We start from the raw sequence: 115,343 nt of genomic DNA on the forward strand, positions 1-115,343 counted from the left end.
ATATGTAATGATTAGCTACATTCTTTTTATAAAATAGTATTTTCTATGACCAAGGTAGAAATATAATTGTTTGTCGATCTATAAATGGAAGATTATTTGGTATACTACTCCAATGTTACCTTTAGGTAATGAAAATGTTTAGCAAATGTTAACAATAATTAGTTCATTACCATCATTAAGGTTTATAATGCAAACGATAATATTGAGCAAATTATGGCTATAAAAGTATTAACTATTTTTGGTACCCGACCAGAAGCCATAAAAATGGCCCCCCTTGTTGATGCATTGAGTAAAGATACAGAATTTGAAAGTAAAGTCTGTGTTACCGCTCAACATAGAGAGATGCTTGATCAAGTTCTCGAGTTGTTTAGCATCACACCAGATTATGACCTTAACATTATGAAAGCGGGTCAATCTCTATCGGATATCACAAGCAAGATTTTACTTGGTCTCGCCCCTATTATGAGCGAGTTTAAACCCCAAATGGTCTTAGTCCATGGGGATACCTCCACCACATTATCAGCTGCATTAGCTGCGTTTTATCAGCAAATCCCTGTCGGTCATGTTGAAGCGGGTTTACGTACTTACAATTTAAACTCCCCTTGGCCAGAAGAGGGAAACCGTAAACTAACCGGTGCTATTACCGAACTTCATTTTGCACCAACAGTAAGCTCCCAAGCTAATCTACTCAATGAAGGAATCGCGACTGAGAAGATTGCCGTGACGGGTAATACCGTAATCGATGCATTAATGATGGTCACTGACAAACTCAACAATAATGCCCAATTAACAGACTCTCTCGCGACTCAGTTTCCACAATTAGAGGCCGATAAAAAACTGATTTTGGTAACGGGACATAGAAGAGAAAGTTTTGGTAATGGGTTTGAACGAATCTGCGAAGCATTAGCCGAAGTTGCCAGTAAACATGCAGAGATACAAATTGTATATCCCGTGCACCTTAATCCGAATGTCAGAGAGCCTGTGAACAGAATTTTGCACGGGCACAGTAATATACATTTAATTGAACCGCTAGATTACCTTCCTTTCGTCTACTTAATGAATAAATCTTATTTAATTTTGACCGACTCAGGTGGTATTCAAGAAGAGGCCCCAAGCTTAGGAAAACCGGTATTAGTCATGCGTGATGTAACAGAGCGTCCAGAAGCGGTCATGGCCGGTACGGTTCAATTGGTGGGTACCGATAAACAAAAAATCGTCTCTAACATTGACCATTTATTACAAGATCAACTCCTTTACAGTAAAATGAGTAAAGCCCATAACCCCTATGGAGATGGGCACGCTTGTAAACATATACTCGAAAAAATAAAGCAACATTTCAGCAATTAATAGATTATCTAAGGACAGTTAATCGTATGGATAGTGTAATAAGTAACGTTAAAGTACCGACTTCAACATTCAAAAAAGTTTCCGTTATTGGCCTCGGTTATATAGGCCTACCAACGGCGGCGATTATCGCTTCTAGGGGCGTGGAAGTGGTAGGCGTAGAAGTCAATCAGACCGCGGTAGAGACCATTAATGCGGGAAAAATACATATTGTTGAGCCTGACTTAGATATTGTTGTTCGTAGTGTGGTTTCGACGAATAGCTTAAGAGCAGTTACCATTGCCGAGCCAGCAGATGCATTTATCGTTGCCGTCCCGACCCCCTTCATTCATAGTAATGACGATAGCCATCAACCCGACCTTAGTTACATAAAGTCCGCAGCAAATACTATCGCTCCCGTATTAGAAAAGGGAAATTTGGTTATTCTAGAATCGACATCTCCAGTGGGTACAACGGAAAAACTCGCCGCTTGGCTTGCAGAGGCGCGTCCCGATTTATCGTTTCCACAGGATAAGGAAGATGATGCCGACATTAAAATCGCTTATTGTCCTGAACGAGTCTTACCTGGACATGTATTGCAAGAGCTTGTCTCTAATGATCGCGTTATTGGTGGCATGAGTAAAACCTGCAGCGATTTAGCCGTAGAGTTGTACCGCATTTTTGTTCGCGGAGAGTGCATTATCACTAATGCTCGCACCGCTGAAATGGCAAAATTAACTGAAAACTCTTTTCGAGATGTCAATATCGCTTTTGCGAATGAACTGTCAGTAATAAGTGATAAGTTAAAGATCAACGTTTGGGAGTTAATCGCACTGGCGAACCGCCACCCTCGCGTGAACATTTTAAATCCAGGCCCAGGCGTAGGTGGACATTGTATCGCCGTTGATCCTTGGTTTATTGTTGATAGCTGTCCAGAAGAGGCCCAGCTGATTAGACAAGCGCGCTTAACCAATGATCACAAACCACACTATGTCGTAAAACAAGTTATACAGGCAGCAGATGAATTCAAGCGCCCAGTTATTGCCTGCCTTGGCTTATCATTCAAAGCCGATATTGACGATTTACGAGAAAGCCCTGCATTACAAATCGTTGAACAATTAATGGAAAAAAATATCGGGCAACTACTCGCTGTAGAGCCAAATATCAAATCATTACCTCAATACTTACAAACTGCAGGCGTCAAATTTGCCACATTAAAAAGCGCATTAGAGGAAGCCAATGTGATTGTAATACTTGTTGATCACCACGAATTTAAGACTGCAGATAAAACGCAATTTGCAACTAAAGTAGTTATTGATACACGAGGAATACTATAAACCATTTAAAAAGTCCGTTACTTAAATAACTAATTGTATTAAATAATACTGCTAACTTTAATCAAGGTAAAAATAGAGAGTTTGCGATTATATCCGTCAGTAACACTGATGTTACTGACGCTAGCTCATATATTTACGACGGGATGGTAAACTCGCTTATGATGGATTATTACTCAAAGCTAACACTATACAGCTACTTAATCGCCTGTGTCGAAATTGCATTGGCGTTGACGGCTCTCATAAAGATAGAAAATATAAAAATAAAACTGAGTTTTTCTCTCCTAGCCATTTTCACCGCTATTTGGCATGTTAGCTTAACTAATAATCCCTTTTACACCATTCCCACTAGTTATCAATTCCAACTACTTGAAATACTGCGTTACATGGCTTGGTCCTTTGTACTTATATATCTACTGATGTATGCACAAAAAAAACGCCTTCCATTATACTGGTCAATTTTATTATATGGATCAATAGCAATCGCTTGTGCGCTATGGGTGAGTGGGATAGACAATGAATTAGCCCCATTATTGCATTTAAAATCATGGCTATATATAAAAATAGTTCTCTGTTTAGCCACCATTGTTATTGCTGAACAACTGTTTAGATATAAACACGCTAGTCGCGTTGGTAAATTAGTCGCGCTAATCGCTATCACACTGCTCTCCTATGACATGTTGGTTTTCTGCAATTTATTGCTATTTAGTTATGAAAATCAGAATCTTTGGTACGCAAGGGGATTCATTAGTTCCGCTACTTCATTGATCCTGGCTTTATCGATTATTATCTATCCTTTCCATCAGCGTCAGGATAACAAATTTCAATTTTCACGGTCGATCATCATTTTTAACACCAGCTTTATATTGGCCGGCATTTTCTTGATTTTCATGTCCTTACTCGGGATTGTAGTTAGGTTTTTTAATGTAGAGTGGGCTGCGGTGATACAAATCCTGCTATATGTTATGGCACTATTTGCAATCGCAGCACTTTCATGCATGGAGCGATTTCGCGAGCTAGTTACCGTTTGGGTCAGTAAAAATTTCTTTAATAAGAAATATGACTATCAAAAACAATGGATTGATTTAGATGCACTGCTTTCACAAAAACGTAAGGATAACAACGGCTATGAAATAGCATTAGCTACGATAACCACGCTATTCAAATGTAAAAGTGGTGGGATTTGGCTTAAAGGGCCACAATTTTATTCCCCAATCGCATTAAAGAACTTTCAATTACCTGCTTCACGAGCGATTGAAGTGAATAATAGCCAATTTATTGAATTAATGGCTGCAGATGAATGGGTCTTTCAGGCTCCTCGATATACGGGTAAACATGACTCATTTAATAACAAATATTTACCCAAATGGTTTGTCGATACAAAAGATGCTTGGGTAATCGTCCCTTTAAATACACATGAAGGGCTAATTGGCTTTGCAGTATTATGTAAGGAGACGATAAATTCATCCTTAACTTGGGAAGATTTAGACATATTAAAATTAACTGGGCGACAAATTGCGAGTTATATTAGCAACCATCAAGCATCAGAAAAATTAATTCAAAATCAGCAATTTGATCTGTTTAACAAAATAACCGCTTTTGCCGTTCACGATATAAAAAACCTTATTGCACAGCAGAGTTTAATGATTAAAAATGCAGAGAAGTTCAAGTCTCACCCTGATTTTCTTAACGATGTCATATTAACAATCTCCAACTCAGTTGAAAAAATGGATCAGCTATTGGTAAAACTACAGGGTAACCCACATGGAAAACTAGAGTCTGTCAATGTCAACAAACTCTTACAAAATGCCATTGACATGAATGCATCTCATCTCCCCATACCAGCACTAGCTATAGATGGGCCAAATGCCTTTGTCATGGCAGATAAGGATAAGTTACAAATGGCACTCTACCATTTGATTAAAAATGCTCAAGACGCCACTCCGGATGATGGGCGCATTACGATAAAATTGAGCAGTGAAAGCCAGGCACTATGGTTAGAAGTCAAGGATAGCGGTTGCGGCATGGACAAAACCTTTATTAAAGAGCAATTATTCAAACCCTTTTCTAGTACTAAACAAGATCAAGGAATGGGAATCGGCGCATATCAGATTCGAGAACTGATCCACTCATTGCAAGGAGAGGTTTTTGTTGATAGTGTTGTGGGGAAAGGCACAAAATTCACAATTTATTTACCCTTAAATGGCGCTGAAAAAAAAACAGATGAACTACACTTACAAAAATAACTAGCCAGTAAATGGCTCAAATTAATGGAATTAATTGAGAGGATAATATGGAAAAAATATTACTGTTAATGCTAAGCCTTTGTTTAATAACAAGCTGTTCCACATCATTAGAAGCCCCTAAAGAAAATACAATAGAAGCTGACATTGAAACAGTAGAATACCGAATCGGGGTGGCAGATCAACTATATGTTAATGTGTGGCAGAATCCAGACTTGTCATTAAGCGTACCAGTTCGACCCGATGGCCGTATTTCAGTTCCCCTTGTTGGTGACGAAAAAGCCGTGGGTCTCTCCGCAGAAGAGTTAGCCGCACAGTTAAAAACAAAACTTAATAAGTTCATCCGCAACCCAGAAGTTACGGTCATTGTCACCTCCCCCGTAAGCGCTGAATTTTTGTCGCGAGTACGTATTACAGGGGCCGTTCAAGCACCACTTTCAATTCCATACAGACAAGGTATGACCGTGCTTGATCTGTTATTACAAGCGGGTAGCTTAACCCCCTTTGCGAACGGAGATAAAGCCGTTTTATATCGCAAAACTAAGGGGGGTACAAAACGCTACGCAATACAACTCAACAGCATAATCAAAAATGGTGATATAACCACCAACTACGAGCTACGCCCTTCAGATATTATTATTGTCCCAGAGAGTGTTTTTTAAAAATGGAAATTAATGAAATATTCAAATATATAGCGGTACTGTGGCGAGAAATATCCCTTCGTAAATTTAAAGCGATATTTCTCATTACCTTAATAAGCTTTGCCATCCTCGCTGCAGGTATATTTAAACCCTCAGAGTATAATAGTGAAGTCACTATTTTCGCTGATACGCAAAATGTCATCAAACCGTTGCTGGGTAAGCAAACATCGGTCACGAACGTAAAACAGAATAGAACCGATCAAGTTCGCGACGTTATATACTCCCCCAGACAATTAAATAAAGTCATAGACCGAGTGTATGGCAAAAGCATTTACCCAACAGCAGCAAGTCGTGAAAAAAAACTGACCGAATTAAGACAAAAATTACAAGTTGAAGGCATGTCAGGTAATTATATTAAAATTTCCTATTCTGATAATAATGCCGATATGACCTTTAGATTACTTAACGAAGTGGTTTTATTATTCGTTGAGGACAGCGCAAACACTAAGCGAGATGAAAGTCGCAGCGCCTATAACTTTATAGAACAGCAAGTAGCAAGTTACAAAGAGCAATTATTACTGGCAGAAGAAAAATTAAAAACGTTCAAATCAACCCATTTAGATGGCACAGAGGCGGAAGTTGAGGCTCGCATCTCTGATTTACGTAATGAGATTGAACATTTAAAAATTGAAGAAATGGAAAGTCTTACACGAATATCTTCCTTACAAAAGCAGTTGCGCTCGCAGGATAAGTTTTCTGCAAATGACTATGAAGCATCTCTGTATCACGCTCGACTAAAAGAGCGCCAACAATATCTAAATAATTTACTGCTCACCTATAAAGACGATTACCCTGAAGTGCTCGAGGTACGTTATCAAATAAGTGACATCAAAAAAAATATCAATGACTTACAAAACAGAGAAACAACCACCACCAATGGAAATAACGAATTCAACCCTCTGTATCAAGAACTTAGCAGTAAACTTGCAACGGCTCAAGTGGCTCACAATACCATTCAAAACCGACTTTCAGCCTTTAAGAAATTACTCGATGAGGCCTATGAGCGACGCAAACGAATTGCTAACAATCAAGCCGAATTGGCTGAGTTAAATAGGGATAACACGGTTATCAAAGCGTTATATGAAGATATGCTTGCCAATAAAGAGAAGGCCCGCCTATCAATGGTGCTCGATATCGAAGGACAAGGTGTTAACTATAAAATTCAAGAGCCAGCAAGCTACCCAACAGTGCCTTCGGGACCAAGGTTTCTACACTTTGTGGCTGCGGGTCCTTTCATCGGCATTTTATTTCTGATTGCAATATTTATAGCAAAAATATTATTGGATAATAAAATTCGTTTTGCTTCTCAACTTGCTGTTTTTACAAACACTCCTCTTCTGGTTACGATTAAGCACAGCCTGAACCACTCGGAAAGAAAAAAGAAGCGCATTAATAATATCGCTTTATTCATTTATATGCTTTTTGCAATGACATTTTATATAACGATTGCTGTAGCACATAAATATGATGTACCAATCAGGGAGCTATTTACGCCATTATATAGCCAATTAATGGAGATGATTAAATGACAGTTAAAAATTCAAATTTACAGTTCTCTGATGTAAATGAACCCCCCATTACAGCAATTGCTATGAAAAACGATAGCCGTAAACAAATTCGTAATATGAATGATGAATGGCTATTAACACCAACGGAACTTGATGAACTTAAAATTATTTATCCTGGCTGCCAAGATGATAAATCAATCAATGATTATCGAGAGTTGCGCACTAAGCTATTAAAAATATCAAATAACGAAAATTTTGTCTGCATGGTATCGGGTATTAACAAAGGTGCAGGCACTACCCATATTGCCGTTAATTTAGCGGCAAGTATCGCTCTGGATCACAGTAAAACAGCGTTAATCATTGATTGCAACAGCTACTCACCAGCACTGAATGATTATTTAAAAGAAACACCAGAACTCGGTTTATCCAATTTTCTCGAAGAAGAAACTGATGAAATAGAAGATATTATCTACCCATCTGGGATCAGACGCATCAGGATCATACCAGCGGGTGTAAGAACTGAACATGCGGCAGAAAATTTTTCATCGGAGAAGATGGAGCAATTTATTGCCATGGCGAAAAAACGCTATCCAGACCGCTACATTATCCTAGACACCCCCCCAATTGGGCACTATGCGGAGAGTCAAATATTAGCCTCCATCTGTGATATGGCGATTCTAGTGGTGGGCTATGGTCAAGTAAGCACATCTCAAGTGCAAATGGGTATCGACTTAATTAGTAGTGATAAACTGGCAGGCATTATTCTTAACAATAAGTGATAGTATTTATGAATATTAATAAAGTATCTGTTAAAACTCGTCCTATTCTATTCGGGTATCTACTTCTGAGCCAAGCAACCGTGTACGCAGTTGAGGATGGGGATAGTAGAAGCAAGTTCATAGAGATGGGAGCAGGGTATCGGTATAGCACAAATATTTACAAGACATCAGCTAATGAAAAGAACAGTTCTACGCCAACTGCAGATATTGCCGTAGGCTATGAACAACAACAAAATAATAATGAAATTGCACTAAATTATTATGCCGAATACGCTAATGAAAGTGCCAATCGATTAAAAAACAATAGTTATTGGACGGGAAGTGCCCATATTAAGCAGCGGCTATTTAGTGATAATTTACAGTTTAACCTAACTCACACTCGGCAACGCTATATCGTTAATCAAAGTGAGCCTAATCTTGATAGTAACCAAGATGAGCGAGATTTTCTTAATGTCGGATTACAATGGTTTATTCGCTATTCTCAACGAAGTTCAATCATCCTAGGTGCCTCCCATAGTGAAACCTGGTTCAATGGCGGTAACACAAGTGACAGCAACAGCAATAAAGGACAAGTAAGCTGGCAATATTTGCTTGCAGATCAGTCCAAACTCGAATTAAGCTACTCTGCAAGCAAAAATAAGTTTGATGATTTCGATAACAGCTATAACGAACATAATGCCGATGTTCGCTTAACACGCGAGTATGTTTTAGGTGTTTATTCATTAAATGCAGGTAAAACATGGGTTGATGGCTCACAACAAAATTACAATGGCGCGCACTATGGTTTTACTATAAATGCACTTTTAAGGGGTCACCTATTATCATTAATAACAGCGAGGGAGTTAACTAATTCATCCGTACAAGCCGGGGAAGATGATGAATTAGACTTCTCCCAAAACCAACTATTTTGGCGTACCCGTGCAGCACTTGTAGATAAATATGCAATGTTTGACGACAAGCTAATCAGTAATATCCGTCTATATTTCGACCATGATAATGAGGTTGCAACGATAAATTCAGGAGACACAAAAGATAAAAACCGCTATGGCGCAAAAGGACAATTAACATGGGTAATGACTGAAAAACTCAGTTCGAGTCTACTCGCAGATCACAACCAATCAGATTTATCGGAAGGTGGTAAGAGAAAATTTACCCAGTTTGAAGTATCCAGCAAATATAATATAACTGACTCATTATACGTACAATTTTCTGCATCTCATGAAGAACAAGGAAAAACACCTAAGTACGATGGTTATAACGAAGAAATTTTTGCAACCCGAATCGCAGTAAGATACTAATATAAAAATAATATAAGGGAATAATTTTGCACAAAAACAATGCTCAAACATTATTAATTGTAGAGGATGATATTGGGCTGCAAACGCAATTAAAGTGGCATTTTTCTGACTATAATGTCGTTGTCGCTGCTAATTTAGAAGATGCGATTGTCGCCATTCGCTTGCATGAACCCCAAGTAATGGTTCAGGATTTAGGCCTGCCACCTGATCCCGATGGCGTCTCTGAAGGCTTTGCCCTCTTGCAACAAGCGTTGCAAATAAACCCATACATGAAGTTAATTGTTATGACAGGTAACGATTGTAATGATCACGCCCTTAAAGCCGTTAGCCTTGGTGCCTATGATTTCTACAGCAAACCCGTCAACCCTGCAACGTTAGAACTCATTGTACAAAGGGCTTTCCATATGCATCAACTCGAGTCTAAAAATAGAGCCTTTCAACTATGTCAAAGTAGTAACCTTGAAGGCCTAATTACAGGCGACGATAGAATGCTTAAAGTATGCAAATTAATTGAAAAAGTTGCCCCGACCAATGCAGCCTGCTTGTTACTTGGAGAAAGTGGTACGGGTAAAGAAGTATTAGCAAAATCACTCCATACATTAAGTCCCCGCACTGAAAAACCATTTGTCGCCATCAATTGTGCAGCATTACCTGAGAACCTATTTGAAAGTGAGTTATTTGGTTATGAAAAAGGCGCATTTACTGGTGCGGTAAAAAGTACCGCAGGTAAGTTTGAACTCGCTGATGGAGGTACCGTATTTCTTGATGAAATAGGTGAAATGCCATTGCAACTACAGGCAAAATTGCTGCGTTTCCTACAAGAAAAGGTAATCGAGCGTGTTGGTGGTCGTAAATTGATTTATTTGGATACACGTATTGTTTGCGCAACCAATAGAAATTTAGAAGAGATGATGGCCAGTGGTGACTTTCGTGAAAGATCTCTACTATCGAATTGCCGAGATACAAATAGACATCCCTCCTCTAAGGGAAAGAAGCAGCGATAAGGTATTGTTAGCTCGCTATCTATTGAAAAAATATGCACAAAAGGAAAACCTTAAAATTATCGGCTTTACAGAGGAAGCCATTAGTGCAATTGAAGAATACTCTTGGCCTGGAAACATACGTGAACTGAGTAATAAAGTCACTCGGGCTGCGATTATGTGCGAACAAAAATATATTAATGCGGAAGATTTAGGCTTAAAAGCGGTTGATAGCTCTCCCCTAAACTTAAAAGTGGTAAGGGACAGTGCTGAAATACATGCCTTAAAAACCACCCTTAGTGCAACGGGAAACAATGTCTCAGCAGCAGCTAAGTTACTCGGCATCACGCGTCCGACATTATATGATTTGATAAAAAAACATAATATCAATGTAAATGACTAACTCACTCTATTCATCGCTAATTAAACTGGAAATCTATAAAAATGAAAATGACATGGATAAAGATTAAGGCAATAAAAACCTTGGCAATAGTTGCTTTTAGCTGTGTAGGGCTAGTCGCCTGCGGTGAACCAGAAGAAGCGCAAAAAAACACGAATCCAGATGCTTATATCAAACAGGGTCAGGCCTATTTAGCGATGCACCAATATAAAGCGGCATTTAGTGCTGCTAATGATGCAATCAAAATAAGCCCAGATAAACTTGAAAGTTATCTCATATTGGCTGAAATACATCAACAATCAGGACGGCCGCAAGAGAGTATAAAATCGCTCGAAAAATTTACTGGTGTAAAAAATGCTGAATATTATTTTGCATTGATAGATGCCTATCAACAATCTCAAAAATTATTATCAGCACAGCATCTCATTGAACAACAGCAGCAAATATTGTCAACTCAAGCGCAACGCCTACAATTCGTTGAGGCAGAGCAATTGCTCTACAGCAACCAGTTCAGCGAAGCACAAGATGCATTTACAACCTTACTTAACAACCCTGAATACAAAATACCAAGCATGTTAGCACTAGCCAAAATTGAAGCATTTTCTAACAATATTACAGCGAGTAATAAATGGCTTGATGAAATAATAGAATTAGATGTAAAAAATACCGATGCCTTGTATCTAAAAAGTATGCTGTATATTAAAGTCGGCGACCTCAACAATGCTGAAAAATACCTTTCCGATACTTTAACAACACTGCCTTCTTCCGATATTTTCACTAATCAAAGAATTCAGATAATTCAGAATTTATCAGCGGTATTAACACAGCAAGGAAGAAGCGCTGAAGCGATGGTATACTCGCGCATTTTATCAGATGAATTTCCAGGTGCAGAATCTCTTTCCATGCAATACAACAGAGCACTTGAATTATTTGAAAAACAAGATTTTCTAGCCGCAAAAAAAATATTAGAAGAAATTCAAAGCAGTCATCCTGCCCATAAACAAGCCTCTACATTATTAAGTTTAATTTTATATAGTGAAGGAGATCTAAAACGTGCCGAAGAGTTACTCAGTGAAGTCGTTGATCCTGAAACCTCTTCAGAAAAACTTACCGAGCTCCTCGTCACAACACAACTACAGCAAAACAAGTCTGCAGCGGTACTAAATCTACTTGATAACACCCCAGAAGAAAATAGAAATAGCGACATGTGGGTGCTTTACGGTAGTGCTGCAATCCAAGAACGAGATTTCACGAAAGCATTGACGGCTTTAAAAAAAGCCCAAGAACTTGATGCTAAGTCAATAAATGTCGCTCTCTATGAAAACTATTACTACAACAATTTAGCAGAGCCCCAATCCGAAAAAGGGCTACAAGCAATAAGCAGCGCTTTATCAATTCATCCTGAAGCCGTTAAATTACAAATTGCATATATCAAACAACTGTTAAAGCTCGATAAAAAAGCTGAAGCTGATAACTATGTTACCGACCTAACCCAAAAATATAGTAGCAATAGCCAAACCCAATTAGTTGTTGCACATTACTATCTAGCAGAGCAAAAACTTGATCAAGCAAAAGAAGTTTTAGAAAAAATATTGCTCTTCGAAGAAGATAATCTACAAGCACTCTATGGCATAGCGCGGGTAAATGAACTGCAGCAATACTGGCAAATTAATTTAACAAATTATAAAAAAATAATTGGTTATTACCCCCTTGAAATAAATGCTTATCATGATCTAGTTATTACTTTACTTCGCTTACAAAAGGATCCACTACAAGCCAAAGCGTATCTTCCTGACAATTATCAACCTAATTTACTCGCATTAGCATTAGCTTATTTAACGTTACAACAAAATAAACTGGAACTGGCGAAGCACTATGCGCTGGAGGCTGAAAATGGTTTACCAAATAAGTATCAAGTTAACTTAGCCTCCTTAACATTACAAATAAAATTAATTGAAGCTCAAACGGCATTTACCACCGGTGATTACCCAACAGCCAGGAAAATGGTCATCGAGGCTTTGGTACAAAATCCCAAAGATATTCGTCTATTAAGCCTTTTAACCTATACTGAAATTCAATCTAAAGAGTACAACGAAGCTAAGAAAATTATTGACCAAATAGCAACTTTATTACCCAATGCCCCCTTATCTACGTTACTTGCATCTGAGCTACAAGTCGCACAGGGAAACTCAGAGAAAGCCACTGAGCTATTGCAAACCTATTGGCAAAAGCACAAAGATGATCAAGTTGCAGATAAGATATATCAACAATTACGACTTAAAAATCCAGCAACAGCAGAATTATTCCTAGATGAGTGGTTGGATGATTCACCTGATAGCATTATGGCATTACGTTACAAAGCGCTACAATTGCAAATGCACAACAAAACCACACAAGCACTTGTTTTTTATGAGAAAGTATTATCAAAAACAACAAATGACATTACTAGCCTTAATAACGCAGCCTGGTTATATTTTGAACAAAACGACCCCAAAGCACTCTCACTTGCAGAAAAGGCATATAAACTTGCTCCAAATAATGGCGCTATTTTGGATACATATGGCTGGATTTTATTTAATACCAAGGACAAGGCCTCGGGTAAAAAACTGATAGAGCAAGCATCAAAATTGTTACCCGATGATGTAAGCATTAAAGAACATTTAAGCGCGATTAATCAAGAATAGCTTATATCTATAGAGCATAGCACTGTAATGGCTACAAATAACATTACAGTGCTTTTTTATAAAAGCAAAAAGTCACTTAAACCACACGAGGATTAGACTATACGTCATATTAATCCATTCAATTTTACATAATAGAAATTCCCCTCCAAAACGCAATCATCAAAAAGCCTTTTATACAAAATCTTATAATGATAGGAATTTATATAAAATGTCGAAAAAATATACATGTCGCAATGTGTTCAACATTACAATTCATTATAAGCAACTGATAAATAAAAATATAAAAGAAATGGCCTGCTATATGCTTAACTCAAATAGGCAACCACAACAATATATTCGAGTTAGCCTTTAAACCACTACATAAGGAGAATAAGATGAAAAAATTTCTTTCACTATTATCTATTGCGTTAGTTCTTTTATTTACTGCGAGTAGCGCTTCAGCAATGCTTATTCAAGGTGAGATAAGTTTTACAGGTAATGCAACAACGACTGCTGCTGGAGGGGTAGTTACCTCTGTCGACTTCGGCACTTTTAATGTCGATGTAATAAAAGGCAACTTTATACCTTACGTTAGTACAGGGGCTGTTGCAACATTCACAGACCTCGCAACTGTCGCCGCTACAAATAGCTTATGGACAGCAGGAGGCTTTACTTTCGATCTTAACAACGTGCTTTACAACTCTGTTGACTATGGCGCAGCCGTTATTGCAGGAACAGGATTTATTTCAGGCAATGGCTATGACTCAACCGCTTTCAAATGGTTATTTACGAGTCAAGTTGGTGAATCAAAAACTTTCTCTGCGACAGTAGTTCCTGCTCCAGCAGGTGCAGCATTACTTGGTTTAGCTATCTTGGGATTTGGTTTAACTCGTCGCAATAAAAGAGCATAAGGTAACAAAGAATAACAAAATAAAGCGCTACGCTGCTAAATTTTCAGACCCATAAATATATTGCTTATTTATGGGTTTTTTATTCTACATAAAATCTACAACTCATAGATCACGCACATAAAATTAGCCTCTTACTCAGCAACATGAATTACGTTATGATGATATTGCCTCCTTCTTGAAATGGACTATATGAATGGAAAATAAGAAAACGAAGTTCTTGCTCAGTTTAGATTATGAGCTTTTTTTCGGTAATAAAAGTGGTAGTGTAGAAAACTGCATGATTAAGCCAACTGAGCAATTATTAACACTGTTGGATAACTATAACTACAAAGTAAGCCTATTTGTTGATGCGGGTTTTTTACTTAAATTGAAACAGTATGCAACTGACTTCCCTCAGCTAGCCCTACAATATTCCTCAATAAAAAAACAGCTTCTTGCACTTTCTGCAAATGGTCACGATATACAACTTCACATTCACCCACATTGGCAAGATAGCATCTATGATGGAACAGGATGGATTATTAATACACAACGCTATCGCTTACACGATTTTAGCCCATTAGAGGTGAATGAGATAGTACAAAACTATAAACAAGAGCTTGAATCCTGTACTGAACAAGAGATATTTGCCTTTAGAGCAGGCGGTTGGTGTTTACAGCCATTTGCACAGATTAAGCAAGCATTGCAAGCTAATCAAATTTGGCTAGATAGCACCGTTTTTAACCAAGGTCATTCCGATGATCCGACACGTTGGTTCAATTTTAAAAATGCGCCTAAACAAGCTTACTGGCATTTCAGTGATGATCCAGTACACCCTAATAAGGATGGTTATTTTACAGAAATCCCCATTAGCGCAACGAAAACATCTCCCTTATTTTTTTGGAAGTTAGCATTACGTAAGAAATTATCTCGTGGTATTTTTGACAGCTTTGGTGATGGGCAAGCAATGATTGCCAATCGCAGTTATTATATTGAACGTTTAACTAAAACAACCTATGGGCCAGTGATGGTTGATGGTTCAAAGGCAGGGCAATTAGAGAAGGCATATCAGGACCATCTAAAATCAGCGGATCATGACAACATTTTTAATGTCATGGGACATCCAAAAAGTTTATGCCCCTACTCGTTGGTCAAATTAAAACACTTTATAGAAAAACATCATAATGAAATGAGATCTATTACCTATCAGGACCTTAAGCATTTAAAGCGTAATATAGTCAAATAAGACAGCCCCCTGAATATAGGTTTACCATGTTCAGGGGGAGAAAACACACAGTCAGCAAAGATAATTGCGTATCGTTAAATTCCGTATGCTAAGCGATAGGCTTTAACTGACTCAAGGTGCTCATGCATATCTGGTTGCGCTTCTAAATAGGTAATGAGGTCTGATAACTGCACGATAGATATCACCGTTGCACCATAATCACGTTCAACTTCTTGAATAGCCGATAATTCAGCCTTACCTTTTTCTTGACGATCCAACGCAATTAACACGCCAGCTAGCTGTGCATGGTGAGCTTGGATAATATCCATCGATTCACGAATGGCTGTGCCCGCGGTAATAACATCATCTACCAGCATGATTTTACCTTGCAACTCAGAGCCAACTAAACTCCCCCCTTCACCATGTGTTTTAGCTTCCTTACGGTTAAAACAATATGGTATATCTAAATCATAACCATCCGCTAATGCAACTGCCGTGGTTGTTGCAATTGGAATACCTTTGTAGGCTGGCCCAAAAAGGAGGTCGTAATCAATTCCAGAATCCATTAATGCTGCCGCGTAAAATCGCCCTAAGCGGGCCAAATCTCGCCCAGTATTAAATAATCCCGCATTAAAAAAGTAGGGGCTTATACGACCAGATTTTAGGGTAAATTGACCAAATTTAAGCACCTCTTTTTCAAGTGCAAATTCAATAAACTCTTTCTGATAATCTTTCATATTACTACTCCGCGCTTAATGCTTTTTTCTGCTCGTTAATTAATTTATTAATGCCACCTTCCGCAAGGCTCAACATCGCTAATAACTCCTGATGGCTAAAGGCGCCATTTTCAGCGGTACCTTGAATCTCAATCATACCACCGCTATCGGTCATCACGACATTCATATCTGTTTCTGCATTGGAATCTTCAGCATAATCTAAATCACAGACAGCTGTTCCTTGGTAAATACCCACTGACACAGCTGCAATCATCTGTTTTAAAGGGCTTTTTTTCAGTTTACCCGCAGCCACCATCCAATTTAATGCATCGACCAGTGCAACACATGCCCCAGTGATAGAAGCTGTGCGCGTGCCACCATCGGCCTGTATAACATCACAATCAACAGTGATCATGTTTTCACCCAGTGCATTTAAATCAACAGCGGCCCGTAATGAACGAGCAATGAGGCGTTGAATTTCTAAAGTACGCCCACCTTGCTTTCCTTTTGCCGCTTCACGCATATTGCGAGTATGTGTCGCACGGGGCAGCATTGCATATTCGGCAGTTACCCATCCTTTACCCTTTCCCTTTAAAAATGGCGGGACAGAATCACTGACACTGGCATTACATAATACTTTTGTATTGCCAACCTCAATTAACACTGAGCCTTCGGCATAATCGGTATAATTACGGGTAATTTTAATATCACGGTTTTGCTCTGGAGTTCGGTTGCTAGGACGCATAAATCAATCAGCCTTATTAAAAAAAGAAGGCGCATTATATACCGATTCGCCTTCAAGATGCGAATTCAGTGAAATGCGCCAACTTATACCAATCGGAATAAAGAGTGCCGATATGCGAGGCATTGATTACAGTAACAACTTGCTCTTTATTTATCTCGATTAGCTACCCGCTTTGGTAAATTATCGACATCTGTAATTTTCACTTCATTAGGCAACGACAAGAATGGAAGCTCTTTATATTTCGTTCCCTGTACTTGTACGATAATTTGCTGACTGCTCTTACCCTGCAAAAATACTTTTTGATAAAATTCCTGCACGGCTTGCAAAGAGATACTCTGCAGAGTTTTAATATAAAGTGGTTTATGATTAACATCCGCTTTGATACTCAACCATTCATTCATTAAATAATCAAACTCTGCGGCAATATTATTCGGTTTTGCTAAATAATTAGCGACATGAGCTTGCTTAATTGTATTAAATTTTTCTGTACTTATTTCATTTAATTGCTGAGAAAATTTATTTAAAAAGGCATCAAAACGGTCATAGAGCTGCGCATTACTTAGCACCGGCGTTTGTGTGAATAAGCCGAAGGCAACGCTATCATTAACCGGAAAAGAAGCACTAAAGGGTGAATAGGTTAACTGTTCTTGAGTGCGAATTTGGTCATAAAATGCAGGACGCAATAATTGGTTTAATAACTCTGCGGTTGCTAAGGATGCATCGTCCTGGAAATCGGTGAGATAAATAGAAGCAAGCGCATCATCTTCCATGGGCGAAGTAAGCGTATAATTTAAGGGGCCTTGCACAAGATTCGCCTGTAAACGGTCAATCACATAGAATGGTACAGATTGAATCTTGACCAGTTGCTCTATGTCATGGAATAACGCAAGTACTTGCTTACTACTCAGGTTCCCTAACGCAAGTAAGCGCACGCTTGAAGTGCTAAATAATTGCTTAATGAAGAGCGACATATCATCCACAGTTATCACTGCTAGTGCATTTTTTAATGTTTCATCGGACCATGTCGGTTGACGTACAACATCACGAAATCCTGCCATCGCCAAATCCATTGCTTTAGATTTACTCTTATTATTAAGTCGGCGCTCCATCTCTTGTTTCGCCTGAGTAAGTGATTGCTCACTAAACTCTGACTTTTTAATCTCTTGCAAGACAGTTAATAGCAACTTATCCTGCTTATCACTATAACCACTGGTATTGATGACCATTCCATTACTATTATTAATAGAAAAATTTAAGCCAGCTTCCTGTGTAATAAAGTTCAATTCCGCAAAATTTTTATTCAATAAATTAAGTAGTAAGCTCATCATCACACGATTATTTGCGCTTTGATCGGCAATATCATTATTAAGCTGCAACTTTAAAATAGCTTTAGGCTCATCCAAATACTGACTTTGCTGATACCACAACGAAGCGCCGGGTTTATTAATCAACTGCTGTGCAACCTCAGTCTGCTCATTATTAACAAGTGATAAATTTTCAGGTAACCACAAGTTACTACTTGGTAATTTTAAATGAATATTTTTTGCATCCGCTAGCCAAGCTTGTTGAGTTTCAACCGATACCTGTTGCAGTGCATATTTTCCTTGATAATGAGGGATCTGAAGCTCCCCTTTTACACTCGGGCTTACTTCAAAAATGCGGCTATTCTGTGGGGTCAAATAGGTTAATAGTTGGGTAATAAATTCACTATTAAAGGCATCAAGTCGATAGGGGAAGAACAAAATATCTTTATATGGGTAAATCTGCATGTTCGCCGATAACGCCATGACATAATCAAAGCCTGAGTATTTATTTAAAAATTGAAAACGTGTACTTAAACTTTGCTGCTGTTGTTCATACTGTAAGCTATTTATCCCCTTATTTTTAATCAGGTCAATAAATGCAAATAATGTCGCCATGATTTTATCTTGCTGCTCAACACCTTTACCGGTGAGTTTAAACTGCATACTCAGTTGTGAGTATTGCTCACTATATGTACTATAGAATCCCGACATCACCGACTCAACTAAAGCCTGCTTTTGCAAGGTATCTGACAACCCTCCTTGATGGTCAGAGCCTAACAAACGACTAATATACCCACCCGGTTGATACATATATTCATCTTTGACGCTCGGTAATAAAAAATTCACCTGCAGCATTTTAATATCGGCAGTGGGCTTCATAGAAACTTTAATCGCCAACTGCTCCTTTGTTAACAAAGGGGTCGCAATAACAGGTTTGCTAACCTTTTTGTTAGGTATTTGCGTCAAATATAAACTGGCAACCTGCTCCAACTGTTTTATCGTCCTGGGGCCAGTGATAGCAACCTTCATTAAATTAGCGGAATAGTAACGGTTAAAAAAACGGACCAATTCATCCTGTAATTTACTATTGGATTTGTCCACTAACGTGGTTAAATCGCCCGTGCTAAAACGTGCCATTGGATGGTCAGGATTAAGTGTAAAACGCTGCAAAGCATAAAGCTTACGCATATCATTATCAAAATAGGTTTTGTGCTCTGCATTCACGGTATGGCGTTCTTTATCGGCATATTTCTCATCGAGTAAAGGCGCTCTCATCACATCGCCTAATCTATCAAGCGCCTCACCTAAATAGTCATCATTCACTTCAAAGCCATATACCGTGCTATCTTGTGACGTATAAGCATTCGTATAACCACCGTGCTGATTCATAAATTCGCTATATTCATTAATCGTAGGGTAACGTTCTGAGCCAAGGAATAGCATATGCTCTAAATAATGCGCTAAACCTAACTGCAATTCTGGATTATGCATACTACCAACGGGCACAGATAAAGAAGCGGAGCTGTTCTCTAAATCAGGATCAGAAACGAGCAAAACCTCAAGGTCATTGCTTAAACGAATGACTTTATATTCACGCGTATCATTGGGGCTTTTTATAATATGGTTATCTAACGGGGTAAATGAAGGCATCGCTAACTCAGTGTTTGGGGTGGCATTTGCCAATGGGATAAATGAAACAAGGCACAGCAAAGAGGCTGTGAGCAGATATATCGAGCTAATACGCGGCATTATTTTTATCTCAAGTGATGTGAATATATATGACAAGCTAATGTGCGATAAGTTTAACAAAAAAATAAATAATACCAATGACTATGGAATTAAAGTTGCAGCCAAAATGTCATCGGGCCATCATTGCAAGATGATACTTGCATATCTGCGGCAAACTCTCCCGTTTCAACATGGCTTCCTAATAGGCGGCATTGTTCAATAAAGAGTAGATATAGCCTTAATGCTTCATCGGGTTCAGCAGCATGACTAAAGCCAGGACGATTTCCCTTACGTGTGTCCGCAGCTAAAGTAAATTGTGATACCACTAATAGATCCCCTCCCGCTTGCTGAACATTCAAATTACTTTTACCCTCTTGATCGGCAAAAATACGTTGCGCTAAGACCCGCTCTGCCAAACGTCTACATTTTTTATCGTCATCGCCCTTCTCAACGGCTAAATAAACGAGTAAACCATTTTTTATTTCGCCAACAGTACTATTAGCAACTTCAACTTTAGCTTGAGTCACCCGTTGTAAAAGTACAATCATCCATTATCCTTTGAAAACCTATCCGTTTGATGCAAAAACTCTTCTAAAGTTGCCGTTACTTCTGCCCCAATTAAAATAATTAACCAGACAAAGTAAATCCAAACAAACAGAATAGGGATAACCGCTAATGCACCATAGATTAACTGCTGCGTTGGGAAGTGGGTAATATACAAACTAAAAAGATCCGTTGCCAAATGAAATAATAACGAAGTTAAAAAACCACCAATTAAGGCATAACGAAACCGCACCCGTTGATGGGGAACCAAAGTATACACGCCTGCGAAAGCGAGCCAGGCAAAAATAAAGGGCATGAAACTTAAAATTTTCTGACCAATGGATAGATACCCCTCTTCTTGGAAAATAGTAAAAAGGTAAGAACTAAGTGCAATGCTACCACCAATGATAATCGGACCTAGACTCAGAATGGTCCAATAGATAGTGAAAGCCTGTACATAGGAACGTTTATTATTACAGCGCCAAATCCGATTTATCGTTTGGTCAATGGTTGAGATCAATAACAGTGCAATGACGATTAACGAAGCGATGCCCATCATGCTCATTTTTTTGGTATTTTCGATAAAACCACCCATATGATCCTTAATTGCAGCCCCGGATGTCGGAACAAAATTGTTATAAATAAGGTCTTCAATGATGGTATGTAATTTTGCAAACATCGGAAAAGCAGAAAGCATATAAAAGATCACAGCAAGAAAAGGCACTAATGAAAGCAGTGTCACATAGGCAAGATGCCCTGCTGGTACTTTAATATTATCTTGTTGGCAACGATGCCATAAAAAAACAAGATAGGCGTAGCTGCTTTTACTTTTGTTAATTAACGCTTCTTTATCAAATTGCACGATAACCATCCTTGGGTTTCAATATCTAACTATTTTATAACTATACTCGCTACCAATGTAAATGCAAAAATCGATCATAATACCAATCGGATTAAGTATGTGATCTAAATTTTGTGCAGGAAAAATGGCTTAATTTGAGGCGTAAGTTGACGTAAATGGTTTCTCCCTTTACGAAACTTACAACAAAAAAGTAAGTTATTTTAACCAGCAAAATAGAGCAGCTATTTACTCCGATTGGTATAAGCTTTGTCCTAGGAGAGCGTGTGATAATCGGGGGTAGCAACGAACAACCAAAAAAAAAGGCCTTACCTAAGTAAGACCTCAATTAATCAGTAAGTTAACTAATTAACCTTTAGCTGGACGAGCCGCACGTTTACGTTCATTTTCAGTAAGAAGTTTCTTACGAATACGAATGCTTTTTGGCGTCACTTCCACTAACTCATCGACATCAATAAACTCAAGCGCCTGCTCAAGTGTTAATATTATTGCAGGTGATAAAGTTTGCGCTTCATCTGTACCCGATGCACGTACGTTAGTTAGCTGTTTACCACGGATACAGTTAACTGTTAAATCGTTAGCACGGTTATGAATACCAATAATTTGACCTTCATAAACCTCTGTACCATGTCCTAGGAATAGGCGGCCACGATCCTGTAAGAAGAACAGAGAATAAGTAACAGCTTTACCCGTTTGATTACAAACTAATACACCATTTTGACGCTGGCCAATTGTACCGCCTTTGTGTGGGCCGTAATGGTCAAAGCTATGGTATAAAAGACCAGAGCCTGAAGTTAATGTCATAAACTCAGTTTGGAAACCAATTAAACCACGGCTTGGGATCATAAAGTCTAAACGAACACGTCCTTTGCCATCTGGTGTCATATTCGTTAGTTCCGCTTTACGAATACCTAACTGTTCCATAACACTGCCTTGATGTTGCTCTTCACAGTCAATTGTCAATGTTTCCATTGGCTCTTGTCTCTGTCCATCAACAACACGCTCAATAACCTCAGGGCGAGATACGGCTAACTCATAACCTTCACGACGCATATTTTCAATGAGGATACCTAAATGCAATTCACCACGACCAGAAACTTTAAATTTATCTGGATCTTCCGTCTCTTCTACTTTAAGCGCAACGTTGTGTACCAATTCTTTATTTAAACGATCCAAGATATTACGTGATGTAACGTATTTACCTTCTTTACCACAGAATGGAGAATTGTTTACTTGGAAAGTCATGGTAACGGTTGGTTCATCAACGCTTAATGGCGGCATCGCTTCCACATTATTTTGTGCACAGACCGTATCAGAGATTTTTAATTCACCTAAGCCACTGATAGCAATAATATCACCAGCCTGCGCAAGCTCTACATCATGGCGCTCTAGACCTAAATAACCTAATACTTGACCCACTTTACCATTACGTTTTTTACCATCTGCACCAATAACGGTAACAGGTTGGTTAACTTTCACATTACCACGGGTAATACGACCAACACCGATAACACCAACATAGGAGTTGTAGTCAAGCTGAGAGATCTGCATCTGGAAGTCACCATCACGATCTGCCGCAGGTGGTGCTACATTATCGACGATAGTTTGGAATAAATCTTCCATGCTATCTTTTTGTACATCTAACTCATCACTCGCCCAACCGTTCAATGCGGATGCGTAAATAACTTTAAAATCTAATTGCTCATCAGTTGCACCCAAATTATCAAACAGATCAAATACTTGATCCATTACCCACTCAGGACGAGCACCTGGGCGATCAACTTTATTAATAACAACGATAGGCTTGAGGCCATAGGCAAATGCTTTTTGTGTTACAAAACGGGTTTGCGGCATTGGACCATCAACGGCATCAACAATAAGACATACACTGTCTACCATTGACATGATACGTTCAACTTCACCACCGAAGTCAGCATGCCCAGGAGTATCTACGATATTGATATGGTAATCATTCCACACAATCGCTGTGTTTTTAGCAAGAATTGTAATACCACGCTCTTTTCAAGATCGTTAGAGTCCATTATGCGTTCTTCAGAACCGCCACGTAAATCTAGTGTGCCAGACTGCTGTAAAAGTTTATCAACTAGGGTTGTTTTACCGTGGTCAACGTGAGCAATAATGGCAATATTTCTTAATTTTTCTAACGACATGATGCGCCTCAAAAGTAACTATTAATAAAAATACCAATTAAGTGAATTAAGTCATGATGAATCTATTACAGACTAAATTCATTTAATTGGTATAAACGCGCACATTGTAACCATAATTTAAAAAATAGAAAGTTTTAAGTCCGTCACAATTCATATATCCGCCCTAATACTTGCCTTTAATAATGCTTTAATCATATTTACTTACCCATTTATACTTACAGCAACAACAAAGCACCAAAATAATCCACAAAAGCACCTTGTTGGTGCAAAGATTAATGCGTTTTTCATTTACTACAGGTAAAGGTCTTGAAATTATAGCATTATATTTTTTTGGTATAATTTTAGCTTTGTTGGAGTTCTAAATTATTTTTGTTATGGTTACCCTTCATTTTGATGTTAATTAGAGGTTCTAAACATGTCTGTAAAAACTGTGCAAGATGTTCTTAATTTAATCGAAGAGCAAGAAGTAAAATTCGTTGATTTACGTTTTACCGATACACGAGGTAAAGAGCAACACGTTTCGATTCCACATCACCAAGTTGACGAGGACTTTTTCGAAGATGGAAAAATGTTCGATGGCTCTTCAATTGCAGGTTGGAAAGGCATTCAAAATTCTGACATGGTATTAATGCCAGCGCCAGAAACAGCCGTACTTGACCCCTTTACAGATGATGTAACACTTAATATTCGTTGTGATGTATTAGAGCCTAAAACCATGCTCGGTTACGACCGTGATCCACGCTCTGTGGCAAAACGTGCAGAAGCTTACATGCGTTCAACGGGTATTGCTCATACGGTTTTATTTGGTCCTGAGCCTGAATTTTTTCTATTTGATGACGTTAAATACGGTAACTCTATGCAAGGCGCATTCTTCTCTATTGATGCAAAAGAAGCTGCATGGAATTCAGGAATCCTGACGATGAAGGCAACACGGGTCACCGCCCTGGTGTTAAAGGAGGTTACTTCCCGTGCTGTACCGTCAATTCAGCGCAAATATTTGTAGTGCAATGTGCTTAATCATGGAAGAAATGGGGCTAGTTGTTGAGGCTCATCACCATGAAGTAGCAACGGCAGGCCAAAATGAAATTGCCTGTCGCTTTAATACAATGGTTGAAAAAGCCGACGAAATTCAAATTTATAAATATGTTGTGCATAACGTCGCTCATGCATACGGTCAAACCGCAACATTCATGCCTAAACCGATTATTGGCGATAACGGCTCAGGCTGCCACTGTCACCAATCTTTAGGTAAAGACGGTGTTAACTTATTCTCGGGTGACCAATACGCAGGCCTATCGGAATTAGCACTTTACTATATTGGCGGTATTATCAAGCACGCTAAAGCCCTTAATGCATTTACCAATGCATCAACTAATTCTTACAAACGTTTAGTGCCACATTTTGAAGCCCCTGTCATGCTCGCATATTCTGCAGGTAATCGCAGTGCATCAATTCGTATTCCAATTGTACCTAGCGCTCGTGCTGCACGTGTTGAAGTGCGCTTTCCAGATCCAACAATGAATCCATACCTTGGTTTTGCTGCAATGTTAATGGCGGGTCTTGATGGCATTAAAAACAAAATCCACCCAGGAGAATCATTAGATAAAGATCTCTATGATCTTCCTAAAGAAGAGGCTGATGCGATTCCACAAGTAGCTGTTTCTTTTGAAGAAGCACTTGCAGCTTTGGATGCGGATCGCGAGTTCTTAACCGCTGGCGGCGTGTTCTCAGATGAGGCTATTGATGCTTACATCGCACTTAAAACAGCAGAGTGTGAGTCTGTTTCTCGTGCCACACACCCGAAAGAATTTGAACTATACTACAGCGTATAATTTAATTAATATCACATTGCATTAACTTTAAAAAGGGGCTTCATAGCCCCTTTTTTATTACCTGCAAAACCCCTCATTGACAATAATTTATAGCATGGATAGTATTCACTCCCACCAGCAAAAACATCAATATATTATAAAAAAAGTCACGCACTAGCGTAAACAACCAGAAGACAGCAGGTTGGTATAATTATTGCTTAATTACCAGCAGATTTTACATTTAACCTTTATAAATAACTAAGCTGAAAACAAACAGCCTTTTTACATAAGCAAGGAGCCCCACATGAGTGGAAACCAAGTCCGCCTACAAGCAATTGAACAAATTACTAATCGTGCACCAAAAGAGGTCGCTCAGCCTCAAGCATTAAACAAAATTTGGGCTGAAGATGTATTCAACTTCCAAAAAATGGAACAAGCACTTTCTAAAAATGCGTTTAAAGCCATTAAAAAAACAGCACAAACAGGTGCAGTATTAGACTCAGCAACGGCTGATGTTGTTGCAGCAGCTATGAAAGAGTGGGCTCTGAGCAAAGGCGTTAAATTCTTTTCTCATATTTTCTACCCAATGACGAACATCACAGCTGAAAAACATGATGGCTTTATTGTTACAAATTCCGATGGCGGCGCTATCTCTGAATTTACAGGTAGCTTATTGATTAAGGGCGAACCTGACGGCTCTTCTTTCCCGAACGGAAGCTTACGTATGACTAACGCTGCGCGTGGTTATACGGCATGGGATCCAACAAGCCCTGCATACATTATGCATACTGCTAATGGTTCTACATTAATGATCCCAAGTGTATTTATGTCTTGGACAGGCGAAGCATTGGATAAAAAAATCCCACTTCTACGCTCTATCTCTGCAGTAAATAAAGCAGGACAAAAAGTACTGACGTTAATGGGTGAAAAAGATATCGCACCTTTAAACTCAAGCTGTGGAGCAGAACAAGAGTACTTCTTAGTTGATGAAAACTTTGCAAATGCTCGCCCTGACCTATTATTAGCTGGCCGTACACTATTTGGTGCGCCACCTGCAAAAGGTCAAGAATTTGATGATCACTACTTTGGTGCAATCCCAGAGCGTGTACAAGTCTTCATGCAAGACTTCGAAGACACTCTTTATAAATTAGGTATTCCAGCTAAAACTCACCATAACGAAGTTGCACCTGGTCAATTTGAAATTGCACCTTATTATGAAGCGGCTAACGTTGCAGCTGATCATCAACAATTAATGATGACAGTGATGAAAAGCACGGCTAAAAAACATGGTTTCCTATGCTTATTGCATGAAAAACCATTCGCAGGTGTTAATGGCTCTGGTAAACATGTTAACTGGTCTATCGGTAACGCAACACAAGGTAACCTACTAGATCCAGGCAGTACTCCACATAGTAACCTTAACTTCTTACTATTCTGTGGTGCTGTTATTCGTGGTGTACACAAATATGGTCCATTATTACGTGCAGTAATCGCATCAGCTTCAAACGATCACCGTTTAGGTGCAAACGAAGCGCCACCAGCAATCATGTCTGTTTATTTAGGCGACCAATTGGAAAATGTCTTTAAAGACATTAAAGAAGGTAAACTATCTTCTTCAAGCACGGGTGGTTTAATGGATCTTGGTTTATCACAAATCCTACAATTCCAACGTGATCCAGGTGACCGTAACCGTACTTCACCATTTGCATTTACAGGTAACCGCTTTGAATTCCGTGCTGTGGGTTCATCACAATCTGTATCGGGTCCATTAGTTGCAATGAATACAATGCTTGCTGATTCATTAAACTGGATAGCGGAAAAATTAGAAGCAACACTAGCAACTTCTGCTGATCAAACAACTGCGGTTATCTCTGTATTAAAAGAGTTGATGGAACTTCACGGCAATGTTGTCTTTGGCGGTGACGGATATTCAGCAGAGTGGCATGAAATGGCAGTTTCTGAGCGTGGTTTGAAAAATCTACGTAACTCAGCAGATGCTTTACCTGAATTTAAAGCTGACTACATTGTTGAACTATTCAAGAGAACAGGCGTATTGTCTGAAATTGAATTAGCAAGCCGTTTTGAAGTTTATGCGGAACAATACGTACAATCAATTGCTGTTGAAGCGAATTTGGTTGTTGATATTGCAACAACCAAGATTTACCCAGCAGCTGTTAACTACTTATCTGAACTTGCTCTAACATCTTCTTCAATGCAAGATTTAGGGATTGAATTAGATACGTCATTAGCAGCAAGTATTGCTACAGAAGCAAATGCGATGATGTCAGCGGTTGCTAAATTAAAAGCAGCTAAGGCAACTCATGATTTTGCTTCAACAGAGGAACATTTACGTTTCTGTGCTGATGATATTCGTGACTTAATGAATACTGTTCGTGCACATGCAGATACGCTAGAAACCTTAGTGGCTGATGAATTATGGCCTCTACCTAAGTATGCTGAAATGTTATTTATTAAATAACCGTATCATGCAAGAAGTGGATAATTAAATCCACTTCTTGCTGTTTATATAACTCATGAATAAAAAGCATTTTTAATGCTAATGGTAAAACTCGTTAGCATTAAAAATGCAATTTCATAAAATATAATAACTTATATCTCTATATCCCTAAATAAGTCATATTATTAATATTGGCAATTGATTCACAATTTGCAAAAGCTTCTATTTATAAACAAGGGTTTTTATTGCCTTAATTGATATCATGATCCACAATTGAAGCAATAAATTCAAAGGGTTATTATTATGAAAAATGTATTATTTTGTTTATCTTTAGTGACGATTCTATGCACACCTATGCAAGCTGTTAGTGAGATGAAAATTTACCATTGGATTGATAAAGAGGGTAATAGCCACTTTTCAGATACTGCGGATCCGAATACTGAAGAGGTTCAACTTAAAGAGCAAAATGTATTTGTAGAAGAGTTTAGTGCTCCTCCCGCTAGCCCAACACAGGATATGCTAACGGACGAAGCTGTTATTGAATATGTAGCTACGATTGTGTCACCTACAGATGATCAAGCAATACGTAGCAATGAAGGCACTATTAATATTCAAGTATCCACGACGCCTGAAAAAGAAAACAGTCAAAAATTACAGCTTTATTTAGATGGTGTAGCACTAGGCCAACCGCAAATATCACCAACGATTAGCGCACAAAATATTGATAGGGGCACACATCAATTAGAGGTTCACTTAATTGATGAAAATGACAAATTGTTAGCTAAAACACAAGTTGTTACCGTACATTTACAACGCGTACACATAAATAGAGCAGTGGCAATCCCCAAATAATATGGCGAGTATCTGCTTCTTTATCGTGTAATTTTTAAAAGTAATGAGATACTTCTATGCTAAACAAGCAAATACAAACATCACCGCTGGCATTAGCATTACTTGAAGAAGCAAACACCGCCTTTATTGTCATTAATAACGATTTAAAGCTAATTTATGTTAATCCGGCTAGCGAATTATTGCTATCACAAAGCAAACAGCGACTTTACCAGCAAAATTTACAGCAGCTAGCGCGCCAATTTCACTTCAACCCGATTAAGATAAAAAGGCTACTTAAAAATAGAAATTCGTTCACAGAAAATGAAGTCGCTTTATTAGTTGATGGTCACCCGCTATTGATAGCGCTCAGTGCCACCTACTTAAATTTTGATGGTCAAGATAACGTTATTCTTGAAATGCGCTGCATTGAGCAGCAACTTAAAATTAGCCAAGTACATTATCAAGAGCATCAACAAAAAGCAGCCCAAGATTTAGTACGCGGCCTAGCCCATGAAATAAAGAATCCTTTAGGGGGATTACGAGGGGCTGCACAGCTTCTTGAAGGTGAGCTGCATAATCCTGAATTAAAAGAGTTTACACAAATAATAATTGAGCAGGCAGACCGCTTAAGTTCGTTAGTTAATCGCTTGTTAGGTCCACAACAAATTGGACTTCGCGCCACGGATAACATTCACTCAGTACTTGAAAAAGTGCGTAAATTAGTCTGCTTAAACTTACCCGATTTTATTACCATAAAAGTCGATTATGATCCAAGCATTCCCGATTTTGAAATGCAATCCGATCAATTACAGCAAGCATTCTTAAATATTATCCAAAATGCCGTGCAGGCCTTTGATTATAAAACAGAAAATGTAGGAAAAATAACGCTACGCACACGCACTGCACATCAAGTCACGATTAATGGATTACAACACCGATTAACGACGGAGATAAGAATTATCGATAATGGTGTAGGTATCCCCGACAATTTGAAAGATACCTTATTCTATCCCATGGTAACAGGCCGTAAAGATGGTACGGGGTTAGGGCTATCTATCGCTCAAGAGTTAATTAAACAACATAATGGTCGAATTGAATGCCATAGCATTCCCGGACATACTGAATTTTTAATCTATTTACCAATGACTATTTAAAATAATAACAATAAAAACAGTTAGCCATAAATAAGGAAATAATATGAGTGTGAAAGCTTGGATTGTTGATGATGACCACGCCATCCGCTGGGTGTTAGAGCGCACATTAAAAGCTGAAAAAATTGATCATGCCAGTTTTCCAGATGGAGAATGTCTATGGAAACAGTTACAGATAGAGCAGCCTGACGTAATTATTTCTGATGTCCGTATGCCGGGTATTGATGGCCTATCATTAATGGAACGTATCCACGAACGCTTCCCACTAATACCAATTATAATCATGACTGCTCATAGTGACCTAGATAGCGCTGTTAATGCCTATCAAAGTGGCGCCTTTGAATACCTACCCAAACCCTTTGATATTCATGAAGCAACGGCATTAATTCAACGTGCTATTAACCATAGTTTAGAGCTAAAACAAAAGAAAAAAGCGCCAGAAAGTGCCGTTTCTATGCCAGAAATTATTGGAGAAGCGCCTGGCAATGCAAGAGGTTTTTCGGGTGATTGGTCGTTTATCACGCTCAAGTATGAGTGTCTTAATCAACGGTCAGTCTGGTACAGGTAAAGAACTAGTCGCTCAAGCCCTACACAAACATAGCCCACGTAAAGATAATACCTTCATCGCGCTTAATATGGCCGCGATCCCACGCGAATTAATTGAAGCGGAGCTCTTTGGCCATGAAAAAGGCGCTTTTACCGGAGCAGCTAATAATCGCCAAGGGCGATTTGAACAGGCCAATGGAGGAACCCTATTCTTAGATGAAATAGGTGATATGCCACTCGATGTTCAAACTCGTTTATTACGTGTACTTGCTGATGGCCAGTTCTACCGTGTTGGCGGCCACCAAGCGATTAAAGTTGATGTACGGATCATTGCCGCGACTCATCAAAATCTAGAGAGTAAAGTAAAAAGTGGTGATTTCCGCGAAGATCTATTTCACCGTCTCAATGTTATTCGCATCCAAATTCCAGCACTAAAAGAACGTCGCGAAGACATCTGCCTGTTAGCGCAGCACTTTTTACGAGAGATAGCAGCCGAACTCAAAGTGGAGAGCAAGCAACTTACCGATGAAACTAAGGCTTATCTCAGCCAACTACCCTGGCCTGGCAATGTTCGTCAACTAGAAAATATTTGTCGTTGGCTAACCGTGATGGCGAGTGGTCAAGAGGTTCATATTTCCGATTTACCACCTGAACTAACGGCACAAGAAGCACAATATACTGAAAATAATGCCCCCCTTTGGGAGCAACATTTACAGCAATGGACATTATCAGAGTTTAAAAAAGGTGAAGATAACGTACTAGCAAAGGCAATGCCTGAATTTGAACAAATAATGTTAAAAACTGCCCTATCATTTACGCAAGGTAAAAAACAAGAAGCAGCCAAACTATTAGGCTGGGGAAGAAATACATTAACACGCAAACTCAAAGAGTTTGATATGTCATAAGTAAGTCACTCTATTTTATTCCCGCTTTTATGCGGGAATATCATTTGAAATGCTTCGATTATCGTATCCTCCCATTGTAAATAAGCAAATTTTACACTGACATTACCCTGTTGCTCACTTTCATGCCAGAATTTTATCAGCTGATTATTTTCCACAAACTGCAGATCATCAATCTGCACTCTGCCTTTTTTAAGTTGTAAAGGTAACGCTGCATCGGCGCTACTGATATCTATATTATCTAAATGAGCGTACTTGATGAAGAAGCTAGAGATGGGTAGCACCGTTTTCTCCTCACTGCTCGTGATGCTTTTTGATGGCGTTAGGCGCTGTGGAATATGTATCTGCATATCTTTCATCTCTAACGATGATAAAGTAACATTTTGCACGGCAATAAGCGCATTAGATAACGGATTAAAAGCAAAGGTTGCCTCGCCCTGTAATTGTAATTCACCGGTAAAGATGCGTGCGAATAAGCGCTGTAAAATGAGCTTACTATTCTCTAACTGTAAGCTTAACTGCGCATCATCAACAACATCGGAAAATTCAGGGGTAATAACACTAATTTGACGAACAGCTAACATTAACTGCGCCTGTAGCGCTATCAAATCGAAATTAGTGTGCAAAGTAAAATCGTTAAGTCGCACAAAGCGGTCGTTTTGTAACTGCCAGTTAGCCTCTTTTAGTGCGGCTTGCCAATTTCCTTGCATCCCTGAATAAATAAATTGATTGTTACTAATAAGCGTTAAATGCTCACTACTTAAATCTAGTTGCTGTAATTGTAGATTGGTATCTTGGTAATGTATCTGTACATTAGCATCCACTATTGCTACTTTATCGATGGTCAAACTATTCCAAGGTAACAATGACTCGCGCCGAGGCGTTTGCTTTATTGGCTGTTGTGGGGCGTGATTAAGCTCGCTTAAGTTGCGTTCATCCCACCAAACATGCAAGCCCTGTAGTTCCACTGAGGCAATCTCTAAATGGCGATGTCGAAGATCCAATTGACGGCTTTTTATCTCTAATCGATCAAATGTTAATAGCGGTTGATCCTGATAACCAATGGCAACTGCAGAAAGCGTTAGCTGCGGGTTAAGCCAATCAGCCATTGTGATTTCTTCAACGCTAACTTGATATCCCGTCCGCTTTTCAATCTGCGTGGTTAGCCATGCGGAATAATCATTAATATCAAATAAGGCAATAAAGATCACCATCGCAGCGCTTAATAAAAGCAACATAAGCATGCATAAGCGCTTTATCAATAGTGCCTTAAGCGTGAACATATTGATCTTTATCTGCAAGCCAACGCTGCGTTAATGCAGGTATCAGCGCGGGATAAGCGGTGATGATTTGTTCAGCTAGCCGCTGAGACTGTGCAATTAGATGCTGATCCCTGATTAAATCAGCAATTTTAAAAGCAGCAACACCCGTTTGTTTTGTACCTAACACTTCACCGGGGCCGCGGATCAGTAAATCTTGCTCTGCAATATAAAAGCCATCGTTACTTTCTCGCAGAATCTGTAAACGCTTTTGTGAGGTTTTAGAGAGCGGATTTTTGTACAACAATACACAATGACTGGCCGTGTCCCCACGTCCAACCCGACCGCGTAATTGGTGCAATTGGGCTAACCCTAAACGCTCCGGATTCTCAATAATCATCAAACTCGCATTAGGGACATCCACACCAACTTCAATGACTGTCGTCGCAACCAAAATATTAACTCTCCCGCCTTAAAAAAATCCATCACATACTGCTTTTCCGCTGCTTTCATGCGACCGTGCACCAAACCGATACGCAAGTCGGGTAATGCCAATTGCAGGCTATTAGCCGTATCTTCCGCCGCCTGACATTGCAATGCCTCCGACTCTTCAATTAAGGTGCAGACCCAGTAAGCTTGCCGTTCTGATTTTTTACAGGATTGGTAAACTCGTTGAATGATATCGTCACGGCGAGTATCAGGCAAAACAACCGTTTGAATAGCGGTACGACCGGGTGGTAACTCATCAATCACGGAAACCGTTAAATCAGCATAGGCGGTCATAGCTAAGGTTTTGGAATGGGGGTGGCGGTCATGGTTAACTGATGTGGTGATAAGTCATCGCTACGCCCTTTCTCACGTAACGCTAACCGTTGATCTACCCCAAAGCGGTGTTGCTCATCGACAATAATCAAAGCCAAATTATTAAACTCAACGCCATCTTGGAACAACGCATGAGTTCCTATCACCATTTTAGCTAATCCTAGGGTAATATTTTCTAATTGATTACGTCTCTCTTTTACCTTCATTTTACCACAGAGCATACCGACAGAAACATCCAATGGGGCAAACCATTTCTGGAAATTAATAAAATGCTGCTCCGCAAGTAATTCAGTTGGCGCCATTAAAGCGACTTGATAACCCGCTTCGATAACCGCCAGTGCGGCACTAGCTGCGACTAATGTTTTCCCCGACCCCACATCGCCCTGAACCAAACGCATCATTGGCACCCCCTGCTGCAAGTCAGTTGCAATCTCTTGACTTACTCGGCGTTGTGCATCAGTTAAAGCGAAGGGTAAACTATCGAGTAATCGCCGTGGTAAGTCACCTTCGCTTGCAATGCTTACGGCACGATGACGCTGCATATCAACGCGCATGGTTAACATACTTAACTGCTGCGCCAATAACTCTTCGATAATTAAACGCTGCTGTGCGGGATGTGTTTTTGTCTCTAGCTCTTCAATGCTGGCATCGGGAGGTGGGCGGTGAATATAAAAAAGCGCATCACGTAAACTAATGGGGTGCATTAAAAGGTGCGTAGGCAATAATTCATCTATATCATTTTGCTCTAAAAAAGCTAAGGCCTGTGCAGATAAATTACGCAGGCTATTTTGCTTGAGCCCCTCCGTTGTTGGGTAAACAGGGGTTAGATTCTCTTCAACTAATGTGTTTTTCAAACTTTTAACAAAGCTGTAATCAGGATGAGTAACCTCGATCCCTTGATAACCGAAACGAAACTCACCAAAGCAACGGACTTTACTACCGACCTTAAAGCTGTTCTTTTGTGCGGCGTTAAAGTGAAAAAAATTCAACGTCACCGAGCCACTCTGATCCGCAATTTTACATTTTAAAATCGACCGCTTTCCATTCTGTACGTTACAACTTAACACCGTCCCAAGCACAGTTACTTGCATACCATCTTGCAAATCGGCCATGGCATAAACACGGGTTCGATCTTGATAATGTAAGGGCAAATGGAAAAGAAGATCGGCAACATGATAAAGTGAAAGCTTGGCAAGTTTCTCCGCAACTTTGACCCCAACACCTTGCAGCGCCGTTAATGGAATTTTATCTAATTTCATTTATCTCCTTAAGTGCACTGCTAGACTAATGATGCATCGCTGCTGCTAACGTGTCGATAAACTGTATTCGTTTACTCTCTTTATTGTCTACGACACGACCATTTAGTGATGACCAATCAGGATGACTCCGCGCTCGTCGCAACCATTTATGCCAATGTTGAGGTAACTCAAGCTTTTCTTTGCCTATCTCTAAATCTATTTTATCAAAGCTAGCATGCCCCCTTTGTTGCAAAATCTGTAGCAATTTATTTTGTCGCAACCACAAAACCTGTAATGTGACATCATCAAGACAAATATAACGAGAGCCAGTGACTTTCGCATATATTTCATCATAGTAACGTTGCTTCACACTCCATAGTGCGCCAGCAACCCCTCCGGTTATCGCGGCCGCACCAAGCGACATGCCAGCAGTCATTAAATCAATCGCGACACCTGCACCAACCCCTTTAGCAATATTGCCAGTGATATTAATGCCAAGCTCCTGTAAATTATCAGCGGAAAAAAGATCCAAGTGCCAACCATCCTGTGCAACGGGGAGCTGACTCTCCTTCACATCTTCTTGACGAAACTGGTACAGGGTTAATAACTCAGCAACACACTTATTCTCTGCTTTGCGTATCCTTCGCTGCAGTTCTTCACTGCATTTCTGTAATGCTTGCTCGCTATTATCGACCTGATAACGCAGGGCGGCACACTCAACAAATAATTTAGCAACAATTTGTGTCGCCAACTCAAAAGTGTCTGCCCATTGCTGTTGGCGCTGTAATATTAATTGATTTAATAGCCCCTCTTGATCCGGTAAAAGTGTTTGCATTTTTTGATAAATTTTCATTTCATCTGAAAAATCAAAATGAACATTATCAAAGCTCACATAGGCATGAAAATTTAAACGCGCAAGTTGTTGCTTCCACAACGCCAAATGTTCACCACCTTGCCGCGTGAAATTAAGCACAGGAATCACCGGTTTGGCTGCATAACTTAAAATTTGCAATTCATCTCGATATTTCCCTAGAATAGGCTCTCGCAGGTCGATGACGTAAAAAATAAGGTCGATATCTAAGAGTGCACGTAACACCTTTGCCTCTTGATCTAGTTCGGGGTAACTCGGCAAATGGTCAAGGAAATAACGCAATCGTTCAACCCCATCAACGGAGTGTTCAGGGAAAAACTGACTCAAAATATGAAAAAGACGGATAGAATCTTCTAATCCCGGTGTATCGAATAACGCGAGGCGATTCTCCTCGCCAATATTCACCGCGCTACCTTCAACATGGCGGGTCGTTCCCGCTTGGTCGGCAACCTCACCAAATTCGCTATCACGTAATAGAGTCCGTATTAACGAGGTTTTTCCCGCGTTAGCATGGCCAACAACGGCCACTGACAGTTGACCTATAGCCATCATGCACCCTCATTATTACAAGTGAACTGGATAACATTATCCAAACAAAGATTAGCTTGTGCAGCTGCACTATACCAATCACTTCGACGTTTTTCTTTATTCTCCTGAGGCTGCTTATTTTCATCGATTAGCAGCAAATATAACGATCCTTCCATTGACCGTTTTAAGGTAGATAATAGACGCAATAGGCCTCGATCGGGTAAACGTAACAAACTAACATAAACGACAAGATGCATATGCTGGAGGGTCGCAATATTGGCTAACATAGCTTGCTGGGAATCAAAGTCACAAACGTTTTGCAGGCAGGGTAATTGTTCAGGGCAATATTCACGAACATGTTGCTCACAAATGGCCAATTGCGATTCAGATAACTCCAATGCTACGGGGTAAAAAGTCGCAGGTAAAGCGGCCGTAGAGATGTGCGCATCAACGGGAGTATATGAACGATTGAGATGCCTATCAGGGTCGCTAATACCTAAAGATGTCACATTGGGCTTTAATACTTGCCTTAACTTTACATAGTAGGCAAGGCTAAAGTCTAATGTGAAGTTATTTTTATTCACCTTGGATAACAAGGACATTAACCCCCACAGAAAGAGGCGAGGTAGCATGCCGTAAATAATAAAACTACTAATTAATAAAGTTGACCACGCTAAACGGCTCGCCTGTTCATCGGCCAATACATTTAACGCACCTAAATGGCTTTCTTGAATCTGTGCGATATTGGGTACTAACACCCCCAATTGCCCAGGAAGATAGGCGAGCAGTTCTGTTAACCACTGTAGATTAGCTACCGACAATATGCTGCTTTGCCAGATAAAATCAACTTGATGTGTCGCAAGCATAGCAACCAACATGAGCGTTGCACCGAGAAAATAGCTAAACCATAATCGATGGGTTAAAGCGGAGAGTTGGTAGCGACCTAATTTATCAGTAAAAAAGACGGCAAAATAACATTTAAAGAGCGTCCAAAAATGCACATCCTGTGATGCATTCCGATTAAAACGCTGTTCAATTTTCCTACATATATACATACAACTACGGAGCAGCCAGCCTTGAGTTAACTCCTTAGATTGAAAAAAAAAGAGCAACCAAAGCAGTAAACTAATCATATTAGGAATAAAAAAAGAGTAAAAACCCAGAAAAAATTGATTTGAGAGTCGGCAACAGTAAAGAAAAACTGCTTTACACTAAGCCCTCCAATGATCAATACAATCAGTGATAATACTCTGAATAAATTCATTGTTAATCGCTGAAAATGAACAAAATGAGCCGAGATATGTAACGTACTATCTAGTTTTTGAGCTCGCTCTAATAGCAATAATTCAAAGGTTTTATCTTTACTAGTACTGACTGTAGTGGTTAAAACAGGCAACTCACCCTCAATTGAACGCACCCCTTCAGCTAATAGTCTCTGCTTAAATAAATCCAATGAATGCTCCTTAGAGACGGTTAATCCATTTATAAAAGAGTAGTAGATAGAAACACTCAAACAACATTTTCCTATCTACTCATTGCAGTTTACTTAGCAAGGGGCTTAGTTGAACGAATCGCTGACCACCACGCATCATCGGCATCAATTTGCCCATTTTCATCTAATGGTGGGTAAGGTAAATTTTTCTCTTTACATAAATTAGTGAAAATAGGATGCCCCCCTTCAAACAAGATACGGTCAACTTCCTCATTCGGCAGTCTACATCCACCGTTATACATGCCAGCAATTTCACGTTGACGCTGTGCTTCATATAAAATCAGTGCGGAGGCAACGGATACATTAAGAGACTGACACATCCCAACCATCGGTATAATGACATCTTGATCAGCCAACGCTAGCGCTTCCGCACTAATACCATGCTTTTCTTGCCCCATCAGGATGGCCGTGGGTTTGCTATAATCCACTTCACGAAAATCAATCGCAGTATCAGATAAATTAGTTGCAATAATCTGCATGCCTTGAGCACGTAAAGTCGCGATGGCTTCTTCAATTGAATCATGGGAATGTACATTAACCCAATTTTGACTACCCGTGGCACTTTTACCAGAAAGACGCATGGATCTATTTTCCCACGTTGCATGAACATCACTAACGCCAACCGCATCCGCTGTACGCACGATAGCAGATAAATTATGAGGTTTATGCACTTGTTCTAAACATATCGTCAGTTCAGGTTGGCGACGGTTGAGCATTTGGGTAATACGAGCAAAACGTTCTGGTGACATAATCATTCTCAAAATCAGGTAAAGAGTAAAATGTGCATTATACATTAATAATGCACGACAAAAAGAGACTGAAAACAAAGGATGGTTATCTATTTAAAAGCAGTAGAGAGTCGATAAGAGAACAATATAGGTAATTGATATTCACTTTTCTCGTATAACAGCGCAAAACTGGTTATCGTGCTATTGCCTAGACAAAAAGTGAAGTGTCAATATTCCGGCAAGTAGCTTGCCGGAATGAATGGTTAATCTTTAAATGATCTAATCACGCAGTGGAATATAATTTTTACGAGCATAATCCGGGCGTGCCGCTTTTAATATTGCCGCTTCCTCTTCGGTTAACTTCCCCGTTGGCAAACAAAGCACTTTGTAAGTTAATAATGGTCGTGCATCGATAGAGATAGAGAGCTTTATTACACGCCCACTGCCCTTTACCTCCTGCGCAGGAAATGCAGGCACCAACACACCAGAATGCAGAAGGTTACTCACTGCGGGCTCATTCATTGGTAAAGATAAAACATTTTTTTGTTGAATGACAAATTCACGTAACAGTGCTTTCTCTTCAAAATCCAAATTCTGAATCATCTTATTACGGGTGAAAACCAGTTTTCGTTCCGCCAACACCGTACAAAAATGAGTAAATATGAAGAGGACTAAACGCGTTAATAAATAAGATCCGGCTAAAAGCGCCAAAATCCACGCATACGGGGTAAAGAAGTTTGACCACTGGTCAGTACCGGATATCTTTAATATCGATGCAGGCGCAATAATCAGCGTCGCACAAACCAAACACAACCAGGCCATTGTCAGCGTAATGCCTTTTTGATCTTTTATACGTTGAATAAACTGTACCATTATTTACCTCCCTGCCAAATTATTGTTATACAAGGCAATAAAGCAATTAATGTGCCAAAAGAAAGGTCACCCTTATCGTGTTGTTTTAAATGTAATAAAAAAGGAGCCGAAGCTCCTTGATGACTAAGGTGCTAACTGTTTAGCCTGCATCAATAACATTTGCTTGGCAAACAAACTCTTCACCATTCTTTGGTGTGACTATTTTGACGGTCAGCAAGCCATTAGTCTGACCATTCGCTTCATCTTCATTGGCTAAAATTAATGTTTTTACCCAAGGCTCGATGCTATTGCTCGACTTAGTAAATGAAGTTGTGCCCTCTATTTTGCCGTTAGCTGTTTCAATAGAGATAGTCGTATCTGTCGGTGGTGTATTCCCATTTTCATCTTGTACGATAAACTGTAGTGGGATACTTTGCACAGCAGTTAAATCAATATTACCATTTGTTAAATCGACATCGTTAGCATAAATATTACATCTAACTGAATCCGAAGCCATAGCTAAAGTGGCATTCATACGCACATGTACTAGTGATTGATTACAGTTTCCTGCTGTTTGTTCCGCATCAGAACATAGCGCACCAGTAAATAAGCCATCTGCTTCCGTATATATCTGATCATCAACGATTGTATCTGTTTCTAGGGCAATAAACTCTTCATCTGAAGCTGCATCATAAACGCCATTATTATTATAATCAAAAAAGACTTCAGGTAAGTCAGTTTGGTTATTGAAAATAGGGGTATCAACAACAGTAAATATGTCGCCATTAGAGAACCAACCATCATTGTCCTTATCAACAAAACTTTCTTCACCTAATGCCCAAGCTGTGATAGTAATGCGACCATCTGCAGGACGTGGATTAGAAGAAATCCATTGCATTGAACAGGTACCTTGTAATGTTTCACAGTAACCAACTGGCGAAGTAGTATTTTGAATTTTACCGCCTTCTGTATGGAAATATACAACGGTTCCATCAGGCACCGTATTATTGAAATGGTCAGAGAGAATAACAGTAACATCAACAGTCTCTCCATTATGATTCCAAGCTGAGGGAGCGAAATCAGATAAACCAAGCGTAAAACTATTCTGATCTGGTAACCCTGTTGAAATTGAAATAGCATCGGATTGAACAGAGATCGAAGTATTAGAATCGAGCGTCACTTTTACCTTAGATAAGCCACTCACTTTTCCTGAGCTAACAGTCGTCCTAACGTAACCATCGCTATCGGTTGTACCACTCAATGGATTAATGGAACCACCTGAAGGCAAATCGGCAGTGAATGTAACATCTTCAGAGTCTACGGGGGCACCATTCTTATCAAGCAACTGGAAGGTTACAATTGACGCTTCAGCACGCCCTGCACCACCAGTACCCTGGATAGCAATAAAAGATTGAGATGAGCTAGTATAGGTAAAATAGGAAGGTACGCCAGCGACCTCTTCAACGGGTTCAGTGGGTACAGGATCAGTTGGATCGGTAGGGTCAGTCGGATCGGTTGGCGTACTTTCGCCTTCAAGGCTTCCCCCACAGGCTGTCAAAAAAAACGCCGTGAATACAACTGCAAACAGTTTATGCCATTGCATAATTAATTCCTTTTATGAGTGTAAATTTCCAATTTTGGTAATTATAAAGCAATAATTTTTTACTGCGGTACTTTATTGCTGATTATCTGATACAGTTCAACAATATATAGGATATTACGAAGATTAACAAATAAGGTTTTGATCATGAATTTTAGAGATTTAGAATACTTAATTGCGCTAGAGGAATTAAAACATTTTCGCAAAGCTGCAGAAAAATGCTTTGTTAGCCAACCAACACTAAGTGGTCAAATTAGAAAACTAGAGGATGAGTTAAATGTACAGCTGATGGAACGTTCATCACGTAAGGTTATTTTCACGCAAGCTGGACTGGATATTGTTGCACAAGCTAAAAATATCATTATCAGTGCAAAATCCTTAAAGGAGATAGCCAAAAGTCATAATCATCCAATGCAAGGCACACTACGAATAGGTCTAATACCGACCGTTGCACCCTATCTATTACCTCTTATTATTCCTGTAATGAAACAGAGTTTCCCTGATTTAGAGCTTTACCTCTATGAAAAACAAACGCACATGTTACTTAAGGAGTTAGAAGAGGGAGAATTAGATTGTTTAATCTTAGCCCTACTCCCTGATATGCAATCTTTTCAGCAATACCCTCTTTATGATGAACCATTAGAATTAGCGCTATCTGAAAGACATGCGTGGGCGAATCAAAATAGCATTGACCTACAAAAACTACGCGGTGAACACGTCCCTAATGCTAGAAGATGGCCATTGTTTGAGGGATCAATCCCTTGGATTTTGTTTTACTGCTGGCGCTATTGAAGATAATAGTTTCCAAGCAACAAGCTTAGAAACACTGCGTCACATGGTGAGTGCTGACAATGGATTAACACTCATTCCACAGCTAGCGATACCAACCAATCGACATCAAGATGGTATTAAATATATCCCGTTTAACAATCCACAGCCCTTTAGAAATATTGCCTTACTGTCGCGTAAAAATAGTGTCCGTAATATCTGTTTTGAACAACTAGCAAAACTCATTAACGATACGGTAGCGTTAAAACTAGCGCAATATTGCTAGTATCAATATTTATTAGATACAAAAAAGCCGAACAAAAGTTCGGCTTTTTCTTATAACATCAAAAGAAATTATTCTTCTTCTGCTACAACTGGGCGATCTACCAATTCGATGTATGCCATTGGAGCATTATCACCAGCACGGAAGCCACATTTAATGATACGAGTGTAACCACCAGGGCGAGACTCGTAACGTGGACCCAATTCGTTAAACAATTTAGCTACAACCGCGTTATCACGGGTGCGAGCAAAAGCTAAACGACGGTTAGCAACGCTATCCGTTTTAGCCAATGTAATTAAAGGCTCAACTACACGACGAAGTTCTTTTGCTTTTGGTAAAGTAGTCTTGATTATTTCATGACTAACAATAGAACTTGCCATATTGCGAAACATAGCCTGACGGTGGCTGCTGTTTCGGTTAAGTTGACGTCCGCTATGACGATGACGCATAACCTAATCCTTATTATTCGTTATTCGGATGACGACTGATTAATCTTCAATAATACTTGCAGGTGGCCAATTTTCTAGGCGCATACCTAGAGATAGTCCACGAGATGCAAGCACATCTTTGATTTCAGTAAGAGACTTCTTGCCTAAGTTAGGCGTTTTGAGAAGTTCAACTTCTGTTCTTTGTACCAGATCACCGATATAGTGAATCGTTTCTGCTTTCAAACAGTTAGCAGAACGAACAGTTAATTCTAAGTCATCTACTGGGCGCAAAAGAATTGGATCAAACTCAGGTTTTTCTTCTTTTTCAACCGGCTCACTTACATCACGTAAATCAACAAACGCGTCTAATTGCTCAGCTAAAATTGTAGCTGCGCGACGAATTGCTTCTTCTGGATCAAGTGTTCCATCTGTTTCCATATCGATGACAAGTTTGTCTAAATCGGTACGTTGTTCAACACGAGCAGATTCAACACTGTAAGCAATACGCTCAACAGGGCTAAATGTCGCGTCAACCAATAGACGACCAATAGGACGCTCATCTTCTTCAGTATGGATACGTGCTGAAGCGGGAACATAACCGCGACCTGCTTCAATTTTGATACGCATGCTTATTTCAGCATTGCCTGTCAAATTACAGATCACATGTTCTGGGTTGACTATCTCTACATCACCATCATGGATGATGTCGCCTGCCGTAACAGGACCCGCCCCAGATTTAGTTAAACTAACTAGAACTTCATTTTTACCTTGAAGCTTCACAGCTAGACCTTTAAGGTTAAGAAGAATCTCAAGGATATCTTCTTGCACGCCTTCTTTTGTGCTGTACTCATGTTGTACACCATCAATTTCGACTTCTGTTACCGCCGTTCCCGGCATAGATGATAACAAGATACGACGAAGTGCATTACCTAAAGTATGACCAAAACCGCGCTCTAACGGCTCTAAGGTCACTTTTGCTCTAGTTGCGCTGACTTGCTCGATATCAACTAATCTTGGTTTTAGAAAATCAATTACAGAACCCTGCATTTGTGTCCTCTCTTAGCAGTTAACTTTACTTAGAGTAAAGCTCGATGATTAACTGTTCGTTAATCTCAGCAGATAAATCTGAACGTTCAGGTAGACGAGTAAACACGCCTTCCATCTTCGTTGTATCAACAGCTACCCATGAAGGCACTTCACGTTGACCAGCGATTTCAAGTGCAGCGCCAATACGTGCTTGCTTTTTAGCTTTTTCACGAATTGCAATTACATCACTTGCTTTAACGTTGTAAGAAGGAATATTTACAACTTTACCGTTAACTAAGATAGCTTTGTGGCTAACTAGTTGACGTGCTTCAGCGCGAGTAGCACCAAAACCCATGCGGTATACAACATTGTCTAAACGTCCTTCAAGAAGTTGAAGAAGGTTTTCACCAGTGTTGCCCTGTAAACGAGCCGCTTCTTTGTAGTAATTACGGAATTGCTTTTCAAGAACACCGTACATACGACGAACTTTTTGCTTTTCACGTAGTTGTAAACCGTAATCAGATAGACGTGGTTTACGTGCACCGTGTACACCCGGTGCATTATCAATTTTACACTTAGATTCAATCGCGCGGACACCTGATTTTAAGAATAAATCAGTTCCTTCACGACGGCTAAGCTTAAGCTTAGGACCTAAATATCTTGCCATTGTTCTTTCTCCAGTTACCTAAGATCGTCGTAATTAAACGCGACGTTTCTTCGGTGGACGACAACCATTGTGTGGGATTGGTGTAACATCAGTAATGTTAGTTACACGGAAACCCGCCGCGTTTAGAGCGCGAATCGAAGATTCACGACCTGGTCCTGGTCCATTTACAAAAACTTCAACGTTTTTAAGACCGTACTCTTTTGCTGCTTCAGCAGCACGCTCAGCAGCAACCTGTGCAGCGAACGGAGTAGATTTACGAGAACCACGGAAACCAGAACCACCTGCAGTTGCCCAAGAAAGAGCATTACCTTGACGGTCTGTAATAGTTACGATTGTGTTGTTGAAAGAAGCATGGATGTGAGCCATACCATCAGCAACTTGCTTTTTAACGCGCTTACGAGCACGAGTTGGAGTCTTAGCCATTATCTCTTACCCTTATTTACGAATTGCTTTACGCGGACCTTTACGAGTACGAGCATTCGTTTTAGAACGCTGTCCACGTACAGGCAAGCTGCGACGGTGACGAAGACCACGATAACAACCAAGGTCCATTAGACGCTTGATGCTCATAGATACTTCACGACGTAAATCACCTTCAACAGTGAAATTTGCTACTTCAGTACGAAGAGCTTCGATTTGTGTTTCATCCAGATCTTTAAGCTTTGTTGATTCAGCAATACCAGCCGCTGCACAAATTGTGCGCGACGTAGTTTTACCAATACCAAAGATAGCAGTTAATGCGATAACTGCATGCTTGTGATCAGGAACGTTAATGCCAGCGATACGGGCCACTATGCACTCCTTATAAGTTAACGATTCATTTGCGAAAAGCCCGGTAGGATACTCTACAAATGAGAATTTATCAAACAAAACAAAGCTTAGATAACAAAGTTATCTAAGCCATTGATATCCAAAATCAATCTTTTAGCCTTGGCGTTGTTTATGCTTTGGCTCTACACAGATAACACGCACCACACCGTGACGCTTGATAACTTTGCAGTTACGACAGATTGCTTTAACGGATGCACGAACTTTCATTGCAACACTCCGTAGTTAATATAACTTTTAGATTCGGTTACTTGCCGTAATCTTTCAAGTTAGCTTTTTTCAAGACAGAATCATATTGATTAGACATCAAATGAGTCTGTACCTGTGCCATAAAGTCCATGATAACAACAACAATAATTAATAACGAAGTACCACCGAAGTAGAACTGCGTATTCATTGCTACCATCATAAACTCGGGAATCAAACAGATAAAGGTAATATATAACGCACCTGCTAATGTCAGGCGAGTCATCACTTTATCAATATAACGTGACGTTTGTTCTCCGGGACGTATACCTGGAATAAAGGCACCGCTTTTTTTCAAATTATCTGCTGTTTCACGTGGATTAAACGTAAGTGCAGTATAAAAGAAACAAAAGAAGATGATTGCTGCTGCATATAACATCATATGCAACGGTTGTCCTGGCTGTAGCGCCAATGAAACATCCGATAACCAGCTTAAACCTTCAGACTGACCAAACCACTGCGCGATTGTACCAGGAAATAAGATAACACTCAGGCAAATATTGCAGGAATTACACCCGCCATATTTAATTTTAATGGCAGATGAGTACTTTGAGCCGCAAAAACTTTACGCCCTTGTTGACGTTTAGCGTAATTAACAACGATACGTCGTTGACCACGTTCAACAAAAACAACAAATGCCGTTGTCGCAAAAACGATAACGATTAATGCTAATAGCGCTAAAAGATGAAGTTCACCTTGACGCGCTTGCTCTGCTGTTTGCCCAATTGCTTGAGGCAAACCTGCAACTATACCCACAAAGATAATGATAGAAATACCATTACCTATACCGCGTTCTGTAATTTGTTCACCTAGCCACATCAAGAACATGGTTCCTGTTACTAGACTTACAACAGCCGTAATATAAAAACTAAGACCTGGATTTTCAACCAGACCTGGCATCATACTCGGCAAACCAGTCGCAATACCAATTGCTTGGAATGTACCTAAAACTAAAGTACCGTAACGCGTGTATTGATTTATCTTACGTCGACCAGACTCACCCTCTTTTTTTAGCTCAGCTAAAGGAGGATGAACAACGGTCAACAATTGGATAATAATCGATGCCGAAATATACGGCATAATACCCAACGCAAAGATAGATGCACGCGAAAGTGCACCACCAGAGAACATGTTAAACATTTCAATGATGGTACCCTTCTGCTGCTCAAATAGATTAGCTAGTACAGCGGCGTCAATACCAGGAATGGGAACAAAAGAGCCTGCACGGAACACTAAAATAGCCCCTAAAACAAACAATAGTCGTGTTTTAAGTTCACTTAAGTTACTGCCCTGTACCGCTTTAGGATCTAATCCTGGTTTCTTAGCCATTATCTATTATTCCTTGATTGTTCCGCCCGCAGCTTCAATAGCAGCACGAGCACCTTTCGTTACACGAAGGCCTTCAACTGTTACTGAGCGAGAGATTTCACCAGACAAAACTACTTTTGCAAACTTAACTGTGTTTACAAGTAGTCCGGCCTGTTTCAACGTATCAATAGTTACTACATCACCTTCTACTTTAGCGATTTCGTTCAAACGAACTTCTGCGCTAACTAGAGATTTACGTGAAGTAAAACCAAATTTTGGTAAACGTTGTTTTAAAGGCATTTGACCGCCTTCAAAACCTGGACGTACTTTACCGCCTGAACGAGACTTTTGACCTTTGTGACCACGGCCACCAGTTTTGCCTAATCCAGAACCGATACCACGGCCTACACGTTTAGCAACAGGCTTCGAACCTGCTGCTGGAGATAGAGTATTTAGTTTCATAATTACCCCTCAACCTTAACCATGTAGTAAACTTTATTAACCATACCACGTACTGCAGGAGTATCTTCTAACTCTACAGTATGACCGATACGACGCAGGCCAAGACCTGTTAACGTTGCACGGTGTTTTGGTAAACGGCCAATTGCACTTTTGGTTTGGGTTATTTTAATCGTTTTAGTAGCCATGCTTAATTACCCCAGAATATCAGTAACGTTTAGACCACGCTTAGCTGCAATTTGCTCTGGAGAATTCATATTCTCTAGTGCATCAAGCGTAGCGCGAACAACGTTAATTGGGTTAGTTGAGCCGTAAGCTTTAGCTAGTACGTTATGTACGCCAACAACTTCTAATACGGCACGCATTGCACCACCTGCGATGATACCAGTACCTTCAGATGCTGGTTGCATGTACACCTTAGAACCAGAATGACGGCCCTTAATAGGATGTTGCAGAGTGTTACCTTTTAATTGGATTTCGCTGATATTGCGACGTGCTTTTTCCATAGCTTTTTGAATAGCTGCAGGAACTTCACGTGCTTTACCGTAGCCAAAACCAACACGACCACTACCATCACCAACTACTGTTAGTGCTGTAAAGCTAAAGATGCGACCACCTTTAACTACTTTTGAAACTCGGTTTACTGCGATTAGCTTTTCGTTCAGATCACCGGTTTGAGATTCTACTTTTGCCATCATCATTACCCTTAGAACTGAAGACCAGCTTCACGAGCTGCTTCAGCTAGTGCTGCTACGCGGCCGTGGTATTGGAAACCGCTACGGTCGAAAGAAATTTTGCTAATTCCTTTTTCGATCGCGCGTTCTGCTACTAATTTACCAATTAGTTGAGCAGCTTCTTTATTACCACCGTTGCTAACTTGTGCACGCACTTCTTTTTCTAATGTAGAAGCGCTTGCTACGACTTGTGCGTCTGCTGTAATTACCTGCGCGTAAGTATGGCGAGGTGTACGGTTGATCACAAGACGAGTGGCACCAAGATCTTGTAATTTCTTACGTGTGCGAGTAGCACGACGAAGACGAGATGCTTTCTTATCCATAGTCTTACCTTACTTTTTCTTCGCTTCTTTACGACGCACATTTTCGTTAGCGTAACGAACACCTTTACCTTTATAAGGCTCTGGTGGACGGAATGCACGAATCTCTGCAGCTATTTGACCCACTTGTTGTTTGTCAACACCTTCAATAGTTAGTTCTGTTTGGCTAGGAGCCGCTGCAGAAATACCTTTTGGTAATGTATAAACAACAGGATGAGAAAAACCTAATGTTAGGTTGATATCTTGGCCGTTAACTTGAGTACGGTAACCAACACCTTGAAGAAGAAGAGTCTTCTTAAAGCCTTCTGATACACCGATAATCATGTTATTAACATTTGCACGTGCAGTACCTGCTTGTGCCCATGCACCTTGAACACCTTCAACAGGTCCAAAGGATACAACGCCATCTTCAAGTTTAACTACCACAGCATCATGAAGAGTACGAACTAATTCGCCTTTACCACCTTTTACAGTGATCTCTTGACCGTTTACTTTAACTTCTACGCCAGCAGGAACAGTAATCGGTGCCTTAGCTATACGAGACATAGATTACTCCTTAAGATACGTAACAGATGATTTCACCACCGATACACGCTTTACGCGCTGCACGGTCAGTCATAACACCTTGAGAAGTTGAAACAATCGCGATACCTAAACCAGCCATAACCTTAGGAAGATCGTTCGCACCTTTATAGATACGTAGACCTGGACGGCTAACTCGTTTTAAAGTATCGATAACTTTTTTGCCTTCGAAGTATTTTAACGTAACTTCTAATTCAGGCTTTGTGTCACCAGCAACAACGTAATCAGTAATATAACCTTCAGCTTTTAACACAGCTGCAATAGCAACTTTTTGTTTAGAAGAAGGCATCTTTACAGATACTTTGTTTGCTGCTTGACCGTTACGAATACGCGTAAGCATATCCGAAATAGGATCTTGCATGCTCATAACTATTTACTCCGTGATTTAATTGATTACCAGCTAGCTTTTTTCAAGCCAGGGATTTCTCCGCGCATCATATGCTCACGAACCTTAATACGGCTCATGCCAAATTTACGAAGATAACCATGTGGACGACCAGTTACGTTACAACGATTACGTTTACGTACTGGACTTGAATCACGAGGTAGCGTTTGAAGCTGTAACACTGCACTCCAACGATCTTCGTCAGATGTGTTTACATTACTAATAGTAGCTTTTAAAGCCGCACGTTTTTCTGCGAATTTACAAACTAGCTTCGCACGTTTTACTTCACGCGCTTTCATTGATTGTTTAGCCATAACCTACACCTTACTTACGGAATGGGAAGTTAAAGGCAGTCAGCAATGCACGCCCTTCTTCGTCAGTCTTAGCTGATGTTGTAATTGTGATATCTAAACCACGTACTTTATCAACTTTATCGTAATCGATTTCAGGGAAAATGATTTGCTCACGTACACCCATACTGTAGTTACCACGACCATCAAATGACTTAGCATTTAGGCCACGGAAATCTCGTACACGAGGAATAGCGATTGTTACCAAACGCTCAAAAAATTCCCACATACGAACACCACGTAGAGTGACTTTACAACCAATCGGGTAGCCTTCACGAATTTTGAAGCCAGCCACAGAGCGGCGCGCTTTAGTGATAACAGGCTTTTGACCTGAGATAGCAGCCATATCAACAGCAGCATTCTCAAGCACTTTTTTATCAGCCAGTGCTTCACCAACACCCATATTAAGGGTGATTTTCTCTATTCGAGGGACTTGCATGACAGACGTATAGCCGAATTGCTTTTGCAAATCAGACACCACGTTGTCTTTATAGAAATCATGCAGTTTCGCCATCGTAAACTCCAGTTACTTCACAAGTTCATTATTAGATTTGAAAAAACGTACTTTCTTTCCGTCTTCATCTCTAAATCCAACACGATCCGCTTTACCCGTTGTAGGGTTAAGGATCGCAACATTTGATATTTGTATCGGTGCTTCTTGTTCAATAATACCACCAGTTACACCCGCTTGCGGGTTTGGCTTTTGGTGTTTCTTGACCGTATTTACACCTTCAATAATTACTTTACCGTTAGTTAAAACTTTAGAAATTTTTCCAGTTTTACCTTTATCTTTACCGGTAATAACAATTACTTCATCGTCACGTTTAATTTTTGCTGCCATATCGGTTCCTTACAGTACTTCCGGCGCCAGTGAAACAATCTTCATAAAATTGTCATTACGAAGTTCACGAGTTACAGGGCCAAAGATACGTGTACCGATAGGTTGGTTATTTGCATTCAGCATAACCGCAGCATTGCGGTCAAAACGAATTACAGAACCATCGGGACGACGTACACCTTTTCTGGTACGCACAACCACAGCTGAATGAACATCACCTTTTTTAACTTTACCGCGAGGAATTGCTTCCTTCACAGATACTTTGATGATGTCACCGATTGCTGCATAACGGCGATGCGAGCCACCAAGGACCTTAATACACATTACGCGTCGGGCGCCTGAATTATCGGCGACATCCAGCACACTTTGCATTTGGATCATTACAGTGCTCCGCTATTTTACTATTAAATACTCTCTAAGGAGTTGTGTTCCCTTTATTCAGGGAGCGGCATCATACCACCAACTTTCAAAGAAAGATAGTCTAAAAAAACGGCATCCGAAAAGGACGCCGTTTATACACGTGTAAACGAGGCTTAAAATTAAGCTTTGCTTACGATTTCTACCAATGTCCAAGACTTAGTCTTAGATAGTGGACGGCATTCGCTGATTAAAACAACGTCACCTTCACCACATTGATTTGTTTCATCATGCGCATGTAACTTAGTCGTGCGTTTAATGAATTTTCCGTATAACGGGTGCTTCACTTTACGTTCGATAGCAACAACGATAGATTTATCCATCTTTGCACTGATTACTTTCGCTTGAAGAGTACGAGTTGTAGATTCGCTCATTACGCACCTGCCTTCTGATTTAATACTGTCTTAACACGGGCGATGTTACGACGCACTTCTTTGATTGAGTGCGGCTTTTCTAACTGACCAGTGTTTAACTGCATACGTAATTCAAATTGAGTACGTAATAAGTTAAGAAGTTCAGCATTAAGCTCTTCAACACTTTTTTCTTTTAGTTCGTTAGCTTTCATTACATCACCTTACGAGTTACGAAAGTTGTTGCCACAGGCAGTTTAGCAGCTGCTAGAGCAAATGCTTCACGAGCCAATGATTCTGGAACACCTTCCATTTCATAAAGAACTTTACCTGGTTGAGTTTGAGCAACCCAATATTCCACGTTACCTTTACCTTTACCTTGACGAACTTCTAACGGTTTGCCAGTAATCGGTTTATCAGGAAACACGCGGATCCAGATTTTACCTTGACGTTTAACATGACGAGTCATTGCACGACGTGCTGCTTCGATTTGACGAGCAGTAATTCGACCACGACCGACAGCTTTTAATCCAAATTCGCCAAAGCTTACTTCCGCACCTTTCGAAAGACCGCGGTTACGGCCTTTGTGCATTTTACGGAACTTCATACGTTTTGGTTGCATCATTAGCGTATCTCCTACTTACCGCGGCTTTTGCGCTTTGGTTTAGATGGCTGTTGTTCTGTTTCTTGTGGCAATAAACCACCTAGAACTTCACCTTTAAAGATCCAAACCTTAACACCGATGATACCGTAAACAGTCAACGCTTCTGAAGTAGAGTAATCGATATCTGCGCGAAGAGTATGTAGAGGTACACGACCTTCACGATACCACTCAGCACGTGCGATTTCTGCACCACCTAAACGACCACTTACTTGAACTTTAATGCCTTTTGCGCCAAGACGCATAGCATTTTGTACCGCACGCTTCATAGCACGACGGAACATTACACGACGCTCTAACTGAGAAGAGACTGAGTCTGCTACTAGTTTTGCATCAAGTTCAGGTTTACGAACTTCTGAAATATTGATCTGCGCTGGAACACCTGCCATTTTAGCAATTGCTGAGCGTAGTTTTTCAACATCTTCGCCTTTCTTACCAATTACAACACCTGGACGTGCAGTGTGAATAGTCACACGAACACTTTTCGCTGGGCGCTCAATTGTAATCTTAGACAAAGAAGCATTTTTTAGCTTTTCAGTTAAGAATTTACGAATTTGAAAATCACTATATAAGTTATCTGCAAAATCTTTTGTGCCGGCATACCAGGTAGAGCTAAATGGCTTAGTGATACCTAGGCGAATACCGTTAGGATGAACTTTCTGTCCCATTGTTTAACCCCTGTCTGATACCACTACTGTGATGTGGCAAGAACGCTTCATTATACGATCGGCACGGCCTTTCGCACGAGGCATGATGCGTTTCATTGTTGGGCCTTCATCAACACAAATTTTTGTGATGTATAGCTCATCAATGTCTGCGCCTTCATTATGCTCAGCGTTTGCGGTTGCAGAATCTACAACTTTTTTAATCAATACTGCAGCTTTCTTAGGGCTGTATGATAAAAGTTCTAGTGCTTTTTCTACTGATAGACCACGTACTTGATCTGCTACCAAACGCGCTTTCTGAGCTGAAGAACGAGCAAATAAATGTTTAGCTAAAGCTTCCATAAATACCTCTATTTCTTCGCTTTCTTATCCGCGACATGGCCACGGTAAGTACGAGTTGGTGCAAATTCACCCAGTTTGTGACCGACCATTTCATCAGTTACAAATACTGGCACGTGTTGACGCCCGTTATGGACAGCGATGGTCAGACCAATCATATCTGGAATGATCATTGAACGACGAGACCAAGTCTTAATTGGCTTTTTCTCACCGTTTTCCATCGCTTTCTCTACCTTCTTCAGCAAGTGTAGGTCAATGAATGGACCCTTCTTGAGAGAACGTGGCATGGCGATACCTCTGCTTATTTCTTGTTGCGACGACGAACAATGTACTGATCAGTACTCTTGTTCTTACGAGTTTTGTAGCCTTTAGTTGGCATACCCCAAGGAGAAACAGGATGACGACCACCCGATGTTCTACCTTCACCACCACCATGTGGGTAATATTACTGGGTTCATTACAACACCACGAACGGTAGGACGAACACCACGCCAACGCGTAGCACCAGCTTTACCTAATTGGCGTAGCATATGTTCTGCATTACCAACTTCACCGATTGTTGCACGACACTCAGCAGGGATTTTACGCATTTCACCACTACGTAAACGTAGTGTAACGTAAGCACCATCACGAGCTATAATTTGGCTGTATGCACCAGCTGAACGTGCAATTTGTGCACCTTTAGCAGGTTTCATTTCTACAGCGTGTACTGTTGTACCTACTGGAATGTTACGCATCGGTAAGCAGTTACCTACTTTGATTGATGCATCTTCACCAGATTGGATTACATCACCAGCAACTAAGCCTTTTGGGGCTAAGATGTAGCGACGTTCGCCATCAGCATAAAGTACTAGCGCAATATTAGCACTACGATTTGGATCGTATTCTAAACGCTCTACTTTTGCTGGGATACCGTCTTTATTACGTTTAAAATCGACTAAACGATAGTGTTGTTTATGACCACCACCGATATGACGAACCGTAATACGACCACCATTATTACGACCACCTGATTTAGATAAAGACTCTAAAAGTGGTGCGTATGGCTTACCTTTGTGCAGGTCTTTGTTTACCACTTTGACAACGTGGCGACGACCTGGAGACGTAGGCTTACATTTTACAATAGCCATCTATAATTCCTCTACTCAGCGCCAGCGAAATCGATGTCTGCACCTTCAGCTAGACTAACGTATGCTTTTTTCCAGTCGCTACGGCGACCCATACGTTGACCAGTACGCTTGGTTTTACCCTTCACGTTTAGTGTGCGAACACCAGTAACTTCAACTTCAAACAGTTTTTGAACTGCCGCTTTGATTTCTGCTTTAGTCGCAGTACCTGCAACTTTGAATACCATAGTGTTATGGTTTTCAGCAGATAAAGTTCCCTTTTCAGAGATATGCGGGGCTAGAATAACTTGCAGTAAACGTGCTTCACTGATCATGCTAGGCTCTCCTCAATCTTTTTCACTGCATCTGCAGTTACTAAAACTTTATCAAATGCGATTAGACTTGCTGGATCAATACCTTGCACATCACGAACATCTACTTTGTAAAGGTTACGTGCTGCTAAGAATAGATTTTCATCTAATTCTTCGGTAATGATTAGAACATCTTTAAGATCCAGTTCTTTTAACTTCGCTTTCAGCTCTTTTGTTTTTGGAGCTTCAACTGTGAAGTTTTCTACAACGATTAGACGATCCTGACGAACTAATTCAGACAGAATGCTTCTCACTGCGCCACGGTACATTTTTTTGTTTACTTTTTGGCTGTGATCCTGAGGACGCGCAGCAAAAGTAACGCCACCGCCAACCCAGATTGGGCTACGGATTGTACCTGAACGAGCTCGGCCAGTCCCTTTTTGACGCCATGGCTTTTTACCACCACCACGAACATCACTACGGGTTTTCTGAGCACGAGTACCTTGACGAGCACCAGCTGCATATGCAACGACCACCTGATGAACTAGGGCCTCGTTGAATTCACGTCCAAAGGTAGCGTCAGAAACTTCAAGTGCACTTTGTGCATCTTTCAATACCAATTCCATTACTAAATCCTTGGTTATGCTTTAACAGCAGGTTTAATGAACACATTGCCGTTTTTCGCACCTGGTACTGCACCTTTAATGAGCAGTAAGTTGCGTTCAACGTCTACGCGAACAACTTCAAGATTCTGAGTCGTAACACGCTCAGCACCCATGTGGCCAGACATTTTTTTGCCTTTAAAAACACGACCCGGTGTTTGACACATACCAATCGAACCATTAGAACGATGTGATAGTGAATTACCGTGTGTCATATCTTGTGTGTTAAAGTTCCAGCGTTTAACACCGCCTTGGAAACCTTTACCTTTAGACTGACCTGTAACATCTACTTTCGTATTTTCGTTGAAAAGCTCAACACTTAGCTCAGCGCCAACTTTGATATCTGCACCTTCGTTATCAGCAAGAGTAAACTCCCACAGACCACGACCAGCTTCTACACCTGCTTTCGCAAAGTGACCAGCTTCTGGTTTGTTTACACGGCTAGCTTTCTTAGTGCCAGCTGTTACTTGAATAGCTTGGTAGCCATCAGTATCAAGTGTTTTAACTTGAGTAACGCGATTTGGTGTACATTCAAGAACTGTAACTGGGATAGAAACACCATCTTCAGTGAAGATGCGAGTCATTCCAACTTTACGACCTACTAGACCGATTGTCATTGTTGTAACTCCTTATCTAACCCAAGCTGATTTGAACATCAACGCCAGCAGCTAGATCTAGCTTCATTAGTGCGTCAACAGTCTTTTCAGTTGGTTCTACGATATCAATCAAGCGCTTGTGAGTGCGGATCTCATATTGGTCACGTGCATCTTTGTTTACATGCGGTGAAATCAATACTGTGAAACGCTCTTTACGAGTTGGTAGTGGAATAGGACCACGTACCTGAGCACCTGTGCGCTTTGCAGTTTCAACGATCTCCGCCGTTGATTGATCGATCAATTTATGATCAAAAGCTTTAAGGCGGATACGGATTCTTTGGTTCTGCATGGACCAAAACTCCAATAGTTAAAAATACAACATACAAACAAACACCTGACGAACTATCTAAGATAGATCTCAAGTGCTTATTCAAACTAGTCGCTCCCCAATCGGGAGTCATTTTCGATAACCTAATAAAATGGTTATGGGCTTATTGCCCACCTACCATATCGGTAAGTGCGGTGCATAATACAGTAAATGTGAAGCAATGCAAGTTTTTCTTAACTTGAAATAGAAAAATTATCGTAAAATCTTTTTCGGATTTATGCCATTACATTTTATCCTTAAGGCGCTTTTTCTCAGTAGTTTGCGCTTGCTACAATGCTATACTTTCCACTCGAATCAATAAATAGGATCTCCTGTGCACGCGTTAATTTCACTTATCGATCATCTTCAACTACAGGCGCAGGCCAGCAACCATCGGCAAATATTACGCTTACGTGGAACAACCAGCTGGTGTTTTCAACAATGTAGCGTATTAATAGAAGATCTTCCGCAGCCCTATTTTTGGATTGGTGATGCACCGACAGGGGTCACAACAACGCCTTACCAAACAATATTAGGCCAAGAAACCCCCCTTCTCTTTATTAATGCTATTGCTGAATTTGATGCCAATGCTTTTGCAGCTGCGGAAGGCACCTTACGTGGAGGGGGATTATTGATATTACTTAGCCCACTCACTATCGATGACAGTGATTACTTTTATCATTTTATTGATAAGCAACTACAGCAATATAATTTCATCACAATTGCAGAAAATGCACCTATTGCTCAAATTAATAATACCTTCTCTCCTGCCACTTCTTCTTTTTCGATTAACACAAGGGAACAAGAATACGCAGTAAGGGCTATTGTTAAAACGGTGACGGGACATCGACGCCGTCCACTGGTTTTAACGGCAAATAGAGGAAGAGGAAAATCAGCTGCGCTTGGAATTGCTGCGGCAACACTACTCCGTAATGGGATAAAGAAGATTTTAGTTTGTGCACCGAGTAAACGCGCCACATTTACCCTTTTTAAACATGCAAGTTTATTACTGGGCAAGGAAGCGCATCAATATGCTATTATTAACGGTAACCAATCTATCCAATTTATCGCCCCGGATGCACTGCTAGAAAACAGACCAAATTGCGATCTTTTGATTATCGATGAAGCCGCCGCGATCCCTATCCCAATGTTAGAAAGCTTTGTTTGCCACTACGCTCGCATTGTATTCGCTAGCACATTACATGGCTACGAAGGTTCAGGACGCGGGTTTGCATTACGCTTTCAAAAACGTTTAACGGAAATCGCACCGCAGTGGCGAAAATGTCATCTGAAAACGCCGATTCGTTGGTCTGAAAATGATCCCCTTGAACATTTCACTCTAAATAATCTCTGTTTAAGCGATGATGCAACGACTCCGCAGCAATATGATGAAGCGCAACCGGTACAGTTTTATCGCGTAACAGCAGCAGAGTTAATTGCCGATAAAAATCAATTAACCACTATTTTTTCGCTTTTAATTAATGCACATTATCAAACCAAACCTTCAGACCTCGCAATGATGCTTAATGACAATGCCATGCACATTTTCCTCTTTAAACAAAACCAGCAAATTCTCGGTGTCGCATTAGTTAATTCAGAAGGCGGATTTTCACCGCTTTTAGCAGAACAGGTATGGCAAGGAACACGCAGAGTTCAAGGCAACCTGATTGCCCAATCCTTGACTTTCCATTCCGGCCATCAAGGAGCAGCGCAGCAACACTTTGCCAGAATACAACGGATTGCCATTCATCCCACATGCCAACGACAAGGAGTGGGTAAGTTATTTGTAAAATCGTTAACAACTTGGGCCTTGGATAACCACTTCGACCATCTTGGAGCCAGTTTTGCGGCAACGGCTTATCTTTTATCCTTTTGGCAACAACTTGGTTTCACTACCTTACGAGTAGGAACAACACAAGATAGCAGCAGCGGTGCACATTCACTGATTGTTAATTACCCGCTTTCAAATCAGGGAAAAAAATTACACCGAACCATTCAGGAAAACTTCCAATTACAACTGCCGCTACAATTAAGTCGTCACCTACAACGTCTTGACCCTGAGTTAGTATCGGCACTATTAGCGGAATTAAATAATCAGCCACAAGACACTACTCAATTAATCAGTTATATTGCTGGTAACCGCCCTTTTGAAACCGTTGAATATCAATTGCAACAATTACTGCTAAACAGCAATTTACACCGTTTAGATAAAAAGCAGCAGTCACTCGCTATACAAAAAATACTGCAAAATAACAGTTGGCATGAAGTCTGCGATAAAAATCAATATACAGGCAAAAAAGAAGCGCAACGCGCATTAAAAAATGCCATTCAACAGCTCACTCAAAAATAAGAAACGATTCGATGCGATTAGATAAATATATATGCCAGTCTACGACACTTACCAGAAGCCAAGCTAAAAAAATGATTTTGCAAGGGCGAGTGAATAATGGCCAACAAACATTACGTAATAGCGCCTACAAAGTACAAGATGGCGAACTCATTACACTTGATAACAAGGCCATTACCTTACGGGGCAACCGTTACATTATGCTCAATAAACCGCAGGGTTTTATCTGCTCTACCGTCGATGAACATCTACCAAGTATCTTAAACTTGATCGATGTCGACCATGCAGAACAACTCTGTATCGCAGGGCGTTTAGATGCCGATACAACCGGTTTGACACTAATCACCGATGATGGGCAGTGGTCACACCTCATTACCAGTCCTCGTAAAAAGTGTGCCAAGCGTTATCGCGTTACGATTGAGCAGCCGATCGATGACCATTCCTGCACACTGTTTACACAAGGTATACAGCTCAAGAGCGAACCCCACCCCTGCTTGCCAGCAAAAGTAATAATTGAATCGGATCTAGAGGTGCTACTAACCATTAGTGAAGGGAAATATCATCAAGTGAAACGCATGTTTGCAGCGATCGGCAACCATGTGACTGCATTACATAGAGAACAAATTGGCGATATTCAGTTAGATGCCGAACTGAAACCAGGAGAATGGCGCTATTTAAACGAACAAGAAATAAATAGTGTCGGTTAGATAATAAACAGGCATCAAATGGTTGATGCCTCTCTTTACCACTTAACGACTATTGCATTAGAAATGTAACTGTAAACCTGCGTAGGCACCTTTAAACTCAGCATCTGCATAGATGCCACTAAGATCTTCAATATCAAATTTAATATCGCGGTAGCCAAATTGCACCGTCGCATCTATCGCAAGTGTTTCAATCATATTCCAGAAAATACCACCTTGAATATCATGCACATGATGATCATCGTAGCCAATCCAGTTTACTTCACCATAAACGCCTAATCCAGTAAAGGGTAAGCCAATTTCAGCTGCCACATAACCTAACGGAATAACCCCATTGTAGGACTCTTCTGCGCTCTGTGACAGGCTATTGCCCTGATTATCTTCTACTGTACCATCAAGTTTTACCTTAAAATCACCATATTTAGCATTAAGCCCCAGATCAAGGGAGACAATATCGTTATCTAAGATTTCGTAATAGAGAATAAAATCGAAATGATCCAATTTTGCATCCACAGAGGCATGTCCGGTGAAGGTATAATCACCAAATTCCAAATTGTTAACATCACTATACCCCTTTACATCGAGTTGGTTATAGCGAATTTTAATATTAGGTATTACTGGAATAGGATGCTCTAAAGCGACCCAGAAACTCCCTTTGGTCTTATCATCCAGATTAAACGATTGCATTGTGCCATCTTCACCAAATGAACCTGAAGATTCCATATTCCAAATCTGCGCACCGGCATAAAGGCCTGCTATGGTGTCAGCTTGTACGGCTAATGGGGTGAATAATAGTGGAGAAGAGAGCGCTAAAACGCTAAAGCGAAATGTATTATTCATAAATTTATCCTTAAAAGTAGTTAATCCATTTAAACAGTGATTATTGTCACCTGATAATGAAATTCGCGCAACTACATTACCATTCTATTACCCTCTAGCTAATAATTAACCCAACGCGTCACTCATTTCATTTTCGAGTGACCATTAAAATATAATTTATACAGTACATATTTAAACTAAAAAACAACACGTTATATTTAAAAAAAATCAATGTGAACAGAAAACATCATGAAACAATCAAAAGCGAACTTGTATTGTACAAAAAAACGACATAAAATCATCGCGTAAATAGAAATTAAAACAAATTCACAAATTTCAACTCAGTTTTCACTAATATTGTTCGCTAGAAAATAGCAAATTGAGGGAAACCTTAAGACGCAAAACCACCGGCCTGTAGAGTAAGCTCCATGGCAGCGGGGTTACCGAGGCAATGATAGACCCATCATACCTCTACTTTTTTATACTTAACAATGTTATAGGATGACTGAATTATCATTTTTTGTAGGAGACAAAATGCATAATTCACCCCTATCATGTAAGCACTTATTATTAATGATCTTATCTTTACTGCTCTTTTCCTGTGTATCATCCGAATCGGACTCCAGTGATCAAATAATTGACCAACCGCTTGGTGAAAAACTTCAACTTGTTATCTCGTGGTATGATAATTCAGATAATGAATCAGGCTATATCGTCGAACGCCGCCTAGCAGGAGAAGATGCCTATGACCAAGCAATCTTCCTTCCTCAAGATAGCGACCGCTATGACGACAAAACGGCGTTCACTGGGCAGACATATTGCTATCAAGTTAGTGCATATAACCAAGCGGGTAAGTCCGCATCTGATGAAGTTTGCATTGCAATTTAATCGCTATTAAAAAGTGAAAAGCCGCAGGTAATATTGACTTATTATCATGCGACTTGATTTAACTGATGCAGATAGGTTAATAGTTGTAACGGATCATCGCGCGGAAATCTTGTGCCGTATCAGCCACCATTCCTCCCATTCCCATCATATTCGCCTCTTGCATCGTCATTGGAGCACCACTGTTACCAAAGAATCCATTACTACCGGAGTACTTATAATCAATATAGGTATAACGGAATTGTAAATAGAGCGTTTCACCAATAATAGGCAAATTATAATAAGCTTCATAGGCATCACCGCGTGCTGCTATTTTAGAGCCAATTAACGTATCTTCGCCATAGGTAAATGAACGCCAATATTTAGAGCCGTGATTGAATTCAAAACCGAATCTATCATCAGCTAAAAAACCAGGTATTGTTGCACCAAGCCAATAGGAATAGCCTTTTTCATCCTCCTGTGACCCTAACATTCCGTAGTTCCCACCTGCGGATGTACCACCATCGGGTAATGTCTGAGAGGCTGATACCGATGCAAATAAAACCGTATCATCCAAAAAGTCATTAATAAATTCACCGACACCATTCACTTGCACAGATAAAGTGAAATTTTGCAGATCACCTAATTGCTCAAAGCCTGTTGGTTGAGGCGCCATAGGATTAGAATAATCGTAGCCCATATCAAGCATATTGGTGGCGTAATAGTATTGCGCTTTAATATCATATTGACCATCATTATAGGGAGTAATAATAAAGCCAATCATGTCTATATTATCCGTCGCTCCCGTATCAGTATAATCATGTCCAGAGACAGAAAATCGTGGCGTACTCGTCGCACTCAAGCCTCGACCAGCACAGATTTTAGCATCCATACCAGCAACACCCGTTATTTTCTCAAGTTTTGCACTTAAACTTAGGCCATCAAATTCGACATTAATAGAATGTCCAAGTGGCGATTTTGCACTGTCATAACCTTCTCGAATGTTAGCAAGAAAGCCGTTCGTGGATGGGCGACGACCAATACTCGCCGTCCAAGGTATTTGATCATTACCTAAAAATGAATCACCGAGATATAACATATATACCTCCTTCACCTTAAGGCTATTATCATCTAAGTTTTCGTTAGTAACCCAATCAAAATCGCCCATTCCCGGATCGTAGGGGTCACTATTAAGCCCTGTTTGCCCAAATGCTTTGTTATATGAGAGTAACCCTTTAAAAACAAGGTTATCAAAGGGCTGATACCCCATACCAATCTCTAAGCGATTAGCTAAAAGGTCATGATTATGTAGTTTAGAGCCATCGGCCATCTTATAATCAATACTGTCCATCGTAACGCGATAATCAGCACTTAGCTTAAGGTTATTTCCACCTACTTTTTTTTGTAATTCACGCACTTGTTCTTTTAAGTCTGCAATATCCTGCGCCTGATCAGCCTGAACTGTTGTTGAAAAGGCAATGAATAAGGAGGCGGCGATTAGCGATAATTTTTTATTCATAATGTGTCATCCCTGTCTTATTAAAAATAGAAGGAAACTACCTATTAGTTTTCCATCATGCATTTGTAGAACTAACTAATTCCGTTTTAGTTACAACTAGCAAGCTCCCCACTGTCTGCGGCATACTTCTCGGCAAAATCAGCTAAATCTGGCGCTATTTTCTGAAATGTATCACCATTTAAAAACTCGGCAGAATCAGGGAATTTCTTTGTATATTCCTTAATAAAACGTTTGGCATCATTCTTAAACAATCGTTTCCACTCAACCTTTAAGTGCTGACTAGCAAACTCCTGCCCATTGATAGCAAAATGGGGACGCAAGTACTTCAAGTAATATTTTTGCCCCTTCGCTGCATCTGCAAACACATTAAAAGTTAACATTAGCCCAAGTGTTAACATTATTAATTTCTTCATATCTATCTCCTCAGCTTAATTAAAAATGATTATTCTTCGATTTTTTCTTTACCGGTGATCATGGCCTTAATATGCGTTGATAACTTCTCTCCAAAGGTGATCATATAAAGATGAATGACTACAAAACTAAGCAAGGCATAGGCATTAAAGGTGTGTAAAATAGCAATTAAATCGACATGTTCTATGACGCCTGCCGCCCGTAAATCGGGAAAAAAGTAGAAAGCAAAGCCACTAATAACCTGTAACGGCAGCAGAGCGAATAAAATCGCAATGTAACCTAGACGCTGTAACGGATTAAATTTATCTTCTGGCGTTATATGATGCGGATGTTTTTCTCCCTTAAACACACCATATAGATAAAAACGCAATGTCCCTTCCACCCCTTTTAAGGTGGGAAAATATTGCTGCCACTCACCCGTGGTCAAAATCCAGGTGTAGATCAAGACAACGAGCCCCGTCCAGACAAAACCAATGAGGTTATGTGTCTCAACCGCCGTTCCAAAACCAAATAAAACAAACAATCCATGCATTTCCAATCCTGAGAGCAATAACAACACAATCATCAATGCTTGCGCCCAGTGCCAAAATCGCTCAAAACGCTTAAAAAGCACCACAATTTTACTGCCAGACAGATTACTCATAACCTTCTCCTTGCTCTTGCTTCACTGACATTTTTTTTCTTCTAATAGCCGCTAGATAACGTAAAGCGCCATGTCCAATTACCCCCAGTAGGCCGCCAATAACAGCGAACAAAGCAAATAACTCCACCCAGAAATTACTATCTCGACCAATTAAGTAAAAATCATTTAATCCCGCTAAACGACTATCACGAGAATGACAGGAATGGCAATCAACCGCCTCTTCTGCAGGTGCAACCATATGTTTAATAGGCCAGAATCCATTGGTTTCAATAAAATCAAAGTGCCCACTAAATTCAACTTCGTTTAATTGAGCACCTGCGGTTAATGCTTTCTCCCAGTCATACTCAGTCCATAGTGCCCCAGTGCCCTTCTTACCATATAATTTGATCGGCAAAATGCGATTAAACTCGGTGTCATAGGGTTGCTTACCACGGTGTACTTTAAAGGGCCAAATACGTGCATCGGGATCGTTGTAATTCCCCGTCGGTGGATTAATATCAATTGGTGCACTGCTAGGATCAATCACCGTTTGTAGGGTTTTCTGGATTAATTCACCTTTATACCAACGGTATTCAGGCGTCACATTACGTCCCCAAGTGAATGTACCCTTTTTACTCATATAACTATGTGCTTCCACCCCATCAAATACCTTCTCTTCCGTATAGGGTTTACCATCTTTCATCTTCGTTGCCGTAGACCAATCCCAACTCAACTTAGTGAGATAAGGACCGCGCGCCATTTCAGGGATATGACAAGAGGTACAAGCAACCTTAGCGGTATGATTATCAATCTCACGGACTTCATGTGGTTTTTCACCATGGCAGGATTCACAGGCGACATTTTTGCCGTCACGTTCGATACGCCCCATATCTTTTTTATGGTCGATAAAAGCTTTTTTACCGTTATAACGCCCCGCAATTTCATGGCCACTGGTTTTATGGCAAGTTTGACAACTGAAATTTAGCTTATCAGGGCTCATGTGCACATCAAGGGAGTGGACAGGATCAACTAATGACATGTCGGTGTCGCCGTGTTTTACACCATTACCGCCACCACCATTAGCATGACATGCAAGGCAGTTTTCCCGTTTAGGTGCTCCGACACTTTTTGCTACGGCTTTAAGGTCGACCGCGGGTTGAAGAAATTCACCGAGCTGCGTCGCTTCATAGTAAGGATGTCCCGACATCGCCGCCGATTTTTTATATGTTCCTGTACCATCATGACAAACTAGGCAATCAACATTCTCTTCCGCTTCCTGATCAAAATCATCATTACGCCAACCATAGCCCGTATGACATTGTGTACAACTCTCATTACCACGTGCAGAAACACAATAGTTATTAAAACCATTTTTGCCCTTACCAACCATTTGCTCATCGACTTTAGCAGCCCATTTCCAATGGAAGGTTTTATGCACCTGCTTGGCAGCCTCGGTGTGGCATTCCAAACAAGCTTCAGTAACATCAGGCGCATAATCAAAATCCTGATCAAGGGATTCAAATTTACTGTGGTCTGCGGTCATCCTTGTGCGATTTAAATCTACCGCAGAAGCATCAGAATCCGTGGCCAACACCGTATTAATCCAACCTAATAGCAATAGTGCGATTATTGCTGTTGCTTTTCCTTGCATCATAACGCTCATGCTCCTAGCTTCCTGTAGTAACAAAAATACCCCCAATAGGGTATACAGCCATATTGAGTTAATTATGGCAAAACAACATGAGATAAAACTGTATTAGATCAACCTTTAGTTAATAAAGCTACATTAGATAAAACTAATTCAGAAAATGGTAATTAAGTCACACTAATGAAGCATAAATTACATTAAGGGCAGGCAGCTAAGAGGTGTCAGCTTTTTTTACAAAAAAAATAAGTTAGGTTGAAAAAAGAGAGTATAGGAAAACAAAATATATATAACCATATGAAATTACATACCTATTAATAACTGGCAAGAAAAATGCAAAACTAAGCATGGTAACTCGTTTTATATGCAATCCTAGACAACTTAAGAAGGAAATAAAAATGATGTTAATTAAATCAATGTTAATCTCCGCTTTAATGCTTGTTTCAACCGCATCTTTTGCAGCGCCAATCACCTTTATGTCAGGTCTCGATGACGGTTGTGCTAAATGTACACTAAGCAATCAAAATGCTGGAACCTATGTCAACCCGACGGGTACTGATCTTGATGGTGCAAGTTGGATTCAACCCGATGATGCTTGGAATGTTATTGGGGATTACCGAGTATGGGAATTAGATTTGAATAAAAATGGCATGGATAATTATATTTCATCGCTATTTGTTTCATATGATGATTCATTAATAATTAAGAGCCAAGGAAATGTACTCTTTAACTCTGACGATTATGGCATTGCTTCCCCATGGAAAAAAATTACTGATGTTATTGCTTTAACCGGTGAGCTTTTCGTAGCTGGCAATGGCCGCCTAAACTTCTATGTAAATAATATAGGGGGCCCTACTGGCGTTATCTGGAAAGGTACTGCCAATGATGTAAGCACACAAGAAGTACCTGAGCCTGTAACAATTGCGCTACTTGGTATGGGACTATTTGGATTAGGAATGACTCGCAGACGTAAATCATCTACTAAGTAAATGATTGATAACATACCTTCTATAACCCAAAAAACCCAGATAGATTACCTAACTGGGTTTTTCGTTTTCTAATTAATTTTAGCTACATTTTTAATGACGTTTTAGCTTCGGGTTGTTAATGCGCCATGCGTCGTCTGGTCAATAGCAACAGATACAACAACACAACAATCATTACAGAGCTACTTCCACCCGAGGAGGATTGTGAAGTTGGTTCCACGCTCGACTCGGAACCATTATCAGGGCTAGGATCTGGCACAGTAACGTTCAATTTATCAATTTCATAGCGACCATCAAGCGCATAAAAAGTAATCCGATATTCTCCCTCGCCTTCAGTAAATAGAATATCAGCACCAGTAGCATCGACGATCCCATCGGCATTATCATCACCTAAGTTTTGACTCCAATCTGCATTTATATCGAACTTAAAGCGCCCTGCACCAGTGGCGTCACTCTGAGGCCCATTCGTCACGGTAATACGCCAAATATTAGGCTCTACTTGCTCCATCAAACTGGCAGCCCAATTATTGCTGACGCCACGGTAATAAACCGTTGCATAGATATTTTCAACACTACCCAAGGCTTTCAATACCGCATTACGGCGAGTCTCATACCAATTTTTACCTGAATCTAGAGTAAATATTCTATAGCGACTTTCATTGCCCCAACTAGCGGGTCTATCATTGATGACTTCATTATCTCCCGTGTCATTTTCCAACTCATCACGGATCAACTGATGTACATTTTCTATCCATGGCAAGGAGTCCTCCTGACGCATCAGCCCCGACTCTGTGACCAACTCTTTAAGATAACCTTGATACTCTGCACTATAGCGCTTAATCGCTAAAATTTTCCGTACCAACAATGGCGCATCATTAGCAGAGGCAAACTGCAATGGATCGCTCTCCCCCACATCTCCGACCAACAATGAGGTTCCTAGGGTATTATCAGTATCATAAGGAACAAAATGCATAACTTCACTTTCATCAATATAAATAAAAAAGTTATTTCCATTACCCCAGAAACCATCCCAATGTCCAAGCACAGCCTCGCTTGCTAAACCTTTAAGTAAGAGGGGAATATTAATATGCAGAGCAACATAGTCCTCAAATGCTTGCCCCTCTAAATTGCTAAAGTTCTGTGCTAATTCGACCAATTGCGCATGTGCTTGCGTATATTTACTGCCCTTACTTTTATATTCAAAACTAGCTTGATCAGAGTCACCTACCCCCCCCCAACTGTCATTGATCCGTGAAAAATGCGCTTTACCCCAAGCTTTATGATTACCTTGCCACAAGAAACCACTGTCATTGTCTGGGCCAAAACGTTTATCTAAATATTCTTTACGATTAACGCTTTCATTCATTCGATAAACACCAAAATAAACGCTGGCTCGGTTACCCACGGTAATATCTAGGCGTGCGTAGGTCGAAGAGTGCGCCGTCCAAACATTAAAATTATGCATAATATGATTAGATAAAGGCTCTCGAACATAGCTTTGATCATCTTTAAAGCGCTTCAATTTAAGCTTGCTAATGCCACTCAACACTTGATTATCAACAAACTCATCAAAGTCGAGAGTAAAGTTAGCTTGCGCATAATTGCCATTTTCCTGCTCTGGTAATTCAAAACTGGTGTTACCACTAATCTTGATGCCGATATTATTTAAGGGATACTCGACACCGCCTTTAATAAAGGTCATATCGCCACTCACTACCTCACGAACACTACTGGTGGAACTGAGCAACACATGCCATTGATCTTCACTAAAATGCAGTTTTATTGTCGGAAGATCATCAATATCAAACCAAAATTGGTGTTCTGGATCTTGCAGATAAGTCGTATCATTAAAAGCTTGGCTAGCTGTTGTCACGAGTAAATAAAGCAACCCGAACATTATTGAGAGTTTTTTGAATTTCATAGTTTTCCCTTTGCAGTAGCACTATTATCTTTTTATTTTGATGTGCTTTTATACGCTAATCACACAATAAAAACAGTGACACTTAAACGATTGATAAATGACCAGAACAAACCAATATCACAATTTAAAAATAAATTAATCTAGAAATGCGAACCATACTTAGCGACAGGCTCATAGCCACGACAATGATCGAGATGCAACTTTTAGAACAAGGGCCATGCCCGTTGGTTATACTCGGCAAGCGGTGCTACTGTTGTAAGAAGGCATCTATTTAATTTCAGGCAACCGTTCTATGATTTATGGAGAAAACCATGCGCAAACTATCCATCGCGACCAAACTACTTTGGATCACCTCTGCACTCTTTCTGATCATTGTCAGCGTACTATCCTTTAGCTTATGGTGGTCTTTGAGTAATAAAAATGCAAAATTAGCAGAACAAGTTCAAGGCACCATGCAACAAGAGACTCAACAGCGACTCAATGCCAAAGCAGGCGAATATGGCGAGAAAATAGCAGGTTTCATTAACGAAGCTTACCGCATTCCATTTTCCTTTAGCGGGATTATCGAAACGACAGCACAGCAGCAACCATTAAGCCGAGAAAACATTGAAACAGCAGTGACCGCTATACTACAAAAAAATAGTCAACTCTCATCCATGTATGCCCAGTTTGAAGCCAATGGTTACGATGGCCTAGACAGCGACTACAGTGGAAGCCATAGCCACAGTGTACCAGATGCAGGTTCCTTAGAAATTTATTACACACGTAATAATGACGGTAGCGTAGAGCACCATCAAATCACCGATGCTACGTCCAAATATATCGCTACACTTAACGAATTTGGGATACGCGAAGCAGAATGGTATTTATGCGCCAAAGAGAGCAAAAAGCCTTGCTTAATGGAGCCATACCTCTATGAAATCAGCCCTGGCAATGAGGAATTGATGACTTCATTAACGGTACCTGTGGTGGTGAAAAATAAATTCATCGGCTTGGTAGGGGTTGATATCAATTTACCTATTTTTCAAAAGCTAATTAATGAACTATCCAGCAGTCTCTACCAAGGCCATGCCAAAGTAACCCTTTTAAGCGAAAAAGGATTAGTCGTTGCGGCCAGCCATTACACAAAAAAAGCACGTCCATTATCAGAGTCGATAGATCCCACTCTTGCCAAACAATATCAAAACCTAAACCAGAATGACGCCTATATGGAAACTACCGATAACATAGTCGTCGTTTTCCCTGTGACCATTCCCATCGCAGATGCACATTGGTCGCTACTTATCGAAGTGGCTAAAAGCGATGCATTGCAGGCTGCCATCGCCATGGACGAAGCGATGAGTGATATGGAAAGCTCCTTAGGTAGCCTGTTACTGATAGTTGGGAGCATAGTCTCTGTAATTGCAGTGGCTGCGATTATTTTTGTGATCCGCTCAATTATCGCACCACTGCACATGATCCAGAGTCGAATTGAAAACCTCGCCAGTGCCGAAGGTGATTTGACTCAATCGGTATCAGTACAATCACATGCCGAATTAATCGCGCTAGGAGCTGGCATTAATGGCTTTATTAGCAAGCTTCGAATACTGATCAGCGAGCTCAAAGAGTTAGCTTCCAGCTCACAAAAAGAAAGCCAGAAAGTTGCCAATATTGCGCAACAAACCCGTGCCAGCGTGGATCGTCAGTACCACGAAATTGAAAGTGTGGTCACCGCCGTTAATGAAATGAGCGCCACCGCCTTAGAAGTAGCCAAAGCATCTGAACAAACCGCTTCGGAAACCGAAGCGATGAGTGTCAATGTTAAAACCGGTGAAGAAAGCCTCAGTAAAGCGATGACCTATGTAAACAATATGTCGCAAGAGTCGCAATTGGCTAAACAAGCGGTTGCTAAAGTGGCCGAAAGTAGTACTAATATCAGTAAAATTTTGGAGGTGATTAGCGCCATTGCAGACCAAACCAATCTACTTGCATTAAACGCAGCAATTGAAGCAGCCAGAGCAGGTGAACAAGGCAGAGGCTTTGCAGTAGTCGCCGACGAAGTGCGCACACTCGCCTCTAAAACCCAAAGCTCTACCAGCGAGATCAGTAAACTGATTGATTCATTACAAGGGGAGGTTAAAAGCGCCTCAAAAATTATCGACCAAGGCGCCGATGGCGCACTGTTAGCTGTGGAACAAACCCAATCCGCATTGCATTCACTTAACACTATTGTTAGTCAAATTGAGGCGGTTTCTAGTCAAGTAACACATATCGCCACCGCTGCCGAAGAACAAAGCGCCGTCACCGAAGAGGTCAATCGTAACATTACTGGCATTTCCGATTCAGCTTCTGAACTCGCTCGTCTCGCCGATGAAGCCCAACAGAGCAGCATGAGCCTAGCCGAACTCGTTGTTCAGCAGGATCAACAACTGAAAAAATTAAGAACCTAAATCGCCGCGACCATCCCCTGTTCGGGGATGGCTACCTAGTGCCACCTTATTGTTGACTCATAACGATGGCTATTCAGAATAATAATAGAAAAGTTTTTCCTTTAAACTCCACCTGCTTGCTTAGTGACCGCAATCAGGGTCACCCATTAGTTAGTTCCCGAACGCAAAAGTATAGGCCTTCACCGTCTGAATATTTTTTGGGGTCGGCTTTGCTGTATACAATAACCTGTCTGCTGTGAGTTTTCCCATGTTTACTCCATAGTTGCTGAAATAATGGAGGGGCAATAATGGCTGCCCACCATTCTACCCACCACTAAACAGGTAGTTGGTAACGGACATCTGCAAACCGATTTGTACTGGGGAAATAAAAAATCCCTGTATTTACAAGCAACCAACAGGGCTTCTAAGACATTCTTGGACGGGTAAAACACTATTCGATATTCTGCACCTGCTCGCGCATCTGTTCGATTAACACTTTACACTCAACGGCGGCGGCGGTGATATCGGTATTGATCACTTTAGACCCTAGTGTATTCGCTTCGCGGTTAAATTCTTGCATCATAAAATCTAAACGACGCCCTACTGCCCCGCCTTTTTTAAGTACATTGCGCGCTTCACTAACATGCGAATCGAGACGATCTAACTCTTCTGCGACATCGGATTTCTGTGCTAATAAGACCAACTCTTGCTCAACGCGATTACTGTCTAAATCGACATTAGCATCTTCGAATTTTTTTAGTATGCGTGCTTTTTGCCACGCTTGCACCTCTGGCATAAATGAACGAACTTTAGCCGCTTGTTGTTCAATAGCATCTAAACGTTGTTCAATTAATAGTGCGAGATTGCTTCCTTCCGCGGCACGTGAAGCGATAAATTCATTCATGGTCGCTTGGAAACCCGCCATTAATTCAATTGCAATGCTATCGAAATCTTGCTCTGGCGCTTGCATGACACCCGACCATTTTAAAATATCTACAGGATTTAATGTCCCCGTACCCGCGGTATCTAATACCCATTGCGCATTTTGAATCAATTGAGCAGCAAGATTGTAATTCATAACCAGTGCATTCTGACTACTATCATTGCTTTCAAAACGAAGGTTACACTCTATTTTTCCGCGATCTAATCGTTTGCGAAATATCTCTTTTAATTTCGTTTCCAAACCACGAAACTGCTCAGGAAGGCGAAAATAAGTTTCTAAGTAACGTTGGTTTACTGAGCGAATTTCCCACACTGCGGTACCCCAATCACCTTTAAATTGCTTACGCGCAAATGCTGTCATGCTGTAAATCATAGCTACCTCGAATAATTAAACAGTAAATTTAATTTTGCAGTATAACTGAGGATGGCCTAAACATGCTACGATAACCATGAATTAAGGAGTCTATTTTCATGGTAAAGAAAATTAATTGTCATATTGTGAGCGGTTTTTTAGGCGCAGGTAAAAGTAAACTAATTGAGCGACTAATATCCTATAAACCCATGCATGAAAATTGGGCTGTGTTGGTCAACGAAATCGGTCATCACCAATATGCGCAGGCCCATGCTTTGGCTAATAACGTTGTTGTTAAAGAGATCTATGGCGGCTGTTTATGTTGTAGCGCAGGCATGCCTTTTCGTGTGGCATTAAATAATTTAATCAAAGAGAGTGCACCGCAACGCATTTTTATTGAACCCGCAGGCTTTGGTCATTTAGTTAATATTAAGAAGTTATTACAGGGGCAGTTTTACCAGCCGATACTCTCCATTGAGAAAACAATTTGTTTACTTTCAGAGGAGCAATTGAGTGATGAGAAATATCGTTTGCATGACGGTTATCTCTCTTTAATAAAAGAGTCTGATAAGTTATGGGTAAATTCAGAAAAAGCTTATTCACTCGCTAAAAAAATGGCCGAGCAATATGCACGGCCAATTTACCTTTTACAACAAAACAGGCAGGATTTAACTGCTTTAATTTCAGATCAAGATGACATTAGACGGCCTAATTCTTCTCCCTCTTCTATCATCTGTGCAAATTCATCCACTAAGCCCTCTTTATTTAACGCGATATAGTCGGTCAGTGCTGCGGGAAAACGCGCGACTATCATTGCTGGTGGTAATTTTGCCCCCCATGCAAAACTGGCAAAGACAGATAAGCGAATAAGAATCGCCGCTTTAGAGGGCTGCTCATAGGAGAGCGGATCAAGCTGTTGCTCTATTGCATCGCAAAATACCGTTGAGAAATCCCAATGTTTCGCTAACTGTGCACCAACTTGACTATAGTCAAATCCGAAAGTTTCACGCTGAGCGGAAAGACGGATTCACCACTCTCAACCGCCATCGCAATTAAAGAACATTCCTGCGGTTTTAATATTTGCAGTAACAATTCACCAATGTTATGCATCATTGCACAGGTAAATGCGGTCTCTTGATTAACGTTGGTATGTTTTGCTAATTTTTTAGCAATGGTGGCGGTAATAAATGTATCTTTCCAGAATTGATTTTTATCAAAACTAGGGGTCGATGGGAATGTATTAGAGAGTGTCGCTGCGACCACAATGCTACGCACTTGATTGAATCCTAAACGGATCACCGCTTGCTCAATGGACTCGACCTCTTTTCCGCGACGATATGCAGCAGAGTTAGCAATACGAATCACTTTCGCACTGATAGATTGGTCCATGCCAATTTTTTTGGCAATGTCTTCGACTCGGACATCTTCGTCTGAAAAACTTTGCATTAAATCAAGCAGCAAAACAGGCAACACGGGTAGTTGTTTTACTTCTTTAAATAGTTGTGAAAGTTCAAGCATTCCACATTCCCTTTTAGTAATCGTCTCTATAATCTAGCAAATTAAGCTTTTGTGCGGGTAAATGCAACAAGCAAACAAGTCTTTATTGAGGTGGCGCAAACTCAAATAGTGTAATCATCTTCTGTTGACAAAATAATTTTAATTTATTTTGAATTTCGATAACATCTTCAATTTTATAGGGCTGCTTATGGGTCGTCCCCCAAACCACCCCTGGCCAACAAAGGTCTGACTTTGTTCGCGCAATAATGTGCAAGTGCATCTGCTCAACAATATTACCAATACTCGCAACATTGAGTTTATCACAGCAAAAATGCGTTGTTAAAAATTCACTTAAAAGATTGCTATCTTGCTGTAATGCATGCTGCTCTTGTGGCGTCAACATGTACAACTCGGTTTGCGTGGTTTTGGGAACAATAATCAGCCAAGGAAAATGACTATTATTAAGTAACAGCCAAAGGCTGCGATCGCTTTCTGCCATGAGATGGCAATCTTTATGTAAGCGAGGATCTAATGTAAATGGCATGCATACCCTTATTATCGTCAATGAATGGAGATGAATTATCCTCCTTTGTAATTAAAAATCCTAACGAAAGATAAATTCAACGAAGAAAGTATTGTTTAACTCATGATTCTCACTCGCAAAATTGTTAAACTCACTTTCTTATTACAAGGAATCTATTTTAATTAGCTTTACAAACCAATTATGCAAAGGATGTCATCATGAAATTCAGCCCCTGTACCAATAATTGCACCAGTGGCGGTAACTATTGCCAAGGATGTGGTCGTAGCCATCAAGAGATACGCGAAACTAAAGCCATTGGCGCAACATTAGTCGCTCATCTATTTAAATATGGCTATGATGATCCGGAAAATTTTTTAGATGTTCTCTGTACTAAATCACTCAACCGTTTAGCAGCACTAAAAGAAGAGAAACGTAAATAACATGAGTAAGTATGATGCTATATCCAGCGAGACTCAGGATGAAGCAATGGTTATTGCAAAGAGCACGCAAAGACCTGGACAAACGAAAGAGCAAACAAGGTTGATTGCTTTAGGTATTCAAAAAGGCATTGCTGAATATAAAAAATCAGCTAAAAACAAGCAACGCCAAGCCGATAAAGCTAAAAAATCCAGAATAAACAAAGTAACGCAAACGAGTGAGCAATCTGAAAATGCCCCCCTTCCTCAAACAAAAAATGCTCGTGGCGCATTACCCTGGGGTTTATTAATAACTAGCTGGGCACTGTTTGCACTCTATTTTTTTACTCAGTGATGAATTCCTGTTCATCGCGTTTTTATCACATAATAAAAGCAAGGAATAACAATGGTTACAGTTATCGTAAATGGCGCTAAAGGGCGTATGGGCAGTGAAGCCGTGAATGCAATTAACAATGATCCCGAATTACAGCTCGTTGGTGAATGTGATTTTGGTGATGACCTTGCTGAGCTGATTAGCACAACAAAAGCACAAGTAGTCGTTGACCTAACTGCGGCTTCTGCGGGTTTTAATAATACGCAAATCATTTTAAACGCGGGTGCTTGCCCTGTGATCGGAACAAGTGGTTTTCAAGTTGAACAGGTTAAACAGTTACAAGTGCTTGCACAACAGAAACAGCTCGGTGGGTTAATTGCGCCTAATTTCTCAATTGGTGCGGTATTGATGATGAAATTTGCCGCTGAAGCCGCTAAATATTTACCCGATGTCGAAGTGATCGAGGCGCATAGCCCACAAAAGGAAGAGAGCCCGTCAGGTACAGGCATTCGTACTGCCGAACTGATTGCCGCAGCGCGTACTAAAGCGGCAACGCCTTGCAGCGACAAAGAATTAATTGAAGGTGCTCGTGGTGCAGAACTGCATGGCGTCAAATTACATTCAATACGTCTACCAGGTGTCGTTGCACAACAAACGGTATTCTTTGGCGGGCAAAGTGAAACGCTGAAAATAGAGCATAATTCACAACATCGTGAATCCTTTATGCCTGGAATTTGTCTCGCTTGTAAAGAGGTCGTAAAACGTCAAGAGTTAGTATACGGTCTAGAATTTTTGATGGATTAATCATAAGGAGGGGGGATTAACTCCCCCTCCTCGTTATCAAGTTAGTGTGTATCTTAACCATTTTTTAGAACGCCAACGGAACATCATAATAACCCCTCTTATCCACTCATCCGCGGCGATTGCCATCCACACCCCAAGCACACCAAAAGCAAAGACGATACCAAACAGATAGGCGAGTAGTACGCTGATCCCCCACATGCTTAATATGCCTATTTTCACTGGATAAGCAATATCACCAGCCCCTTTAAGACTTGATATAAAGATTAAGTTAAAAACACGCCCCGCTTCTAAAATAATCGATCCACCCATTAAGGCTGCAGTTAAGATGAGCACCTCTGGATCGTCACTGAATATATCAATGAGCTCAAAACGAAATAGATAAGCGAGGACGGTGATCGTCGTTGAAGCGATTAAACCAACGACGAAATATTGTTGCACACGCTTCAATATTTCTTCAATCCATCCTTTACCTATAAAATAACTGGTCTGGATCTGACTTGCTTGGCCAACTGCTAAAGCAAAGGCGAAAGAGATTCTAGCAATATTTTGTGCGTAGGTATAAGCCGTTAAAGAGGCCGTTCCCATCTGTACGACGAAATAGATAATCACCATTTGTGAAACATTATAGGAAAGGATCTCCCCTGCATTCATTATCCCTATGCGCAATATTTTTTTATAAAAAGAGCAGGTATCGCGAATACACTCCCTATTGGCAAGTCAATTTTCTTATCGCGCAACATATACCACAAAATGGCGGCACTAATAAATTGACTAAAAACGGTGGCAATCGCCACCCCCTGTACACCATAAACGGGTAGACCAAAGGGTTGATATAATGCACAATAATTGCCGAAAACATTAATCGCGCCAGCAAATAAATTAATAAACATCGGTGATTTAGAGTAACCATGAGCACGTAAAATAGTAGAAAAAATAATGCCTAGGGTCACCATAATTGTCAGTGAAGCGGTAATAATTAGATAGTCATAACCAAATTGCGCTACCTGAGCCTCTAGGCCAAACAGTGAGATAATGTCACCTGTTGCGACAAATGAAAGCACCCCTAAAGCGATCCCCATCGCAAGCCCTAAATAGATACTCGCAACGGCAATTTTTGCTGAATCTTGGTGACGATCAGCGCCATTATATTGGCTAATAAGCACACTACTGCCGGTGCTGACCATCATTGAAATAATAACAAGGAAAAATGATATTTGCGTAACGACACCTACAGCAGAAACCGCTTTCTCTGAGTAGCCGCTAAGCATAAACACATCGCTAGTATTAAGTGCCGTGCGCAATAATATCTCGACAAACATAGGCCAAGTAAGGGCGACAATATTCATTCTATTGTCCATGAGCTTGCTATTTTTATGCATATTGGGGGCTTAATAATGAAAAAGAGAAGAATCTTCATTATATCCCAAAGATGGGTATCGAGCCTACAAAAAAGCACCTATTACCACAAATAACCATAAAATATTCATGGCCAAAGGAAATAGGTGCTCTAATGTGTTTTTAATGCGCTGTTATTTAATAACGATAAAGAACGAACCTCCATTACGATTTATCTGTAACAGTAATGCAGATTCATTGCGTTTTAAGGCTTTAGTCAGTGATTTAATGTCAGTTACACGGCGTTGATTCGCGCCAACAATAAGATCGCCGACTCTTAAACCACTACCCGCAGCAATCGAGTTTCCCGACACCTGTGTAACAACAACACCATTACCATCATTATCATTTTCAAAGCGCACACCTTCTAGCAATGAATGTAGTCCTTCATTCGTAATCGCCGTCTCCTGTGGAGCGGCAATTAAAACAGTTAACTGTTTCTCTTCACCCTCTCGTAAAATGGTTACCTGTACGCTGTCACCTATATTTTTCACACCAATAAGGCTGCGTAATTGTCCCGTGGAAGTGGTATTTTTACCATCAACCATGACGATAACATCCCCTGCCCGCAACCCCGCTTTTTCCGCAGGCATCCCCTTAGCAACATCGCTGATCAACACCCCTGCTTGGCCATTTTCAAGCGCAAAAGCATCGCGTAGATCAGGTGTAATATCTTGGATTGCAACCCCTATTTGACCACGGCGAACCTCACCATGTGCTAAAATCTGTACCATACTTGCCTTGGCCATATTGCTCGGAATGGCAAAGCCAATACCAACATTACCTCCGGCTGGGGCAATGATAGCAGTATTGATACCAACCAGCTCACCCGCGAGATTAACTAGCGCGCCACCTGAATTTCCCGGATTGATAGACGCGTCGGTTTGGATAAAGTTTTCATAGCCTTCTAGCCCTAATCCAGTTCGCCCTAGTGCACTAACGATACCCGTAGTAACGGTTTGCCCTAAGCCAAAGGGGTTACCGATAGCAATCACAAAGTCACCAACATCAATGGCTGATGAATCGGCAATTTTCACCTCCGTTAAGCGATCTGCTTCTATTTCTAATATTGCAATATCTAAATCAGGGTCAACTCCCATCAAATTTGCTTGATAACTTCGCCCATCAAGTAACGAAACGCGTATCTCATCGGCATCTTTAATCACATGGTAATTGGTCATTACCACGCCTTTACTAGCATCCACAATAACCCCAGAGCCTGCACTTTGCTGACGCCTATTTTGCTTACCTTCTGGCATTTGCTGTTGATCAGGCAAATTAAAAAAGTGTCTAAAGAAGGGATCATTTAATAGTGGGTTAACTTGCTGTGGTTTTGTTGAGTAAGTAGAGATGTTAACCACCGCAGGACTTATCTGTTTTAAAATAGGTGACAAGGAAGGGAAAGGCTTCCCGTCTGCAGTGATATTCGGAATAGTTGCAACGGCGACCTGAGAAATTAGGCCAATAAAAACAGCAAATAGTGTTAACGAAATTTTCTTCATTTTTAAAAGTCCTATCATGATTTGTGATCATTAAAAAAAACATGCTAAAAGTACACTATAGAGGCGTTATTCATCCTCGGTAAATGAAATAATAAAATGGTCAATTATCTCTGTCAATTGGATGAAACATTCGTCGCTAGTCCCCATCGAAATAAATTGCTGATATAAAAGTGACTGGTTGAAGGAGAGTTAAGCAATACCCATAATGGAGTAATCTCCGTTATTTTAAACATTTTTTCTGATTATCTTATTCTATAGTGCTAGATTTAACACTCCATCGTATACATGAAACGTATCAACAGCCATTTTCAGTTCGGAGTAATTATGAAATTAGAATCACTTGCGTTACACCATGGTTATCAATCAGAGGCGACCACTAAAGCAGCTGCCGTGCCAATCTATCAAACCACGTCTTACACCTTTGATGACACACAGCACGGCGCAGATTTATTCGATTTAAAAGTCCCTGGCAATATTTATACCCGCATTATGAATCCCACCACCGATGTTTTAGAGAAACGTGTTGCGGAAATGGAGGGGGGTATCGCCGCATTAGCTGTTGCTTCAGGCATGTCTGCAATCACTTATGCCATTCAATGTATTTGCGAAGTAGGTACAAACATAGTTAGCACTAGCCAACTCTATGGTGGCACTTATAACCTTTTTGCACACTCATTCCCTAAACAGGGTATTGAAACACGAATGGTCTCCTTTGATGATTACCAAGGTTTCGCCGATGCAATAGATGAAAATACACGCGCTATTTTTTGCGAATCAATAGGTAACCCTGCCGGCAACATTGTTGATATTAAAAAATTGGCCGAGATTGCCCATCAACATGGCTTACCGCTGATTGTCGATAATACAGTAGCAACGCCTGTATTATGTCGTCCATTTGAATTTGGCGCGGATATTGTGGTGCACTCTTTAACGAAATATATCGGTGGTCACGGCACATCCATTGGCGGCATTATTGTTGACTCAGGCAAGTTTGATTGGGTTGCCAATAAACAACGTTTCGCTGTGATGAATGAGCCAGATCCCTCGTACCATGATGTTGTTTATACTGAAGCCTTTGGTCCGGCTGCTTATATCGGACGTTGTCGTGTTGTACCACTTCGTAATACCGGGGCTGCAATTTCACCGATGAACTCATTCCAAATACTACAGGGCTTAGAGACTTTGTGCCTGCGTATGGAGCGACACTGTGAAAATGCAGTCAAATTGGCAACCTATTTAAGCAATCACGATAAGGTAGAATGGGTAAATTATGCAGCCCTAGAAAGCAGCCAATATCATGAAACCTGCCAAAAAATTTGCTCAGGCAAAGCATCGGGTATATTAAGCTTTGGTATCAAAGGAGGCTCAGAGGCAGGAGGCAAGTTTATTGATGCCTTAAAAATGATATTACGTTTAGTTAATATCGGTGACGCTAAATCCCTTGCCTGCCACCCTGCTTCAACGACACATAGACAGCTTAATGCCGCAGAGTTAAAAGCAGCGGGTGTTAGCGAAGAGCTTATACGTATTTCCGTCGGTATTGAGAATATCGATGATATCATTGCCGATGTAGAGCAAGCGCTCGCGGCGGTTTAAATTTAGGCGTTCAAATTTAAGCCGTAACGATTTCGTTGCGGCTTATTATCAGGAGAACACAATGCAAGACACGCAAGCATTAAGCGATGCAATCAACCAAGTTATGCCCTTTGGGAAGTATGCGGGTCGTAAACTTATCCATTTACCAGAGCCCTATCTTGTCTGGTTTTATAGTAAAGGTTTTCCGCAAGGAAAATTAGGTGAACAACTTGCTTTAATGTATGAGGTAAAACTAAACGGGCTAGAGAAAATGCTTGCCCCACTAATCAAGCAATAAAATAGCATGACACAGATCACACCAATTTCACATAAAATATCAGCAAACAGGCTGAAAGACCTATTTTAACTGAGCTTATAAGCTACGCCCCCTAATAAAAACAGAAAACTACGCCCTACCACATAAAGTACAGCAATTCATAATGAAATTTATTCTTTTTTGCCACGATCCCTGATCGATCATAAATTTACATTTTACTTGTACCATGACGGGTAGAGTGTGATCTATAACCGCTTGAGATTTCAATGACTATGCTTTAATAACGTACTTTTTATTTATATATCAATTAAGGTACTTACTATTATGTTACGGAAATCTCTAGTAGCTCTATCGGTGACCGCATTATTGTCAGCTTGTGCTGGTGGTGCAGGAGAATCTACTCAAGCTAATAACACGGAGGCGGCTAACGCTCCCTATAGTGTCAATATTACCGCTGCTAAAGCAGCGTCGGACAACCACTTAGTCTGTAATCAGCCCGAAAGTAACAATGCAGCCTGTAATTTGCGTATGTATCAAGTTATGGTGGAATCATTTATCGATGCAGATAGTAATGCCGATTATGGAACAGGTTACGGTACAAGCCATCATAAAGGTGATATAGCCGGTGTCACTGCATCATTGGATTATATTAAATCGTTAGGTATGAATACCGTTTGGTTAACACCGATATTTGAATCGATTCCTATAGATGGACAAACAGAATGGATAGATAGACTCGATGCAACGGGTTATTTTACCAGCAACTATTTCAAATATAATCCAAAATTTGGAACACTAGAACAGGCTAAAGAGTTAGTTAAAAAAGCACATGAAAAAGGCATGTATGTCATTTTTGATGGTGTGTTTGGTCACCATAAAGGTAATGTTGTTAAATCACCTCAGGGTCGTTTACCTACTATCGGTGCTCCAGTTGGTAATGTCGGATTTGAAGCCAAATATCCAGAAGACTTAGCGTTTTATAAAGAAGTTGCAACCTACTGGGTCAATGAGCTACAAATTGATGGCTGGCGTTTAGATCAAGCTTATCAAGTTCCAGTTTCACAATGGACGGAAATTCGTAAAGCCGTAGAAGAGGCATCAGCAACACAAACCTATAAATTAGCAGGTAAAGAGGTCAATCCTCTTGGCTACATGGTCGCAGAAATCTGGCGTACAGGTGCCAACGACATCGCAGCACAGGGATATGGTCCAGAGGATGATCCGGCACTGCCATCAGCATTTGATTTCCCTGTACGTTATTCAGTTGTACAGACTTTTGCTGTCGATGAGAACAGTGGCGGCAAACGCCCAGCAACCCATTTAGATGAGGCACTATTCTCACATGTTTCCTATCCATCTCATGCGATGCCAAATTTAATGCTAGGTAATCATGATTTAGTGCGCTTTGGTGATTTACTACAACGTGGCTTTATCGCTGACCCAAGTGAGCCAGAATATTGGACTCGTCATAAAGCGGCATTCAGCTTTATGGCTGCCTATAGCGGCCCAATTACACTTTACTATGGTGAAGAGATAGGCGATCAAGTTCCAGATTTTGAAGCAATGTACTCTAACTGTGATGGTTCAAGTGGCCTATGTGATGATCACGTTGCTCGTTCAAGCGCAACAATTGAAGGCTTAGCGACCACAGTTGGTGGTGAGATTGCTGTACTGAATGAACAACAATCAGACCTGAAAAATTATGTTTCTTCTTTGATGGCAATGCGCGCTGCAAATCCGGCACTTTATAACGGCAGCCGTACACACATCTATTCAGATAATAATGTTTACGTCGACCGTAAAGATGCAGGTAATAACCATGTGCTTTATCTAGTGAACACTAAAGATAAAGAAGCAATTATCACTCTCAAAGGAGATGCGTTAGGTAGTGTTGGCAACTTAACTAATCTATTAGACAAGCAAACGGTTAAACTCGTCACTGGACAATATCAGATAACACTCGCTCCTCTTTCTGCCGCATTTTATAATATAGACTCCCCTTCTAAGAAAGGCCCTGTGTTCACTAAAAAAGTTGCGAGTTTGACGGGTACGGGCAATCTTGCTAAATGTGATGCTCCAACCATTAAAGGTGACAAAGGACCGCTAGGTAAAACAATGTGGATCCGCGGAACTTACAAAGGTGGCGATGGCTTTAATGCAACTCCTGCTTCACATAAATTTACTTATAAGGGTAATAATATTTACCAAGTGGTTGTTGAAGAAAAGAGTGCAAGTGCATTTGCCTTTAAATTTGCCGCAGCTGACTGGTCATCTGAATTTGCAGTGAAAAAATCCAAAGCCGTTATTATTGGTCAAGAGCAACCAATCATGACCGCTTCAGGTTACGGTACCGAATCACCCATAAAAATTCCAGAGCCGGGTACTTACGTGTATAGCTTTAAAGTTGAAAAAGGACTGCATAAAGGCACTATGATGGTCAGTAAGTGTAAATAATAGAGAAATTACAGCTTGCATAGCTGGATGACTTCTCTTTTTCTTGACTGATTTTTGCATTTTTATTGATAATAGGTATAGTTAAAATCGAACCGTTATGGATTACCATAGGGTTCGATTTTTTTACTTTTTTCTTTACAGAAAAATTTCTGCTTAACTGTAACCCTATTTAAAGTATTAGCCGAAAAATAACAGGATACATATGGAAGTTATTGAAATAAAACCTTTTATCTCTTTTACCATCACAATTATTTTGTTGTTTATCGGTAAAATAGCAATATCTAAATCACCTCTACTACAACGATATAGCATCCGGAACCGGTTATTGGCGGTTTTGTTTGTGCAGGGGTGGTCGCACTATTTTATTATGTTTTTAAAATAGAAATTCATTTCGGCTTAAATGTTCGCGATATTCTACTACTCTACTTTTTTGCAGGGATTGGACTAAATGCAGACTTTAAAAGCTTACTCTCTGGTGGCAAACCTTTAGTAATTCTAACCTTACTTGCTATCATCTATATTTTTATGCAAAACATTCTCGGCGTTAGCGTCGCGACGGCTTTTGGATTAAATCCATTATTAGGGCTCATGTCTGGCTCTATCTCTTTGATCGGCGGTGTGGGTACGACAATGGCCTGGGCACCACTATACCAAGAGTGGGGTGTTCAAGGCGCCGCTGAAATGGGCATAGCGAGTAACACCATCGGTTTAATACTTGCCTGTGTCATGGGAGGCCCGATTGCTAACTACTTAATTAACCGACACAAATTAACAGCAAGTAACGATCAAGTGTTAGATATTGGCGTTACCCATAAAGATATCCACGTAAAATTAGATCACTATAGTGTCTTACATGCTTGGTTGTTATTGAATATCTGTTTAATACTAGGTTATCTATTAGACATGTTGATTTCAGAAACAGATTTAAAACTCCCCATGTTCGTCTCTTGTATGATTTCAGGGATCGTCATTGGTAACTTTAGAACGCTCATCTTAAAACGAAAAACCAAAGAGGGTATGAGACAAAGTTTAGGTTTAATCTCTGATATTTGTCTAGGTATGTTCTTAACGATGGCATTGATGGGGCTACAATTGTGGCAATTGCAAAATGCCATCGTTTACTTAAGTTCAGTGATGTTTTTACAGGCGCTACTTTCAATTGTCTTTACTATTTTCATTGTCTATCGATTTATGGGTAAGGATTACGAATCAGCAGTTATTAGTTCTGGTTTTGGAGGGATAACCCTTGGTTCAACTGCCACTGCTATCGTTAATATGACGGCGGTAACACAACAATATGGCGCAGCGCATCGAGCATTTATTGTGGTGCCCTTGGTTTGTGGTTTCTTTATTGATTTAATGAACGCGTTTATCATTAACTGGTTCGTCACCCTTCATGGTTAAGTAATGGCTATAAGCAGTGCTCCAAGGCGCTGCTTATACCTATATGGGGAATCATATTGTGGTCATCGCTTATTGAGAAAAAATGAGGGAGCAAACTGTATGATTGAGTAATAGCCGAATTACAATTGAATACAACGCAGCTATCTTTACCCATGTTACCTCAAGATATTATGCAGATTGCGATTAAGCCATCAATAACCGTAACCACATCCCTATCGGCGATGTAAATCCGGTTGTTATCGACTTAATCTCACCTTTATCAATAATAAAAATGGTTGGTGTTTGAGAAACGCCCCAGGCTTTACTTATTACCCCCTGCTGGTCATTAATAACTTTAAAATCATACCCTTTGCTCTCAATGTAATGCTTAATACGGCTCTCATTACCCGAGCTAATCGCAATTGATAACACTGGATAATGCGCTGACATGAAATCAACCGATGGTGATACCGTACTACAAACACTGCACCACGTTGCCCAAAAGTAGAGCAAAACAGGTTCTTCTTTGCTCATCGCTAAAAGATCAATTTTATCCCCTTGTACATCATTGACCACTAAACCCAATATTTGATAGGAAGGGACGGCTCGGGTTCGCCCATAAATCCACCCCCCAACCAACGGCTAAAAAGAGTAGTGAATAAATGACAATGGTTGATGCCCATTTACGTATCGATTTTTTCTTCTTTGTACTCAGTTCATTACTATCACTCATCATTTATCTCCTTGCGCTTGCGCAATCGCAGCTAACACCTGTTTATTACTCAAAATAGTATCCAAAGCTATCCCCTCTGGTGCAGCAGGGCCATAGACAATATTAAATGGTACACCATAACGATTAAATGACTGTAAATATTGTGTAACAGAATCGGAACGCACCGTCCAATCGCCTCTCATCAATACTATGTTTTCAGATTGCAATGCGCTATATACAGGTTCTTGCAATAATACGGCTATTTTATTCGCTTTACAGGTGACACACCAATCGGCAGTGACATCAACAAAAACTGTTTTTCCCTGCGCGACCTGTTGAGTAATAACTGCAACATCAAGTGTTTGCCAATCTAGTTCATCTCGATTTGAGCTTGCCCAATAATTATCACTTAAATGAGCCACAGTAAAACCTACGGCACTAACCAGTAATAGCGATAACAATGCCAAAAAGAAAACACGTTGACCATATTGACGTATGACTAATATAAATAGCGATAATAGCAGTAAGCTAGCCAGACTAATCGTCCACATCGCACCAATAAATATCGCCAACAAACTCAGTAACCACAGGCTGGTTGCTAAGATCATTAATGCAAACACAAGCTTAACACGATTCATCCACGGCCCCGGCTTGGGTAACAACAGGGCAAGACCAGGAAAAGCTGCAATTATTAGCCAAGGTAAAGCCATTCCCATGCCTAACGCGGTGAAGATGGTAAATAACGCCATTGTCGATGCCCCTAAGGCAAAAGCGACTGCGGTTCCTAAAAATGGAGCGCTACAGGGCGTCGCCAGCAATGTTGCAAACATACCTTGTAAGTAATGACCAACTAACGAGTTATCACCCGACGTGGCTAACCATGTATTGGCTTTCACGGATAACCGTATCTCAAACAAACCAAACATGTTAGCCGCAAATAACGCCGTGATAGCTGCCATAAATGCAATAAAATATGGGTTTTGGAATTGAATCCCCCAACCGAGCGCTTGCCCTGATAACTTCAGAAATAAGATAAAAGCAGCTAACAACCAAAAAGAGCAAAGAATTCCCAAACTCGATGCAATAAATTGCTGACGAATTTGCCCTCGTTGAATTCCTTGTAACGACAATATGGTGCTTAATTTCATGCCTAAAACGGGCAATACACAGGGCATGATATTAAGAATTAAACCACCTAATAATGCCACTAAAAATATTGACGTAAGTGAATCTGCACCAGTTTGGTTGATAACCTGATCAGAACTACGATTAATTATTTCAACTAAAAGATCATCATCCACAACGGTAAAATGCAAAGGTTGTTGGGATAAATCAACATCTCCAGCCCAACTCGAAGCATTAAATGAGGCTGTTAGCTGCTTGCCTGAGATGTTAATTATTGGTGTTGAAAAATTGATTTCCGCTAACAGCGGATCTTCTGTATCAACAAAAACATCGGGATTACGCCAATTAAATTGATTACTAATTTGTACGCGCAGCGATTGTGTTGTTTTATCCCAATAAGAGTGAATATCGGTAATCGTCGCACTCTGTTGTTCAGCCAGTTGCTCTGAGTCAATAACAACGGGAACGCTCGACATCGCCTGCGCATAGCTGAAAGCGACCTCAGAGTCAGGCTGCAACTCAGATGGATTAAATGAGAGCATAAAATTATAATCACTTAGCACACAAATAGTCGTACAGGATGCCAAGGTCAGTTTTGCCTCAAAATAGGTCTCTTTATTAAAATCAGCTACGGAAATAACCATCGGAAAGTGGATTATCTCTTTATAACCTAAGGTATCAACCCCCAAAACAGGGTAGCGTTTAGGCGCAGGCCAATGCCAATTTAGCGCAGTAACATTGGCATCGTGAACCCACTCCAATTGCGGTGCCACCCCTCCTTCCCGGAAACGCCAATAGGTTTTCCAACCATCATCGAGATTCACACTCAACAAAGCATTAACGGTGTTAGCCTGTGGATCTGTTTGTCCGGTTAATTGCATCTGCACAGAAACGGGAGGATGTGAAGGATTAATTAACCATCCAGAGCTTACTAACTGACTATTCGCACTAGCGATAACACTATAAAGACAAAGACTAAATAGCAATACAGTGGATGCAACATGAAAAACACGGTTCAATTTAAACAAATGTAATTCTCCAACGACAAAAATAACGTTTCATAAATAGCCTATTTGAAGGCCATACATATACTCATAACAGCATTTTAACGATATCTTCACATATATGCCATGTATAACTAAATAGACTTCACACTATCCATTACTAGCTGATGTCTATTTACAGTTAATCGATTTATAATCTTTCATATTGTATTTAAGCCTCTTCACGGTAATCACGATGTCTTTACTCTCTATTATTTTGCTGGCTTTATTAATTATTACTGCGCTGCGTTTAATTATTATCGAGCGGAAATATTGCCGCCTCAAGCTGGCCCATGAACATATACAAGAATTAGTTGATAGCTTACCTGATTTAATTTGGGTCAAAGACAGAGAATCACGGTTTCTATTTGTAAACAGCCAATTCAAAAAAACATTTTCCCTCCCCAAAGATCATTTTATTGGAAAAACAGATTTTGATCTGCCCTGCGATAATGAATTAGCACAGAGCTACTTCGAAGAGGATATGAGAGTACAAAGAGAGAGAAAAATACATCATATTGAAGAGCAAATAAATAAGCCGGATGGTTCGCTGGGTTGGTCGGAAACATTAAAAGTACCACTCATAGATAAAAATAATAATGTGGTTGGCACAGCTGGTATCGCCAGAGATATTACGGCCCGCAAACTAGCCGAGCTAAAAATGGTGCATATTGTCTATCACGATGAATTGACCGGTTTACCTAATCGTAATGGCTTTAATCAACAGTTTAATAAACTACTGAGCTTAAACAACTGCACCGTCGCGATTATCTTATTTAATCTCAATAACTTTAAAAACATTAACGATAGCCTTGGACACCATAGTGGTGATAAAACATTAATACAAATTGCGAGTCGTTTAAAGTCATTAGTCAATGATAACACCATCATTGCCCGTTTGAGCGGTGATGAATTTGCGATAGCACATAACTATGCTAAATTTGAAAACTCGTTAGCTAACTTAAAAGTGCGATTGCTAGAGCTGTTAATAGCGCCAATAATACTCAATGAAATAAAGCACCGCGTTACGGCAAGTTTTGGGGTTGCAGTTGGGCCACAGGATGGGCGAGATGTACAAAAACTGTTACAACATGCAGATTTAGCAATGTATCAGAGCAAAGTCAGCCATAGCAAAGGCTATGTCCATTTTATGCCGGAGTTTGCCGAACAATTACTCTATAAAATGAAATTATCCAATCAACTGAATCAAGGCATAGAAAAAAATCAGTTTCATCTTACCTATCAACCCAAGGTCGATTCGACAGATAAAAAATTGATTGGCGTTGAAGCGCTGTTGCGCTGGAAATTAGATGATAAACTTATCTCTCCCTATGATTTTATTCCAATAGCCGAAAAAAATGGTTTCATTGTTGAATTAGGTAATTGGGTTATCACCACTGCACTGCAACAAATGCGTTATTGGATTGATAATAATATAGAATGCCCACCTATTGCGATTAACATATCGGCAATACAATTACACCAACCAGAATTTGCTGACACCCTTATAAAACATTTACATAACTATCAAATCCCAGGGAATCTGGTGCAAATAGAGCTCACTGAAAGTGTTTTAATGGGTGATATGGAAGAGGTGATAGCCCAGCTAAAAGCGATTCGAAGCAAGGGTGTACTGATTAGTATCGATGACTTTGGTACTGGATATTCTAATCTCTCCTATTTACCCTACTTACCCGTCGATATAATCAAAGTTGACCGCGTATTTATCAGTGAACTACACCACAATCTAGATAACCAAAAAATAGTACAAACCATTGTCAGCTTAGCGAATAACTTTAACTTATCAGTGATAGCTGAAGGTGTCGAAACGTTAGATGAACTTAAAACAACCAATAAATGCGGTATCGTTGATATTCAAGGCTATTACTACTCCCGCCCGCTGCAAGTCAATGAACTAGAAAAAGCTTGGTTAAATAATATTATTTAACCAAGCAATAGCTCCCAATAGATAGCACTATAATATGCGTTGCTGTTTTGCAGCTGGCGTAATAACAATGGCAATCGATTTTGAGCTTGGCGTAAAACTAAAATCACCATAATTAGCTAACGCAACGAGGGGGTTAGCCTCTGGAAAATAGGCGGCTGCATTACCACTAGGGATGGCGTATTCAACCACCGTGAAATTACTCACTTTGCGAATAATATCATCTGGCCATAATGCTTCTATATCAACCTTATCACCTGCCGACAACTGTAATGCGCTAATATCATCGCTATTAAGCATAATAATATTTCTATCGCCACTTATACCGCGATATCTATCCTCAAAACCATAGACCGTTGTATTGTATTGATCGTGAGAACGTAACGTTTGCAATACAAAAATACGGTTTTGAGTTAAAGCTCGCTGTGATGCCGATATAATCGCTTCGGGTAAAGGATAACTATGAAGTTGTGCTTTTTGATCGCTAGTCGCCCAACGTAATTGGGCGGCAGCATTCCCCAAGTAAAATCCCCCCGGTGCTTGCAAACGTTGGTTCATATCTGTAAATCCGGGAATTGTTTGGCTAATTAAATCACGAATTTGATCGTAATCTTTTACTATATCAAGCCACGCTATCGGTTCATTACCTAAGGTCGCTTGAGCGATACCGGCAATAATCGCTGGCTCAGAACGCATTTCTCTAATATCGCTTGCAACTACCCCCTGCGATGCATGCACCATAGAAAAAGAGTCTTCCACAGTCACTTTTTGTGATTTTCCATTTTGCATGTCGATATCGGTTCGTCCAAGGCAAGGTAAAATCAGTGCACATTTACCGGGATAGAGATGCGTCCGATTTAATTTGGTCGCGATATTAACCGTTAACTCACAACTACTTAATGCCTGTTGTATGTATTGCGAGTCGGGCATTGCCGCGACAAAATTGCCACCGAGAGCAACGAATACTTTACTCTCGCCTCTTAACATCGCTTCAACAGCTTGTACAGCATTATGACCAACCTCAGCGGACGGGGTGAAATTAAAGGTTTTTGCGATACTCTCTAACAATGCTGCATGGGGTTTTTCATCAATCCCCATGGTGCGATCCCCCTGCACATTAGAGTGCCCTCGCACAGGACATAGCCCAGCACCTGTCTTACCAATTTGCCCAAACAATAGCTGCAAATTGGTTAGTTCATGGATAGTGGCAACGGAGTGCTTATGCTGCGTGATCCCCATCGCCCAAGTAATAATAACCCGTTCAGCCTGTTGATAAATATCTGCGGCACTACTTATCTGCGCTTGCGATAATCCAGATTGTTCGGTAATTAATGACCACGGTGTCGCTTTAACCTGCGCTAAATACTCATCTAACCCACTGCACTGTTGAGCAATAAAATCAACATCAAACACTTGTTGACCACTTAGCAATGCTTCTTCGTGACGCGCTAACAATATCTTCACCATGCCACGCACTGCCGCCATATCCCCACCTAAATTAGGCGTAAAATAGCGGCTAGTTAATTTCAACTCACCGCCCAACACCATATGCGCAGGAGATTGTGGATTAGCAAAGCGTTCTAGACCTCGCTCTTTTAAGGTGTTAAATGTGACGATCTTTGCACCACGTTGCACCGCATGACTTAAGGTATGTAACATACGCGGATGATTTGTACCGGGGTTTTGACCAAATACAAATATCGCATCGGCATGGTCAAAATCTTCCATGGTAACAGTCCCTTTACCTACTCCGATAGCGGCCTTTAGTGCATAACCACTCGCCTCATGGCACATGTTGGAGCAATCAGGGAAGTTATTGGTACCAAATTTTCGCACAAATAATTGATATAAAAAGGCTGCCTCATTGCTTGCTCGTCCCGAGGTATAAAACTCCGCTTGATTGGGGTGATCTAAGCGATGTAAGTGTTGTGCAATTAATGCAAAAGCGGCATCCCAAGTAATGGGGAGATATTTATCTTGCTGCGCGTCATAACAGACGGGTTGCGACAGTCTACCCTGCTCTTCAAGATAATAATCACTCTGCTTACGCAACGCCTTGACACTATGCTGAGCAAAAAAGTCGCCATCAACACGACGTGAGGTAGCTTCCCAATTTACGGCTTTAGCGCCATTTTCACAGAAACGGAAAAGGTCGCTTTTTTGTTCTTCCCCCCATGCGCATCCCGGACAATCAAATCCATGGTCTTGGTTGGCATTCAACAGGTTTTTAATATTTTTAGCAACATTTTGACTTTTCAGCAAATGTTTCGCTGTACTTGCAAGAGAGCCCCAACCACCAGCGGCCCCTGTATATTTTTTAACGCTCATTAGCACCTACCTTTACTATACGAAAATCACCATGGTAAACATTGCAGTGATTTTCACTGACAAATCCAATTAAGGTGATATTAAATTGTTTTGCTGCTGCAATCGCCAAACTTGAAGGCGAACCTATCGCCACCACGACCGGAATTTTTGCCGCAATCGCTTTTTGCATTAATTCAAAACTCACTCGCCCACTCAGCATCAATACGCTTTGCTTGGTTAACGAGCCAGTCGTCAAAACTTCCCCTATGGCTTTATCAACCGCATTATGTCGCCCGACATCCTCTTGCACTGATAAACAGCCCTGCAGGGTGAATATCCCCGCGCCATGAACGCCACCGGTTTTCGCAAAAATAGGCTGCCTTTGCTTTAACTGCGCCGGTAAGCTTAGTAGTGTCGTTAAAGGTAGCCACGCTTTATGCTCATCAATGAGCACATTAAAAGCATGGGCTAATGCCTTGATATTATTACTACCACAAATACCGCACCCCGAATGACTAATAAAGTGACGGGTGAATTTTTTCCACTCAAAGCTAACGGCATTAATCAATGCAATATCGCATTGATTTTTTTCACTAACCGTTATCGATTCTATTTGCTCAGCGGTCTCAATAATCGCATAGGATAATAGCAATCCTGTGACTAAAAAAGCATCGTTACCAGGTGTCCTCATGGTAACCATTAAGGGTTTCTCAAGCCGCTCTCCAGTCTTTTGACAACACCAGTGTAGTACAATATTGAGCGGCTCTTCACTAATCACCTCATCTTGACTCAATCGGCTTATCATTGTCGTATCGGCTGCTAGCTCATAACGTTGACGATTAACAAGCTGGTATGGTTTAACACTCATTCTCTCTACCTTGGTAAACTGATTCTGTTGATTTTGTTGAGCGTTGCGTTAAGAGGGCAACTCCGCACCACGTTATAACATAATGTTAACATGGATAAATAGTAGGGGCTTTTACTTGCTTAGCAATTCATTGCACTAGATCGCTTTAATGCGACACAATCATTATTATGCTATTTTACGAGTTTAAACTTCGGAGAAAATGATGAACTATCACGCTGCAATTTTTGATATGGATGGACTGCTTTTAGATACGGAACGCATTTCCATGCAAACGTTCAGTGAAGCCTGCTCGGCACTCTCTCTGCCAATGCTAAAAGAGGTTTATTTAAAGGTTATTGGTTGCAACGCAACAACGGTACAAGAGATTATTTGTAGCGGATATGGTAGCCAACTCGATTATCAGGCATTACGTAGCGAATGGCTACGACGTTATCATGGCATTGTTACAAAGCAAGCCATTCCAATAAAAGAAGGCGTTGTTGAGTTAATGCAGTGGTTAAAATCCGAGTCAATTCCGATTGCAGTGGCAACCTCTTCAGATAAAGAAATCGCAACGATTAAATTAACCTTAGCAGGGCTTATTGATTACGTGGATTGTTTGAGTACGGGTTGTGAAGTGACCAAGAGTAAACCTGATCCAGAAATATTTTTACTCGCGGCAGCGCGTTTACAGGTTCCTGCGCAACAATGTTTAGCCTTTGAAGATTCCCATAACGGAGTCCTAGCGGCGGTCGCTGCGGGCATGCAAGTCTATCAAGTGCCAGATCTTATCCCACCTTCAACTGAACTTATCGCTATGGGGCATCATATCCACTCATCATTAGCCGATGTGCTGCACACATTACAATCACAACAAATTAAACAGGCTAACTAGCTGCACTGTTGGCAACCTTGATATGAGTGCTGAGTGCGTAAATATACGCCTCAACACGGGAGCCATCAGCAAGCTCAGCACAGACAGATACACGTTCATAACCTTCCCCCTCAAACTCATCCAAACGCTGCCAATGCATAGATAGGTCGCAAGAAGTAAAAAGTAAACCGTGCACAAGGCTTTGTTTATCATCTAAAATAATCACGGGATAACCTTCACATGCCCCCCAACCATCTAAGACCTTCCCTCTAACTGTAGCGACCTGCCACTCGCCAGAAACACTTGCCAGCAGATGCTCATTTTCGCGCCCCGGGGCGAGCGTACCATATACAAACAGCCTCTCACTCATTCTCTCTTGCTCCTTGTCGCACCTAATATAAAACCAATTATAAACCCAGACTTTCTAGGATTTGCACAAAAACCGATTCACGATTTTTGCTCGTTAACATGGGGTATAAGCGACACAATCTAATTGCTTGAGCAAACTTATCTTTACCAATGACACTCAATACGCGGGTAAATAGCTGCTCATCAAGGTAAAAGGTTTTTACCGCATGTGTCACGGCACTATCAAGATTGACATAAGTTACCCCATCAAAAACAAAGCTGTCGTTCTCCTCTTCAATCACGAGAGTTTCGTTGTTTACTCGCAACGGCCAACCTGGGTAGTTAATGCGCCCCTGCATGAGTTCAAACATAAACCAAGCGCTCCGCTTAAAGCCTGCAAAGGCGGCCCCTTCAAATTCCGAATCGCGTAACTCCTGCTCGGTCCAGTTTGAACCAATTGCCAATATTTTTTGATGCTTAACGGCGAGCGCTTTTTTAATGGCATCTCGATACGCATACAAAGAGGTGAATGCGCTACGTTTAACAATAGTATCGCACTCTTTGCAGCTAGGCAGAGATAAAGGAGTGTGGGTTAATAACCCCTCTTCGCTAGCATATCTTGGAAAATCAACCCACGTATCATTAGGCTCTCCGCAAAACCAACAGCAATGCCGGTGATTAAAAGGTACTTCAACGGGCGGGTAATGGTTCATACTTTGCGATTTCCTAAATAGAGTGGACGAGAAAAGATATAAGGTTACCGTTTAGCCATAACAAACACCACCAAATAGGTCATTTAGGTAATATAAACGTCATATACTTCCTCTATAGTCACGTTTAATGATTATACCAATTCCGATAAATAGCTGATCTATTTTACTGGTTAAAACAACTTACTGCTGCGTTGTAATTTTCGTAAAGGGAATAACCATTTACGGCAAATTACGCCTTGAATTAAGCTGTTTTTCCTGCGCAAAATTTAAATCACATACTTACCGGAATTGGTATTAACCATTAAACGTGTATTCATCTTTATAAAGGAACAATAAAAATGAAAAAAATAGCTACAGGTATGCTCGCAATAACACTTGGGTTAGGTGTCAGCTCTACATGGGCACAAGAGCCTATATCCTTAGGCGTTCGTCCTCTGTTTTTAATTGATGCTATGGTCGCAAGCCCCTTAAAAACAAAATTATCTCAGTGCCGTAATGAACGCTTCCAACGAAGCGATTTCTCTATTGCGCATCGTGGCGCACCATTACTGTTTCCGGAACATACCAAAGAATCCTATCTTGCGGCAATTCGCAGTGGTGCTGGCATCGTCGAATGTGACGTTACTTTCACTAAAGATAAAGAACTGGTTTGTCGCCATTCTCAAAGTGACCTTCATACCACAACGGATGTCCTTGCCCACCCAGAACTAGCCAAAAAATGTACAGTACCTTTTACACCAGCCGATCCAGCGACAGGGAAAGAGGCACAAGTTGAATGCAGAACATCCGATTTTACCTTAGCAGAGTTTAAATCATTAAAAGGGAAAATGGATGGCGCCAACCCGATGGCGACAAGCGTAGAAGAATATATGCGCGGAACACCAAGTTGGAGAAGCGATCTTTATGCAACGACGGGCACTCTGATGACGCATGCAGAAAGTGCAGCACTGTTCAAAGCACATGGCGTTAAAGTCACACCAGAACTGAAATCTGCCTCAGTTAATATGCCCTACGAGGGCTTCACTCAGGAGATGTATGCACAAAAATTAGTGAAGGAGTTAAAAGAGGCGGGCTTCACTGCTGAAGAGAGTTATTTGCAATCATTTAACCTCGATGACATAAAATATTGGATAGCCAATAATCCCAATTTTGCTAAACAGGCTGTTTATTTAGATGAACGCATGTATGAAGATCAGAACTTTAAGGCATCACTTAAAGATATGCAGTCGCTTGCTAAAGCTGGCGTAAAAATTATAGCACCGCCCATCTATGCGCTGCTAACGTTAAATAGCCAAGGTAATATCGTTCCCTCTGACTATGCGAAATATGCTAAACAAGCTGGGCTAGATATTATTACTTGGTCGCTTGAGCGTTCAGGCCCATTAGCTCAAGGCGGGGGTTGGTACTACCAAAGCGTCGCTGAGGCTATTAATAATGATGGCGACACCATGGTCGTACTCGATGTATTAGCAAAACAAGTCGGCGTGATTGGTGTCTTTAGTGATTGGCCAGCAACGGTCACATACTATGCAAACTGCATGGGAATGAAATAACAGCTCAGAAAAATATCACTTCAGACATTTCCATAATAATAGTTTAGTGAAAACAGCGTGACAAGATTAAACAAATCTTGGCACGCGACTTCTACCATTAATCAGCAAAGAAAGTTATTAACTGTGTTTGATAAGGGCGAATATCACCAATGTTTTCTGCCACCCAGTCAGGGTCAAAATAACTATTTAAATAGCGGTCCCCCTGATCACATAACAAGGTCACAATTGAACCAGACTTCCCCTTAGCAGCCATCTGTTTTGCTAATTGCAACACTCCAACCATGTTAGTGCCCGTACTTGGCCCGACCTTTCGACCTAACACCGTTTCTAACCAGAGCATCGTCGCCACCGACTCAACATCCGGGACTTTAATCATATGATCAATGACCGAGGAGATAAATGAGGGCTCAACTCGTGGGCGACCAATACCTTCGATATGGCTGCATGAGGAGATGACTAGCTGCTTATCGGCACCGTGAAAATAGTCATAAAATACCGAATCTTGTGGGTCAACAACGGTTAATTCTGTGGGCAATTGATGATAACGAATGTAACGCCCAATAGTGGCACTGGTTCCCCCTGTGCCAGGCACTCATGACGATATGCTTAGGAATCGGATGCTCCTCTAATTTCATCTGCATAAAAATAGAATCGGCAATATTATTATTGCCACGCCAATCGGTTGCACGCTCTGCATAGGTAAATTGATCCATATAATAACCATTCATCTGCTTCGCCAAACGTTCCGATTCAGCGTAGATCATCTCCGTGGAATCAACCAGAAAACATTCTCCTGAATAATTTGTTATCTGCGCTATTTTTTCTTTACTGGTGTTTTTAGCCATCACAGCAATAAACTTTAACCCAAGTAAACGGGCAAAATAGGCTTCGGAAATCGCAGTACTTCCCGATGAAGCCTCAATAATAGTGGTATTTTCTCTGATATTGCCATTGCATAATGCGTATAAGAACAGCGATCGCGCCAAACGATGCTTGAGGCTTCCCGTTGGATGTGTGCTTTCATCTTTAAGATAGATATCAATACCTTGAAAACGGTTTAAATCTAGTTTAATTAAATGGGTATCAGCACTGCGTTGGTAATCAGCTTGAATCTTGGCGATCGCTTGATCGACCCAGTTACGTTGTTCATTCATTTGCAAAGATCCTTTTATAAGAATCACTACCATAACCAAACTGCAGTAGAAATAGTTTCCTGAACCATCATTAGTTTTTGCTTTGAAAGAAAATTAACCTTAATATTCACAATAATAAGAAAATTTATCTTTTATATAAAAATAATGAGGTAACTATGCCTATTGATCAGGTAGACAAACAAATTTTAACCTTATTACAAAAGGATGCGTCCTTATCTTTACAGCAAATTTCTGAGCAGTTAAACATAACCACAACGCCCTGCTGGAATCGCATTAAACGGCTTGAAAAAGATGGTTTTATTCGCCAACGCGTGGCGTTATTGGATGCGCAAAAGTTGGGCTTACAACTGATTGCCTTTGTGCAGATAAAAACCCAGCAACATTCAGAGGCTTGGTTAAAACACTTTGTCTTACAGGTAAAGGATTTTACCCCCGTTTTAGAATTTTACCGCATGACGGGGGAGTACGATTACCTGCTTAAGGTCTTAGTCACCGACATGGGCAGCTTTGATAAGTTTTACAAAAAGTTAGTCAATAATGTCAGCGGCCTAACCGATGTTAACTCTAGCTTTGCCATGGAACAGCTAAAATACACGACCGAGCTGCCATTACCGTAGCGATGGCAACCTACTCTGACACCTTCGCAGAGACCACGATAAATCGAGCGCCATTTTCACCCGCTTGTACGAAATGATGCTCGCCAGGTTGAATTAAATGGGTATCACCGGGATAAATTGTTTGCTCAACGGTTACCCCCTGTTTATCTATCAACTGAATGAATAACTGCCCTTCTAATAGGTAATAAATCTCTTCGGTATCAATGTGTTCATGCAAACCAACACTGGCATTCGGCGCTAAACTCGAATCCATAAACAGCTCAATACTACTTTTAAGGAGGTTTTCTTGCTTATCTGGTTGCTCGTTGTACAACCACTTCCCGACTAGGTCACCAGCTCCCTGCAAACCAGCGGGCGCCAAAGGATTACTATGGGCAGGCGAATAAAGGACATTGGCAATGCCCTCTTTTACTTTAAAGGCTTGGCTCGTTGTCGCACTCGACTCACTGTAAACGGGCGTATCACCATGATGGAATGCCTGTTCCGTTAAAATTTTTACCATTTTATAATTTTCCTCATACAAACAACGACGAACATATGATGTTCACCTACTCATTGCCGCTATTATTGGGCCGAGTTAAGAGTAAACCGTTAGCAATTAAAGAGAGGCCAAGCATCACCAGAACAGCTGGCCAGAGTGTACCATTATATAATAGGGTCGATAATCCACCAGCGAGTGCCGCCATTAAAAATTGACTCGCGCCACACAATGCAGAAGCCGATCCCGTATGTTCATGGAAATGGCTAATATAAACAGCATTTGAATTCGCAGAAATAGCGCCTTGTGCACCAATAATGAAAATAATATTAATGGCAACAGCTGCCACGGGAGCATTGAATATCACCATCAACACTAATAAACAGAGCCCAGTCAGTTGGATCCAAAGACCCTGTTGCAATAGCGTCATGGCCGATATATGGTTCAAACGGAAGTTATTATAGCGATTAAAAATAGCCATCATAATAACATTGGCACTAAAAAGCAGAGCAAACAGCGCATCACTCAGGGCAAAGTACTTTTGGTAGATAAAAGAAGCATTGGTAACAAACACCAGCATCACAGAAAATGAACATCCCTGCGCAACCAAATAACGCATCCCTTCTCGATTGGCAACCACCAAGCGATAACGACGTAAAAATGATGTGTTTGCTGTCTTTGATGAAGCATCCTTAGCGAGCTTAAAGTGTGAAATTGAAACAACAAAAAGCGCATAAATGAACAGAAAAAAGAAGATACTCTGCCAACCAAATAAATAAATAAGCAGCACCCCAACACTCGGAGCGATAGGTGCAACAACAATAATCAAACCGATTAAAGAGAACAGCTTAGCCGCTTCATTACCCGTCGCTCGCTCACGCACCAAGGGGGCAATACAGACCATGGCAAAGCCACCACCAATAGCCTGTATTACACGACTAACTTGTACCACTAAGAGGCTATGAGTAAGGGCAATGATCAGACTACAAGCAGCAAATAGCAGTAAGCCAACCAATATTAAATGACGCTTACCATAATTATCTGCAAGCGGACCACCAACTAGCTGCCCTGTCGCCAATCCTAATACATATAAACTAATCGTTGTTGCGATTTGCTCTGAACTTACAGTAAAAAAATCAGCCATGTAGGGGATGGCGGGTAAGTAAGCATCAATAGCAAATGGCGTTGCTGCCACAATCAACGCCATAATTAAAGCAAATTTACTGTTGGACATGGTCTCTCGATAATTTATCTATTAATCTTTTAATTTAGCACCAATATTCACAAAAAGCAGTTCCCTTCTACTCGTGGTAAAGTTTATTTCCGCGTTGTTTATTTTGTCACCGCCAAAGTTGCTAAATTGTTAACAAATTAACATTGCGGTAACCGTTTTTTCTCAACTATAATGCCATTCACATAAAATAACGCACTGGATTTACGCTCCAGTTAGCTGCAAGGAAGTCCCATGTCAAATACCATCGTCTGTGCACTGTATCGATTTGTCGCACTTGAAAATTATCAAGAAATCCAACAACCGCTTTTAGCTATAATGATGGCAAACCAAATTAAGGGAACGTTACTACTTGCCAATGAAGGGATTAACGGCACCATCGCAGGCAGTCGAGAAGGGGTTGATAAGCTAATGAATTGGCTAAAATCAGACCCACGCTTTGCCGATATCAGCTGTAAAGAGTCATTCAGCGAAGAAAATCCTTTCTATCGCACTAAGGTAAAACTTAAAAAAGAAATTGTGACGATGGGCGTTGCAGGAATTGACCCGAATCGCGTGGTCGGCAGTTATGTACAGGCGAAAGACTGGAATGCCCTGATCAGCGATCCTGAGGTATTACTGGTTGATACACGCAACGACTATGAAATTAGTATCGGCACATTTAGAAATGCAGTGGATCCGAAAACCACTAATTTTCGTGAATTCCCCGACTATGTCAAACACAATTTAGATCCTGCTAAGCATAAAAAAGTAGCGATGTTTTGTACCGGTGGCATTCGTTGTGAAAAATCAACGGCCTACTTAAAAGAGCAAGGCTTTGACGAAGTTTATCATCTACAGGGCGGGGTATTAAAATACCTAGAAGAGATACCACAAGAAGAAAGTCTCTGGCAAGGAGAATGTTTTGTCTTTGATAATCGAGTTTCAGTCAATCACCAGCTGGAAAAAGGTCAGTACGACCAATGCCATGGTTGCCGGTTACCGATTAGCGCTACGGACAAACAATCCGATAAATACATACCGGGTATCGCCTGTCCGCACTGTTATGGCCAGCTCAGTGATCAGCAAAAGCTGCGTTTTAGCGAACGTGAAAAACAGATAGCTTTAGCTAAGCTACGTGGCGAGGCACATATCGGTACTGACGCCGCAGAACAAATACACAATAACCGTGCAAAAAAACAGTTAAACAAACAAAAGCAACGTATTGCTAAATAAAAGCACGATTAACAGGACGAAATATCGTCCTGTTAATCGACTAATTCAATCCCCAATGAAGTAAGCAATTCTAAGGCTTCAAAACGGCTAAACTTAGCGCCTTTAACTCTATTTAGCGTGACATCAATCTGATAATTTGTCGCATTACTAAAATCGACTCCATCGAGATTCGTACGCATAAACTGGCTATAGGAAAAATCACTGTCAGTGAAATTTGCATAGGCAAAATCTCCCTCTAAAATCGACATCATGTGCTTTGCAGCCCTGAATTTCCATCTCTTGCAAAGTAAGACCAAAGAAGGAACTGTCATTGATAATGCACTGCTGAAACTTGATAGAGGTCGTTAAGCTATAATTAGGCCAAACTGCTTTTGCCCAATTAATACCAATGACCTTACTCTCTTGAAAACAGACATCGGCAAATCGGCTTGCGAGAATTTTCATATTTGATAAATTACTTTTGATAAAGCGACAATCAATAAATTTGCAACTTTTCACCATCACATCGCTAAAATTACACTCTGTAAAGGTGCAATTTTCAAAAATCACCTCTTCTATCTGTTGCTGAGATAAATCCAGCCCCAAAAAATCCTGCTGGTAATATTCCTTTATGTCACGATTTAACTTATCCATTTTTTTCCTAGCCGTTTTAACCTGCGTTAATCATCTCTAAAGCCAATCGTTTCGATTGGCTAAAATCCGTTTTTCCCGATCCGAGTTTGGGAATGGCTTCCACCTGATACCAACGTTTTGGCACCATCAAGGGATTACAGCCCTGCGCTAACATACTTTTTCTTACTTCACGGCTATCCAATTCGCCTTGATAAAGAAGGATAATACTTTCTCCTTTTTGCGGATCAGCAATCGCGACCGCGACAACTTCGACCTCTTCATCGAAATCTTTTAATACCGCTAGCTCAATCGCACTCAAACTAATCATCTCCCCCCCAAGTTTAGCAAAGCGAGAGTAGCGATCTAGTATAGTTAAAAATCCATCACTGTCTAAACGCCCTTTATCACCCGAGAGATACCAACGTTCGCCATTAATATCTTTAATTACCTGTTCTGTTTTTTCAGGATTATTGAGGTAACCCAACATGATCTGTGCCCCACCAATTAGGATCAAGCCCTCCCCTCCCGTGGGTAACTCAATAAACGTATCGGGATCGACAATCTTAAAACTCGTTCCTGGTAATGGCATCCCCACGGTTCCCTCTTTTGTGCCAACCTGAATTTGCCAGGTTTTTTTATCCAGCATGTCAGGTAAATTAACACTGGCAACGGGCGTTGTTTCGGTGGTGCCATATCCCTCTAATATATTTTTATTAAATTTACTCTCAAAGGCATTTTTAACCTGTGTATTGAGTTTTTCAGCCCCTGCAACCACAAAACGCAAAGAATCAAACATCAATGGACTGAGCTTTTTATTATTGCTATATAAACGGAAAAAAGTCGATGTTCCACAAATAATTGTTACGTTATTTTTAGCGACGGCTTGACCAATGCCAAGCGCATCGGTTGGGTCTGCATGGCACACTAAGGCAATCCCTTCAATTAAAGGTAAAAACTGTGTGACGGTTAACCCAAAGGCATGAAATAGAGGTAGAGAGCCCATGATCACATCACTCTCTTGCGTATTTAGCACATCGGAAACTTGTTGTAAGTTAGCCATAATATTAGTATGGCTGAGCATGACCCCCTTAGGTGAGCCTTCACTACCACTGGAAAATAAGATTGCGGCTGCCTGTTCATTGTCTACATGTTTAACGTAAAGTTGTTTTAATACCTTAGCGGGCAGCAGTTTAACCAAGATTAAACGGATAATTTGCTGGCTTTTCCTAATCTCCTTCATGACATCTTCGAGATAAATAACGTCAACATCGGCGAATGTTGCAGTTAAATCGATACCGCGTTGTTGTAATTTATGCAAAAAAACGCGGGAACTATAAACCTTAGCCAGCTGCGCTTGTGCAATGGCATCTAATAACGCCTCATGACTTGCCGTATAGTTCAAATTAACAATGGTTTTACCCGCCAGAATGGTCGCCATATTGGCAATCACCCCACCCGCACTGTTAGGTAATAACATCCCAACATTTTGGCCTTTATTACCCTTTTGAATCACCTTACTGAGGCTAATTGCGCCAACTAGTGTACGTTCTGCTGATAATTTTTTACCCGTACTATCTGTCACTGCGCGTTGACTGCCAAGACGCTTTACCGTATCAATCCATGCACAACCAAGGCTCTGCAGCTCGTTGGCATGAGTTTTCCATGACTTTACTGAAAGGTCAAAAACACAGCGTTTAACCTGTTCCGCATTACTTTCTTTCGTCATTTCTTGACCAAAAGCGATCACCAAATCCCGAAACAGCGCGCGTCTACGCACCTCCTTTAGGTTAGTAGAAGAGTGGCTAAATTTACTACCCCATAATCCGCGCATATAAAAAGGCACAATCACGATATCGCACTGAGTATGGCTACATACGGTTTCAAAATCTTTTTTAAACTCACCAAGATGCCCATTGCGACTCATTGTCCCCTCGGGAAACAAAGCCACGACCTCACCTTGGTCGAGTACTTTTGCAATATCGAGTAACGATTGCGGCGTGATATTAAGCATATTAACGGGAATACAGCCAAGCAACTTAAAAAACCAACCTAAATACCAACGGGCAAACACTTTTTCATCCATGGCAAAGCGCACCGTACGAGGACATGCAATTTGCAACACTGCCCAATCTATCCAACTCACATGATTACCAAGTAGCAAGACACCGCCTGTTCGGGTACGTGTTGCATACCTTGAATTGAGACCTTATAGCGACGTGCAATCGACCAATTGAGCACAATTCTTGCCAAACTTTGTGGGAATTTATAAATCGTATATAGGCTACCAACGAGGGCAAAAATCGCAGTAAAAGTGAATAAAATAGCACTATCAATACCATAATAGGCAAAACCTGCAGTGACCAATATAACCATCACCATACAAATCCCCTGCACCCAATTACTCAGCCCTAACACCCTTCCCATTTCATTCTTTTTCGCATGAAATTGAATCAAGGCATTGAGAGGAATAATAAAGAGTCCACCCATCATACCGACCAAGAAAAAACAGACCGTTTGAGCAAAAGCCGACTCCATAAAAGGCAAAAACCACAGTGTCATTGCAAAGCCTATTGCGCCAAGGGGCACCAAACCCGTTTCAATATGATTTTTTGAATAACGCCCAGCTATCCACGACCCAATAACCATTCCCAAACCCGAGGTGATAATGACCGCCTGAATAACTAAGGCGCTGGTAATCGACAAATTTTCTTTTGCATAAGCGGGAAAGCTAGCTAATAACAGCTGCGTAATCGACCAGAACATCGCCAAACCAATAATCGACAGATGAATAATCGGCTGCGAAGTAAAGATCGCTACATTACGTTTAAAATACCCCGCTGTTCGGTATTTTTTCCAATCAAAGGTCTCTTTATATGGCGCCTTTTGCACATTAGGTAAACGATAAGCCATCCATAACTCGAACAATGCGTTGCATACTAATAACCATGCAAGAGGCGCCATTGATTGTAAAATTTGTTCTGGGGTAAGCGATTCTGGTTGATAAAATGATTCAAATAAAGAGGCGAAGATGAGCATGCTCGCCAACACGGCAATAATAGAAACGGACTGCACTAACGCATTAGCTTGCGCCAAATTCTCTCGACCAAATAAAGGTTTAATATAACCGTATTTTGCCGGCGAATAAAAAGCGGACTGCACTGCCAGTAAAAAAGCAATCACAAAGGCTTGCCAAAATAGCCCTTGGTAATAACAAAAAGCAATTGCAAGACTCAATGCCACGGAGCACCAAGCACTGACGACCATCACCCTATTTTTGGGGTATCTATCGGAGATAAACCCCGTGGGTGACAATAATAAAATAAATGGGAGGAGGATAAGACCGTTGATCAAAGCCATTAAAAGGATTTGCTGTTCACCGTGAAAGGCTTTAAAAATAGTATTTTGAATAACTATCTTATGTCCGAACTCAATAAAAACATTCAAAAAAATGGCAAATAGGTACGGCCAGAAACCTCTGATGTTGGCTAATTTTTGCATCACGAATTACCTTTAGTCTATGTGATTACGAGTCGTTGGGGGAGATTATAAAACGCTGTAATAATAGACCTGTTATTAATTAAAAGACAAAGCACAGTTTTATCAATAATAAATAATATTAATTCACTTATTTACTCGATTAAAAAGACAACAACTAAAAAATAAGAGATAATACGCGACTATCAAAAATCCAGCTGATGAGTAAGCTTGGAGATAGGTACGTGATTTATGCCAATTCGCATAATATTATGGTCATAGCTTGTTGATGAAAAATGATATAGAGCAAGGCACATGATTGAGTAATAGCTCGCTATTACGATTGAATGTAACACTGTTATCTATTATTTTGACCAACAAGATAGATCAGATGCTTATGCGGATTGGCATTATACTCAATAATGTTGTTAGGAATTATTATTTATGTCCCAAGTCGGCACGCTTTATATCGTATCTGCCCCAAGTGGCGCAGGAAAGTCTAGTCTCATTAAGGCGTTATTAGCAAAAAAAAGAGATGGGAGTGCACAGGTCTCTATTTCTCATACTACGCGTCAACCACGTATCGGTGAAATCGATGGAGAGCATTATCATTTTGTTGATGTAGCAGAGTTTCAACGACTCATTGCTGAAAATGCCTTTTTTGAATGGGCTGAAGTATTCGGTAATTATTACGGCACATCTCGGGTTGCTATTGAACAGGCACTCGAAAAAGGCATCGATGTGATGTTAGACATCGATTGGCAAGGTGCTCGTCAAGTACGTAAAATGATGCCTAATGCAAAGGGCATTTTCATTTTACCGCCAAGCCGCAAAGAGCTAGAGTCGCGTTTAAATAAACGAGGACAAGACAGCAGTGAAATCATCGCTAAACGGATGGAACAAGCACAATCTGAGATGTCTCATTACGATGAATATGATTACCTAATTATTAATGATGATTTTGAAACGGCAACTGCTGAGTTTTCTGCGATTGTAAAATCGTTACGCAATGAACAACAAAAGCAGGCTATTAAGTATCGCGCAACCATCGATGAGTTATTAAAACCTTAATAACATCAACCTTGAAAATAGCAAAAGCACTTATACATTACTGATAACTATCTGTTATCATAGTAAAAAAAATTAATTCGCATTCATGATAACGCAATATAAATAACCGTCTGATGAATGCAACGCTTATTAACACGAAGGTACTGGATCAAATCGCCTTTAAACCGTATAATAAGCGCCCTTTTTTATGTAAATATTTTTTGGAGTTCAACAATGGCACGTGTAACCGTTGAAGATGCAGTAAATGTAGTTGGTAACCGTTTTGATTTAATCTTAATGGCATCGCGTCGCGCGCGTCAGCTTGCCACTCAAGGTAAAACACCTTTAGTTGAGCCAGAAAACGATAAAGCGACCGTTATTGCTTTACGAGAAATTGAAGCGGGTTTAATTACTAATGAATTGATGGATGTTCAAGACCGTCAAGAAAAGTATGAAAAACATGCCGCTGAATTAGCAGCAGTTGCGGCTATTGCTGAAGGTCGTGGTTAATAACCGACTATTTTAATTTTTTAAGAAACGCCGTACATGCAAATGTCCGGCGTTTTTTTTCTTAAACACAAGGAGTTTTATACTGTGATATCGCTATTATTACCTGCTTTTGCGATTGTTGCTGGTTTCGCACTACTCATTTGGAGTGCCGATAAATTTGTACTTGGCGCTTCAAATACGGCAAGCAGCTTTTCCATCTCACCCTTAATTGTTGGCGTTGTCATTGTTGGTTTAGGGACATCTGCACCTGAGATGTTAGTTTCGGCAATTGCGGCATGGCAGGGCAAAACAGGGCTTTCTATCGGTAACGCGATCGGTTCAAACATTACCAATATTGGCTTAATGCTTGGACTCACGGCACTCATTTATCCATTACAAATCCATTCCAAATTACTCAAAAGAGAAATGCCCGTTTTACTTATCATTATTTTGATTAGCTTGTATCTGCTTTGGGATCAAAACCTCAGTGTGGTGGATGGCCTCATACTTATGATGATGATGTTTGCGATGTTAGCATTCACGGTATATGAAGCGAAAAGCCACGGTGAAGATAGCTTGCCACAGGAAATTATCGATGAATTACCAGAGCAGGTTAGTAAAGGCGAAGCACTAAAGTGGTTAATATTAGGCATTGTGATACTGATTGCTTCCTCACGTATTCTAGTCTGGGGTGCAGTAGAAGTTGCCGAATACTTCGCCGTCAGCGACCTCATTATTGGTTTAACCATTGTCGCAATTGGCACCAGCTTGCCGGAACTTGCGGCGACGCTTGCCGCTGCACGTAAGAAAGAGTTTGACCTTGCTGTGGGTAATATTATTGGCTCTAATATTTTTAATATTCTTGGGGTAATGGCGCTGCCCGGGCTTATTAATCCAGATACGTTTGATCAGGAAGTATTAACTCGCGACTATCCAACCATGATCGCTCTAACCGTTGCCTTAATGGTGTTTTCAATCGGATTTCGTAAAGGTAAGTCGGGTGTATTAGGCCGTTTTGAAGGTGGGTTATTGTTAATGGGTTACATTGCTTACATGGCCTGGTTATTTATAGATATGAGTAAAACAGTTTCCTAATAACGCAGGGCGGGTTTTCGCGCTAGCGCCCCGTAGGGCAAAAATAGCACCAATCTGCGTTGTTATAAAATCTCTATCTAGCATAAGTATATTCATATTTTGCTTACAAAAAAGCCTCGTGTAAAAACGAGGCTTTTTTATTATCTACGATTTTTTACCTAAAATAAGACGCTAAAAATTTACTTAACATCTAATGGTGCAGCTGTTTTCTTGTGTGTTAGGTAAAGAGGAATCGTTGCAAATAATAAACCACCAACAATATTACCTAAGATAGTCGGGATAAGGTTGAAGTTCAACCAAGTCGCGATACCAAAATCAGCACCTAAAATCATGCCCAGTGGGAATAAGAACATGTTGACAACCGTATGTTCAAAGACCAAAACGAAGAAGATGAAGATAGGTAACCACATTGCGGCAATTTTCCCCCCCACTGAACGTGACGTCATGCCACCCACGACACCTAAACATACCATCAAGTTACAAAAAATAGCACGAACAAAACAGGTGATCCAACCATCTACACCGAAGTTTTCAAAACCAGCAGTCCGCGCTGTAGAGACCTTAATAAACGTTTGCGCTACCGCGTTAGTATCAATACTGAAATTCATCGTCAAAGAAACAGCAATCAAATAAGCAACAAGCAGTGAACCGATAAAATTACCTAGACCTACGAGTCCCCAACAACGAAATACGCGAGGCCAATCAATACCAGGACGGTTTTCAAATTTAGCCAGCGGCGCTAAACCAAAAACCCCCGTTACAAGATCGTAACCCATCAGGCTTAAGATACAAAAACCAACAGGGAAGACGAGCGCACCAACAAGGCCACTGCCAGTTTGTGTGATAGCAGTAATTGCAACCACAACGGCAAGCGATAAAATAATACCAGCCATTGTGCCACGTAAAATCAGATCACGTGTGCTGGTATTGGATTTGGCTTCACCAACATCGATCATGGTTTGTACGAAGTCAGCAGGTTTGTTGTAAGACATAGTTAAGCACCTAATAGTAAAGTTAATGTGAAAGTTAAAATTAAATAGTAAAAGGCTTCCTACTCACCTCCAGGAATGCACATTCACAGCGTAAGTAAGAAACATTTCAGCTATTTAATCTTTACAGCTGCACTTCAATTTGGCCGCCAGAAACACGCACTTTATAGGTTTCGATAGAAACATCTGCATTCTCTAAACAGTGACCATCCGCTAAATTAAAGCGTTGTTTTTTCAATGGTGAAGCAACCCATAACTGCTCTTGATGCTCACAAATCACACCTCGAGATAACACATTTGAACGCGCAAATGGATCCATGTTATTAACGGCAAAAAGCTGTTCGTCATCATAAGGGCGGAAGATAGCCACTTGTTTACCATCAACTAACGCACAAACGCCTGTTGATGGGAAAACAGTTTCTAATTCACAGACTTTAATCCACTTGCTCATTTACGCTTCCTCCAAAGTAATTTTGTACGTAGGTGCTTTTTCATCTAAAAATGCAGGGCGTTTTTGACCACGCTCAGGGGTAAACACCACATTATCATCTTGCTGATCACTATTAATAAAGTGTGCAAAGCGTTTCAGTTGTTGCTCATCATTTAGCGTCGTTGCCCATTCACAATGATAATTATCAATCGATTCAGCCATCTCTTTTTCAAGCTGTGCATTAATGCCTAATTTATCTTCAATCACTACTTTTTGCAGGTATTCAATACCACCTTCTAGGTTTTGTAACCACACCGAGGTACGTGTTAATTTATCCGCCGTACGCACATAGAACATCATGAATCGATCTAGGTATTTAATTAATGTTTCTTTATCTAAGTCAGAGGCAAGTAATGATGCATGCTGCGGTTTCATACCTCCATTACCACAAACATAAAGGTTCCACCCCGCATCAGTGGCAATAATGCCGACATCTTTACCCTGTGCTTCAGCACATTCACGCGTACAACCCGAAACACCAAACTTCATTTTATGGGGGGTGCGCAATCCCTTATAACGGTTTTCCAACTCAACACCTAAACCAACACTGTCTTGCACACCAAAACGACACCATGTACTACCTACACAGGTTTTTACCATACGCAGTGCTTTAGCGTAGGCTTGACCTGTTTCAAAACCAGCATCTAAAAGCTGTTTCCAAATATCAGGAAGATCTGATTTATGCGCGCCGAATAAACCAATACGCTGTGCGCCAGTGATTTTAGTGTATAGCGCATATTGCTCAGCAACACTGGCAACAGCAGCTAAGCCTTTTGGTGTTACTTCACCACCAGCCATACGTGGAATAACTGAATAAGTACCATCTTTTTGCATGTTACCAAGGAAAATGTCATTGGTATCTTGTAGACCATTATGTTCTTTCGTTAGTATGTGCTCACCCCAGCATGACGCTAAGATAGAACCCACGGTTGGTTTACAAGTTTCACAGCCGTAACCTTTACCGTATTTAGCTAATAAATCTTTAAAGGTTTTGATACCTTCAATACGGATAAGGTGGAATAACTCTTGGCGAGAGTATTCAAAATGCTCACAAAGATGGTTTTTAACTTCCATTCCCTGCTTTTTTAGCTCCGCATTAAGTACTTGCGTAATAAGCGGAACACAACCACCACAGCCTGTACCAGCGCCCGTTTCTCCTTTAATCGCACCAATCGTTGTATGCCCAGCCGCAACGGCATCAGCAATATCGCTTTTCTTCACATCAAAACATGAACAGAGTTGTGCGCTCGCAGGTAAAGCATCCACACCTAACCCCGCCGATTTAGTACCAGCATGCGCAGGTAAAATCAAAGAGTCAGGATGTTTAGGCAGTTCGATATCGTTAAGGGTATATTGCAGTAAATCACCATAACTTTCGGTATCGCCCACTAATACAGCACCCAATAATGCCTTACCATCTTCCGAGACAATAATGCGTTTATATACGGCACTGTTTTCATCAAGGTAAACATAACTTTTACAATTTGGCGTGCGACCATTGGCATCGCCGATACTACCAACGTCAACACCTAATAATTTTAATTTTGCGCTCATATCAGAGCCAGTAAACGCATTGTCACGACCAAGTAGGGTATCAACGGCCACTTTCGCCATGTTATAGCCCGGTGCCACTAAGCCGAAGAATTTTTCATTCCAGGAGGCACACTCACCAATCGCGTAAATATCCGCATCACTGGTTTGACATTGGTCATTGATGCTAATCCCACCGCGAGGTGCAGTCGCTAACCCACACTGCTTAGCTAATTTATCCTGTGGGCGAATACCCGTTGAAAAAACGATAAAATCAACTTCTAACTCACTGCCATCGGCAAAGCACATCGTATTACGCGCTGTTTGCCCTGAGCTGACTATCTCTTGCGTATTTTTAGTGGTGTGTACATTGACACCAATGTGCTCTATTTTATGGCGTAACATTTGTCCGCCCTGCACATCTAACTGCTCAGCCATTAATACTGGGGCAAACTCAATAACATGCGTTTCAACGCCAAGTGCTTTTAATGCTCCCGCAGCTTCAAGCCCTAGCAATCCACCACCGACCACGGCACCGCTTTTGCTACGGTGCGCCGTTGTTTCAATCGCCTTTAGATCTTCAATCGTACGGTAGACAAAACAGTCTTTATTATCATTGCCCTTAATCGGTGGCACCCAAGGATAGGATCCCGTTGCCATTACTAATTTATCGTAATAAACCGCACGACCAGTTTGTGAGTGAATCACCTTTTGTTCACGATTAATCATTAAAGCGCGTTCACCAAGCAATACTTCAATATTGTGTTTTTCATAAAAACCCTCTTTTACCAAAGAAAGTTCTTCTGCCGTATGGTGAGAAAAGTAGGAAGATAAATGAACACGATCATAGGCAACGCGAGGCTCTTCACAAAAAACAGTGATTTGAAATTTATCAAGATCCGCTTTATCGACAAAATCCTCAATAAAACGATGACCTACCATACCATTACCAATAATCACTAATTTTTGTTTACTCATATTTTCCTCAATCACGAAGTGAAGTTAAATTCACCTGCAGACTAACCAAATAACGAAAAACAAATTTGATGAAAATCAAAATAAACAGCATCACGACCCGAATTTCATTAACAAAATAGCAATATACCCACTAATAGGTAACCATTTACTTAACAAAGACCACATATAAATCAATGTTTTCTAACAAAACCTTACTTTAAAAAGGGGTAAACGTTGTGCTATCTTGCGCTGCTAATTTCTAAACAAAAACGATACCGCTATGCCTAAAGACAACAATATTAAAATCCTCATCAGTGCCTGTTTACTTGGTGAACGGGTACGATACGATGGCAAAATAAATAAACTAGAAGATCCCTTAATAATGCAGTGGCAACAAAAAAAGTGGCTATTACCCGTTTGCCCTGAAGTGTGTGGCGGTTTAGCAACGCCACGCGCAGCTGCTGAAATACAAGTAGATGGCAGCATTAAAACGGCAAGTGGGGAAGATGTGAGTGTAGCCTTTAAACTCGGTGCACAAAAAACCTTGCAACTGGCCTTAGAGAATAAGGTGAAAGTTGCCATTTTGACGGAAAAAAGCCCATCATGTGGCAGTTCATTACGTTACGATGGCAGTTTTAACAGGACATTAGTTAACGGCGAAGGGTGCACCGCTAAGTTATTACGTGCCCATAATATCGCAGTATTTAATCAATTTAACTTAGCGGATGCACAAGCTTATTTGCAAGCAATAAACGACAAATAATTAACTCTATCGCTTACTCGTAATCATCAATTTGCATTAGATCTGGATGGATAAATTGATAATCCAACAAGGCTTTTACTTTGTCATTACAAACAACCTTATTAATTGCCGAATCATCACTAAGGCGCGGTTTTTCTAACCCTAATGCTAGCGCATTGTGGGTATAAAATTGCGCTTTTGTTGGGTGGGTATCTGCGCAGCCATTTAACACTTCCCCCCAAACTTCGCGTTTAATAATCTGTTCAATCATCTCAACACAATCATCAAGATGAATAAGATTAACTGGCGCTTGCGCTGAGGAAATGGTCTTAGCAGGCACTTTTGTCGTAGCGAAGAAGCGCCCCGGATGACGGCGCCCACCAATTAATCCAGCGAAACGTAAAATAGTTGTCTGAAAATGGCGACTATTACGAAACAGTGATTCGATGGTTAAAAGCGGATGCAATACCTCACTTAGATCATCAGACTCCTTACAAAGCCCACTATTATTGGGATAAACCCCCGTTGAGCTAATGAATAACAGCTTCTGTATCGACGACTGTTCTATTTTTTCAAGCAGCAGTGCAAAGGCAGCTACATTTTTACTAGTGATATTAATGAGTAAAATATCACTATTTAAAAAAGGGTCGATATTATCCTGTAAATTTTCAATATCGATAAGGTAAGGCTGTAAACCCAACGCTGCTAAATGTGCCATTTTTTCGTCAGTGCGGGTAGAAATTTTAACCTGTGCAAAGCGCTTTAATAGCCTCTTTGCAACGGGTACACCTAACCAACCACTGCCCAAAATACTGATAGTTTGCTTCATTTATCCCCCTTTGATTTTGCATCTCTTTCTTTGCGTTTTTGAACGCGAGCCAGAATAACTCGCTTCTCTTGCTCATTCACTTCTCGCCACTGCATAATTTCATTCATTGTGCGAAAACAGCCGATACAAATATCTTTTTCATCCAAGCAACAATTTCGTATACAGGGTGATGCAATGTCACTCATCGATGTAATCCATTCTGTTTTTCTAGGTATCACCATCTTACCTTTAATGATCCATTTTTTTCAGTTAAACTTACTTTTATTTTTAACATTTTTATAACAAAAGAGAGTGTGTAGATGTTTATAATCCGTTGGATTTTGGGGCGTATCATTTTATTAGTAAACTTTAGTTTGCCGCCTAAAAGACGTAAACGAGAGCAACATGAACAGATTAAAATAGATTTAGAGAGTAAATCACTGCAGCTATACCAATACGAAGCCTGCCCTTTTTGCGTCAAAGTGCGCCGCGCGATGCGTCGTCAAAATCTTACAATAACCACGGTTGATGCTAAACAAAGCGCTAATAAAGAGATACTTGCAACACAAGCAGGCAAAGTACAAGTGCCCTGCTTGCGTATTGAAGAGGCCAATAAGGTCACTTGGCTGTATGAATCCAAAGCGATTATCAATTATTTAAATAATCGCTTTGCCTAAGATAGTGACGGTTGAGGTTATTTATCACTGAGTATTAGTTTTACCCCGAGAAAAATTAATACAGCACCGGTCAGCCCTTCCATGGTTTTCATCGCACTTTGATTTTTAAAAAAGGCTTTTGCTGAATGGATGGCATGAGCTAAACCACATTGCCACACCATCGCAATTAAAAAATGAATAGCAGCCATGGTTAAAGATTGTAAAACGGGTGAATAATTGGGGTCGATAAATTGCGGTAAAAAAGCCAAATAAAAAATAGCCGTTTTCGGATTAAGCACATTAGATAAAAAGCCTTCGCGCAGCGAACGACGACAGTTAAAAACCAGATGCTTTTGATCTTGCATGGTTAAATCAGGCTGCGCTTTAAACATGCCACGCAAGCTAGTGAGCCCAAGCCAAATAAGGTATGACGCACCAATCCACTTCATCACCTCAAATAACTGCGCAGACTGCAGTAAAATTGCCGAGATCCCCAGTGCAGAAAAAAGTGCATGCACAAACAGGCCGGAACAGATCCCTAAACTGGTCACACAGCCATCAAGGCTACCTGAACGGCTACTATTACGAATCACCAATGCCGTGTCTAATCCCGGAGTTAAGGTGAGGATGGTGATGGCAATTAAAAAAGCTTCGAAATTAATGATATGCACGCAGTTGCTCCCTATCCAGATAGGTATTTATAGCAAGAAGGCAAGAGTTGATCAATGAGATAATAGCAATGGCTGACCATAAAAAAGCCCCACTATTATTAATGGGGCTATTATCGGCATATTTTTTTATAGCGGTATTTGTTGTGTTATACAGTGGATGTTGCCACCTCCAAGCACAATTTCACGTGCAGCAATCCCTTTTATCTCATAATCAGGAAAGACCCGTTGTAATATGTTAAAAACTTCTTGGTCATGGCGTTCATCTAACAAAGGATAAACAATCTGCCCATTACTAATTAAAAAATTAGCATAAGAAGCCGCTAATCGCTCTCCTTCTTGTCGAGACATCCCATCACTGGCAACGATCCCCTGTGCCTCTTCCTTGGTAATATACAAAGGCCCCGGCATCGGTAGCTTGTGGATAGTTATCTTGCGCCCTTTAGCATCACGCGCCTCACGCAGTGTTTGATAAGCTTGCTGACTAATAGCATACTGTGGATCGAGGGGATCGTCACAGTACGTTAATAACACCTCACCCGGTTTAACAACATGCATTAAATTATCCACATGACCATTGGTTTCATCATTGTACAAACCCTGCTTAAGCCAGATTATTTTCTCCACCCCTAAATGGGCCTGTAACTGACTTTCTATTTGCGCTTTGGACAAATCAGGATTACGGCTTTCATGCAACAAACACTCTTCCGTCGTGAATAAGGTCCCCTCACCATCAACATGAATAGCCCCACCTTCTAATATCATCGGCGCACGATGGCAACTATCATTATTAATTTCGGCCATTTTCTTAGCGACTTTATCATCACTATCCCAAGGGGCATATAATCCATCAACCAACCCACCCCAAGCATTAAATTGCCAATCAATCGCTTTACGTTGCTGCTTATCATTAACCACATAAACCGCACCAATATCACGCAGCCAACAATCATCGTAGGACATTTCAACCACTCGTACACTATCAGGCAACTTGGCTCAAGCTTGATCGTAATGCAACGGGCTCACAATCATCGTCACCGCTGTTTTTTCAGCAATGGTCGTGGCAACATCAATAAATGCTTGCTGTGCCATTTTGCCGTTTTCTCGCCAATTATCTGCTCGATGTGGCCAGCCCATCCAAACACTTTGCTGAGGTTCATACTCACCGGGCATGCGATATCCTCGCAGTGAATGTATTGAATTAAGTGCTATATTCATACACAAGCCTCCTTTGAAGTAGAGATTTTGCCCGCCTTATTTGCCGCTAAACTGCGATATAAGAGCACTTCACCAACCACAATGGTCATTAACACACCACCTAATACAGGCGCACTGTAGGTCCAGTCGATGCTACTGGAAATAATCTCAGGAAAGATAAATAGCACAACGGCCTGTGCGATAATGGCAAAACAGATTAACGTCATCACTAACTGAGTGACAAAGTTGCCTGGCACTTTAAAAGGGCGAATTTGCTGTGCGTCGGTAACTCGTAATTTTAAATATGCTGGGAACATAAATAGGTAAGGTAAAAGAAAGATACAACTAGAGAAGGCAAACATCGACCAGAACAATTCATCATTGCTACTCGCAAAAAAAGCATAAATAACGATCACGGCAGTAGAGACTAAACCAGTGATTACATTGGCTCCAACAGGGGTTGCATATTTTGCCGATAAATAACCAACGCACTCAGGCAACTCTCCTTCTTTGGCAGATTCAGCTGCAGCGCGACTAGAGCCCATCGTCCAGCTGACCATGTTGCCAATAAAGGTAATTAGCGTCATTACACCAAGCATCAATGTGATTGCTTGACCAAAGGCACCGTCACCGAAAAGCACCTTAAAAGTATCCACAATACCTGCTACCAAGCCAATATCTTGCACGGGTAAAGCCGCCAATATACCAAGGGTACCGACAACATATAAAAAAGCAGTCACCGCAATGGCAAGAAAAATCACCTTAGGTACTTGTTTTACATCTTTCATCTCCTTGGTCATTGTTGCAACCAATTCAAATCCCATTAGATTGAAAACTAAAGCAGGCAAAAAGGCACTGCCCGTTTCAAAGGAGGGGAGCATCGCGGAAAATGTAAACTCATTAGCAAAACCATGATTAAAGGCATGTACAAAACCACCAATAGCCAACACAGAAATAATCGCTATTTTTAATATTGCGCAAAGATTAGAAACCCACAGGCCAACATTTACAGAAACATTACAAATCCAAACCGTTAACCACGTTAAGCTGATACAAATGGCTATTTGCATGGCCAGTGACAGATCGGGAAAGAAAAGTTCGGCAAAAGTACCAGCAAATAAAATATAAACAGCAGGCATCCATAAACCGACATTCACCCAATAAAACCACGTCACACGGATTGCCCAATTTTTACCAAAGGCACGTTTTATCCAATCATGAATCCCGCCCTCTCCAGGGTAGGTGGCACTTAACTCGGAAGTGATTAACCCATAGGGGATAACAAATACAACCAGCATAAATGCCCACCAGCCAATGAACTAACCCCTATTGATGCTGAGGCGGTTAATGTATCGAGTACTAAAACAGCACATAAACTAAACAGTGCGAGCGCGCTAACGCCCATTTTTTTATCCGTCATAATTTTATTCCTTTATTTTAATAAGCAGTGTTACGCTTACAGATTCCCATCAAGCGTTAATAGCGTTTTATACTGATCAGGGCGACGATCTCTAAATAGCCCCCAAGCT

The 115,343-nt window shown here is 40.6% G+C and carries 110 protein-coding genes, 9 pseudogenes and 1 riboswitch (1 of these 120 only partly in view); of the genes and pseudogenes, 41 read left to right on the forward strand and 78 right to left on the reverse strand.

Annotation, left to right across the window (positions count from 1 at the left end; genetic code table 11):
- Positions 1-213: 213 nt before the first annotated feature.
- The 11 genes and pseudogenes from wecB to AB1A03_RS00590 all read left to right on the forward strand — a co-directional run bounded on the left by wecB (position 214) and on the right by AB1A03_RS00590 (position 15,365).
- Positions 214-1,347 (forward strand): non-hydrolyzing UDP-N-acetylglucosamine 2-epimerase, encoded by a 1,134-nt coding sequence (wecB, locus tag AB1A03_RS00540; protein ID WP_354622653.1) that lies wholly within the window; start codon positions 214-216, stop codon positions 1,345-1,347.
- A gap of 26 nt (positions 1,348-1,373) precedes the next feature.
- Complete coding sequence (gene wecC / locus AB1A03_RS00545) at positions 1,374-2,660, forward strand: UDP-N-acetyl-D-mannosamine dehydrogenase (RefSeq protein ID WP_354622654.1); 1,287 nt, start codon at positions 1,374-1,376, stop codon at positions 2,658-2,660.
- Between the two features lie 158 nt (positions 2,661-2,818).
- The gene (prsK, locus tag AB1A03_RS00550) at positions 2,819-4,903 is read left to right on the forward strand and encodes an XrtA/PEP-CTERM system histidine kinase PrsK (RefSeq protein ID WP_354622655.1); all 2,085 of its coding nucleotides are present in this window, start codon (positions 2,819-2,821) and stop codon (positions 4,901-4,903) included.
- A 47-nt stretch (positions 4,904-4,950) separates the two neighbouring features.
- On the forward strand, positions 4,951-5,562 hold the full coding sequence (locus AB1A03_RS00555; RefSeq protein ID WP_354622656.1) for an XrtA/PEP-CTERM system exopolysaccharide export protein: 612 nt from the start codon (positions 4,951-4,953) through the stop codon (positions 5,560-5,562).
- 2 nt (positions 5,563-5,564) lie between these two features.
- Complete coding sequence (locus AB1A03_RS00560; RefSeq protein ID WP_354622657.1) at positions 5,565-7,130, forward strand: XrtA system polysaccharide chain length determinant; 1,566 nt, start codon at positions 5,565-5,567, stop codon at positions 7,128-7,130.
- Positions 7,127-7,888, forward strand: a complete 762-nt coding sequence (locus AB1A03_RS00565; protein WP_354622658.1) for an AAA family ATPase — start codon at positions 7,127-7,129, stop codon at positions 7,886-7,888. Before AB1A03_RS00560 ends, AB1A03_RS00565 begins: the two co-directional genes overlap by 4 nt.
- Positions 7,889-7,896: 8 nt before the next feature.
- Entirely contained in the window at positions 7,897-9,186 is a 1,290-nt protein-coding gene (locus AB1A03_RS00570; RefSeq protein WP_354622659.1) for a hypothetical protein, read from the forward strand.
- Positions 9,187-9,212: 26 nt separating this feature from the next.
- Positions 9,213-10,569, forward strand: a pseudogene (gene prsR / locus AB1A03_RS00575) (PEP-CTERM-box response regulator transcription factor).
- 41 nt (positions 10,570-10,610) lie between these two features.
- Positions 10,611-13,250 carry a tetratricopeptide repeat protein gene (locus AB1A03_RS00580; protein ID WP_354622660.1) on the forward strand — a complete coding sequence of 880 codons (2,640 nt, stop codon included), beginning with the start codon at positions 10,611-10,613 and terminating at the stop codon, positions 13,248-13,250.
- 374 nt (positions 13,251-13,624) lie between these two features.
- Complete coding sequence (locus AB1A03_RS00585; RefSeq protein WP_354622661.1) at positions 13,625-14,140, forward strand: PEP-CTERM sorting domain-containing protein; 516 nt, start codon at positions 13,625-13,627, stop codon at positions 14,138-14,140.
- Positions 14,141-14,333: 193 nt separating this feature from the next.
- Positions 14,334-15,365 (forward strand): polysaccharide deacetylase family protein, encoded by a 1,032-nt coding sequence (locus AB1A03_RS00590; protein WP_354622662.1) that lies wholly within the window; start codon positions 14,334-14,336, stop codon positions 15,363-15,365.
- 74 nt (positions 15,366-15,439) lie between these two features.
- Here the strand turns inward: AB1A03_RS00590 and pyrE are convergent, their stop codons facing one another.
- From pyrE to typA, 6 genes and pseudogenes are all read right to left on the reverse strand, one after another.
- Positions 15,440-16,081 carry an orotate phosphoribosyltransferase gene (pyrE, locus tag AB1A03_RS00595; protein ID WP_354622663.1) on the reverse strand — a complete coding sequence of 214 codons (642 nt, stop codon included), beginning with the start codon at positions 16,079-16,081 and terminating at the stop codon, positions 15,440-15,442.
- A gap of 4 nt (positions 16,082-16,085) precedes the next feature.
- On the reverse strand, positions 16,086-16,805 hold the full coding sequence (gene rph / locus AB1A03_RS00600) for a ribonuclease PH (RefSeq protein WP_354622664.1): 720 nt from the start codon (positions 16,803-16,805) through the stop codon (positions 16,086-16,088).
- A gap of 146 nt (positions 16,806-16,951) precedes the next feature.
- Complete coding sequence (locus AB1A03_RS00605; protein ID WP_354622665.1) at positions 16,952-19,759, reverse strand: insulinase family protein; 2,808 nt, start codon at positions 19,757-19,759, stop codon at positions 16,952-16,954.
- A 188-nt stretch (positions 19,760-19,947) separates the two neighbouring features.
- Positions 19,948-20,385 carry a D-aminoacyl-tRNA deacylase gene (gene dtd, locus AB1A03_RS00610; RefSeq protein WP_354622666.1) on the reverse strand — a complete coding sequence of 146 codons (438 nt, stop codon included), beginning with the start codon at positions 20,383-20,385 and terminating at the stop codon, positions 19,948-19,950.
- Complete coding sequence (locus AB1A03_RS00615) at positions 20,382-21,242, reverse strand: virulence factor BrkB family protein (RefSeq protein WP_354622667.1); 861 nt, start codon at positions 21,240-21,242, stop codon at positions 20,382-20,384. The genes dtd and AB1A03_RS00615 overlap by 4 nt, the downstream gene beginning before the upstream one ends.
- A 345-nt stretch (positions 21,243-21,587) precedes the next feature.
- Positions 21,588-23,410: pseudogene (gene typA / locus AB1A03_RS00620) on the reverse strand (translational GTPase TypA).
- Between the two features lie 415 nt (positions 23,411-23,825).
- On the opposite strand from typA, the pseudogene glnA reads away from it, so the two are divergent.
- From glnA to glnG, 5 genes and pseudogenes are all read left to right on the forward strand, one after another.
- A pseudogene (gene glnA, locus AB1A03_RS00625) lies at positions 23,826-25,242 on the forward strand (glutamate--ammonia ligase).
- A 283-nt stretch (positions 25,243-25,525) separates the two neighbouring features.
- Positions 25,526-27,700: a glutamine synthetase III family protein gene (locus tag AB1A03_RS00630; protein WP_354622668.1), complete on the forward strand. Its 2,175-nt coding sequence runs from the start codon at positions 25,526-25,528 to the stop codon at positions 27,698-27,700.
- A gap of 282 nt (positions 27,701-27,982) precedes the next feature.
- Positions 27,983-28,531: a DUF4124 domain-containing protein gene (locus AB1A03_RS00635; RefSeq protein WP_354622669.1), complete on the forward strand. Its 549-nt coding sequence runs from the start codon at positions 27,983-27,985 to the stop codon at positions 28,529-28,531.
- 56 nt (positions 28,532-28,587) lie between these two features.
- Entirely contained in the window at positions 28,588-29,664 is a 1,077-nt protein-coding gene (gene glnL, locus AB1A03_RS00640; RefSeq protein ID WP_354622670.1) for a nitrogen regulation protein NR(II), read from the forward strand.
- A gap of 43 nt (positions 29,665-29,707) precedes the next feature.
- Positions 29,708-31,112 (forward strand): annotated as a pseudogene (glnG, locus tag AB1A03_RS00645) (nitrogen regulation protein NR(I)).
- Positions 31,113-31,117: 5 nt separating this feature from the next.
- Here glnG and AB1A03_RS00650 read toward each other — a convergent pair.
- The 8 genes and pseudogenes from AB1A03_RS00650 to AB1A03_RS00685 form a co-directional block, all read right to left on the reverse strand.
- On the reverse strand, positions 31,118-32,353 hold the full coding sequence (locus tag AB1A03_RS00650; protein WP_502945890.1) for an AsmA family protein: 1,236 nt from the start codon (positions 32,351-32,353) through the stop codon (positions 31,118-31,120).
- Between the two features lie 25 nt (positions 32,354-32,378).
- Positions 32,379-34,449: pseudogene (gene recG / locus AB1A03_RS00655) on the reverse strand (ATP-dependent DNA helicase RecG).
- A gap of 25 nt (positions 34,450-34,474) precedes the next feature.
- Positions 34,475-35,851, reverse strand: coding sequence for a DUF3482 domain-containing protein (locus tag AB1A03_RS00660; RefSeq protein WP_354622672.1), 1,377 nt, complete (start codon positions 35,849-35,851; stop codon positions 34,475-34,477).
- On the reverse strand, positions 35,848-36,882 hold the full coding sequence (locus tag AB1A03_RS00665; RefSeq protein WP_354622673.1) for a DUF2868 domain-containing protein: 1,035 nt from the start codon (positions 36,880-36,882) through the stop codon (positions 35,848-35,850). The genes AB1A03_RS00660 and AB1A03_RS00665 overlap by 4 nt, the downstream gene beginning before the upstream one ends.
- 74 nt (positions 36,883-36,956) lie before the next feature.
- The gene (locus AB1A03_RS00670; protein ID WP_354622674.1) at positions 36,957-37,340 is read right to left on the reverse strand and encodes a hypothetical protein; all 384 of its coding nucleotides are present in this window, start codon (positions 37,338-37,340) and stop codon (positions 36,957-36,959) included.
- 29 nt (positions 37,341-37,369) lie between these two features.
- Positions 37,370-38,068: a tRNA (guanosine(18)-2'-O)-methyltransferase TrmH gene (gene trmH, locus AB1A03_RS00675; protein ID WP_354622675.1), complete on the reverse strand. Its 699-nt coding sequence runs from the start codon at positions 38,066-38,068 to the stop codon at positions 37,370-37,372.
- A gap of 258 nt (positions 38,069-38,326) precedes the next feature.
- The gene (locus AB1A03_RS00680; RefSeq protein WP_354622676.1) at positions 38,327-38,920 is read right to left on the reverse strand and encodes a superinfection exclusion B family protein; all 594 of its coding nucleotides are present in this window, start codon (positions 38,918-38,920) and stop codon (positions 38,327-38,329) included.
- 139 nt (positions 38,921-39,059) lie between these two features.
- The gene (locus tag AB1A03_RS00685; RefSeq protein ID WP_354622677.1) at positions 39,060-40,502 is read right to left on the reverse strand and encodes an Ig-like domain-containing protein; all 1,443 of its coding nucleotides are present in this window, start codon (positions 40,500-40,502) and stop codon (positions 39,060-39,062) included.
- A gap of 144 nt (positions 40,503-40,646) precedes the next feature.
- On the opposite strand from AB1A03_RS00685, the gene AB1A03_RS00690 reads away from it, so the two are divergent.
- Both AB1A03_RS00690 and AB1A03_RS00695 read left to right on the forward strand, forming a co-directional pair.
- Entirely contained in the window at positions 40,647-41,291 is a 645-nt protein-coding gene (locus AB1A03_RS00690; protein ID WP_354622678.1) for a LysR substrate-binding domain-containing protein, read from the forward strand.
- Positions 41,245-41,553: a LysR substrate-binding domain-containing protein gene (locus tag AB1A03_RS00695; RefSeq protein ID WP_354622679.1), complete on the forward strand. Its 309-nt coding sequence runs from the start codon at positions 41,245-41,247 to the stop codon at positions 41,551-41,553. The genes AB1A03_RS00690 and AB1A03_RS00695 overlap by 47 nt, the downstream gene beginning before the upstream one ends.
- A 68-nt stretch (positions 41,554-41,621) precedes the next feature.
- Here AB1A03_RS00695 and rplQ read toward each other — a convergent pair whose 3' ends face one another.
- The 28 genes and pseudogenes from rplQ to rpsJ all read right to left on the reverse strand — a co-directional run bounded on the left by rplQ (position 41,622) and on the right by rpsJ (position 55,177).
- Positions 41,622-41,999: a 50S ribosomal protein L17 gene (gene rplQ / locus AB1A03_RS00700; RefSeq protein WP_354622680.1), complete on the reverse strand. Its 378-nt coding sequence runs from the start codon at positions 41,997-41,999 to the stop codon at positions 41,622-41,624.
- A 39-nt stretch (positions 42,000-42,038) separates the two neighbouring features.
- Complete coding sequence (locus AB1A03_RS00705; RefSeq protein ID WP_354622681.1) at positions 42,039-43,025, reverse strand: DNA-directed RNA polymerase subunit alpha; 987 nt, start codon at positions 43,023-43,025, stop codon at positions 42,039-42,041.
- 25 nt (positions 43,026-43,050) lie between these two features.
- Positions 43,051-43,671, reverse strand: coding sequence for a 30S ribosomal protein S4 (gene rpsD, locus AB1A03_RS00710; RefSeq protein ID WP_354622682.1), 621 nt, complete (start codon positions 43,669-43,671; stop codon positions 43,051-43,053).
- A gap of 33 nt (positions 43,672-43,704) precedes the next feature.
- Positions 43,705-44,094: a 30S ribosomal protein S11 gene (gene rpsK, locus AB1A03_RS00715; protein ID WP_019613697.1), complete on the reverse strand. Its 390-nt coding sequence runs from the start codon at positions 44,092-44,094 to the stop codon at positions 43,705-43,707.
- Positions 44,095-44,106: 12 nt separating this feature from the next.
- Positions 44,107-44,463, reverse strand: a complete 357-nt coding sequence (gene rpsM, locus AB1A03_RS00720) for a 30S ribosomal protein S13 (protein ID WP_354622683.1) — start codon at positions 44,461-44,463, stop codon at positions 44,107-44,109.
- 132 nt (positions 44,464-44,595) lie between these two features.
- On the reverse strand, positions 44,596-44,709 hold the full coding sequence (rpmJ, locus tag AB1A03_RS00725; protein ID WP_354622684.1) for a 50S ribosomal protein L36: 114 nt from the start codon (positions 44,707-44,709) through the stop codon (positions 44,596-44,598).
- Positions 44,710-44,746: 37 nt separating this feature from the next.
- A pseudogene (gene secY / locus AB1A03_RS00730) lies at positions 44,747-46,074 on the reverse strand (preprotein translocase subunit SecY).
- Positions 46,075-46,080: 6 nt separating this feature from the next.
- Entirely contained in the window at positions 46,081-46,515 is a 435-nt protein-coding gene (gene rplO / locus AB1A03_RS00735) for a 50S ribosomal protein L15 (protein ID WP_354622685.1), read from the reverse strand.
- Positions 46,516-46,517: 2 nt separating this feature from the next.
- Entirely contained in the window at positions 46,518-46,700 is a 183-nt protein-coding gene (rpmD, locus tag AB1A03_RS00740) for a 50S ribosomal protein L30 (RefSeq protein WP_354622686.1), read from the reverse strand.
- Positions 46,701-46,706: 6 nt separating this feature from the next.
- On the reverse strand, positions 46,707-47,207 hold the full coding sequence (gene rpsE, locus AB1A03_RS00745) for a 30S ribosomal protein S5 (protein ID WP_354622687.1): 501 nt from the start codon (positions 47,205-47,207) through the stop codon (positions 46,707-46,709).
- 11 nt (positions 47,208-47,218) lie between these two features.
- On the reverse strand, positions 47,219-47,569 hold the full coding sequence (gene rplR / locus AB1A03_RS00750) for a 50S ribosomal protein L18 (RefSeq protein WP_238741203.1): 351 nt from the start codon (positions 47,567-47,569) through the stop codon (positions 47,219-47,221).
- 9 nt (positions 47,570-47,578) lie between these two features.
- On the reverse strand, positions 47,579-48,112 hold the full coding sequence (rplF, locus tag AB1A03_RS00755) for a 50S ribosomal protein L6 (protein WP_354622688.1): 534 nt from the start codon (positions 48,110-48,112) through the stop codon (positions 47,579-47,581).
- Between the two features lie 10 nt (positions 48,113-48,122).
- Positions 48,123-48,515 (reverse strand): 30S ribosomal protein S8, encoded by a 393-nt coding sequence (gene rpsH, locus AB1A03_RS00760; RefSeq protein WP_354622689.1) that lies wholly within the window; start codon positions 48,513-48,515, stop codon positions 48,123-48,125.
- A gap of 26 nt (positions 48,516-48,541) precedes the next feature.
- The gene (rpsN, locus tag AB1A03_RS00765) at positions 48,542-48,847 is read right to left on the reverse strand and encodes a 30S ribosomal protein S14 (protein ID WP_354622690.1); all 306 of its coding nucleotides are present in this window, start codon (positions 48,845-48,847) and stop codon (positions 48,542-48,544) included.
- 10 nt (positions 48,848-48,857) lie between these two features.
- Positions 48,858-49,397, reverse strand: coding sequence for a 50S ribosomal protein L5 (gene rplE / locus AB1A03_RS00770; protein ID WP_354622691.1), 540 nt, complete (start codon positions 49,395-49,397; stop codon positions 48,858-48,860).
- 12 nt (positions 49,398-49,409) lie between these two features.
- Positions 49,410-49,724 (reverse strand): 50S ribosomal protein L24, encoded by a 315-nt coding sequence (gene rplX, locus AB1A03_RS00775; protein WP_354622692.1) that lies wholly within the window; start codon positions 49,722-49,724, stop codon positions 49,410-49,412.
- A gap of 9 nt (positions 49,725-49,733) precedes the next feature.
- The gene (rplN, locus tag AB1A03_RS00780) at positions 49,734-50,102 is read right to left on the reverse strand and encodes a 50S ribosomal protein L14 (RefSeq protein WP_284203650.1); all 369 of its coding nucleotides are present in this window, start codon (positions 50,100-50,102) and stop codon (positions 49,734-49,736) included.
- A gap of 158 nt (positions 50,103-50,260) precedes the next feature.
- The gene (gene rpsQ, locus AB1A03_RS00785; RefSeq protein WP_354622693.1) at positions 50,261-50,512 is read right to left on the reverse strand and encodes a 30S ribosomal protein S17; all 252 of its coding nucleotides are present in this window, start codon (positions 50,510-50,512) and stop codon (positions 50,261-50,263) included.
- Positions 50,512-50,703: a 50S ribosomal protein L29 gene (gene rpmC / locus AB1A03_RS00790; RefSeq protein ID WP_354622694.1), complete on the reverse strand. Its 192-nt coding sequence runs from the start codon at positions 50,701-50,703 to the stop codon at positions 50,512-50,514. The genes rpsQ and rpmC overlap by 1 nt, the downstream gene beginning before the upstream one ends.
- Complete coding sequence (gene rplP, locus AB1A03_RS00795) at positions 50,703-51,113, reverse strand: 50S ribosomal protein L16 (protein ID WP_354622695.1); 411 nt, start codon at positions 51,111-51,113, stop codon at positions 50,703-50,705. The genes rpmC and rplP overlap by 1 nt, the downstream gene beginning before the upstream one ends.
- 11 nt (positions 51,114-51,124) lie before the next feature.
- Positions 51,125-51,817 (reverse strand): 30S ribosomal protein S3, encoded by a 693-nt coding sequence (rpsC, locus tag AB1A03_RS00800; protein ID WP_354622696.1) that lies wholly within the window; start codon positions 51,815-51,817, stop codon positions 51,125-51,127.
- A 3-nt stretch (positions 51,818-51,820) separates the two neighbouring features.
- Positions 51,821-52,156 carry a 50S ribosomal protein L22 gene (rplV, locus tag AB1A03_RS00805; protein WP_354622697.1) on the reverse strand — a complete coding sequence of 112 codons (336 nt, stop codon included), beginning with the start codon at positions 52,154-52,156 and terminating at the stop codon, positions 51,821-51,823.
- An 8-nt stretch (positions 52,157-52,164) separates the two neighbouring features.
- Positions 52,165-52,440, reverse strand: coding sequence for a 30S ribosomal protein S19 (rpsS, locus tag AB1A03_RS00810; protein ID WP_354622698.1), 276 nt, complete (start codon positions 52,438-52,440; stop codon positions 52,165-52,167).
- Positions 52,441-52,454: 14 nt separating this feature from the next.
- Positions 52,455-53,283: pseudogene (gene rplB / locus AB1A03_RS00815) on the reverse strand (50S ribosomal protein L2).
- An 11-nt stretch (positions 53,284-53,294) separates the two neighbouring features.
- Positions 53,295-53,594: a 50S ribosomal protein L23 gene (gene rplW, locus AB1A03_RS00820; protein WP_019613677.1), complete on the reverse strand. Its 300-nt coding sequence runs from the start codon at positions 53,592-53,594 to the stop codon at positions 53,295-53,297.
- Positions 53,591-54,196: a 50S ribosomal protein L4 gene (gene rplD, locus AB1A03_RS00825; protein WP_354622699.1), complete on the reverse strand. Its 606-nt coding sequence runs from the start codon at positions 54,194-54,196 to the stop codon at positions 53,591-53,593. Before rplD ends, rplW begins: the two co-directional genes overlap by 4 nt.
- A gap of 14 nt (positions 54,197-54,210) precedes the next feature.
- Positions 54,211-54,849 (reverse strand): 50S ribosomal protein L3, encoded by a 639-nt coding sequence (gene rplC / locus AB1A03_RS00830; protein ID WP_354622700.1) that lies wholly within the window; start codon positions 54,847-54,849, stop codon positions 54,211-54,213.
- 16 nt (positions 54,850-54,865) lie between these two features.
- Positions 54,866-55,177: a 30S ribosomal protein S10 gene (gene rpsJ, locus AB1A03_RS00835; protein WP_354622701.1), complete on the reverse strand. Its 312-nt coding sequence runs from the start codon at positions 55,175-55,177 to the stop codon at positions 54,866-54,868.
- Positions 55,178-55,529: 352 nt separating this feature from the next.
- Here rpsJ and AB1A03_RS00840 point away from each other — a divergent pair, with 352 nt between their 5' ends.
- Positions 55,530-57,545 carry a tRNA(Met) cytidine acetyltransferase TmcA gene (locus AB1A03_RS00840; protein WP_354622702.1) on the forward strand — a complete coding sequence of 672 codons (2,016 nt, stop codon included), beginning with the start codon at positions 55,530-55,532 and terminating at the stop codon, positions 57,543-57,545.
- An 11-nt stretch (positions 57,546-57,556) separates the two neighbouring features.
- A complete protein-coding gene (locus tag AB1A03_RS00845; RefSeq protein WP_354622703.1) occupies positions 57,557-58,249 on the forward strand; it encodes a pseudouridine synthase in 693 nt (230 codons plus the stop codon).
- 57 nt (positions 58,250-58,306) lie between these two features.
- Here AB1A03_RS00845 and AB1A03_RS00850 read toward each other — a convergent pair whose 3' ends face one another.
- A complete protein-coding gene (locus tag AB1A03_RS00850; RefSeq protein WP_354622704.1) occupies positions 58,307-59,086 on the reverse strand; it encodes a TIGR04219 family outer membrane beta-barrel protein in 780 nt (259 codons plus the stop codon).
- Between the two features lie 342 nt (positions 59,087-59,428).
- Positions 59,429-59,513: riboswitch (cyclic di-GMP riboswitch) on the forward strand.
- A gap of 86 nt (positions 59,514-59,599) precedes the next feature.
- Here AB1A03_RS00850 and AB1A03_RS00855 point away from each other — a divergent pair.
- A complete protein-coding gene (locus AB1A03_RS00855; protein WP_354622705.1) occupies positions 59,600-59,953 on the forward strand; it encodes a fibronectin type III domain-containing protein in 354 nt (117 codons plus the stop codon).
- Between the two features lie 76 nt (positions 59,954-60,029).
- Here AB1A03_RS00855 and AB1A03_RS00860 read toward each other — a convergent pair whose 3' ends face one another.
- The 4 genes from AB1A03_RS00860 to AB1A03_RS00875 all read right to left on the reverse strand — a co-directional run bounded on the left by AB1A03_RS00860 (position 60,030) and on the right by AB1A03_RS00875 (position 64,144).
- Positions 60,030-61,448: a DUF3373 family protein gene (locus AB1A03_RS00860; RefSeq protein WP_354622706.1), complete on the reverse strand. Its 1,419-nt coding sequence runs from the start codon at positions 61,446-61,448 to the stop codon at positions 60,030-60,032.
- 86 nt (positions 61,449-61,534) lie between these two features.
- A complete protein-coding gene (locus tag AB1A03_RS00865; RefSeq protein WP_354622707.1) occupies positions 61,535-61,861 on the reverse strand; it encodes a hypothetical protein in 327 nt (108 codons plus the stop codon).
- A gap of 29 nt (positions 61,862-61,890) precedes the next feature.
- A complete protein-coding gene (locus AB1A03_RS00870; protein WP_354622708.1) occupies positions 61,891-62,502 on the reverse strand; it encodes a cytochrome b/b6 domain-containing protein in 612 nt (203 codons plus the stop codon).
- Complete coding sequence (locus AB1A03_RS00875) at positions 62,495-64,144, reverse strand: tetrathionate reductase family octaheme c-type cytochrome (protein ID WP_354622709.1); 1,650 nt, start codon at positions 64,142-64,144, stop codon at positions 62,495-62,497. The genes AB1A03_RS00870 and AB1A03_RS00875 overlap by 8 nt, the downstream gene beginning before the upstream one ends.
- A 380-nt stretch (positions 64,145-64,524) precedes the next feature.
- Between AB1A03_RS00875 and AB1A03_RS00880 the strand changes: the two genes are divergently transcribed.
- A complete protein-coding gene (locus AB1A03_RS00880; protein WP_354622710.1) occupies positions 64,525-65,115 on the forward strand; it encodes a PEP-CTERM sorting domain-containing protein in 591 nt (196 codons plus the stop codon).
- A gap of 115 nt (positions 65,116-65,230) precedes the next feature.
- Here the strand turns inward: AB1A03_RS00880 and AB1A03_RS00885 are convergent, their stop codons facing one another.
- Positions 65,231-67,033, reverse strand: coding sequence for a CotH kinase family protein (locus AB1A03_RS00885; RefSeq protein ID WP_354622711.1), 1,803 nt, complete (start codon positions 67,031-67,033; stop codon positions 65,231-65,233).
- A 311-nt stretch (positions 67,034-67,344) separates the two neighbouring features.
- Here AB1A03_RS00885 and AB1A03_RS00890 point away from each other — a divergent pair, with 311 nt between their 5' ends.
- On the forward strand, positions 67,345-69,462 hold the full coding sequence (locus tag AB1A03_RS00890; protein ID WP_354622712.1) for a methyl-accepting chemotaxis protein: 2,118 nt from the start codon (positions 67,345-67,347) through the stop codon (positions 69,460-69,462).
- 430 nt (positions 69,463-69,892) lie between these two features.
- Here the strand turns inward: AB1A03_RS00890 and AB1A03_RS00895 are convergent, their stop codons facing one another.
- On the reverse strand, positions 69,893-70,756 hold the full coding sequence (locus AB1A03_RS00895) for a YicC/YloC family endoribonuclease (RefSeq protein ID WP_354622713.1): 864 nt from the start codon (positions 70,754-70,756) through the stop codon (positions 69,893-69,895).
- 98 nt (positions 70,757-70,854) lie between these two features.
- Here AB1A03_RS00895 and AB1A03_RS00900 point away from each other — a divergent pair, with 98 nt between their 5' ends.
- Positions 70,855-71,514 carry a GTP-binding protein gene (locus AB1A03_RS00900; RefSeq protein ID WP_354622714.1) on the forward strand — a complete coding sequence of 220 codons (660 nt, stop codon included), beginning with the start codon at positions 70,855-70,857 and terminating at the stop codon, positions 71,512-71,514.
- Between the two features lie 184 nt (positions 71,515-71,698).
- Here AB1A03_RS00900 and AB1A03_RS00910 read toward each other — a convergent pair whose 3' ends face one another.
- Together AB1A03_RS00910 and AB1A03_RS00915 are read right to left on the reverse strand one after the other, a co-directional pair.
- Positions 71,699-72,253, reverse strand: coding sequence for an HDOD domain-containing protein (locus AB1A03_RS00910; protein WP_354622715.1), 555 nt, complete (start codon positions 72,251-72,253; stop codon positions 71,699-71,701).
- A gap of 82 nt (positions 72,254-72,335) precedes the next feature.
- Entirely contained in the window at positions 72,336-72,776 is a 441-nt protein-coding gene (locus tag AB1A03_RS00915) for an HIT family protein (protein ID WP_354622716.1), read from the reverse strand.
- 197 nt (positions 72,777-72,973) lie between these two features.
- On the opposite strand from AB1A03_RS00915, the gene AB1A03_RS00920 reads away from it, so the two are divergent.
- From AB1A03_RS00920 to dapB, 3 genes are read left to right on the forward strand one after another with little or no spacing between them, the layout of a single operon-like run.
- Positions 72,974-73,195, forward strand: coding sequence for a DUF1289 domain-containing protein (locus AB1A03_RS00920; RefSeq protein WP_354622717.1), 222 nt, complete (start codon positions 72,974-72,976; stop codon positions 73,193-73,195).
- A 1-nt stretch (position 73,196) separates the two neighbouring features.
- Complete coding sequence (locus AB1A03_RS00925; protein WP_354622718.1) at positions 73,197-73,526, forward strand: DUF2956 domain-containing protein; 330 nt, start codon at positions 73,197-73,199, stop codon at positions 73,524-73,526.
- A 51-nt stretch (positions 73,527-73,577) separates the two neighbouring features.
- Positions 73,578-74,309: a 4-hydroxy-tetrahydrodipicolinate reductase gene (gene dapB, locus AB1A03_RS00930; RefSeq protein ID WP_354622719.1), complete on the forward strand. Its 732-nt coding sequence runs from the start codon at positions 73,578-73,580 to the stop codon at positions 74,307-74,309.
- A 36-nt stretch (positions 74,310-74,345) separates the two neighbouring features.
- On the opposite strand, the gene AB1A03_RS00935 is transcribed toward dapB, so the two are convergent.
- The 3 genes from AB1A03_RS00935 to AB1A03_RS00945 form a co-directional block, all read right to left on the reverse strand.
- Positions 74,346-74,960 carry an MATE family efflux transporter gene (locus tag AB1A03_RS00935; RefSeq protein WP_354622720.1) on the reverse strand — a complete coding sequence of 205 codons (615 nt, stop codon included), beginning with the start codon at positions 74,958-74,960 and terminating at the stop codon, positions 74,346-74,348.
- Between the two features lie 5 nt (positions 74,961-74,965).
- Positions 74,966-75,655, reverse strand: coding sequence for an MATE family efflux transporter (locus AB1A03_RS00940; protein WP_354622721.1), 690 nt, complete (start codon positions 75,653-75,655; stop codon positions 74,966-74,968).
- Positions 75,656-75,838: 183 nt separating this feature from the next.
- Positions 75,839-77,206: a Do family serine endopeptidase gene (locus AB1A03_RS00945; protein WP_354622722.1), complete on the reverse strand. Its 1,368-nt coding sequence runs from the start codon at positions 77,204-77,206 to the stop codon at positions 75,839-75,841.
- A gap of 324 nt (positions 77,207-77,530) precedes the next feature.
- Between AB1A03_RS00945 and AB1A03_RS00950 the strand changes: the two genes are divergently transcribed.
- The 4 genes from AB1A03_RS00950 to gltS all read left to right on the forward strand — a co-directional run bounded on the left by AB1A03_RS00950 (position 77,531) and on the right by gltS (position 82,916).
- Positions 77,531-78,802 (forward strand): O-acetylhomoserine aminocarboxypropyltransferase/cysteine synthase family protein, encoded by a 1,272-nt coding sequence (locus tag AB1A03_RS00950; RefSeq protein ID WP_354622723.1) that lies wholly within the window; start codon positions 77,531-77,533, stop codon positions 78,800-78,802.
- A 61-nt stretch (positions 78,803-78,863) separates the two neighbouring features.
- Positions 78,864-79,079, forward strand: a complete 216-nt coding sequence (locus tag AB1A03_RS00955) for a DUF3820 family protein (RefSeq protein WP_354622724.1) — start codon at positions 78,864-78,866, stop codon at positions 79,077-79,079.
- Between the two features lie 303 nt (positions 79,080-79,382).
- The gene (locus AB1A03_RS00960; RefSeq protein ID WP_354622725.1) at positions 79,383-81,512 is read left to right on the forward strand and encodes an alpha-amylase family protein; all 2,130 of its coding nucleotides are present in this window, start codon (positions 79,383-79,385) and stop codon (positions 81,510-81,512) included.
- A gap of 348 nt (positions 81,513-81,860) precedes the next feature.
- Positions 81,861-82,916 (forward strand): sodium/glutamate symporter, encoded by a 1,056-nt coding sequence (gene gltS, locus AB1A03_RS00965; RefSeq protein WP_354622726.1) that lies wholly within the window; start codon positions 81,861-81,863, stop codon positions 82,914-82,916.
- Positions 82,917-83,099: 183 nt separating this feature from the next.
- Here gltS and AB1A03_RS00970 read toward each other — a convergent pair whose 3' ends face one another.
- Genes AB1A03_RS00970 through AB1A03_RS00980 form a run of 3 tightly spaced genes read right to left on the reverse strand, consistent with a single transcriptional unit; the run spans position 83,100 to position 85,751 of the window.
- Positions 83,100-83,471 carry a protein disulfide oxidoreductase gene (locus AB1A03_RS00970; protein WP_354622727.1) on the reverse strand — a complete coding sequence of 124 codons (372 nt, stop codon included), beginning with the start codon at positions 83,469-83,471 and terminating at the stop codon, positions 83,100-83,102.
- Positions 83,461-83,631: a hypothetical protein gene (locus tag AB1A03_RS00975; protein ID WP_354622728.1), complete on the reverse strand. Its 171-nt coding sequence runs from the start codon at positions 83,629-83,631 to the stop codon at positions 83,461-83,463. The genes AB1A03_RS00970 and AB1A03_RS00975 overlap by 11 nt, the downstream gene beginning before the upstream one ends.
- Positions 83,628-85,751 carry a protein-disulfide reductase DsbD family protein gene (locus AB1A03_RS00980; RefSeq protein ID WP_502945916.1) on the reverse strand — a complete coding sequence of 708 codons (2,124 nt, stop codon included), beginning with the start codon at positions 85,749-85,751 and terminating at the stop codon, positions 83,628-83,630. Before AB1A03_RS00980 ends, AB1A03_RS00975 begins: the two co-directional genes overlap by 4 nt.
- A 220-nt stretch (positions 85,752-85,971) precedes the next feature.
- Here AB1A03_RS00980 and AB1A03_RS00985 point away from each other — a divergent pair, with 220 nt between their 5' ends.
- Positions 85,972-87,723: a sensor domain-containing protein gene (locus AB1A03_RS00985; RefSeq protein WP_354622730.1), complete on the forward strand. Its 1,752-nt coding sequence runs from the start codon at positions 85,972-85,974 to the stop codon at positions 87,721-87,723.
- 27 nt (positions 87,724-87,750) lie between these two features.
- On the opposite strand, the gene AB1A03_RS00990 is transcribed toward AB1A03_RS00985, so the two are convergent.
- Together AB1A03_RS00990 and fdhD are read right to left on the reverse strand one after the other, a co-directional pair.
- The gene (locus AB1A03_RS00990) at positions 87,751-90,048 is read right to left on the reverse strand and encodes an FdhF/YdeP family oxidoreductase (protein WP_354622731.1); all 2,298 of its coding nucleotides are present in this window, start codon (positions 90,046-90,048) and stop codon (positions 87,751-87,753) included.
- Positions 90,038-90,895: a formate dehydrogenase accessory sulfurtransferase FdhD gene (fdhD, locus tag AB1A03_RS00995; RefSeq protein WP_354622732.1), complete on the reverse strand. Its 858-nt coding sequence runs from the start codon at positions 90,893-90,895 to the stop codon at positions 90,038-90,040. The genes AB1A03_RS00990 and fdhD overlap by 11 nt, the downstream gene beginning before the upstream one ends.
- Before the next feature lie 202 nt (positions 90,896-91,097).
- Here fdhD and AB1A03_RS01000 point away from each other — a divergent pair, with 202 nt between their 5' ends.
- A complete protein-coding gene (locus AB1A03_RS01000; protein WP_354622733.1) occupies positions 91,098-91,769 on the forward strand; it encodes an HAD family hydrolase in 672 nt (223 codons plus the stop codon).
- On the opposite strand, the gene AB1A03_RS01005 is transcribed toward AB1A03_RS01000, so the two are convergent.
- Entirely contained in the window at positions 91,762-92,118 is a 357-nt protein-coding gene (locus AB1A03_RS01005; protein WP_354622734.1) for a gamma-glutamylcyclotransferase family protein, read from the reverse strand. The two genes, AB1A03_RS01000 and AB1A03_RS01005, sit on opposite strands and share 8 nt — an antisense overlap.
- 37 nt (positions 92,119-92,155) lie before the next feature.
- The gene (locus AB1A03_RS01010) at positions 92,156-92,809 is read right to left on the reverse strand and encodes a hypothetical protein (RefSeq protein WP_354622735.1); all 654 of its coding nucleotides are present in this window, start codon (positions 92,807-92,809) and stop codon (positions 92,156-92,158) included.
- A gap of 359 nt (positions 92,810-93,168) precedes the next feature.
- Here AB1A03_RS01010 and AB1A03_RS01015 point away from each other — a divergent pair, with 359 nt between their 5' ends.
- Positions 93,169-94,362: a glycerophosphodiester phosphodiesterase family protein gene (locus AB1A03_RS01015; protein ID WP_354623462.1), complete on the forward strand. Its 1,194-nt coding sequence runs from the start codon at positions 93,169-93,171 to the stop codon at positions 94,360-94,362.
- Between the two features lie 97 nt (positions 94,363-94,459).
- Here the strand turns inward: AB1A03_RS01015 and AB1A03_RS01020 are convergent.
- Positions 94,460-95,549, reverse strand: a pseudogene (locus AB1A03_RS01020) (PLP-dependent cysteine synthase family protein).
- Positions 95,550-95,671: 122 nt separating this feature from the next.
- Here AB1A03_RS01020 and AB1A03_RS01025 point away from each other — a divergent pair.
- A complete protein-coding gene (locus AB1A03_RS01025) occupies positions 95,672-96,133 on the forward strand; it encodes an Lrp/AsnC family transcriptional regulator (RefSeq protein WP_354622736.1) in 462 nt (153 codons plus the stop codon).
- Between the two features lie 10 nt (positions 96,134-96,143).
- On the opposite strand, the gene AB1A03_RS01030 is transcribed toward AB1A03_RS01025, so the two are convergent.
- Entirely contained in the window at positions 96,144-96,635 is a 492-nt protein-coding gene (locus AB1A03_RS01030; protein WP_354622737.1) for a cupin domain-containing protein, read from the reverse strand.
- A gap of 46 nt (positions 96,636-96,681) precedes the next feature.
- Entirely contained in the window at positions 96,682-97,845 is a 1,164-nt protein-coding gene (locus tag AB1A03_RS01035) for a multidrug effflux MFS transporter (RefSeq protein ID WP_354622738.1), read from the reverse strand.
- A 231-nt stretch (positions 97,846-98,076) separates the two neighbouring features.
- Here AB1A03_RS01035 and trhO point away from each other — a divergent pair, with 231 nt between their 5' ends.
- Positions 98,077-99,057, forward strand: coding sequence for an oxygen-dependent tRNA uridine(34) hydroxylase TrhO (gene trhO, locus AB1A03_RS01040; RefSeq protein ID WP_354622739.1), 981 nt, complete (start codon positions 98,077-98,079; stop codon positions 99,055-99,057).
- 32 nt (positions 99,058-99,089) lie between these two features.
- Here trhO and AB1A03_RS01045 read toward each other — a convergent pair whose 3' ends face one another.
- Genes AB1A03_RS01045 through AB1A03_RS01060 form a run of 4 tightly spaced genes read right to left on the reverse strand, consistent with a single transcriptional unit; the run spans position 99,090 to position 103,167 of the window.
- A complete protein-coding gene (locus AB1A03_RS01045; RefSeq protein ID WP_354622740.1) occupies positions 99,090-99,308 on the reverse strand; it encodes a pentapeptide repeat-containing protein in 219 nt (72 codons plus the stop codon).
- Positions 99,262-99,690: a pentapeptide repeat-containing protein gene (locus AB1A03_RS01050; RefSeq protein WP_354622741.1), complete on the reverse strand. Its 429-nt coding sequence runs from the start codon at positions 99,688-99,690 to the stop codon at positions 99,262-99,264. Before AB1A03_RS01050 ends, AB1A03_RS01045 begins: the two co-directional genes overlap by 47 nt.
- A gap of 16 nt (positions 99,691-99,706) precedes the next feature.
- Positions 99,707-101,812 carry an AMP-binding protein gene (locus tag AB1A03_RS01055; protein WP_354622742.1) on the reverse strand — a complete coding sequence of 702 codons (2,106 nt, stop codon included), beginning with the start codon at positions 101,810-101,812 and terminating at the stop codon, positions 99,707-99,709.
- Positions 101,809-103,167: an MFS transporter gene (locus tag AB1A03_RS01060; protein ID WP_354622743.1), complete on the reverse strand. Its 1,359-nt coding sequence runs from the start codon at positions 103,165-103,167 to the stop codon at positions 101,809-101,811. The genes AB1A03_RS01055 and AB1A03_RS01060 overlap by 4 nt, the downstream gene beginning before the upstream one ends.
- A 420-nt stretch (positions 103,168-103,587) precedes the next feature.
- Here AB1A03_RS01060 and gmk point away from each other — a divergent pair, with 420 nt between their 5' ends.
- From gmk to AB1A03_RS01075, 3 genes are all read left to right on the forward strand, one after another.
- A complete protein-coding gene (gmk, locus tag AB1A03_RS01065; protein WP_354622744.1) occupies positions 103,588-104,214 on the forward strand; it encodes a guanylate kinase in 627 nt (208 codons plus the stop codon).
- Between the two features lie 213 nt (positions 104,215-104,427).
- The gene (gene rpoZ, locus AB1A03_RS01070) at positions 104,428-104,703 is read left to right on the forward strand and encodes a DNA-directed RNA polymerase subunit omega (RefSeq protein ID WP_354622745.1); all 276 of its coding nucleotides are present in this window, start codon (positions 104,428-104,430) and stop codon (positions 104,701-104,703) included.
- An 84-nt stretch (positions 104,704-104,787) separates the two neighbouring features.
- The gene (locus AB1A03_RS01075; protein ID WP_354622746.1) at positions 104,788-105,777 is read left to right on the forward strand and encodes a calcium/sodium antiporter; all 990 of its coding nucleotides are present in this window, start codon (positions 104,788-104,790) and stop codon (positions 105,775-105,777) included.
- Between the two features lie 179 nt (positions 105,778-105,956).
- Here AB1A03_RS01075 and AB1A03_RS01080 read toward each other — a convergent pair whose 3' ends face one another.
- From AB1A03_RS01080 to nirB, 3 genes are all read right to left on the reverse strand, one after another.
- Positions 105,957-106,769 carry a formate/nitrite transporter family protein gene (locus AB1A03_RS01080; RefSeq protein WP_354622747.1) on the reverse strand — a complete coding sequence of 271 codons (813 nt, stop codon included), beginning with the start codon at positions 106,767-106,769 and terminating at the stop codon, positions 105,957-105,959.
- Positions 106,770-106,890: 121 nt separating this feature from the next.
- Positions 106,891-107,217 carry a nitrite reductase small subunit NirD gene (gene nirD, locus AB1A03_RS01085; protein WP_354622748.1) on the reverse strand — a complete coding sequence of 109 codons (327 nt, stop codon included), beginning with the start codon at positions 107,215-107,217 and terminating at the stop codon, positions 106,891-106,893.
- Positions 107,218-109,764, reverse strand: a complete 2,547-nt coding sequence (gene nirB / locus AB1A03_RS01090) for a nitrite reductase large subunit NirB (RefSeq protein ID WP_354622749.1) — start codon at positions 109,762-109,764, stop codon at positions 107,218-107,220.
- Between the two features lie 259 nt (positions 109,765-110,023).
- Between nirB and AB1A03_RS01095 the strand changes: the two genes are divergently transcribed.
- Entirely contained in the window at positions 110,024-110,506 is a 483-nt protein-coding gene (locus tag AB1A03_RS01095) for a 2-thiouracil desulfurase family protein (RefSeq protein WP_354622750.1), read from the forward strand.
- Between the two features lie 13 nt (positions 110,507-110,519).
- Here AB1A03_RS01095 and AB1A03_RS01100 read toward each other — a convergent pair whose 3' ends face one another.
- Positions 110,520-111,314, reverse strand: coding sequence for an NAD(P)H-binding protein (locus tag AB1A03_RS01100; protein WP_354622751.1), 795 nt, complete (start codon positions 111,312-111,314; stop codon positions 110,520-110,522).
- On the reverse strand, positions 111,311-111,499 hold the full coding sequence (locus AB1A03_RS01105) for a DUF1289 domain-containing protein (RefSeq protein WP_354622752.1): 189 nt from the start codon (positions 111,497-111,499) through the stop codon (positions 111,311-111,313). The genes AB1A03_RS01100 and AB1A03_RS01105 overlap by 4 nt, the downstream gene beginning before the upstream one ends.
- A 114-nt stretch (positions 111,500-111,613) precedes the next feature.
- On the opposite strand from AB1A03_RS01105, the gene AB1A03_RS01110 reads away from it, so the two are divergent.
- Positions 111,614-111,970, forward strand: a complete 357-nt coding sequence (locus AB1A03_RS01110) for a glutathione S-transferase N-terminal domain-containing protein (protein ID WP_354622753.1) — start codon at positions 111,614-111,616, stop codon at positions 111,968-111,970.
- A 17-nt stretch (positions 111,971-111,987) separates the two neighbouring features.
- Here the strand turns inward: AB1A03_RS01110 and AB1A03_RS01115 are convergent, their stop codons facing one another.
- The 5 genes and pseudogenes from AB1A03_RS01115 to aguB all read right to left on the reverse strand — a co-directional run.
- Positions 111,988-112,620, reverse strand: a complete 633-nt coding sequence (locus tag AB1A03_RS01115; protein WP_354622754.1) for a LysE family translocator — start codon at positions 112,618-112,620, stop codon at positions 111,988-111,990.
- A 126-nt stretch (positions 112,621-112,746) separates the two neighbouring features.
- Positions 112,747-113,835, reverse strand: a pseudogene (aguA, locus tag AB1A03_RS01120) (agmatine deiminase).
- Positions 113,832-115,112 carry an APC family permease gene (locus tag AB1A03_RS01125; RefSeq protein WP_354622755.1) on the reverse strand — a complete coding sequence of 427 codons (1,281 nt, stop codon included), beginning with the start codon at positions 115,110-115,112 and terminating at the stop codon, positions 113,832-113,834. The pseudogene aguA and the gene AB1A03_RS01125 overlap by 4 nt, the downstream one beginning before the upstream one ends.
- Positions 115,079-115,234, reverse strand: coding sequence for a hypothetical protein (locus AB1A03_RS01130; protein ID WP_354622756.1), 156 nt, complete (start codon positions 115,232-115,234; stop codon positions 115,079-115,081). Before AB1A03_RS01130 ends, AB1A03_RS01125 begins: the two co-directional genes overlap by 34 nt.
- A 36-nt stretch (positions 115,235-115,270) precedes the next feature.
- On the reverse strand, positions 115,271-115,343 hold the 3' end of the coding sequence (aguB, locus tag AB1A03_RS01135; protein WP_354622757.1) for an N-carbamoylputrescine amidase. 803 nt of this gene lie beyond the right edge of the window; the window shows 73 of its 876 coding nt (coding positions 804-876); its start codon lies off the right edge, out of view; it ends in the stop codon at positions 115,271-115,273.

Origin of the sequence: Psychromonas sp. MME2 (assembly GCF_040566515.1) — a bacterium.
Taxonomy (GTDB): domain Bacteria; phylum Pseudomonadota; class Gammaproteobacteria; order Enterobacterales; family Psychromonadaceae; genus Psychromonas.

Bases quoted from the DNA above. Each gene is read 5' to 3' on its own strand.
- wecB (WP_354622653.1), top strand. From the start codon at position 214: ATGGCTATAAAAGTATTAACTATTTTTGGTACCCGACCAGAAGCCATA.
- wecC (WP_354622654.1), top strand. From the start codon at position 1,374: ATGGATAGTGTAATAAGTAACGTTAAAGTACCGACTTCAACATTCAAA.
- prsK (WP_354622655.1), top strand. From the start codon at position 2,819: ATGATGGATTATTACTCAAAGCTAACACTATACAGCTACTTAATCGCC.
- AB1A03_RS00555 (WP_354622656.1), top strand. From the start codon at position 4,951: ATGGAAAAAATATTACTGTTAATGCTAAGCCTTTGTTTAATAACAAGC.
- AB1A03_RS00560 (WP_354622657.1), top strand. From the start codon at position 5,565: ATGGAAATTAATGAAATATTCAAATATATAGCGGTACTGTGGCGAGAA.
- AB1A03_RS00565 (WP_354622658.1), top strand. From the start codon at position 7,127: ATGACAGTTAAAAATTCAAATTTACAGTTCTCTGATGTAAATGAACCC.
- AB1A03_RS00570 (WP_354622659.1), top strand. From the start codon at position 7,897: ATGAATATTAATAAAGTATCTGTTAAAACTCGTCCTATTCTATTCGGG.
- AB1A03_RS00580 (WP_354622660.1), top strand. From the start codon at position 10,611: ATGAAAATGACATGGATAAAGATTAAGGCAATAAAAACCTTGGCAATA.
- AB1A03_RS00585 (WP_354622661.1), top strand. From the start codon at position 13,625: ATGAAAAAATTTCTTTCACTATTATCTATTGCGTTAGTTCTTTTATTT.
- AB1A03_RS00590 (WP_354622662.1), top strand. From the start codon at position 14,334: ATGGAAAATAAGAAAACGAAGTTCTTGCTCAGTTTAGATTATGAGCTT.
- pyrE (WP_354622663.1), bottom strand. From the start codon at position 16,081: ATGAAAGATTATCAGAAAGAGTTTATTGAATTTGCACTTGAAAAAGAG.
- rph (WP_354622664.1), bottom strand. From the start codon at position 16,805: ATGCGTCCTAGCAACCGAACTCCAGAGCAAAACCGTGATATTAAAATT.
- AB1A03_RS00605 (WP_354622665.1), bottom strand. From the start codon at position 19,759: ATGCCTTCATTTACCCCGTTAGATAACCATATTATAAAAAGCCCCAAT.
- dtd (WP_354622666.1), bottom strand. From the start codon at position 20,385: ATGATTGTACTTTTACAACGGGTGACTCAAGCTAAAGTTGAAGTTGCT.
- AB1A03_RS00630 (WP_354622668.1), top strand. From the start codon at position 25,526: ATGAGTGGAAACCAAGTCCGCCTACAAGCAATTGAACAAATTACTAAT.
- AB1A03_RS00635 (WP_354622669.1), top strand. From the start codon at position 27,983: ATGAAAAATGTATTATTTTGTTTATCTTTAGTGACGATTCTATGCACA.
- glnL (WP_354622670.1), top strand. From the start codon at position 28,588: ATGCTAAACAAGCAAATACAAACATCACCGCTGGCATTAGCATTACTT.
- AB1A03_RS00650 (WP_502945890.1), bottom strand. From the start codon at position 32,353: ATGCTTATGTTGCTTTTATTAAGCGCTGCGATGGTGATCTTTATTGCC.
- AB1A03_RS00660 (WP_354622672.1), bottom strand. From the start codon at position 35,851: ATGATGGCTATAGGTCAACTGTCAGTGGCCGTTGTTGGCCATGCTAAC.
- AB1A03_RS00665 (WP_354622673.1), bottom strand. From the start codon at position 36,882: ATGTATATATGTAGGAAAATTGAACAGCGTTTTAATCGGAATGCATCA.
- trmH (WP_354622675.1), bottom strand. From the start codon at position 38,068: ATGTCACCAGAACGTTTTGCTCGTATTACCCAAATGCTCAACCGTCGC.
- AB1A03_RS00680 (WP_354622676.1), bottom strand. From the start codon at position 38,920: ATGGTACAGTTTATTCAACGTATAAAAGATCAAAAAGGCATTACGCTG.
- AB1A03_RS00685 (WP_354622677.1), bottom strand. From the start codon at position 40,502: ATGCAATGGCATAAACTGTTTGCAGTTGTATTCACGGCGTTTTTTTTG.
- AB1A03_RS00690 (WP_354622678.1), top strand. From the start codon at position 40,647: ATGAATTTTAGAGATTTAGAATACTTAATTGCGCTAGAGGAATTAAAA.
- rplQ (WP_354622680.1), bottom strand. From the start codon at position 41,999: ATGCGTCATCGTCATAGCGGACGTCAACTTAACCGAAACAGCAGCCAC.
- AB1A03_RS00705 (WP_354622681.1), bottom strand. From the start codon at position 43,025: ATGCAGGGTTCTGTAATTGATTTTCTAAAACCAAGATTAGTTGATATC.
- rpsD (WP_354622682.1), bottom strand. From the start codon at position 43,671: ATGGCAAGATATTTAGGTCCTAAGCTTAAGCTTAGCCGTCGTGAAGGA.
- rpsK (WP_019613697.1), bottom strand. From the start codon at position 44,094: ATGGCTAAGACTCCAACTCGTGCTCGTAAGCGCGTTAAAAAGCAAGTT.
- rpmJ (WP_354622684.1), bottom strand. From the start codon at position 44,709: ATGAAAGTTCGTGCATCCGTTAAAGCAATCTGTCGTAACTGCAAAGTT.
- rplO (WP_354622685.1), bottom strand. From the start codon at position 46,515: ATGAAACTAAATACTCTATCTCCAGCAGCAGGTTCGAAGCCTGTTGCT.
- rpmD (WP_354622686.1), bottom strand. From the start codon at position 46,700: ATGGCTACTAAAACGATTAAAATAACCCAAACCAAAAGTGCAATTGGC.
- rpsE (WP_354622687.1), bottom strand. From the start codon at position 47,207: ATGGCAAAAGTAGAATCTCAAACCGGTGATCTGAACGAAAAGCTAATC.
- rplR (WP_238741203.1), bottom strand. From the start codon at position 47,569: ATGGATAAGAAAGCATCTCGTCTTCGTCGTGCTACTCGCACACGTAAG.
- rplF (WP_354622688.1), bottom strand. From the start codon at position 48,112: ATGTCTCGTATAGCTAAGGCACCGATTACTGTTCCTGCTGGCGTAGAA.
- rpsH (WP_354622689.1), bottom strand. From the start codon at position 48,515: ATGAGCATGCAAGATCCTATTTCGGATATGCTTACGCGTATTCGTAAC.
- rpsN (WP_354622690.1), bottom strand. From the start codon at position 48,847: ATGGCTAAACAATCAATGAAAGCGCGTGAAGTAAAACGTGCGAAGCTA.
- rplE (WP_354622691.1), bottom strand. From the start codon at position 49,397: ATGGCGAAACTGCATGATTTCTATAAAGACAACGTGGTGTCTGATTTG.
- rplX (WP_354622692.1), bottom strand. From the start codon at position 49,724: ATGGCAGCAAAAATTAAACGTGACGATGAAGTAATTGTTATTACCGGT.
- rplN (WP_284203650.1), bottom strand. From the start codon at position 50,102: ATGATCCAAATGCAAAGTGTGCTGGATGTCGCCGATAATTCAGGCGCC.
- rpsQ (WP_354622693.1), bottom strand. From the start codon at position 50,512: ATGAGCGAATCTACAACTCGTACTCTTCAAGCGAAAGTAATCAGTGCA.
- rpmC (WP_354622694.1), bottom strand. From the start codon at position 50,703: ATGAAAGCTAACGAACTAAAAGAAAAAAGTGTTGAAGAGCTTAATGCT.
- rplP (WP_354622695.1), bottom strand. From the start codon at position 51,113: ATGATGCAACCAAAACGTATGAAGTTCCGTAAAATGCACAAAGGCCGT.
- rpsC (WP_354622696.1), bottom strand. From the start codon at position 51,817: ATGGGACAGAAAGTTCATCCTAACGGTATTCGCCTAGGTATCACTAAG.
- rplV (WP_354622697.1), bottom strand. From the start codon at position 52,156: ATGGAAGCTTTAGCTAAACATTTATTTGCTCGTTCTTCAGCTCAGAAA.
- rpsS (WP_354622698.1), bottom strand. From the start codon at position 52,440: ATGCCACGTTCTCTCAAGAAGGGTCCATTCATTGACCTACACTTGCTG.
- rplW (WP_019613677.1), bottom strand. From the start codon at position 53,594: ATGATCAGTGAAGCACGTTTACTGCAAGTTATTCTAGCCCCGCATATC.
- rplD (WP_354622699.1), bottom strand. From the start codon at position 54,196: ATGGAATTGGTATTGAAAGATGCACAAAGTGCACTTGAAGTTTCTGAC.
- rplC (WP_354622700.1), bottom strand. From the start codon at position 54,849: ATGACAATCGGTCTAGTAGGTCGTAAAGTTGGAATGACTCGCATCTTC.
- rpsJ (WP_354622701.1), bottom strand. From the start codon at position 55,177: ATGCAGAACCAAAGAATCCGTATCCGCCTTAAAGCTTTTGATCATAAA.
- AB1A03_RS00845 (WP_354622703.1), top strand. From the start codon at position 57,557: ATGCGATTAGATAAATATATATGCCAGTCTACGACACTTACCAGAAGC.
- AB1A03_RS00850 (WP_354622704.1), bottom strand. From the start codon at position 59,086: ATGAATAATACATTTCGCTTTAGCGTTTTAGCGCTCTCTTCTCCACTA.
- AB1A03_RS00855 (WP_354622705.1), top strand. From the start codon at position 59,600: ATGCATAATTCACCCCTATCATGTAAGCACTTATTATTAATGATCTTA.
- AB1A03_RS00860 (WP_354622706.1), bottom strand. From the start codon at position 61,448: ATGAATAAAAAATTATCGCTAATCGCCGCCTCCTTATTCATTGCCTTT.
- AB1A03_RS00865 (WP_354622707.1), bottom strand. From the start codon at position 61,861: ATGAAGAAATTAATAATGTTAACACTTGGGCTAATGTTAACTTTTAAT.
- AB1A03_RS00870 (WP_354622708.1), bottom strand. From the start codon at position 62,502: ATGAGTAATCTGTCTGGCAGTAAAATTGTGGTGCTTTTTAAGCGTTTT.
- AB1A03_RS00875 (WP_354622709.1), bottom strand. From the start codon at position 64,144: ATGAGCGTTATGATGCAAGGAAAAGCAACAGCAATAATCGCACTATTG.
- AB1A03_RS00880 (WP_354622710.1), top strand. From the start codon at position 64,525: ATGATGTTAATTAAATCAATGTTAATCTCCGCTTTAATGCTTGTTTCA.
- AB1A03_RS00885 (WP_354622711.1), bottom strand. From the start codon at position 67,033: ATGAAATTCAAAAAACTCTCAATAATGTTCGGGTTGCTTTATTTACTC.
- AB1A03_RS00890 (WP_354622712.1), top strand. From the start codon at position 67,345: ATGCGCAAACTATCCATCGCGACCAAACTACTTTGGATCACCTCTGCA.
- AB1A03_RS00895 (WP_354622713.1), bottom strand. From the start codon at position 70,756: ATGATTTACAGCATGACAGCATTTGCGCGTAAGCAATTTAAAGGTGAT.
- AB1A03_RS00900 (WP_354622714.1), top strand. From the start codon at position 70,855: ATGGTAAAGAAAATTAATTGTCATATTGTGAGCGGTTTTTTAGGCGCA.
- AB1A03_RS00910 (WP_354622715.1), bottom strand. From the start codon at position 72,253: ATGCTTGAACTTTCACAACTATTTAAAGAAGTAAAACAACTACCCGTG.
- AB1A03_RS00915 (WP_354622716.1), bottom strand. From the start codon at position 72,776: ATGCCATTTACATTAGATCCTCGCTTACATAAAGATTGCCATCTCATG.
- AB1A03_RS00920 (WP_354622717.1), top strand. From the start codon at position 72,974: ATGAAATTCAGCCCCTGTACCAATAATTGCACCAGTGGCGGTAACTAT.
- AB1A03_RS00925 (WP_354622718.1), top strand. From the start codon at position 73,197: ATGAGTAAGTATGATGCTATATCCAGCGAGACTCAGGATGAAGCAATG.
- dapB (WP_354622719.1), top strand. From the start codon at position 73,578: ATGGTTACAGTTATCGTAAATGGCGCTAAAGGGCGTATGGGCAGTGAA.
- AB1A03_RS00935 (WP_354622720.1), bottom strand. From the start codon at position 74,960: ATGAATGCAGGGGAGATCCTTTCCTATAATGTTTCACAAATGGTGATT.
- AB1A03_RS00940 (WP_354622721.1), bottom strand. From the start codon at position 75,655: ATGAATATTGTCGCCCTTACTTGGCCTATGTTTGTCGAGATATTATTG.
- AB1A03_RS00945 (WP_354622722.1), bottom strand. From the start codon at position 77,206: ATGAAGAAAATTTCGTTAACACTATTTGCTGTTTTTATTGGCCTAATT.
- AB1A03_RS00950 (WP_354622723.1), top strand. From the start codon at position 77,531: ATGAAATTAGAATCACTTGCGTTACACCATGGTTATCAATCAGAGGCG.
- AB1A03_RS00955 (WP_354622724.1), top strand. From the start codon at position 78,864: ATGCAAGACACGCAAGCATTAAGCGATGCAATCAACCAAGTTATGCCC.
- AB1A03_RS00960 (WP_354622725.1), top strand. From the start codon at position 79,383: ATGTTACGGAAATCTCTAGTAGCTCTATCGGTGACCGCATTATTGTCA.
- AB1A03_RS00975 (WP_354622728.1), bottom strand. From the start codon at position 83,631: ATGATGAGTGATAGTAATGAACTGAGTACAAAGAAGAAAAAATCGATA.
- AB1A03_RS00985 (WP_354622730.1), top strand. From the start codon at position 85,972: ATGTCTTTACTCTCTATTATTTTGCTGGCTTTATTAATTATTACTGCG.
- AB1A03_RS00990 (WP_354622731.1), bottom strand. From the start codon at position 90,048: ATGAGCGTTAAAAAATATACAGGGGCCGCTGGTGGTTGGGGCTCTCTT.
- fdhD (WP_354622732.1), bottom strand. From the start codon at position 90,895: ATGAGTGTTAAACCATACCAGCTTGTTAATCGTCAACGTTATGAGCTA.
- AB1A03_RS01000 (WP_354622733.1), top strand. From the start codon at position 91,098: ATGAACTATCACGCTGCAATTTTTGATATGGATGGACTGCTTTTAGAT.
- AB1A03_RS01005 (WP_354622734.1), bottom strand. From the start codon at position 92,118: ATGAGTGAGAGGCTGTTTGTATATGGTACGCTCGCCCCGGGGCGCGAA.
- AB1A03_RS01010 (WP_354622735.1), bottom strand. From the start codon at position 92,809: ATGAACCATTACCCGCCCGTTGAAGTACCTTTTAATCACCGGCATTGC.
- AB1A03_RS01015 (WP_354623462.1), top strand. From the start codon at position 93,169: ATGCTCGCAATAACACTTGGGTTAGGTGTCAGCTCTACATGGGCACAA.
- AB1A03_RS01025 (WP_354622736.1), top strand. From the start codon at position 95,672: ATGCCTATTGATCAGGTAGACAAACAAATTTTAACCTTATTACAAAAG.
- AB1A03_RS01030 (WP_354622737.1), bottom strand. From the start codon at position 96,635: ATGGTAAAAATTTTAACGGAACAGGCATTCCATCATGGTGATACGCCC.
- AB1A03_RS01035 (WP_354622738.1), bottom strand. From the start codon at position 97,845: ATGTCCAACAGTAAATTTGCTTTAATTATGGCGTTGATTGTGGCAGCA.
- trhO (WP_354622739.1), top strand. From the start codon at position 98,077: ATGTCAAATACCATCGTCTGTGCACTGTATCGATTTGTCGCACTTGAA.
- AB1A03_RS01045 (WP_354622740.1), bottom strand. From the start codon at position 99,308: ATGATGTCGATTTTAGAGGGAGATTTTGCCTATGCAAATTTCACTGAC.
- AB1A03_RS01050 (WP_354622741.1), bottom strand. From the start codon at position 99,690: ATGGATAAGTTAAATCGTGACATAAAGGAATATTACCAGCAGGATTTT.
- AB1A03_RS01060 (WP_354622743.1), bottom strand. From the start codon at position 103,167: ATGCAAAAATTAGCCAACATCAGAGGTTTCTGGCCGTACCTATTTGCC.
- gmk (WP_354622744.1), top strand. From the start codon at position 103,588: ATGTCCCAAGTCGGCACGCTTTATATCGTATCTGCCCCAAGTGGCGCA.
- rpoZ (WP_354622745.1), top strand. From the start codon at position 104,428: ATGGCACGTGTAACCGTTGAAGATGCAGTAAATGTAGTTGGTAACCGT.
- AB1A03_RS01080 (WP_354622747.1), bottom strand. From the start codon at position 106,769: ATGTCTTACAACAAACCTGCTGACTTCGTACAAACCATGATCGATGTT.
- nirD (WP_354622748.1), bottom strand. From the start codon at position 107,217: ATGAGCAAGTGGATTAAAGTCTGTGAATTAGAAACTGTTTTCCCATCA.
- nirB (WP_354622749.1), bottom strand. From the start codon at position 109,764: ATGAGTAAACAAAAATTAGTGATTATTGGTAATGGTATGGTAGGTCAT.
- AB1A03_RS01095 (WP_354622750.1), top strand. From the start codon at position 110,024: ATGCCTAAAGACAACAATATTAAAATCCTCATCAGTGCCTGTTTACTT.
- AB1A03_RS01100 (WP_354622751.1), bottom strand. From the start codon at position 111,314: ATGAAGCAAACTATCAGTATTTTGGGCAGTGGTTGGTTAGGTGTACCC.
- AB1A03_RS01105 (WP_354622752.1), bottom strand. From the start codon at position 111,499: ATGAGTGACATTGCATCACCCTGTATACGAAATTGTTGCTTGGATGAA.
- AB1A03_RS01110 (WP_354622753.1), top strand. From the start codon at position 111,614: ATGTTTATAATCCGTTGGATTTTGGGGCGTATCATTTTATTAGTAAAC.
- AB1A03_RS01125 (WP_354622755.1), bottom strand. From the start codon at position 115,112: ATGCTGGTTGTATTTGTTATCCCCTATGGGTTAATCACTTCCGAGTTA.
- AB1A03_RS01130 (WP_354622756.1), bottom strand. From the start codon at position 115,234: ATGACGGATAAAAAAATGGGCGTTAGCGCGCTCGCACTGTTTAGTTTA.